Annotated in this window: 118 protein-coding genes and 2 tRNA genes (2 of these 120 cut by a window edge); 56 read left to right on the top strand and 64 right to left on the bottom strand. The window is 63.3% G+C overall.

Features of this window, described 5'->3' with window-relative positions:
* The 6 genes from B208_RS0106250 to B208_RS0106225 form a co-directional block, all read right to left on the bottom strand.
* Window positions 1-89, bottom strand: the beginning of a protein-coding gene (locus tag B208_RS0106250) for a hypothetical protein (protein WP_007977790.1). 106 nt of this gene lie to the left of the window's left edge; only the first 89 of its 195 coding nucleotides appear in the window; its start codon is at window positions 87-89; the stop codon falls past the left edge of the window.
* A gap of 66 nt (window positions 90-155) precedes the next feature.
* Entirely contained in the window at window positions 156-398 is a 243-nt protein-coding gene (locus tag B208_RS0106245; RefSeq protein ID WP_232423738.1) for a hypothetical protein, read from the bottom strand.
* A 109-nt stretch (window positions 399-507) separates the two neighbouring features.
* Window positions 508-771, bottom strand: coding sequence for a hypothetical protein (locus B208_RS0106240; RefSeq protein ID WP_007977786.1), 264 nt, complete (start codon window positions 769-771; stop codon window positions 508-510).
* A 27-nt stretch (window positions 772-798) separates the two neighbouring features.
* Entirely contained in the window at window positions 799-1,410 is a 612-nt protein-coding gene (locus B208_RS0106235) for a YIP1 family protein (protein WP_007977784.1), read from the bottom strand.
* 8 nt (window positions 1,411-1,418) lie between these two features.
* The gene (locus tag B208_RS0106230; RefSeq protein ID WP_007977781.1) at window positions 1,419-2,006 is read right to left on the bottom strand and encodes a thymidine kinase; all 588 of its coding nucleotides are present in this window, start codon (window positions 2,004-2,006) and stop codon (window positions 1,419-1,421) included.
* Between the two features lie 41 nt (window positions 2,007-2,047).
* Window positions 2,048-2,629, bottom strand: a complete 582-nt coding sequence (locus B208_RS0106225) for an NADPH-dependent FMN reductase (protein ID WP_007977780.1) — start codon at window positions 2,627-2,629, stop codon at window positions 2,048-2,050.
* Between the two features lie 66 nt (window positions 2,630-2,695).
* Between B208_RS0106225 and B208_RS0106220 the strand changes: the two genes are divergently transcribed.
* Complete coding sequence (locus tag B208_RS0106220) at window positions 2,696-3,493, top strand: hypothetical protein (protein WP_018128769.1); 798 nt, start codon at window positions 2,696-2,698, stop codon at window positions 3,491-3,493.
* On the opposite strand, the gene B208_RS0106215 is transcribed toward B208_RS0106220, so the two are convergent.
* The gene (locus B208_RS0106215; protein ID WP_007977774.1) at window positions 3,483-4,388 is read right to left on the bottom strand and encodes an HhH-GPD family protein; all 906 of its coding nucleotides are present in this window, start codon (window positions 4,386-4,388) and stop codon (window positions 3,483-3,485) included. The genes B208_RS0106220 and B208_RS0106215 overlap by 11 nt on opposite strands.
* Window positions 4,389-4,532: 144 nt before the next feature.
* On the opposite strand from B208_RS0106215, the gene B208_RS0106210 reads away from it, so the two are divergent.
* Window positions 4,533-4,808, top strand: a complete 276-nt coding sequence (locus tag B208_RS0106210) for a hypothetical protein (protein WP_007977771.1) — start codon at window positions 4,533-4,535, stop codon at window positions 4,806-4,808.
* 39 nt (window positions 4,809-4,847) lie between these two features.
* Entirely contained in the window at window positions 4,848-5,171 is a 324-nt protein-coding gene (locus B208_RS0106205) for a hypothetical protein (RefSeq protein WP_007977769.1), read from the top strand.
* Here the strand turns inward: B208_RS0106205 and B208_RS0106200 are convergent.
* From B208_RS0106200 to B208_RS0106185, 4 genes are all read right to left on the bottom strand, one after another.
* Window positions 5,168-5,521: a DUF7344 domain-containing protein gene (locus tag B208_RS0106200; protein ID WP_007977767.1), complete on the bottom strand. Its 354-nt coding sequence runs from the start codon at window positions 5,519-5,521 to the stop codon at window positions 5,168-5,170. The genes B208_RS0106205 and B208_RS0106200 overlap by 4 nt on opposite strands.
* Before the next feature lie 70 nt (window positions 5,522-5,591).
* Window positions 5,592-6,242, bottom strand: coding sequence for a helix-turn-helix domain-containing protein (locus B208_RS0106195; RefSeq protein ID WP_007977766.1), 651 nt, complete (start codon window positions 6,240-6,242; stop codon window positions 5,592-5,594).
* 30 nt (window positions 6,243-6,272) lie between these two features.
* Window positions 6,273-7,604, bottom strand: coding sequence for an aminotransferase class III-fold pyridoxal phosphate-dependent enzyme (locus B208_RS0106190; RefSeq protein ID WP_007977765.1), 1,332 nt, complete (start codon window positions 7,602-7,604; stop codon window positions 6,273-6,275).
* A 46-nt stretch (window positions 7,605-7,650) separates the two neighbouring features.
* Window positions 7,651-8,922, bottom strand: a complete 1,272-nt coding sequence (locus tag B208_RS0106185; protein WP_007977764.1) for an MgtC/SapB family protein — start codon at window positions 8,920-8,922, stop codon at window positions 7,651-7,653.
* Between the two features lie 93 nt (window positions 8,923-9,015).
* Between B208_RS0106185 and B208_RS0106180 the strand changes: the two genes are divergently transcribed.
* Window positions 9,016-10,260 (top strand): AI-2E family transporter, encoded by a 1,245-nt coding sequence (locus B208_RS0106180; RefSeq protein WP_232423737.1) that lies wholly within the window; start codon window positions 9,016-9,018, stop codon window positions 10,258-10,260.
* 11 nt (window positions 10,261-10,271) lie between these two features.
* Here B208_RS0106180 and B208_RS0106175 read toward each other — a convergent pair whose 3' ends face one another.
* Window positions 10,272-10,544: a PadR family transcriptional regulator gene (locus B208_RS0106175; protein WP_007977762.1), complete on the bottom strand. Its 273-nt coding sequence runs from the start codon at window positions 10,542-10,544 to the stop codon at window positions 10,272-10,274.
* A 120-nt stretch (window positions 10,545-10,664) separates the two neighbouring features.
* On the opposite strand from B208_RS0106175, the gene B208_RS0106170 reads away from it, so the two are divergent.
* On the top strand, window positions 10,665-10,943 hold the full coding sequence (locus B208_RS0106170) for an amphi-Trp domain-containing protein (RefSeq protein WP_007977761.1): 279 nt from the start codon (window positions 10,665-10,667) through the stop codon (window positions 10,941-10,943).
* 241 nt (window positions 10,944-11,184) lie between these two features.
* Window positions 11,185-13,410 (top strand): glycoside hydrolase family 3 N-terminal domain-containing protein, encoded by a 2,226-nt coding sequence (locus B208_RS0106165; protein ID WP_232423736.1) that lies wholly within the window; start codon window positions 11,185-11,187, stop codon window positions 13,408-13,410.
* Between the two features lie 311 nt (window positions 13,411-13,721).
* On the opposite strand, the gene B208_RS24235 is transcribed toward B208_RS0106165, so the two are convergent.
* From B208_RS24235 to B208_RS0106150, 3 genes are all read right to left on the bottom strand, one after another.
* The gene (locus tag B208_RS24235; protein WP_171970517.1) at window positions 13,722-13,868 is read right to left on the bottom strand and encodes a hypothetical protein; all 147 of its coding nucleotides are present in this window, start codon (window positions 13,866-13,868) and stop codon (window positions 13,722-13,724) included.
* 86 nt (window positions 13,869-13,954) lie between these two features.
* Entirely contained in the window at window positions 13,955-14,938 is a 984-nt protein-coding gene (locus B208_RS0106155) for a DUF1028 domain-containing protein (RefSeq protein ID WP_018128768.1), read from the bottom strand.
* A 48-nt stretch (window positions 14,939-14,986) separates the two neighbouring features.
* Window positions 14,987-15,412 carry a DUF7528 family protein gene (locus tag B208_RS0106150; protein ID WP_007977756.1) on the bottom strand — a complete coding sequence of 142 codons (426 nt, stop codon included), beginning with the start codon at window positions 15,410-15,412 and terminating at the stop codon, window positions 14,987-14,989.
* 164 nt (window positions 15,413-15,576) lie between these two features.
* Between B208_RS0106150 and B208_RS0106145 the strand changes: the two genes are divergently transcribed.
* Window positions 15,577-16,419 (top strand): DUF7117 family protein, encoded by an 843-nt coding sequence (locus tag B208_RS0106145; protein ID WP_232423735.1) that lies wholly within the window; start codon window positions 15,577-15,579, stop codon window positions 16,417-16,419.
* Between the two features lie 20 nt (window positions 16,420-16,439).
* Here B208_RS0106145 and B208_RS0106140 read toward each other — a convergent pair whose 3' ends face one another.
* The 4 genes from B208_RS0106140 to glyA all read right to left on the bottom strand — a co-directional run bounded on the left by B208_RS0106140 (window position 16,440) and on the right by glyA (window position 19,402).
* Window positions 16,440-17,333 (bottom strand): bifunctional methylenetetrahydrofolate dehydrogenase/methenyltetrahydrofolate cyclohydrolase, encoded by an 894-nt coding sequence (locus B208_RS0106140; protein WP_007977754.1) that lies wholly within the window; start codon window positions 17,331-17,333, stop codon window positions 16,440-16,442.
* 97 nt (window positions 17,334-17,430) lie between these two features.
* The gene (locus tag B208_RS0106135) at window positions 17,431-17,862 is read right to left on the bottom strand and encodes a hypothetical protein (protein ID WP_232423734.1); all 432 of its coding nucleotides are present in this window, start codon (window positions 17,860-17,862) and stop codon (window positions 17,431-17,433) included.
* Window positions 17,863-17,896: 34 nt separating this feature from the next.
* Entirely contained in the window at window positions 17,897-18,067 is a 171-nt protein-coding gene (locus tag B208_RS24230; protein WP_007977752.1) for a hypothetical protein, read from the bottom strand.
* A gap of 87 nt (window positions 18,068-18,154) precedes the next feature.
* On the bottom strand, window positions 18,155-19,402 hold the full coding sequence (gene glyA, locus B208_RS0106125) for a serine hydroxymethyltransferase (protein WP_007977751.1): 1,248 nt from the start codon (window positions 19,400-19,402) through the stop codon (window positions 18,155-18,157).
* Window positions 19,403-19,508: 106 nt separating this feature from the next.
* Between glyA and B208_RS0106120 the strand changes: the two genes are divergently transcribed.
* From B208_RS0106120 to B208_RS24225, 4 genes are all read left to right on the top strand, one after another.
* Entirely contained in the window at window positions 19,509-21,602 is a 2,094-nt protein-coding gene (locus B208_RS0106120; RefSeq protein WP_007977750.1) for a hypothetical protein, read from the top strand.
* Between the two features lie 472 nt (window positions 21,603-22,074).
* Window positions 22,075-22,899: a transcriptional regulator TbsP gene (gene tbsP, locus B208_RS0106115; protein ID WP_026177756.1), complete on the top strand. Its 825-nt coding sequence runs from the start codon at window positions 22,075-22,077 to the stop codon at window positions 22,897-22,899.
* Window positions 22,900-22,980: 81 nt separating this feature from the next.
* A complete protein-coding gene (locus B208_RS0106110) occupies window positions 22,981-24,708 on the top strand; it encodes a YcaO-like family protein (RefSeq protein WP_007977748.1) in 1,728 nt (575 codons plus the stop codon).
* Window positions 24,709-24,901: 193 nt separating this feature from the next.
* Window positions 24,902-25,063, top strand: a complete 162-nt coding sequence (locus B208_RS24225) for a DUF7479 domain-containing protein (RefSeq protein ID WP_007977747.1) — start codon at window positions 24,902-24,904, stop codon at window positions 25,061-25,063.
* On the opposite strand, the gene B208_RS0106100 is transcribed toward B208_RS24225, so the two are convergent.
* The 3 genes from B208_RS0106100 to B208_RS0106090 all read right to left on the bottom strand — a co-directional run bounded on the left by B208_RS0106100 (window position 25,060) and on the right by B208_RS0106090 (window position 27,597).
* Complete coding sequence (locus tag B208_RS0106100; RefSeq protein ID WP_007977745.1) at window positions 25,060-26,193, bottom strand: DUF63 family protein; 1,134 nt, start codon at window positions 26,191-26,193, stop codon at window positions 25,060-25,062. The genes B208_RS24225 and B208_RS0106100 overlap by 4 nt on opposite strands.
* Before the next feature lie 43 nt (window positions 26,194-26,236).
* The gene (locus B208_RS0106095; RefSeq protein WP_007977744.1) at window positions 26,237-26,704 is read right to left on the bottom strand and encodes an Lrp/AsnC family transcriptional regulator; all 468 of its coding nucleotides are present in this window, start codon (window positions 26,702-26,704) and stop codon (window positions 26,237-26,239) included.
* 86 nt (window positions 26,705-26,790) lie between these two features.
* A complete protein-coding gene (locus B208_RS0106090; protein ID WP_007977743.1) occupies window positions 26,791-27,597 on the bottom strand; it encodes an inositol monophosphatase family protein in 807 nt (268 codons plus the stop codon).
* 88 nt (window positions 27,598-27,685) lie between these two features.
* Between B208_RS0106090 and B208_RS0106085 the strand changes: the two genes are divergently transcribed.
* Both B208_RS0106085 and hisD read left to right on the top strand, forming a co-directional pair.
* Window positions 27,686-27,770, top strand: a tRNA-Leu gene (locus tag B208_RS0106085).
* A 309-nt stretch (window positions 27,771-28,079) separates the two neighbouring features.
* Window positions 28,080-29,348 carry a histidinol dehydrogenase gene (gene hisD / locus B208_RS0106080; RefSeq protein WP_007977742.1) on the top strand — a complete coding sequence of 423 codons (1,269 nt, stop codon included), beginning with the start codon at window positions 28,080-28,082 and terminating at the stop codon, window positions 29,346-29,348.
* Window positions 29,349-29,371: 23 nt separating this feature from the next.
* On the opposite strand, the gene B208_RS0106075 is transcribed toward hisD, so the two are convergent.
* Window positions 29,372-30,544, bottom strand: a complete 1,173-nt coding sequence (locus tag B208_RS0106075; RefSeq protein WP_007977741.1) for an ABC transporter substrate-binding protein — start codon at window positions 30,542-30,544, stop codon at window positions 29,372-29,374.
* Between the two features lie 160 nt (window positions 30,545-30,704).
* On the opposite strand from B208_RS0106075, the gene B208_RS0106070 reads away from it, so the two are divergent.
* Entirely contained in the window at window positions 30,705-31,745 is a 1,041-nt protein-coding gene (locus tag B208_RS0106070) for a DUF4352 domain-containing protein (protein WP_007977740.1), read from the top strand.
* 51 nt (window positions 31,746-31,796) lie between these two features.
* Here B208_RS0106070 and B208_RS0106065 read toward each other — a convergent pair whose 3' ends face one another.
* Window positions 31,797-32,981 carry a pyridoxal-phosphate-dependent aminotransferase family protein gene (locus B208_RS0106065; RefSeq protein WP_049805633.1) on the bottom strand — a complete coding sequence of 395 codons (1,185 nt, stop codon included), beginning with the start codon at window positions 32,979-32,981 and terminating at the stop codon, window positions 31,797-31,799.
* Window positions 32,982-33,175: 194 nt separating this feature from the next.
* Here B208_RS0106065 and B208_RS24650 point away from each other — a divergent pair, with 194 nt between their 5' ends.
* The 6 genes from B208_RS24650 (at window position 33,176) to B208_RS0106035 (ending at window position 37,267) form a co-directional block, all read left to right on the top strand.
* The gene (locus B208_RS24650; protein WP_232423733.1) at window positions 33,176-33,817 is read left to right on the top strand and encodes a four-helix bundle copper-binding protein; all 642 of its coding nucleotides are present in this window, start codon (window positions 33,176-33,178) and stop codon (window positions 33,815-33,817) included.
* 171 nt (window positions 33,818-33,988) lie between these two features.
* Entirely contained in the window at window positions 33,989-34,546 is a 558-nt protein-coding gene (locus B208_RS0106055; protein ID WP_232423732.1) for a hypothetical protein, read from the top strand.
* A 116-nt stretch (window positions 34,547-34,662) separates the two neighbouring features.
* On the top strand, window positions 34,663-35,622 hold the full coding sequence (locus B208_RS0106050; RefSeq protein ID WP_026177754.1) for a metal-dependent hydrolase: 960 nt from the start codon (window positions 34,663-34,665) through the stop codon (window positions 35,620-35,622).
* A gap of 87 nt (window positions 35,623-35,709) precedes the next feature.
* Window positions 35,710-36,321, top strand: a complete 612-nt coding sequence (locus B208_RS0106045) for a hypothetical protein (RefSeq protein WP_007977732.1) — start codon at window positions 35,710-35,712, stop codon at window positions 36,319-36,321.
* Window positions 36,318-36,965, top strand: a complete 648-nt coding sequence (locus tag B208_RS0106040; RefSeq protein ID WP_007977730.1) for a hypothetical protein — start codon at window positions 36,318-36,320, stop codon at window positions 36,963-36,965. Before B208_RS0106045 ends, B208_RS0106040 begins: the two co-directional genes overlap by 4 nt.
* 101 nt (window positions 36,966-37,066) lie before the next feature.
* Window positions 37,067-37,267: a dodecin gene (locus B208_RS0106035; RefSeq protein WP_007977727.1), complete on the top strand. Its 201-nt coding sequence runs from the start codon at window positions 37,067-37,069 to the stop codon at window positions 37,265-37,267.
* 66 nt (window positions 37,268-37,333) lie between these two features.
* On the opposite strand, the gene B208_RS0106030 is transcribed toward B208_RS0106035, so the two are convergent.
* From B208_RS0106030 to B208_RS0106015, 4 genes are all read right to left on the bottom strand, one after another.
* Window positions 37,334-37,702, bottom strand: a complete 369-nt coding sequence (locus B208_RS0106030; RefSeq protein ID WP_007977725.1) for a HesB/IscA family protein — start codon at window positions 37,700-37,702, stop codon at window positions 37,334-37,336.
* An 81-nt stretch (window positions 37,703-37,783) separates the two neighbouring features.
* Window positions 37,784-39,244 carry an extracellular catalytic domain type 1 short-chain-length polyhydroxyalkanoate depolymerase gene (locus tag B208_RS0106025; RefSeq protein WP_232423731.1) on the bottom strand — a complete coding sequence of 487 codons (1,461 nt, stop codon included), beginning with the start codon at window positions 39,242-39,244 and terminating at the stop codon, window positions 37,784-37,786.
* A gap of 8 nt (window positions 39,245-39,252) precedes the next feature.
* The gene (locus tag B208_RS0106020) at window positions 39,253-40,245 is read right to left on the bottom strand and encodes an extracellular catalytic domain type 1 short-chain-length polyhydroxyalkanoate depolymerase (protein WP_007977720.1); all 993 of its coding nucleotides are present in this window, start codon (window positions 40,243-40,245) and stop codon (window positions 39,253-39,255) included.
* Window positions 40,246-40,325: 80 nt separating this feature from the next.
* On the bottom strand, window positions 40,326-41,549 hold the full coding sequence (locus tag B208_RS0106015; RefSeq protein ID WP_007977718.1) for a glycoside hydrolase family 18 protein: 1,224 nt from the start codon (window positions 41,547-41,549) through the stop codon (window positions 40,326-40,328).
* A 205-nt stretch (window positions 41,550-41,754) separates the two neighbouring features.
* Between B208_RS0106015 and B208_RS0106010 the strand changes: the two genes are divergently transcribed.
* Window positions 41,755-43,320 carry a lipopolysaccharide biosynthesis protein gene (locus tag B208_RS0106010; protein WP_007977715.1) on the top strand — a complete coding sequence of 522 codons (1,566 nt, stop codon included), beginning with the start codon at window positions 41,755-41,757 and terminating at the stop codon, window positions 43,318-43,320.
* 1,290 nt (window positions 43,321-44,610) lie between these two features.
* On the opposite strand, the gene B208_RS0106000 is transcribed toward B208_RS0106010, so the two are convergent.
* Window positions 44,611-45,978, bottom strand: a complete 1,368-nt coding sequence (locus tag B208_RS0106000) for an NAD(P)/FAD-dependent oxidoreductase (protein WP_026177752.1) — start codon at window positions 45,976-45,978, stop codon at window positions 44,611-44,613.
* 108 nt (window positions 45,979-46,086) lie between these two features.
* On the opposite strand from B208_RS0106000, the gene B208_RS0105995 reads away from it, so the two are divergent.
* A complete protein-coding gene (locus B208_RS0105995) occupies window positions 46,087-46,866 on the top strand; it encodes an enoyl-CoA hydratase/isomerase family protein (protein ID WP_007977709.1) in 780 nt (259 codons plus the stop codon).
* 147 nt (window positions 46,867-47,013) lie between these two features.
* On the top strand, window positions 47,014-47,202 hold the full coding sequence (locus tag B208_RS0105990) for a hypothetical protein (protein ID WP_007977706.1): 189 nt from the start codon (window positions 47,014-47,016) through the stop codon (window positions 47,200-47,202).
* 979 nt (window positions 47,203-48,181) lie between these two features.
* Here B208_RS0105990 and msrB read toward each other — a convergent pair.
* On the bottom strand, window positions 48,182-48,583 hold the full coding sequence (msrB, locus tag B208_RS0105985) for a peptide-methionine (R)-S-oxide reductase MsrB (RefSeq protein WP_007977705.1): 402 nt from the start codon (window positions 48,581-48,583) through the stop codon (window positions 48,182-48,184).
* Window positions 48,584-48,668: 85 nt separating this feature from the next.
* On the opposite strand from msrB, the gene B208_RS24220 reads away from it, so the two are divergent.
* Window positions 48,669-48,833, top strand: coding sequence for an HVO_A0556 family zinc finger protein (locus B208_RS24220; RefSeq protein ID WP_007977703.1), 165 nt, complete (start codon window positions 48,669-48,671; stop codon window positions 48,831-48,833).
* An 89-nt stretch (window positions 48,834-48,922) separates the two neighbouring features.
* On the opposite strand, the gene B208_RS0105975 is transcribed toward B208_RS24220, so the two are convergent.
* Both B208_RS0105975 and B208_RS0105970 read right to left on the bottom strand, forming a co-directional pair.
* Window positions 48,923-49,948, bottom strand: coding sequence for a D-2-hydroxyacid dehydrogenase (locus B208_RS0105975; RefSeq protein WP_007977701.1), 1,026 nt, complete (start codon window positions 49,946-49,948; stop codon window positions 48,923-48,925).
* Window positions 49,949-50,056: 108 nt separating this feature from the next.
* Entirely contained in the window at window positions 50,057-51,898 is a 1,842-nt protein-coding gene (locus tag B208_RS0105970; protein ID WP_073096605.1) for an SLC13 family permease, read from the bottom strand.
* A 196-nt stretch (window positions 51,899-52,094) separates the two neighbouring features.
* On the opposite strand from B208_RS0105970, the gene B208_RS0105965 reads away from it, so the two are divergent.
* The 4 genes from B208_RS0105965 (at window position 52,095) to rqcH (ending at window position 56,029) form a co-directional block, all read left to right on the top strand.
* A complete protein-coding gene (locus tag B208_RS0105965; RefSeq protein WP_007977699.1) occupies window positions 52,095-52,961 on the top strand; it encodes a universal stress protein in 867 nt (288 codons plus the stop codon).
* 43 nt (window positions 52,962-53,004) lie between these two features.
* Entirely contained in the window at window positions 53,005-53,505 is a 501-nt protein-coding gene (locus B208_RS0105960; protein ID WP_007977698.1) for an SHOCT domain-containing protein, read from the top strand.
* A 119-nt stretch (window positions 53,506-53,624) separates the two neighbouring features.
* Window positions 53,625-53,864, top strand: a complete 240-nt coding sequence (locus tag B208_RS0105955) for a hypothetical protein (RefSeq protein ID WP_007977697.1) — start codon at window positions 53,625-53,627, stop codon at window positions 53,862-53,864.
* An 83-nt stretch (window positions 53,865-53,947) separates the two neighbouring features.
* A complete protein-coding gene (rqcH, locus tag B208_RS0105950; RefSeq protein WP_026177751.1) occupies window positions 53,948-56,029 on the top strand; it encodes a ribosome rescue protein RqcH in 2,082 nt (693 codons plus the stop codon).
* A 2-nt stretch (window positions 56,030-56,031) separates the two neighbouring features.
* On the opposite strand, the gene B208_RS0105945 is transcribed toward rqcH, so the two are convergent.
* The gene (locus B208_RS0105945; protein WP_232423729.1) at window positions 56,032-56,481 is read right to left on the bottom strand and encodes a hypothetical protein; all 450 of its coding nucleotides are present in this window, start codon (window positions 56,479-56,481) and stop codon (window positions 56,032-56,034) included.
* A 162-nt stretch (window positions 56,482-56,643) separates the two neighbouring features.
* Here B208_RS0105945 and B208_RS0105940 point away from each other — a divergent pair, with 162 nt between their 5' ends.
* Window positions 56,644-57,336, top strand: a complete 693-nt coding sequence (locus B208_RS0105940; protein ID WP_007977694.1) for a DUF4013 domain-containing protein — start codon at window positions 56,644-56,646, stop codon at window positions 57,334-57,336.
* A 72-nt stretch (window positions 57,337-57,408) separates the two neighbouring features.
* Here B208_RS0105940 and B208_RS0105935 read toward each other — a convergent pair whose 3' ends face one another.
* Window positions 57,409-57,915, bottom strand: coding sequence for an RDD family protein (locus B208_RS0105935; protein ID WP_007977692.1), 507 nt, complete (start codon window positions 57,913-57,915; stop codon window positions 57,409-57,411).
* Between the two features lie 173 nt (window positions 57,916-58,088).
* On the opposite strand from B208_RS0105935, the gene B208_RS0105930 reads away from it, so the two are divergent.
* Both B208_RS0105930 and B208_RS0105925 read left to right on the top strand, forming a co-directional pair.
* Window positions 58,089-59,174: an mRNA surveillance protein pelota gene (locus B208_RS0105930; protein WP_007977691.1), complete on the top strand. Its 1,086-nt coding sequence runs from the start codon at window positions 58,089-58,091 to the stop codon at window positions 59,172-59,174.
* A 73-nt stretch (window positions 59,175-59,247) separates the two neighbouring features.
* Window positions 59,248-59,784: a hypothetical protein gene (locus tag B208_RS0105925; RefSeq protein WP_007977690.1), complete on the top strand. Its 537-nt coding sequence runs from the start codon at window positions 59,248-59,250 to the stop codon at window positions 59,782-59,784.
* A gap of 15 nt (window positions 59,785-59,799) precedes the next feature.
* Here B208_RS0105925 and B208_RS0105920 read toward each other — a convergent pair whose 3' ends face one another.
* Window positions 59,800-60,534 (bottom strand): MBL fold metallo-hydrolase, encoded by a 735-nt coding sequence (locus B208_RS0105920; RefSeq protein ID WP_007977689.1) that lies wholly within the window; start codon window positions 60,532-60,534, stop codon window positions 59,800-59,802.
* Window positions 60,535-60,756: 222 nt separating this feature from the next.
* Here B208_RS0105920 and B208_RS0105915 point away from each other — a divergent pair, with 222 nt between their 5' ends.
* From B208_RS0105915 to B208_RS0105900, 3 genes are all read left to right on the top strand, one after another.
* Window positions 60,757-61,167, top strand: coding sequence for an SRPBCC family protein (locus B208_RS0105915; RefSeq protein ID WP_007977688.1), 411 nt, complete (start codon window positions 60,757-60,759; stop codon window positions 61,165-61,167).
* A gap of 73 nt (window positions 61,168-61,240) precedes the next feature.
* Window positions 61,241-63,949, top strand: coding sequence for an ATP-dependent helicase (locus B208_RS0105910; protein WP_007977687.1), 2,709 nt, complete (start codon window positions 61,241-61,243; stop codon window positions 63,947-63,949).
* Window positions 63,950-64,359: 410 nt separating this feature from the next.
* Window positions 64,360-66,003, top strand: a complete 1,644-nt coding sequence (locus tag B208_RS0105900) for an SLC13 family permease (RefSeq protein WP_026177750.1) — start codon at window positions 64,360-64,362, stop codon at window positions 66,001-66,003.
* Between the two features lie 19 nt (window positions 66,004-66,022).
* Here B208_RS0105900 and B208_RS0105895 read toward each other — a convergent pair whose 3' ends face one another.
* Window positions 66,023-67,252 carry a lactate racemase domain-containing protein gene (locus tag B208_RS0105895; RefSeq protein WP_007977684.1) on the bottom strand — a complete coding sequence of 410 codons (1,230 nt, stop codon included), beginning with the start codon at window positions 67,250-67,252 and terminating at the stop codon, window positions 66,023-66,025.
* Window positions 67,253-67,285: 33 nt separating this feature from the next.
* Window positions 67,286-69,988, bottom strand: a complete 2,703-nt coding sequence (locus tag B208_RS0105890) for an AAA domain-containing protein (RefSeq protein WP_007977682.1) — start codon at window positions 69,986-69,988, stop codon at window positions 67,286-67,288.
* Window positions 69,989-70,150: 162 nt separating this feature from the next.
* Between B208_RS0105890 and B208_RS0105885 the strand changes: the two genes are divergently transcribed.
* Window positions 70,151-72,175 (top strand): prolyl oligopeptidase family serine peptidase, encoded by a 2,025-nt coding sequence (locus B208_RS0105885; protein ID WP_007977681.1) that lies wholly within the window; start codon window positions 70,151-70,153, stop codon window positions 72,173-72,175.
* Between the two features lies 1 nt (window position 72,176).
* Here B208_RS0105885 and B208_RS0105880 read toward each other — a convergent pair whose 3' ends face one another.
* Both B208_RS0105880 and B208_RS0105875 read right to left on the bottom strand, forming a co-directional pair.
* A complete protein-coding gene (locus B208_RS0105880; protein WP_007977680.1) occupies window positions 72,177-73,367 on the bottom strand; it encodes an alanyl-tRNA editing protein in 1,191 nt (396 codons plus the stop codon).
* A 32-nt stretch (window positions 73,368-73,399) separates the two neighbouring features.
* The gene (locus tag B208_RS0105875; RefSeq protein ID WP_007977679.1) at window positions 73,400-73,915 is read right to left on the bottom strand and encodes a helix-turn-helix domain-containing protein; all 516 of its coding nucleotides are present in this window, start codon (window positions 73,913-73,915) and stop codon (window positions 73,400-73,402) included.
* Between the two features lie 108 nt (window positions 73,916-74,023).
* On the opposite strand from B208_RS0105875, the gene B208_RS0105870 reads away from it, so the two are divergent.
* On the top strand, window positions 74,024-74,227 hold the full coding sequence (locus B208_RS0105870) for a TOBE domain-containing protein (RefSeq protein ID WP_007977678.1): 204 nt from the start codon (window positions 74,024-74,026) through the stop codon (window positions 74,225-74,227).
* 43 nt (window positions 74,228-74,270) lie between these two features.
* Entirely contained in the window at window positions 74,271-74,624 is a 354-nt protein-coding gene (locus B208_RS0105865) for a hypothetical protein (RefSeq protein WP_007977677.1), read from the top strand.
* Window positions 74,625-74,650: 26 nt separating this feature from the next.
* On the opposite strand, the gene B208_RS0105860 is transcribed toward B208_RS0105865, so the two are convergent.
* The gene (locus tag B208_RS0105860) at window positions 74,651-74,845 is read right to left on the bottom strand and encodes a hypothetical protein (RefSeq protein ID WP_007977676.1); all 195 of its coding nucleotides are present in this window, start codon (window positions 74,843-74,845) and stop codon (window positions 74,651-74,653) included.
* A gap of 218 nt (window positions 74,846-75,063) precedes the next feature.
* Here B208_RS0105860 and B208_RS0105855 point away from each other — a divergent pair, with 218 nt between their 5' ends.
* A complete protein-coding gene (locus tag B208_RS0105855; protein WP_007977675.1) occupies window positions 75,064-75,462 on the top strand; it encodes an acyl-CoA thioesterase in 399 nt (132 codons plus the stop codon).
* A gap of 77 nt (window positions 75,463-75,539) precedes the next feature.
* Here the strand turns inward: B208_RS0105855 and B208_RS0105850 are convergent, their stop codons facing one another.
* Both B208_RS0105850 and B208_RS0105845 read right to left on the bottom strand, forming a co-directional pair.
* A complete protein-coding gene (locus tag B208_RS0105850; protein ID WP_007977674.1) occupies window positions 75,540-77,153 on the bottom strand; it encodes a hypothetical protein in 1,614 nt (537 codons plus the stop codon).
* Between the two features lie 398 nt (window positions 77,154-77,551).
* Window positions 77,552-77,636, bottom strand: a tRNA-Leu gene (locus B208_RS0105845).
* Window positions 77,637-77,946: 310 nt separating this feature from the next.
* Between B208_RS0105845 and B208_RS0105835 the strand changes: the two genes are divergently transcribed.
* Entirely contained in the window at window positions 77,947-78,507 is a 561-nt protein-coding gene (locus tag B208_RS0105835) for a DUF420 domain-containing protein (protein ID WP_007977670.1), read from the top strand.
* Between the two features lie 101 nt (window positions 78,508-78,608).
* A complete protein-coding gene (locus tag B208_RS24215) occupies window positions 78,609-78,785 on the top strand; it encodes a hypothetical protein (RefSeq protein WP_007977669.1) in 177 nt (58 codons plus the stop codon).
* A gap of 34 nt (window positions 78,786-78,819) precedes the next feature.
* Here the strand turns inward: B208_RS24215 and B208_RS0105825 are convergent, their stop codons facing one another.
* The 5 genes from B208_RS0105825 to B208_RS0105810 all read right to left on the bottom strand — a co-directional run bounded on the left by B208_RS0105825 (window position 78,820) and on the right by B208_RS0105810 (window position 82,540).
* The gene (locus B208_RS0105825) at window positions 78,820-79,371 is read right to left on the bottom strand and encodes a hypothetical protein (RefSeq protein ID WP_007977668.1); all 552 of its coding nucleotides are present in this window, start codon (window positions 79,369-79,371) and stop codon (window positions 78,820-78,822) included.
* A 59-nt stretch (window positions 79,372-79,430) separates the two neighbouring features.
* The gene (purF, locus tag B208_RS0105820) at window positions 79,431-80,894 is read right to left on the bottom strand and encodes an amidophosphoribosyltransferase (RefSeq protein ID WP_007977667.1); all 1,464 of its coding nucleotides are present in this window, start codon (window positions 80,892-80,894) and stop codon (window positions 79,431-79,433) included.
* A 162-nt stretch (window positions 80,895-81,056) separates the two neighbouring features.
* Window positions 81,057-81,233, bottom strand: coding sequence for a 50S ribosomal protein L37e (locus tag B208_RS23285; protein WP_007977666.1), 177 nt, complete (start codon window positions 81,231-81,233; stop codon window positions 81,057-81,059).
* On the bottom strand, window positions 81,230-81,412 hold the full coding sequence (locus B208_RS0105815) for an LSM domain-containing protein (RefSeq protein ID WP_007977665.1): 183 nt from the start codon (window positions 81,410-81,412) through the stop codon (window positions 81,230-81,232). Before B208_RS0105815 ends, B208_RS23285 begins: the two co-directional genes overlap by 4 nt.
* Window positions 81,413-81,472: 60 nt before the next feature.
* The gene (locus tag B208_RS0105810) at window positions 81,473-82,540 is read right to left on the bottom strand and encodes a M20/M25/M40 family metallo-hydrolase (RefSeq protein WP_007977664.1); all 1,068 of its coding nucleotides are present in this window, start codon (window positions 82,538-82,540) and stop codon (window positions 81,473-81,475) included.
* A 112-nt stretch (window positions 82,541-82,652) separates the two neighbouring features.
* Between B208_RS0105810 and B208_RS0105805 the strand changes: the two genes are divergently transcribed.
* Both B208_RS0105805 and B208_RS0105800 read left to right on the top strand, forming a co-directional pair.
* Window positions 82,653-82,880 (top strand): hypothetical protein, encoded by a 228-nt coding sequence (locus tag B208_RS0105805; protein ID WP_007977663.1) that lies wholly within the window; start codon window positions 82,653-82,655, stop codon window positions 82,878-82,880.
* Between the two features lie 42 nt (window positions 82,881-82,922).
* A complete protein-coding gene (locus tag B208_RS0105800) occupies window positions 82,923-83,870 on the top strand; it encodes a zinc-dependent metalloprotease (protein WP_007977661.1) in 948 nt (315 codons plus the stop codon).
* Between the two features lie 10 nt (window positions 83,871-83,880).
* Here B208_RS0105800 and B208_RS0105795 read toward each other — a convergent pair whose 3' ends face one another.
* A complete protein-coding gene (locus B208_RS0105795) occupies window positions 83,881-84,897 on the bottom strand; it encodes a carbohydrate kinase family protein (RefSeq protein WP_232423728.1) in 1,017 nt (338 codons plus the stop codon).
* Between the two features lie 131 nt (window positions 84,898-85,028).
* Here B208_RS0105795 and B208_RS0105790 point away from each other — a divergent pair, with 131 nt between their 5' ends.
* Window positions 85,029-86,156 (top strand): Gfo/Idh/MocA family protein, encoded by a 1,128-nt coding sequence (locus B208_RS0105790; protein WP_007977659.1) that lies wholly within the window; start codon window positions 85,029-85,031, stop codon window positions 86,154-86,156.
* 10 nt (window positions 86,157-86,166) lie between these two features.
* Here the strand turns inward: B208_RS0105790 and B208_RS0105785 are convergent, their stop codons facing one another.
* Window positions 86,167-87,018 (bottom strand): translation initiation factor eIF-2B, encoded by an 852-nt coding sequence (locus tag B208_RS0105785; protein WP_007977658.1) that lies wholly within the window; start codon window positions 87,016-87,018, stop codon window positions 86,167-86,169.
* Window positions 87,019-87,139: 121 nt separating this feature from the next.
* Between B208_RS0105785 and B208_RS0105780 the strand changes: the two genes are divergently transcribed.
* A complete protein-coding gene (locus B208_RS0105780) occupies window positions 87,140-87,445 on the top strand; it encodes a hypothetical protein (RefSeq protein ID WP_007977657.1) in 306 nt (101 codons plus the stop codon).
* On the opposite strand, the gene B208_RS0105775 is transcribed toward B208_RS0105780, so the two are convergent.
* The 3 genes from B208_RS0105775 to B208_RS0105765 all read right to left on the bottom strand — a co-directional run bounded on the left by B208_RS0105775 (window position 87,442) and on the right by B208_RS0105765 (window position 90,057).
* Window positions 87,442-87,981 carry a hypothetical protein gene (locus B208_RS0105775; protein ID WP_007977656.1) on the bottom strand — a complete coding sequence of 180 codons (540 nt, stop codon included), beginning with the start codon at window positions 87,979-87,981 and terminating at the stop codon, window positions 87,442-87,444. The genes B208_RS0105780 and B208_RS0105775 overlap by 4 nt on opposite strands.
* Before the next feature lie 94 nt (window positions 87,982-88,075).
* A complete protein-coding gene (locus B208_RS0105770; protein WP_007977655.1) occupies window positions 88,076-89,578 on the bottom strand; it encodes an RtcB family protein in 1,503 nt (500 codons plus the stop codon).
* Between the two features lie 68 nt (window positions 89,579-89,646).
* The gene (locus B208_RS0105765; RefSeq protein WP_007977654.1) at window positions 89,647-90,057 is read right to left on the bottom strand and encodes an archease; all 411 of its coding nucleotides are present in this window, start codon (window positions 90,055-90,057) and stop codon (window positions 89,647-89,649) included.
* Between the two features lie 102 nt (window positions 90,058-90,159).
* Here B208_RS0105765 and B208_RS0105760 point away from each other — a divergent pair, with 102 nt between their 5' ends.
* From B208_RS0105760 to B208_RS0105745, 4 genes are all read left to right on the top strand, one after another.
* Window positions 90,160-90,648: a GNAT family N-acetyltransferase gene (locus B208_RS0105760; protein ID WP_007977653.1), complete on the top strand. Its 489-nt coding sequence runs from the start codon at window positions 90,160-90,162 to the stop codon at window positions 90,646-90,648.
* A 108-nt stretch (window positions 90,649-90,756) separates the two neighbouring features.
* On the top strand, window positions 90,757-91,929 hold the full coding sequence (priS, locus tag B208_RS0105755; RefSeq protein ID WP_007977652.1) for a DNA primase small subunit PriS: 1,173 nt from the start codon (window positions 90,757-90,759) through the stop codon (window positions 91,927-91,929).
* A complete protein-coding gene (locus B208_RS0105750) occupies window positions 91,926-92,894 on the top strand; it encodes a DNA replication complex subunit Gins51 (protein WP_018128761.1) in 969 nt (322 codons plus the stop codon). Before priS ends, B208_RS0105750 begins: the two co-directional genes overlap by 4 nt.
* Before the next feature lie 60 nt (window positions 92,895-92,954).
* Window positions 92,955-93,971 carry a sodium:calcium antiporter gene (locus B208_RS0105745; RefSeq protein ID WP_007977650.1) on the top strand — a complete coding sequence of 339 codons (1,017 nt, stop codon included), beginning with the start codon at window positions 92,955-92,957 and terminating at the stop codon, window positions 93,969-93,971.
* Between the two features lie 9 nt (window positions 93,972-93,980).
* Here B208_RS0105745 and B208_RS0105740 read toward each other — a convergent pair whose 3' ends face one another.
* Window positions 93,981-94,616 (bottom strand): helix-turn-helix domain-containing protein, encoded by a 636-nt coding sequence (locus tag B208_RS0105740; RefSeq protein ID WP_007977649.1) that lies wholly within the window; start codon window positions 94,614-94,616, stop codon window positions 93,981-93,983.
* Between the two features lie 98 nt (window positions 94,617-94,714).
* Here B208_RS0105740 and B208_RS0105735 point away from each other — a divergent pair, with 98 nt between their 5' ends.
* Window positions 94,715-95,788, top strand: coding sequence for a medium chain dehydrogenase/reductase family protein (locus B208_RS0105735; RefSeq protein WP_007977648.1), 1,074 nt, complete (start codon window positions 94,715-94,717; stop codon window positions 95,786-95,788).
* A 297-nt stretch (window positions 95,789-96,085) separates the two neighbouring features.
* On the opposite strand, the gene B208_RS0105730 is transcribed toward B208_RS0105735, so the two are convergent.
* Together B208_RS0105730 and B208_RS0105725 are read right to left on the bottom strand one after the other, a co-directional pair.
* Window positions 96,086-98,347 (bottom strand): CDC48 family AAA ATPase, encoded by a 2,262-nt coding sequence (locus tag B208_RS0105730; protein ID WP_007977647.1) that lies wholly within the window; start codon window positions 98,345-98,347, stop codon window positions 96,086-96,088.
* The gene (locus B208_RS0105725; protein ID WP_007977646.1) at window positions 98,344-98,586 is read right to left on the bottom strand and encodes a DUF7127 family protein; all 243 of its coding nucleotides are present in this window, start codon (window positions 98,584-98,586) and stop codon (window positions 98,344-98,346) included. Before B208_RS0105725 ends, B208_RS0105730 begins: the two co-directional genes overlap by 4 nt.
* Before the next feature lie 183 nt (window positions 98,587-98,769).
* Between B208_RS0105725 and B208_RS0105720 the strand changes: the two genes are divergently transcribed.
* Entirely contained in the window at window positions 98,770-99,546 is a 777-nt protein-coding gene (locus tag B208_RS0105720) for an alpha/beta fold hydrolase (protein ID WP_007977645.1), read from the top strand.
* A gap of 14 nt (window positions 99,547-99,560) precedes the next feature.
* On the opposite strand, the gene panB is transcribed toward B208_RS0105720, so the two are convergent.
* Window positions 99,561-100,370 (bottom strand): 3-methyl-2-oxobutanoate hydroxymethyltransferase, encoded by an 810-nt coding sequence (panB, locus tag B208_RS0105715; RefSeq protein ID WP_007977644.1) that lies wholly within the window; start codon window positions 100,368-100,370, stop codon window positions 99,561-99,563.
* A gap of 104 nt (window positions 100,371-100,474) precedes the next feature.
* Here panB and B208_RS0105710 point away from each other — a divergent pair, with 104 nt between their 5' ends.
* Both B208_RS0105710 and B208_RS0105705 read left to right on the top strand, forming a co-directional pair.
* A complete protein-coding gene (locus B208_RS0105710) occupies window positions 100,475-100,723 on the top strand; it encodes a DUF5822 domain-containing protein (protein ID WP_073096571.1) in 249 nt (82 codons plus the stop codon).
* A gap of 194 nt (window positions 100,724-100,917) precedes the next feature.
* Window positions 100,918-101,568 (top strand): helix-turn-helix domain-containing protein, encoded by a 651-nt coding sequence (locus B208_RS0105705; protein WP_007977641.1) that lies wholly within the window; start codon window positions 100,918-100,920, stop codon window positions 101,566-101,568.
* Window positions 101,569-101,577: 9 nt separating this feature from the next.
* On the opposite strand, the gene B208_RS0105700 is transcribed toward B208_RS0105705, so the two are convergent.
* Both B208_RS0105700 and B208_RS0105695 read right to left on the bottom strand, forming a co-directional pair.
* Window positions 101,578-102,096, bottom strand: coding sequence for an HAD family hydrolase (locus B208_RS0105700; protein ID WP_007977639.1), 519 nt, complete (start codon window positions 102,094-102,096; stop codon window positions 101,578-101,580).
* A 72-nt stretch (window positions 102,097-102,168) separates the two neighbouring features.
* Complete coding sequence (locus B208_RS0105695; protein WP_007977638.1) at window positions 102,169-103,293, bottom strand: acyl-CoA dehydrogenase family protein; 1,125 nt, start codon at window positions 103,291-103,293, stop codon at window positions 102,169-102,171.
* Window positions 103,294-103,445: 152 nt separating this feature from the next.
* On the opposite strand from B208_RS0105695, the gene B208_RS0105690 reads away from it, so the two are divergent.
* The 4 genes from B208_RS0105690 to B208_RS0105675 all read left to right on the top strand — a co-directional run bounded on the left by B208_RS0105690 (window position 103,446) and on the right by B208_RS0105675 (window position 105,746).
* Window positions 103,446-104,009 carry a hypothetical protein gene (locus B208_RS0105690; RefSeq protein ID WP_007977637.1) on the top strand — a complete coding sequence of 188 codons (564 nt, stop codon included), beginning with the start codon at window positions 103,446-103,448 and terminating at the stop codon, window positions 104,007-104,009.
* Between the two features lie 100 nt (window positions 104,010-104,109).
* A complete protein-coding gene (locus B208_RS0105685) occupies window positions 104,110-104,943 on the top strand; it encodes a hypothetical protein (RefSeq protein WP_007977636.1) in 834 nt (277 codons plus the stop codon).
* Window positions 104,944-105,005: 62 nt separating this feature from the next.
* The gene (locus B208_RS0105680) at window positions 105,006-105,254 is read left to right on the top strand and encodes a hypothetical protein (protein ID WP_232423727.1); all 249 of its coding nucleotides are present in this window, start codon (window positions 105,006-105,008) and stop codon (window positions 105,252-105,254) included.
* A 60-nt stretch (window positions 105,255-105,314) separates the two neighbouring features.
* The gene (locus B208_RS0105675; protein WP_007977633.1) at window positions 105,315-105,746 is read left to right on the top strand and encodes an NUDIX hydrolase; all 432 of its coding nucleotides are present in this window, start codon (window positions 105,315-105,317) and stop codon (window positions 105,744-105,746) included.
* Window position 105,747: 1 nt separating this feature from the next.
* Here the strand turns inward: B208_RS0105675 and B208_RS0105670 are convergent, their stop codons facing one another.
* From B208_RS0105670 to B208_RS0105645, 6 genes are all read right to left on the bottom strand, one after another.
* Window positions 105,748-106,719, bottom strand: coding sequence for a sugar phosphate isomerase/epimerase family protein (locus tag B208_RS0105670; protein WP_007977630.1), 972 nt, complete (start codon window positions 106,717-106,719; stop codon window positions 105,748-105,750).
* Window positions 106,720-106,828: 109 nt separating this feature from the next.
* A complete protein-coding gene (locus B208_RS0105665) occupies window positions 106,829-107,902 on the bottom strand; it encodes a Gfo/Idh/MocA family protein (RefSeq protein WP_007977628.1) in 1,074 nt (357 codons plus the stop codon).
* Between the two features lie 127 nt (window positions 107,903-108,029).
* A complete protein-coding gene (locus B208_RS0105660; RefSeq protein WP_007977627.1) occupies window positions 108,030-108,233 on the bottom strand; it encodes a hypothetical protein in 204 nt (67 codons plus the stop codon).
* A gap of 1 nt (window position 108,234) precedes the next feature.
* The gene (locus B208_RS0105655; RefSeq protein WP_007977625.1) at window positions 108,235-109,422 is read right to left on the bottom strand and encodes an ABC transporter ATP-binding protein; all 1,188 of its coding nucleotides are present in this window, start codon (window positions 109,420-109,422) and stop codon (window positions 108,235-108,237) included.
* A gap of 6 nt (window positions 109,423-109,428) precedes the next feature.
* Window positions 109,429-110,364: a carbohydrate ABC transporter permease gene (locus tag B208_RS0105650; RefSeq protein ID WP_007977623.1), complete on the bottom strand. Its 936-nt coding sequence runs from the start codon at window positions 110,362-110,364 to the stop codon at window positions 109,429-109,431.
* Window positions 110,365-110,439: the end of a carbohydrate ABC transporter permease gene (locus B208_RS0105645; RefSeq protein WP_007977621.1), read on the bottom strand. The gene runs 918 nt beyond the window's last position; the window shows 75 of its 993 coding nt (coding positions 919-993); the start codon falls outside the window, past its right edge; its stop codon occupies window positions 110,365-110,367.

The following is a 110,439-nucleotide window of genomic DNA, read 5'->3' as shown; positions in this document are numbered from 1 at the left end:
AGGTCCACGTTCGCTGCCGAGCCACAGTGCGGGCAACCAATGCGCATGGCTGACTGGGACATGCCCACGACTTCGACGATGAAAGCCATAGTTATACTCCGTCTAATCACGTGACACTGTGTATTGCTACCATGCAACAACATCCTACGGGTTCGTCAGTCCCGTTCGCGGTGTCGGTGGCCGAAGACGAGCGCCACCACGTTCAACAGCAGCAGCAGGAAAAACGTCTGTTGTTGACCGACTGTGTCGAGCCCATTGACGAGGAGCGGCACGTAGAGGAACGGCAGCATGACCGCCGCCCAGAAGCCGATAAAGCGTATCGAGGAGACGAACGAGTGGGGGGACGAGAGATGCGTCTCGTCGCCGTCCACGTCGTTCGAATCGGTAATCATGGACATGTGAGTCGCACCATGCTACTATCTACCACGATATTATTATTTGTCCCCTAACGAGCCGAAAAGATAGTACACGATGAGCCGGACGGTCGGATGGCCGTCCGTTCCGTCGCTATTCGAAGACGGGGCTGTCGTCTTCCAGTCGCTCGATGTCCGCCGCTATCTTTCTAACGTCCTCGGGAAACAGCGAGACTTGCACCTCGTTGCCGTCCTCGTCCTCGAACACCAGTTTCACGCGCTTGTCGCCGAACTCCCGTGCTTCCGCCGATTCCACGTCGAACAGCTTCGCCGTCGCTTTCTTGTTCGTCGGACCGACGTTCTTCAGCGAACCGTCCTTCAGTTCGACCATAAAATCGTCCAGCCGTAGGTTGAGCATACCGTCGATACGGCTTCCGTCCCTTAATTACCACGGGACGGCGCTCGCCAATCCGGGAACCGCGACCACGAGGGCGCGGAACCCGCCGAAACCGTAGCCGAACACGACTGCGGCCGGGAGCGCGCCCACGACCGCTGCGCGGAGGTAGGACGTGTTGTGAACTTCGCGCATCCCGATGACGAGCAGGACGGCCCCGTAGACCGTACAGGCTGCACGTAGCTCCGGGATGGGAAGTCCGGCCAACAGGCAGGGTGCGACCGCGTACCCGAGGACCTGTACCGTCTCACTGATGCCGCCGCGTTCGGGAACGAGCAGCATCAGGATGACCGTCTGTAACGCCGCCGTCAGGTGGAGGACGGCGGGCGCGATGAACAATCCGACCAACGCCAGCGCGAGGAGTTTCGTGAGGAGCGGTCCTCCCGCGATGGTGCCGACTGTCAAGTCGCCGGTCGCCATCCGCGTTGCGACCTCTATCAGCGTTACGAGGACGCCGAACACCATTCCCGGGGCTTGGTCGCCCGGCGCGACGCCGGTTCGGAAAAAGCGGCGCGGCCGCACGAGAACCTCTATCCACGCGCGGACGATAGCCTGCGGTCCGCGGTCGCGTCCACCGGTCGGATTTTCGACCCACTGCGTCACGGTTCCCTCTACTCGCTCCGAAGGGTATGACAGTTCCGACACCGCGCTTCGTAGGACTCCTGTGCCCCGACCAGAATCGTCGGGTCGTCCACGTGCGCCGGTTCGCCGTCGATGAGACGCTGATTTCGCGTCGCGGGTTCGCCGCACGTCGCACAGATTGCCTGTAGTTTCTCGACGTACTCCGCCAGCGCGATGAGTTGCGGAACCGGGTCGAACGGTTCGCCGCGGAACGTCTGGTCGGTCCCGCTGACGACGACGCGTCGCCCGTCCTCCGCGAGAAATTCACAGACCGAGACGAGTTCCTCGGAGAAGAAGTTGGCCTCGTCGATGGCGACGACCTGTTCGCCGTTCAACCCGTCGGGAATCGACCACACGCCGTCGTCGTCCGGTTCGACGACGGTCGCTTCCCACGAACTGCCGTCGTGCGAGCCGACGGTATCCTCGCCGTAGCGGTCGTCCAGCGCGGGCTTGAACACCGCCACCTCTTGCCCCGCGATTTCGGCGCGACGAAGCCGCCGAAGTAGCTCCTCCGTCTTCCCGGAGAACATACAGCCGGTGATGACCTCGACCCACCCGCTGTTCGTGATTTTGTGCATGCTCGAATGGCGCTCAATCCGACGGCAAAAGGATTGCTCATTCAATCGACCGCGCCGATATTTTCCCCGCTCTCGAAACTCTCCGGGCAGGGTTCGATGTTCGCGTACAGGACGATCTGTCGCCCGAGCGCGACGACCCGGCTTTCCAACTCCGCGTCGGTGAACGCGCCGTTCACCACCGCGCTGTGCGAGCGCGGTATCGCGGCCTCGTAGGGGAGCACCCACGCGTCCAGCGCCCGACAGACCGACCGGAGGTGGTCCATCGCCGTGATGGGAAATCGTCCGCCAGCCACCGCGAGCAAGCCGACCGTTTTCCCCTCGAACTCGTCGAACCCGCAGTAATCGAGCGCGGTCTTCAGCGGCGAGGAGTACGACCCGTGGTACACCGGCGTCCCGAGGATGACCGCGTCCGCCTCGCGCACGCGACGTTTCAGTTCCGCGGCGTCGCCAGCGTCCCGGTTCGAGGGGTCGAACAGCGGCAGGTCGAACTCGCGCAAGTCGAGCAGTTCGCCGGTCCCGCCCTCCGATTCCACCCCGACGAGCGCGTTTTGCAGCGCGACCCGGGTGGTGCTCTTCTCGTTGAGACTGCCGCAGATGGCCACGACCCGAGGTTGGTTCGTCATACCATGACATGGGTGCGCCAGAGCGAAATACGTTGTCGGCGAACGTCCGTGTCGAGGTTCCGAACGATGGCCGCGAATCCCCCAGACACGACGACCTTCGAACCCTCCCACACGCTGACGGCTGCCGACTTCCACGGGTCGGCGGGTGCGATTTTCGAACTCGCACTCGACCGCGCCACCGACGGCTACGTCGGCATCGACCACGACGAACTGGAGATGGACCTCCCGGACGCGCCGCGCTGTCGAACGACGTGGAACGCGGTGCGCGACTCGCTCTCGTGGGTCGATGACGAGCATCCGGGCGCGTGGTATCACGCTTCCCTCCCGGACGCCAGCGCCGAATTCCGCGACCTGTGGTCGCTCGAAGACGGCGACAGCGGCGCCTTCTTCCTCCATACCGTGGTGCTCACCATCGACGACGAGTGGCTCTTTTTCGCCGTGCCACACCACTCGCTCTGCTGGCTGAACGCGCCCGACGAGTCGTTCGTCGATGCGGTGGACGATGCGCTGGCGAAGCACCGGGCTTGCGTCCTGCCGGAGAAAACGCGCGTCGAGTGGACCGGCGATGGTCGAAACTATTCCATCTCCGGCACGTCCCTCTGCGTGGAAGGCGGACGCCTTCGGACCCGCGGCTGCTACGGCCTGTCGAATCTCGAAACAGTGCGCGCGAACGAGGACGAACGAACGCTCTCGCTCACGTGGCAACCGAACCCGATTCCGGGGGCGGTCGGACGGGCGCTGATGAGCGCGATGTCGCTGGTCTACGACCCGCCGGAGCGGTTGCAATTCGAGGACGAAGCGACGTTTCGGGACGCCGAGTCTATCCTCCGAGAAATCATCGAGAAGCGCGACCCTACCGTCTGAGTCGCGCGACCCACTCGTCTTGCTCCTCCACCTCAACCAACCCGTCGTCTGCCAAATCCGAACACAACTCACGGAGCCACTCCTCGCCGTAGTCGCCGCCGTAATCGATGCGGACGCGGGGGCCGAGTTTCGAGAGCGGGAGTTCGTCGTACTCCTTCAGAATCGAGACGACGCGGCCGCGCATCTGTCGCCGCGAGCCTTCGAATTTGGGTTGCGTGGGGACGTCCGGGGCGGTAAAGTCGCCCGTCTCGTAGGCGTGACACCACTCGCGCCACGGGCAGCCCGCGGTGTCACAGGAGGGCGTCTTCTCGCACGCCACCCCGCCGAGTTCCATGACGGCGTTGTTCCAGACGCGCGATTCCCCGTCGGGCATGAGTTCGCTCGCGGCCTCCTCGAAGGCGGCATCGTCGTCCGGTACGTCGAACGCCCGATAGAGGACGCGCTTGACGTTGGTATCGACCACGGCGTCCCCGTCGTTGAACGCGAACGAGGCGACGGCGTTGGCGGTATACGGTCCGACGCCCTGCAAGTTCTGGAGTTCGTCCGGCGTCTCGGGGAACGCGCCGTCGTACTCGGAGACGACTTGGTTCGCCGCCTCGTGGAGATACTTCGCGCGGTTGTTGTAGCCCAAACTGTGGGTCGTCCAGAATCCCACGACAGCGGAGCGGTCCGCGTCCGCGAGGTCGGCGGCGGTCGGCCAGCGGTCGAGGAACGCCTCCCACGCCGTGACCACGCGGCCGAGTTGCGTCTGTTGGCTCATCACCTCGGAGACGAGGATGGCGTAGGGGTCGTCCGTCTCGCGCCACGGGAACGTCCGATGGTCGGACTCGTACCACGAAACGAGGGCGTCGCGCACCGCGTCGATGTCGGGAATCGACCACGCCGTGTCGGTCATCAGTGGCGGTTTCGGACGGAGGCGTTTTACGCTAGCGGTTTTCGGAACGTGAACTCCCCCCGTCATCGTGCGGTTCACGACAATATTTGGCACAGCGGAGTGTAATCTGAAGGCTTATTGCACGGTCGTCGTAATCTCCGCAAGATGCACGTACGGCCCTCCACGCTTTTCCTCATCGGTGTCGCCATCATCGTCGTTCCGGTGGCACCGCTCGTGTTCGCCCGCGGTCCGTCCGTGTGGGTCGCCATGGGTGGGACGTTCATGCTCGCCGGGATGGGAATGTCGCTCCAAGAGAGTCGGGGGAAACGGTCGGCGCGCGAGTCGAGTCCCCAGTCGTATCACTACATCATCTGTCCGAACTGTGACGCCCGTAATTTCGCCAGCAGGGACGTCTGTCGGCTCTGTGAGGAGCGCTTCTAGAACGAAAGCCGTATCCGACTCCCGACCAACCTCACGGCAATGAGTCTGGACGACCTGACGGACGACGTGCAAACCGCCTATTCATCGCTTGACGAGGAATTTTCCGTCTCGCTCGACCGCGAAACGCGCAACGAACTCGCCATGCTCGGGACCGCGTTCGACACCGACGACCCCGAGGAGATCGTCCGCCGTGCGATACACATGCTGTTTCAGACGACGGTGGAGACGGGCAACCTCGATTTCCACCTCCGAAGCGCGTACGACGTCACGTACGACGAGTATCTCTCGGGAATGACGTTCGAAGAAATGACGGGCGCAGACCAGTTCCCCCAGCGAGACGACGAGCGCCGCTATCAGTTCTAACGGACGAGCCGCACCATCCCGCTCTCACGGTTCCACCGGATAAATTCGGCCGTGTCGAGTTTCGGGAGGTGCGTGTGATAGAGGTTCGTTTTCACGCGCTGACGGTCGAACTCGCTATCGGCCGCGGCGAGGTAGTCGGCCAGTTCCGCGATGGCCACCTCCCGTTCGATTCGGTACAGGTACGCGACGATTTCCTGTCGCGGTTCGGCCGCCAACACGTCGTGTATCTCCGGTGGGATGTGAAGGAGAACTCCAAGCCCGAGAGACTCCACCGTATCGCTGACGGTCGTCGAACGATTTACTGACGCTGTGGCCTCGGTCCGTCGTCGGTCGTTTGGCGCTTCCACCATCGTCTGGTCGAAAGTGTGGGGTGACAAATAGAGAATTGCCTGTTATTACAGCCCTCTTTTACGTGGTTCGTTATCGATTCCCGTCCGCTTCGAGGAGCGCCGCTTCGAGTACGGTTCCGGTTCCGCGCCGAACGCGTTCCGAGACCGACTGCTGTGTGACCCCGAGTTCCGCGGCGAGTTCGGTCAGCGTCACGCCGCGGGGGACGTCGAAGTATCCCTCTTCTATGGCCAACACGAGCGTCTCGCGTTGCTCCTGCGTCAGCCCGAACTCTTCGCGTTCGACCGCGATATCCGTCGCGACCCGGTCCAGCGTGTAACGGATGTCGTGGGCCACGCAGTAGTCGTGGAACTCCGACAGCGCGGCGTGGTCGTGGAACCGAAGTCGGAACCGCCAGACTCGGTCGCCGGTGGCTTCGAGGATGGTCGCACCGACCGCCGCGATGCCGTGGATGAAACTCTCGACTTCCTCGCTCCATTCGGCCCGGTAGAGGACGCGCCCCTCTATCCTGTCCAACGCCACGAGCGATTGAACGTTCGGGTTGCCACGCACGTCTCGCTCGAACGTCTCGAAATCGGTCCCGATAGCCCAGAAAAACGGGAGTACCTGTTGGGAAGACGGGACGACGCGCTCCAGTTCGACGTGAACGTCGGCGTGAGTATGCAGGGCGGTTCCGAGAACGAACTCCTCACCCGAAATCGACAGGTCTGCCATGACGCTCATACGGGAGAAACGTCACGGACGGACATAGCGTTACGCGACGTCCTCGATGGCGTCGAGCAGGATGTTGACACCGAGGTCGATTTCGCGCTCGGTCACGTCGAGCGGCGGGAGGAGACGGAGCGTCTTGTAACCACAGCCGAGCGTGAGGAGGCCGCGAGAGAGCGCGGCGTCGACGACCGCTTCGCGTCGGTCCTTCGTGTCGAATTCGACGGCGAGCATCAGGCCTCGGCCGCGCACGTCGACCACGGATTCCGGCGCGGCGTCGGCGATGAGTTCGCGCGTTTGTCGGCCGCGCTCCTCGGCGTTGGTGAGCAGGTTGTGTTCGTGAATCGCGTCGATAGTGAGCGCTCCTTGGAGCGACGAGAGCACGTCGCCAGCACCCCACGTGGAGGAGAGTCGGCCCTTCTCCTCGGGGAACACGTCCGAGCGCGAGATGGTCGCGCCGACGCGCAGCGCCTTCGCGCTGGTGATGACGTCGGGTTCGAGGTCGAGGTGGTCCACTGCCCACATCTCGCCCGTCCGACCCATGCCGGACTGAATCTCGTCGGCGATGACGTTGATGTCGTAGGTGTCCTGAATCTCGGCGATGTCGCGGATGAACTCGTCGTTCGGGACGCGATAGCCGCCCTCTCCCTGTACCGGTTCGAGGATGATGTAGGAGACCTCTTCGGGGTCGATGACGCCTTGGCCGGGGTCGAGTTTGTCGGCGATGACGTTGCCACCCGGTCCGTTCGTCTTCCAGCCACACTCACACTGCCCCTCACAGGAGCAGTACGGAACGCTCACGATGCCCGGAATCTCGGGGTAGCCCTTGCGGTGGGCGACTTTCGAGCGGTTGAGCGAGAGCGCGCCGAGCGTCCGCCCGTGGAACGCGCCGTCGAAGTTGAACGCGCGGTGGCCGCCGCGGTTGTAGCTGATTTTGATGGCGTTCTCGACGGCTTCCGCGCCGGAGTTCGACAGGAACACGGTGTCCATGTCGTAGTGGCTCGTCACGTCGACGAGTCGCTCCATCAGTTGCGTCGGGCCGGGGAACTCGGGGTCCTCCGGCGGCCACCCGCCCGCGGCGTAGAAGTCCTGTCCGGCGATTTTCGTCGGGTCGGGGAGCGGGAACTCGTCGATTTTGTCCATGATTTTGGGGTTGTTGTACCCCAGCGGCGCGGCGGCGACGTGGCTGGTAAAATCGAGGAGAACGTTGCCGTCCACGTCGGTGCAGAACGGTCCTTCGGCGTCTTCGGTCAGGTCCCAGACGAAATCGTAGACGTACGTCGTCGGGGCGGCGAACTGGTGATGGTAGTCTGCCCATTCTCGTGCTTTTTGGCCCGGCATGTCCCGAACCTGTGGCTCGGCCGTTTCTCGGTCCATGTAGCGGGTACGGATAGCCCCATTTTAAAAAGTTCGTTGTGTGTCCTCACACGACAGCGGCGATGGCAGTGACCCCCGCCCCGGCGAGCAGCACCGTACTCCAGACGGCGATTCGGTAGGCGAACGTCCGGTTCGGTGCGGAGATGGTCAGCGCCGCCTTGACGAGGATGCTCGATGCGGTTGCGAGCAGGATGCCGAAGACGGCGGTCTGCTGGCTCAGGTTCCCGCCGCTGTAGAGCGTCACCGCGGAGGCGGTCACGCCCGCGCTCGACACGAGTCCGGAGAGGAGCGCGGTGAGGTAGAATCCGGCCTGTCCGAACTGGCTTTTCGCCACCGCGCCGCCGACCACGACGAGCAGGAAGATGGCGCCGAACCCGAGCGCGTTTCCGAGCGAGAACGGGCTTTCCAAGTCGATGTCCATCTCCTGCGACCAGTCGGCCGTGTAGGCCGCGATGGCGACGCTGCCGACGATGATGGTTCCGAGCGGGATGATGGCACCGTAAAGCGTCTTGTCGGGATTGCCCAGGGTGAACGCCAGCGCGATGACGAGGTTTCGGAGCGCCATCGCGGCGTCGGCGAGGAGGATGGCGGCCACGCCGTAGGTGGCCGCTTCGGGTCGCTGGCGAACGTGGTCGAGCATGGTGCCGACTACCGCGGTCGAGGACGCCAACCCGCCGAAAAAGCCGGTGACCGCGATCCCGCGACCGCCGTACGTCTCGACGACTGCGTAGTTCGCGATGCCGATACCGGCGACGGTGACGACCATCAACCAGATGAGACGGGGGCTCAACGTGACGCCGCCGAACCCGACTTCGCCGGGCGGGAGGAGCGGGTAGATGACGAACGCGAGGATGGCGAACTCCGCGGCGGAGCGGAGTTCCTCGCGTGACATCCCCCACGCGAACGAGTGGAGTTCGCGCTTCAACACGAGCAGGAGCGACGAGACGACGGCGACGGTGACGCCGACGAGGATGTAGCCTTCCGCGACCAGCACGCCGACGCCGAACGTAACGAGCATCGAGACCGACGTTGTGAGCGACAGGCCGGTGTCCTCGTCGTCGTCCATCAATCCCTGTACCGCGAGCAGAATCCCTTGGACGATGACGAGCAGGCCGCCGAGCGCGAGCAACACGTCTTTATTAATGATAGTGAACGCCGCGCCGAGGAGGCTGATGAGCGTGAACGTCCGAATCCCGGCGGACTTCTGGGACCATTCGCGCTCCAACCCGAGGAAGAGACCGAGCGCTCCGGCGAGCGCGATACGGACGACATCGCTGTCCAACGTAGCCGACGCGACCAAGGTTTCGAATCCGGACACTCCCCGTACTACGCCGGTAGTCGGTTAAAAGGGTTGTTGCTATCTCCGTTTCGGGCGCGAAATCTTTAAGCCCGGCCCGCAAACTTCTGTTGTATGGTCTCCGGATGGAACATTGACAAATCCCGTGCGGCGTGGTGGGCCGGTGGTGGGATGCTCGGCCTCGCGGCGCTGTTCGTCATTTACTCGTTCATCGGGACGTTTGTCTTCGGTCTGTTTCTCTACTACGCGACGCGGCCGGTGTATCGGCGGCTCCAGCGACGGATTCGCCCGCGGAGCCTCGCCGCCGCTGTCGCGTTACTCGTGCTCGCTCTCCCCGCGATTTTGCTCGTCGCGTACACCCTCATCATCGCGTTTCACGAACTGACGACGGTCGCGCGGACGGCCAATCTCGGCGCGCTTCCCCAACCGGTACAGCAGTACGGGGACATCTCCAGGCTCGCCCAGAATCCCGAACAACTCCTCGAAAACGCGGACAACACGAAGCTCATCGAGCAGGCGTTCGGTTCGACGTACAAATACCTCGCCTTCGTCGGGAACGCCGCCCTGCATCTGTTCGTGATGATCGCCATCGCGTTCTACCTGCTTCGTGACGACCACAAACTCTCGCGGTGGTTCCATCGGACCTTCGCGGACACCGGCGGCGTCCTCGAAGCGTACGTCCACCGCGTCGATTCTGACTTCAACAGCATCTTCTTCGGCAACATCCTCAACGCCTTCATGACGGGGACCATCGGGGCTATCTCCTACAACCTCCTCGATATGGCGGCCCCACCCGGAATAGGAATTCCGTACCCGACCGTCGTCGGGTTGTTGACGGGCGTCGCCAGCCTGATTCCGGTCGTCGGGATGAAACTCGTCTACTTCCCGGTGACCGGCGTCATCGGCGCGGAGGCGTTGATGGCCCGCGACCCAGGCCTTCTCTGGTTCCCGGCCGTGTTCGCGCTCGTCTCGTTCGTCATCGTGGACACCATCCCTGACCTCGTGTTGCGACCGTACGTTTCGGGGCGTAACTTGCACGTGGGGATGGTGATGCTCGCGTACATCTTCGGTCCGCTGCTGTTCGGGTGGTACGGCATCTTCCTCGGACCGATGATACTCGTGCTCGTCGTCCACTTCGTGAAAATCGTCCTCCCGGAACTCATCACCGGAAGCCCCATTCAGCCGTGGGCGGTGGACCCGACGTATCTCCGTGACGGGGAGGAGTTTCCGGAACCGCCGCACGATTCCGCGGAATCGAAAGAAACGGATTCACCGACGGACCCCGACTCGTCAGTGGCCGCCGACGGGATGGCCGTCCAACCGCCGACACCAGGCGAGAGCGACGACGCCGACTGGTAGACCGACGGTGCTTAGTCGATGAACCGCGCTTCCCACTTGCGGCGCGCTTCGATGTGTTCCCGGCCGCGCTCGGTCAGGGCGTAGTAGTTCGTTCGCTTGTCCCGTTTCCCTTTCTCGACGAGTCCGTCCTCGACGAGCGTGTCGAGGTTCGGGTAGAGACGTCCGTGGTGTACCTCCGTCTCGTAGTACTCTTCGAGGTCCTCCTGAATCGCAAGCCCGTGCGGTTCGCCGTGTCCGGCGATTACGTACAGTATGTCCCGCTGAAATCCCGTCAACTCGTGCATCGTCAATATCGCCGATGTGTCTGTTCGCCATAAGGATATCGGTTCCGACAGTTTCGGAGGTCGGCACACGATGTGGTTCGGGGGATTGGACTTATCACCGTCCGCGTCGTTTCTAGTACCATGCCAGAAGAAGTTCTGTTCGAAACCGAGGAAACACAGAGCCGCAGCGACATCGCCGACTATCTCCGAACCGTCGCGGACAAACTCGACGGCGGGGAAGCCATAACGTTGACTGCAGGCGGTCAATCGGTGACGCTCGACCCGCCGAGCCGCCCGTCGTTCGAAGTGAAGGCCGAACGGGAGAGTTCGGCCTCCGGACGAAACGAACTCAGCGTCGAGTTCGAACTCGAATGGAAGGAAGGGCAAGACGACACGGACGGCACGCTCGAAATCGAGTGACCTGAATCGGCCGCGCTCACCCTCGATAGCGATTTTCGGGTGGCATCGGTAGTCTCCATTTTATCGAGTGTGGTGGTGATTAGTCGGTATTGTTCAAAAAATCCATCTAATCATGGGAAATTAATATTTTGTAGAGAAAAAATTTTATCCACTCACCTTTCTCAGGTTTCGGAGCATGCGAAAGGATACCACAAATGGTTCGTCGCGGCGGGATTTCATGCAGCATTCCGGAGGAATCGCATTGGCAGCGGCCCTCGCGGGGTACATCGGTGAATCGGCGGTTGCCACCGGTCGGACCGCGCCCAGCGACCGGGTGGCGAACCTCGTCGACGAGATGACGCTCGAAGAGAAGGTGGGACAGATGACGCAGATGGCCGCCAGCGAGATTCAGTCGGAGAATCCGGCGGAAGCGCTCCGCAAATACAAGCCCGGGTCGCTCATGTATCTGCCGTCGTTCGACCCGAAGGAAGTGGCTCGTGAAAGCAACGTGCGCCAGAAGGCGATGGTCGAGGACACCCGTCTCGGCGTCCCCTTCGTCTACGGCATCGATTCGGTTCACGGCAACAACAACATTCAGGGCGCGACCATCTTCCCGCACAACCACGGCGTCGGCGCGGCGTGGGACGCGGACGCCGCCGAGGAGATGGCGTCGATAACGAGTCGGACGATGCGCGTCACGGGCACGCACTGGAACTTCTCGCCTGTCGCCGACCTCCAGCGCGACCCGCGCTGGGGACGATTCTACGAGGGATTCAGCGAGGACCCGTACCTCGCGTCCCAGTTGGTCGCCGCCAAGGTCCGGGGATACGAGGAGCGGACGAACGGCTACAAGCGAACCGGTGCCAGCGTCAAACACTTCGCCGGATACTCGGAACCGGCGAACGGGAACGACCGCACGTCTGCTCTGTTGCCCTATCGCACCTTCGCGAGTACCTTCCTCCCGCCCTACGCCGCGGGAATCACCGCCGGAGCGGAGACGGTGATGGTCAACAGCGGATCGTTGAACGGCGTCCCCGCACACGCCTCGAAGGAACTCCTCATCGACATCCTCCGCGACCAACTCGGCTTCGAGGGGATGGTCGTCTCCGACTGGCACGACTTCTTCCGGATGATAAAGGTCCACGGCTTCGCCGAGGACCTGAAGGAGGCGACCCGGTTGGGAATCAACGCCGGTATCGACATGTACATGGTTCCGGCAGCGAGCATCGAGGGCGACGACGCCGAGGGCTACCAGCGACGGCTCATCGAACTCGTCGACGAGGGAAGCGTCTCGATGGAGCGCATCGACGAGGCGGTGACGAACATCCTCGCGTTCAAGGAGAACGTCGGGTTGTTCGACGACCCGTACGCCGAACCCGAGAAAGTAGAGGGCGTCGTCTCCGAGGGCCGTGACCTCGCACGGGAGGTGGCGACGGAATCGATGACCATGCTCACCAACGACGGGACGCTACCGCTCGGTTCCGACACGGGGTCGGTCCTCGTCACCGGACCGAGCGCCGACAGCGTGGCGAACCAGATGGGCGGTTGGTCGCTCGGATGGCAGGGCGTCGGCGACATCGAGCCACCCGCGACCACCGTTCTCGACGGCATCTCCGAGGCGGCACCCGGTTCCACGTCGGTCACGCACGTCCCCACCGGACTGCACGAGTTATCGAACGAAGACGACGTCCGCGCGGCGGCGGAGTGTGCCGATGTGGTCGTCGCCGTCCTCGGCGAGGGACCGTACGCGGAAGAGCAGGGCGACACGGACACGCTCGCCCTCCCGGACGCACAACGGCGACTGGTCGAGACGGTGGCGGAGACGGGAACGCCGACGGTGGGCGTCATCATGGCCGGTCGGCCGCGCGGCACGTCGGTGTTCGACCACCTCTCGGCGTCGTTGATGGCGTATCTGCCCGGAACCGCGGCGGGACCGGCGGTCGCCGCCACCCTGTTCGGCGACGCCAATCCGAGCGGCCGATTACCGTTCACGTGGCCGAAGGGAACCGGTCAACTGCTCAACCTCCATAACAACTTCCCGCCCGACGAGTTCAACGAGGAGGGCAATACGGAACCGCCGCAATCACACGAGACGCCGCTGTTCCCGTTCGGCCACGGCATGAGCTACACCGAGTTCGAGTACGGCAACCTCGAAGTCCGCCCGCCGAAGCTTCCGCAAAAGGCGGCGACGGACGAGCTAACCGTCTCCGTCTCGGTGCACAACACGGGCGATAGGGCGGGCGAAACCGTCGTCCCGGTCTACGGCACCCGCGAGCACGGCGAGGTGCTCTACCCACAGCAGGTCGTCGTCGGCTTCGAGCGCGTTTCCCTCGACGCGGGCGAGACGACTCGCGTCGATATTCGTTCGACGGTGCTCCCGCTCGCCACCGTCCTCGGCGACGTGTTCTCCCGCGGCGAACTGGTCGTCGATACGGGCGAGTATCAGCTTTCGGTCGGCGATATGACCGAAACGCTGACCGTCGTCTGAGCGCTACGATTCGGCGTTCGTTTTCGTCCGCCCGCGGCGCGCGGTTCGGTGTCGGTCTCTGTTTCCGGTCGAACGAGAGAAATGACTGGTCGTTGGTATCTGTGGTCTGTACGAAGCAGTCGCTTGCGAGTTTGTTTTCGAAAGGAAAGCGGAACACGCGGGGGCGAAAAGACCCCGCGTACCGCTTGCCGCCCTGAATTGGTCCCCGCTGACGCTTCGGCCCTCCAAAGCGAAGCGTCAACTGCAACAATACGGCGTAATGACTTAAAGGTAACGATTTCGATAACTGCCGTCAACCGGATGGAAAAAAGTTAGATGTACTCCTCTTCCAGCGTCCACCCCAACGCCCGCTTGTAGTGCGTAAACATCTCTCGGATTCCTTGGTGGTTCATATCGTCGCTTTCGAGCTGTTCTTTGAGGAACTCGTACTGCTCGCGGATCTCTTCTTCGTCGCGCATATCGCGTCGTTTCGTGGTTCTGTCGGTTATGCGTGTCGGCGCGATAACGGTCGTCGGTCGAAACGCCGCCACCCGGTTTCGTCGCGCTATTTTCTGTCGAGTCGGGACAGGCCGTGCCAGATGGCATCGACCATCCGCTCCTCGCCGTCCCCGTCGGCGTCGTCCCACCCTCGGGCGAGCGCGTCCTCCAGCACGGGAATCGAGTGATTCTCGAAGTTGTTCATCCCCCGGAAGTCTTCGAGGGCGTCGCGTTCGTCGTCGTCGAACGTCCCCGAGGGTGTGCCGTCGAAAAAGCCGAGGTCGGCGAGGGTTTCGGCCACCTGTTCCGCCGTGCCGTCGCTCAAATCCCGCGTTTCGTCGGGTTCCTCGCGCTCCAGCAGGGTCACGTCGTAGATTTTGAACACGCGCTCCAGTTCGTCGATGGGCGTCTCGTGGTCGTCCACGCGCACGTCCACCCAACGGTCGTTGCGTCCCTCGTACCCGCCTTGGGGTTTGGCGATGTACAGCGCGGCGCTCTGCTCGCCGCGTTTGTCGCCACCGGCGTCGTTGCCCGCGTGGAGCGCGGCGATGAGCCGTTCGGGGAGGCCGCCTTCGGTTTCCTCGAAGGCGTCCGCCATCGCTTCGAGCGTCTCGCGGTTTTCGAGGATGTTTCCCTGGACGGTGTAGTGCTCGCCTTGGATGTCGCCCGCGTAGTCGAAACAGTCCGCGCCCGTGAACGCCGCGATGGTTTCACCCTCCTCCCCCGCGTCGTCGATACCCTGGTCTCGCATGGCAACCGGCGATTTCACGACGCCGAGTTGCCGCGACTCGAACTCCGGGTCCGCGCCGGTGAGTTCCATCACGACCTCCTTCGCGGACTTCCCCCGTCGGAGGAGGTCGTGTCCGTCCGGGCCGTACGCGACGTTGGCGAAGCTTTGGGTGGCGACGGCACCCGCGTCCGCGCTGACGAACGGGACGACGCTCCCGACGCTGACGAACTTCGATTGGACGGCGACGCCGACGGCGTCCTGTTCCGGGTCGCGTGCGACGATGGAGAACGTGGATGGTCGCGGCGCTGATTGTCGTGACATACGCGGGACGAAGCAGTCCATCCCGAAAAGCGTTCACCACCCGGTAACTCAGTTCTCCACTTCGTCCTCCTCGGGAGGGTTCGTCCTTCCGTCGCCGGTATCGCTCTCCTTTCGCGCCGTGAGCGGTTGCCGGGAGACGAGTTCGCAGTCGAAGTCGGGATGTTCGGTGAGGTGATGAACGAGTATGTGCCGTCGTCCGCCGGTCAGTCCCCGTTCGCCCACCGTCTCGGCCGTGAACGTCCCCGGAAGTCGCTCGTACAGGTCCACCAGCGCGTCGAACCGTTCGAACACCTTTCGGTGCCCGGCGGAGTCGGCACCGCGACGCGAGACGACGTAGCTCCCGTCGTCGCGGTGCTCCCCGGCCGTGCGGAAGAACTCGCGGCGTTCGGTCAGCGCCTGACCGAGCGCCTCGCGTAACTGGTCGGCCTCGCGTCTGGAGAGGTCGTGTTTCTCTCCGAAAACGGTCAGCGACACGCCGTCGTCCGTGCTCTCGGCAGAGACTGTCGTCTCTCCGGAAACGGGCGACTCGTTCGACCTGTCCGAACACTCCGCAGAATCAGCAGTACGTGCGGCCGAGAATTTCTCGACCAGCCGCGACGGGGCGACTTACTCTATCCTCCGAGCGAGTTTCACTCGACATGGTGATTGCACGTAGTTCGCCGCCGCTGATAAATCCACGGGGTGGCGAAGTCGGTGGAAGCCGAAGTCAGGGGAGCGGTGGGTCGCGCGTGAGAGTTTTCACCCCGGAAGCGCAATCGGTGGACATGAAAGTCCGCGGAACCCGCGAGTGTAAAAACTGCGGGACCCAGTGGTCGTACTACGAGACGGGGAGCGTCGCCTGTCCGAACTGCGAGAGCATGCAGAGCGTCGGATTGGACGAAAACAGGATGCAACACACCGACAGTCCGGCGACCCTCGAACTGGCCGAGATACGCGACGCGCTGGACCGGGAACCGGCGCGCGAGGTCGCAAACAGGGCGGCCGACGAGGCGGGCGAGTACGTCAGAAAGCGCGGATTCATCAGCGGGGGCGAACTCCTCCCGCTCGACGACACCTACCTCGCGGCGAACGAGCTCCGACACGCCGGACAACTGTTCAGCCGGTCGATGCGGATGACCGACGACGAGGAAATATACTTTTTCTCGCTCCTCCGCGGTGCCGACGAGGGTGAACGCCCGGACGCCCGCGACCTCCCGGAGTCGATTTACGAGGTGCGAGGGCTGGCGGACGCGGAATCGCTCAAAGAATACCACGGTGAGATGGGCGAGTGGGCGAGAGAACACGACGTGGACCGCGAGGGACGGAACACGCTCGAAACCTTGGGTGAACACGTCCGTCGCGCACAGGCGCTCGAAGGCGGAGTCGATATCGACACCGCCGAGGCGCTCGTCTCGGCGGCGCGCGACTTGGCGCGGTATTTCGACGAGGACGATATGGACGCCCTCGCGAGCAGTCGGGACACGCTGTCTCGATTGGCGTAGTCGGGCCGGTACTTCGACGACTAAGGAAGTTCGACTTCGACGTCCGCCTGTTCTCCGGCGGCTTTCACCGTGTTGTAGAGCAACATCGCACGCGTCATCGGGCCGACGCCGCCCGGAACGGGCGTTATCGCGCTCGCTTTCTCCTTCGCACTGTCGAAGTCCACGTCGCCGACGAGTTCGTAGCCCTTCTCGTTATCCGCATCCACGCGGTTGACGCCAACGTCGATGACGGTCACGCCGTCGGAGAGCATCGACCCGTCGATGAGTTCGGGGACGCCGCAGGCCGCGACGACGACATCCGCATCGCGGGTCTTCGCGGCGAGGTCGTCGGTGCGCGAGTGGCACACCGTCACAGTCGCGTTGCCACCCTCGGCTTTCTGAATGAGGAGGTTCGCCAGCGGTTTGCCGACGATGTTCGACCGGCCGACGATAACGACGTCCTTGCCCTCCGGGTCCACGTCCACCGATTCGAGGAGTTTCTGGACGCCGTGGGGCGTGCAGGGTTTGAAGCGCGGGTGGCCCGCCACGAGCATGCCGACGTTCTCCGGGTGGAAGCCGTCCGCGTCCTTTTTCGGGTCGATGGCGCGGAGGACCTGCTGTGAATCAACGTGGTCGGGAACGGGCATCTGGACGAGGATGCCGTGTACCTCGGGGTCCTCGTTCAGGTCGTCGATGGTTTCGTACAGCTCCTCGGCCGGTGCCTCGGGGTCGATTTCGATGTGAATTCCGTTGATGCCGACCTCCTCGCAGTCGCGCTGTTTCATCGAGACGTACGTCTCGCTCGCGGGGTCGTCGCTCATGAGGACCGTCGCCAATCCCGGCGTCACACCCTCGTCCTTCAGCGTCTGGATGCTCTCGCCGAGGTCCGTTCGAATGCCCTCCGCCACCGCGCGTCCGTCGATGATGTCCGTCATTGTCGAAGAATGCGACTCGAAGCCCCTTCAACATTCGGGTTCGTGCGTATTTCTGGGATTTAAAATCCGAATATATGCACGATTGTGTCTATTGGTGTCAGAGGAACTCCGCTTCCTCGCTGTCCATTTCGACAGGAACCGAACACGAATCCGTTTCGTCGCGGTATTTCGCGGTTACGTCGATTTTCTCCGGCGTGAGTTCTTTCAACCGGTCGAACGAAACCGACGGTTCCGTAACGGTGCCGTCGGTGTTCCGCCATCGTTGGTGGTACATTTTCACGGCCGTCGTAGCGCCGTCATCGGTAGAACCGACCCCGATAGCGACTCCGGAAATCTTCCCATTCACTCGCTTCTCCAGTTCCTCTCTGACGGCATCCTTCGCGGCCTCGGTAGCCCGAAATTCGACCCATCTTTCGACCGACATCGTGCCGTACTCCAGTACTTCATCGCCGGTGCGAACACGCGGAAAGCGAACTACGTCATCACGTTCGACGTATTCGACGCTCTCGTCTTCTACGCGTACGGTCATCCGAAGAACGTCCGAATCGTCGGGCATCGGTATGTCACCGAGTCGATTGAACCCGGTCCACCTGCTCGCGCGGATGGAACTGGTTCGCCGTCTCGGTCTGGATTCGAATCCACCCCGGGTAGATGGCGACGGTCACGTCGGCGAGGGAGGTCCCGTCGGTGAACACGATGTCGGCACTTTTGAAGCCTGCAAGTTGTTCTGGCATGGTCGAACCTCACGGCGTGTCGAATTAGATGTGTCGCTCGGGAAAAAGAAACGGCCGAGAGCCGCAAATCGTCCTTCGGGAGTCGCGTTACTCGTAGAGCGGGTTCTCGTCGCAAAGCGCCTGCACTTCTTCGGCGACTTCCGCTTTCACGTCATCGTCGTCTATATGATTGATTGTGCGCGCGATGAGGTCGCCGACGCGTTCGATGTCGTCGGCGTCGAAGCCGCGGGTCGTCAGCGCGGGCGTCCCGGCGCGGATGCCGCTGGCGACGAAGGGCGAGCGCGTCTCGCCCGGAACCGTGTTGGCGTTGAGGACGATGCCGACGTCTTCGAGCGCTTCCTCGGCGTCCTTCCCGGTCACGTCCTCGTGGGATTCGCGCAGGTCCACGAGTACGAGGTGGGTATCCGTGCCGCCGGAGACGAGGCCGAAGCCGTGGTTCTGGAACGTCTCGGCCAGTACCTTCGCGTTCTCGACGGTCTGGGCGGCGTACTCTTCGAACTCGGGGTCGAGCGCCTCCTTGAATCCGACCGCCTTGCCCGCGATGTTGTGCATGAGCGGACCGCCCTGCATACCGGGGATGACCGCCGAATCGACGGCATCCGCGTACTCCTCGTCGCACATGATGATGCCGCCGCGACCAGAGCGGATGGTCTTGTGCGTCGACCCGGTGACGAAATCGGCCACGCCGACCGGGGACGGGTGTTCGCCCGCCGCCACGAGACCGGTGATGTGGGCGATGTCCGCGAGGTGGTACGCGTCCGCCGCGTCCGCGGCCTCCTGAATCCGCTCCCATTCGACCTGCCGCGGGTACGCGGAGTAGCCGGAGACGATGATGTCGGGTTCGAACTCGACCGCGTGCTCGTATATCTCGTCGTAGTCGAGGTAGCCCGTTTCCGGGTCCACTTTGTACTGTTCTACCTCGTAGAGCTTTCCGGCGAAGTTCACCTTGTGACCGTGGCTCAGGTGCCCCCCGTGGGTCAGGTCGAGCGAGAGGATTTTGTCGCCGGGTTCGAGGACGGCGAGGTAGACGCCCATGTTCGCTTGCGACCCGCTGTGCGGTTGGACGTTGACGTGCTCCGCCCCCCAGAGTTCCTTCGCACGCTCGATGGCGAGGCTCTCGACCGTATCGATGTGCTCACAACCGCCGTAGTAGCGCTCGCCGGGATAGCCTTCCGCATACTTGTTCGTCAGGGTGCTCCCCTGTGCTTCGAGCACCGCCTCGCTGACGAAGTTTTCGCTAGCGATCATCTCTAGTGTGTCGCGTTCGCGCTCGACTTCCGCTTCGAGGGCGTCTGCGACGTCCGGGTCGACCGCCCGGATGTGGTCGTACTCCATGTGAAACACCCGGACACGACGGAGTATAAGTGTACCTTTCGCACAGTACGGATACATCCCCGACAGAAATATAAACTAACAGTGAGATAACGATTCTATTACCGGTATGATCGAATGGGAGGAGACGGAAACAGGGGTTCGTGCGTTCGACCGGACGAAAACCGGCGTTACCATCGGTGCGTCCGATTGGGAATCCGGTGGCGGAGCGAAAGCTATCGACCGTCCGATAGACGTATCGGTCTCCGGTCGTGCGTCCCGACTTTCCTTTCCTCCGAGTTTGGTAAACATCACGAACGTCGAGACGGGGGAGCAGTACAAACACGGTAACGACACCGAACCCCTCGAGCTTTCCACGGGAGAGTACCTCGCAAATATTCACGGGAACATCAAGACGTATCTCCGATTTTCTGGCCCAGCAAGAGTCTACAAAACTGACGATTTTGAGACGTTAATCATCGATTTCCACGAGCGGATTCCGATTACGCTCGGCTTTCGGAGCCATCACGAAGTTCCCGTCGATACGATAACCGTCCCGCCGACCGTCGAGGGGGTAGCGACCGCGATTTCGTACGCCGCTTCGTCGCACAAGACGACCGGCCCGGACAGGTCGTATCCGACCCTCCGCGGACATCCGCCGCGGTTCGAAGTCGGCGAGGAGTTACACATCCCGGACCCGGTGCGCGAGGAGAGAAAGGACAGTGGAATCGAGATGCGGATTCCCGACGACTTGGCGACGGCGTTCGTCACCGCACCGCTCGCCTTCTATTTGCAAGCGGACGTTCACGTCGAGGAGCGCGATGCACCGATGCTCTCGGTGCCGGAAACCAACTTCACGTATCACTTCAGTTCGCTTCCGTCGTATCAAACCGAGGTCGCGGATATGCTTCGACGGGTATTCTTTTTGGACTGTCTCGTTCGGAACGCCGGGCCGCACAGTTGGGACCTCGCGGAACTATCCCTGTTGGACGAACTCGACATCGACGCGGCGGCGACCTACGAGGCCACCCCGGGTGAGCAGTTCGTCGAGTACGACCTCCTCGATTTCGCGCGAATCGACGACGACCTCCCCGAGTGGCATCTGGCGATGTACGTCGAACCCTCGGTGGAGAACATCTCGGCGCTCCCGTACCTGCTCGCCAATTTGAGCGCCGTCTACCTCCCGAAATCGACCCCGTTGGAGCGCGACGAACTACTCGACGCCTCCCTCGGTGACTTCTACCGCGATGGGCAACGAGCACCGGAAGTGGCTGCCGCCGGTGGTTCGTATCGAGCGTCGGAGACCGTTTCCTCGGTCGAGCGGGTCAAACCGGAGTTACAACAGGGACAGGTTCACGGTTGGTTGGCGAACGGCGTTCCCATCGACGTGTTCAAGACCGACGTGACCGCCTACGAAAATCGCTTCAAGTACTTCGACCGGTCGAACGGCGACATCGACGTGACGCTGATACTGAACGACGAGATGATGGGCGACGAACACGAGGACGTGGCAGAGATATACATGGAGCGGTCCGAGGAGTTGCCTATCGACGTAACGGTCCGTGAACATCTTTCGCGCGCCGAACTCGCCGAGACGCTCGAAAGTCCGTGCGATTTCGTCCACTACATCGGTCACTGTGAGGAGTCGGGACTACGCTGTACGGACGGTAATCTCCCGGTTTCGAGCATCGAGGAGAGTAACGTCCAGACCTTCTTTCTGAACGCCTGTGGCTCCTACCACGAGGGAATGGAGTTGGTCAGAAAAGGGAGCGTCGCGGGTGCGGTGACGTTCAACAAGGTGCTGAACAAACAGGCGGGAAAAGTCGGCGTTTCCTTTGCACGGCTGTTGATTAACGGATTCAGCATTCAGCGAGCGCTCCAAATCGCTCGTCGGCGGATCATGATGAACAAGGATTATGCCGTCGTCGGCGACGGGACACACCAGTTGACGCAGTGTGCTAGCTTCTTCCCAGTGGTTGGAAAGTTAACGCGACTGGACGAAGACAGATTCCATTTGTCGTGTGATTTGATGACCGAGCGGTTGCCCGGTGGCTACTTCCAACCATACTTAAAGAGCAGCAATACGGGATATCTAGCCGGGAACGACGCAGTATTCTCACTCCATTCCGATGAACTCAAATCCTACCTTCATCACGCAGAAATACCGGTTGTGTTTGACGGTGAGCTGTACTGGTCGGCCGAATTAGTATCGCTTCTCGATTAGGGACCTGCGCTGCCCGCACCGCTTATTAACGGTGAAAAGATTCCTCCGGAATAGACAGTCGTTACGAACATGAGGCCGAATGCTGCGCTGATCGTCCGTGGATGTTCCGTAAGCCACTGGTGGATTTTATCCCGCATGTCGCATGTTGATACTTCACATTCTTACTTCATTCTTTCGGACTGTTCACGCAATATGGAATTGGTAATTAGGTCTTACTCGACGGAATTATGCCGTTATCGTCGTTCGGCAACGCTTGACGGACGGAAAAGAGGCCGATATTGTGCGTTCTGGACACTCTCGCGGCGAAGCTCAGAAATTCACGTTCACTGAAGAGATTTCGGACTTCAGGGTGGTATTATACAAAATAGCCGGTTATAATTACGACGTTGACTAATTGTTCATACTACATAACCTATGATTTCCGTTGATTTCGAACGTTAAAATTAAATAGATGAATCTCGTCCGTCTCACTATGGAAACAAAATCGAACCTCTTGAACCAAAGCGTCCACGAGATCCTTCAGACGGTGATCGATCAAGGCCCCGACGTCATGCTCGTCGTGAATCCATCCGCGAGCGCGATTGAAGACCTTATCGATGCCGCGACGGAGTACGAAGGCGACCTCCCCGAGATGCGTATGCTCGCGGACGAAGGTATCCTCAAAGACGTCATGGAAGACTTCATCATCGCCAGCAACGCCGCCGACCTCATCGACGAGGGCGCGCTCACGCTGCGCACTACGGAGGATTCCTCCGGCAACTCGCTCCTCGTCACCGAGGACGTCGTCATCGCACTCGTCACCGCGGGCGACCGAGTTGGTGGCCTGACCTCCGACGACGACGAGTTCGTGGACGCCGCCTACGGCACGTACACGGACTTCTGGGACGATGCGAGCGACTTCTCGCTCCGTACGCCCCCGATTACGCGCGTCCGCGAGACGCTCGGCGAAGAGATCAGCCCCGAGGCGGAAGACGACTTCAACAGCGTCCTCTCCTCGCTCGAAACCGCTCGCGGTGACGGCGACGGTCTCGACGAAGTGACCATCAGCCTCCTCGTCGCGGCCAAAAACGAGGCGTTGCTCTACGACATCAGCAAGTGGGGCGAGGACGTCGGCATCGCAAGCAAAGCGACGTTCTCCCGAACGAAGACCAAGCTCGAGGACATGGGCCTCATCGGTACCGAGAAGGTCCCCATCGACGTCGGTCGCCCGCGTCTCCGCCTGAAGCTCGCCAACGACGACCTTCAGAACGCGGACACCGACCAGCTCGCTGGCGTCGCACAGAGCATCCTCAACTAAGCGCAGTTCGTCCCGTTTTTTCTCGTCTTCGAGCGGCGGCTATCCGCCGTACTTTTGCCATCCGCACGTCTCGTCTCGTGCATGAACACCGTGCTGGGCGTTGTCGGTCGAGGTCCCGGTGCCGATGCGGTCACGTCGGCGCTTTCGGACGCGGACGGAGCCGTCACCGAACTCGACGCCGATTCCATCGGCGATGCCGATTTCGCCGTCGTCATCGACGAGGTGGGCGCATCCGTCTTCGAACGCGCGAATCGGGCGGAAATTCCGTGGATTGCGGTCGAACTCGGCGGCGTGGGTGGCCGACCGCGTTCCGACGTGAACGCCGCCGTTTCGGGATTTTCCCCGGAAACCGCCTGTTTCGATTGTTTGCGTGCGCGTGTCGCGGCCAACGCGGAGGAAGCCGACGGTACGGGAGGGGACACCCCCGAAACCGCCGAGTACGATGCCGTCACCGAACGGTTCGCCGGTGCGGTCGCCGGGAGGGAGGCGGCGACGCTCGCTGCGGGTGGCGAATCGGCGATACTCGGCGGCGTCACGGAACTCCCGCACGCGGAACGACGACTGCTTCCGGTTCCGAACTGCCCGACGTGTGGGGAACCGCGGGACCGAACGCTCGGCATCGAGTACGAGGAGCGGACGCTGGACGAGGCGGTTTCCCACGCCGAACTGGCGCTGGACGAGCGCCTCGGCGTCATCCGCTCGCTCGGCGAGGTGTCGTCGTTTCCCGTCCCGTACTATCTGGCGACCGTCACGGACACGAACGGATTCAGCGACGCGAGCGCACCGGGACAGTCGGCGGGGGTCGCCGACGGTTGGGACGCGGCGCTCATGAAGGCGTTGGGCGAGGGAATGGAACGCTATTGTGCGGGCGTCTATCGAGAGGACGAGTTCGCGGTGGCGCGGCCGTCCGATCTCGGCAACGCGGTGTCTCCCGCCGAGTTCGTGCGGCCCGCCGGATGGCCCGACGCGAACGACGACGAACTCGCGTGGGTCTCCGGGCGAAATCTGGCGACCGGCGAACTCGTTCACCTTCCGGCCGAGTTCGTCCACTTCCCGCCGCCGTCGGCGCGATTCAAGCCCGCCATAACCACCGGTTTGGGGTTGGGTAACTCGACTGCCGAGGCGATTCTGTCCGGGTTGTACGAGGTCATCGAGCGCGACGCGACGATGCTCGCGTGGTACTCATCGTTCGAACCGCTGGGATTGCACGTCGAGGACGACGGGTTCGAGACGTTGGTAAAGCGAGCACGCGCGGAGGAGTTGGACGTAACCGCCCTGCTCGTCACGCAGGACATCGACGTTCCCGTGGTCGCCGTCGCCGTTCACCGGGACGGAGAATGGCCGAAGTTCGCGGTGGGGTCGGGTGCGGATTTGGACCCGGACGCGGCGGCCCGCTCCGCGCTCGCGGAGGCGCTCCAGAACTGGACGGAACTGAAGTCGATGGGGAAAGAAGACGCCGCGGAGGCGGAGGGGTCCATCGCCCGGTACGCGTCGTTCCCCGGGTCGGCACGGCGCTTCGTCACGCCCGAGACGACGATTCCGAGTTCCAGCGTCGGTTCGCCGGTGTCGGACGGAACGGCGGAGTTGGAAGCGGTCGTCTCGCGGGCGAGCGAGGCGCTTTCGGTGTACAGTGCCAGGGTGACGACGCGCGACGTGGCGTCGCTCGGGTTCGAAGCGGTCCGCGTTCTCGCTCCCGAGGCACAACCGCTGTTCACCGGGGACGCGTTCTTCGGGAAGCGCGCGCGGACGGTCCCCGACGAACTCGGCTTCGACGCGCGTCCCGACCGGGAGCCGCATCCGTATCCCTGACTTCGAACGGACGACGAGAAACGAGCGACGAACGGCGAACGGCGAACGGCAACCGACGAACGATGAGTGACGAGCGTCGCTAGACTCGTGCTACCGAGACACAAGGGTTTTATATCAGTTCTACTCGTAACTCACGACATAGAGGGAGATTAATAGTGCCTAATATTGCTCACACGGTCAGCGTGGTGACGGTATGACGACCGAGTTCGACCTCTCGTGTGCGACGTGCGGGTCGTCGCTGTCGAAACAAAGCGTCTCCGTGGACCATCTGAACGCACAGCGCGTCGAAGCGGCGGTGTGCCGGAACTGTGGGGACCGGTACTTCCCCGAATCGACGTTGGAACGACTCGACTAAATTCCGAACGTCGCCCGGAGCATGTCGCGGGTTCCCGGCCCGAGTCCGACCGCGACGATGGCGATGAGGAGCAGGATGGCGTAGCGCGGGCTCTCCTCGAATATCTGCTCGTCGAACACCCAGACGACGGCGAGCGCGGCGGCGATTTTGACGAAGAGGAACGGCCACGCCGTCCCGATGACGTCCGTCACCGACGCCGGGAACACGTTCGTCGTGATGTCGATGATGGCCCGGTTGACGGGGTGTTTCGCGCCGTACTGCCCGGCGAGGCCGAGCGCGCCCGCCCAGTCGAGAACCGCGACGTTTGCGACGCCATCCACGGCGTGACCCCAGATGACGACCGCGCCCATGGCGGCCGTTCCGGCGTTGATTTCGGGTGCGTATCGGTTCACCGCCCACCAGACGACGGCGGTGACGAGCGTCGCGCCGCCGAGGACGACGACGAGCATCTGCGGGTAGAACCTGACAGTTTGGGTCGTCATCGCCAGCATCACCAGATAGCCGACCGTCGCGGCGAGGACGACCGTGCCGATTCCGGCGAGCGGATATTCGTAGTCCTCGACCACACCGCGGCGGGCGAGGGCGACGCTCACGACGAGGGCGGCGAGCGTGATGGCGAAGACGGTGAAGTAGATGATGGGGCTGATGATGAGCGTGTTCCACGGGAAGGGAATCGCGCTCTGGCCGACCTGTCCGAGCGCGTCGTTCGCGTCCTCAACGACGCGCAGCGCGCCGCCGAAGAGCATGAACGGGAAGAGCGCGTAAAAGAGGCGTCGCTCCTGTCCGACGTTCAGTCGGCGGAGGAGGTAGACGACGCCCATCAGCGCGACGATGAGCGTGACCGCGTAGCCGACCTCCGAGACGAGGGTGTAGCCGGGTTCCGCGACCGGACCCGGCGCCGTCGCGCACGTCGCCGCGTCGTAGATGTACTTCGTCGTGCCGCCGTCGCGGACGGCACAGGAGGCGTTGTTCGCGTCGGCCAGTACCGGACCCCAGAAGTAGTGCCAAATGAAACCGTCGTACACCTGTTTCGGGAACGCGAGCGCACCGCCGACCAGCGCCACGATGGCGGCGGCGACGGCCCCCATCCACAGGCGCTCGTTGTCGGCTTCCTCGCTTGCTGTGTCCATATCGCACGAACCGAAGCGAGCGGGTTTTAGGGTTCCGGTCTTGTCACTCCTCGAGACCCATTTCGAGGGGGAGTTCCTCGCTCTCGTAGGGGGACCCGAGGACGACCATCGTCTGTGAGCGGGCGAACCCGTCCATCTGGGCGATGTTGTCGAACATCAACTCGCGGAGGCTGTCGGCGTCTTCGGCGTACACCCGGGCCATCACGTCCCACGACCCGGTCGTCAGGTGAACCTCCTGAATCCCGTCGATTCCTTCGAGGCGTTTGAGCGTGTCCTTCTCGCGCCCCTGTTCCACGCGGAGACCGACGAACGCGGAGATGCCGAGCGAGACCTCTTTCGGGTTCACGGTGGCGTGATAGCCGGTGATGACGCCCGCTTCTTCCATGCGATTAACGCGGTCGTGCACCGTCGCGCTGGACATGTCTATCTGTCGCGCGATTTCGCTGAACGGTGTCCGGGCGTTCGCTTGGAGGGCTTTCAGAATGGCACGGTCTGTGTCATCCAGTTTCATATCGCTACGGTGAATCCCCACCGCTAAATAATTGTACACACCACGCTCGGTATACTTGCAATAAATAGATTATAAATTTCGTTCGTTTAATTTCCGTAGTATGGTTCGGCATCGCGGGCCGCCGCGAGCACTTCCTCGTGCGCTTCGCCGTTGGAAGCGACCAATCCGCGACTCTCCGTCGTCCACGGTTCGCCGTGGATGTCCGTCACCGTGCCGCCCGCCTGCCGAACCATGAACGCGCCCGCAACGGTGTCCCACGGGTTCGGAACGATGTTCGTCACGGTGCCGTCCAGCGCGCCGCTGGCGACCATTCCGAGGACGATTTGCGCACAGCCGAACCGACGCATGTCGCCGAATCGCTTCACGATGCCCTCCGCCGTCGCGGCGTACTCTTCGCGGCGGTCGAAGTCCCACCAGACGGTCGGGCAGACCGTGAACGTCTCGGGGTCGGTGCGGTCGCTGACCGTGATTCGCTCGCCGTTCAGGTACGCCCCGTCCGCGTCCGCCGTGTACACGTCGTCCAGCGCCGGGCAGACGTTCGCGGCGGCGACGGCGTCCCCGTCCCGCACCGCGGCGACGCTGGTCGTCCACAGCGGAATCCCGCGCACGAAGTTGTTCGTCCCGTCGATGGGGTCGATGACCCACACGTCGCCCTCCGTCGGGACCTCCTTCAGCGCGTCCTCCTCCTCGCCGACGATGGCGTCCTCGGGGAACTCGTTCCGGATAACTTCGATGACGCGGCGCTGGCTGTTGCGGTCGGCTTCCGTCACCACGTCGGTCTTGTTCGATTTCGTCTCGACAGCGAGACCGCTTCGAAAGCCGTCCGCGGCGATTTCGCTCCCCGCTGTCGCGGCGCGCTCCGCCAGTTCGAGGCGGGATTCGACGTTCGTCATGGTTCGAGAGGCGGGGCGACATGGAAAAGGAGTGTCGTTTCTCGATTCGCAACGTTTTAACACCCGCACCATGCAATACAAACTGCGTGCGAGGGTAGCCAAGCCCGGCCAACGGCGGCGGACTCAAGATCCGCTCCTGTAGAGGTCCAAGGGTTCAACTCCCTTCCCTCGCATGTCCGCGCGCAAGCAACGAAGCGCGCGACTGCGAACGAAGGGCGTTGAATGAGGCCAGACGGAACGTCTGGACGTAGTTCAACTCCCTTCCCTCGCACTCACACGAGTGCAGGAAGACCGCACAGAGCGTTCTTCCCTCGCAAACTGCAGGCCTACACAGGCTCTCGCAACACTTCTGACGACGACCGATTCGATAGTGACCACTTCATTGCGGTCGAGGTTTCGCGGAGGTATTCGGAGAAGGGTCCCGACGTCTTTTGCCGTCCGAGAGCGCAACGTGTTTTTCCGCCCGCTTCGAAACCCCGTCCATGAAACCGAAGCCGATAGCCGACCTCGGGCCGGACGAGCGGCGGACGCTGTTCGACCGCGACGCCGGAATCGAGGGCGTGCGGAGCGACGTGCGCGACATCATCGACAAGGTGCGTGAGGAAGGTGACGTTGCGGTCAGGAATTTCTGCCGCGAGTTCGACGGCGTGGAGGTGGGCAACATCGACATCACGGACGACGCCGAGCGCGCCTACGAGGAAATCGACGACGACGTGCGCGACGCCATTGAGGACGCGGCGGCGAACATCCGCGAGTTCCACGAGGCGCAACTGCCCGAGGACTGGCGGGCGGACTTCGACGGGCGCGAACTCGGACGCAGGTTCCGCCCCATCGAGCGCGTCGGGGTGTACGCACCCGGCGGCACCGCGGCCTACCCCTCCAGCGCGCTGATGGGCGTCATCCCGGCGAAGGTGGCCGGTGTGGAGCAGGTGGCCGTCGCCACGCCGCCCGGCGAGCCACAGAACGACATCACGCTGGCCGCGATTCACGCCGCGAGGGCGGACCGCGTGTATCGCGTCGGGGGCGCGCAGGCCATCGCGGCGATGGCCTACGGAACCGAGCAGATAGACCGCGTGCAGAAGGTCGTCGGTCCCGGAAACAAGTGGGTCACGGCGGCGAAAGCGGAGGTGCAGGGCGACGTGGCTATCGACTTCCTCGCCGGACCGAGCGAACTCCTCGTGCTGGCCGACGACTCGGCGGACCCGGCGTTCGTCGCCAGCGACGTGGTGGCACAGGCGGAACACGACGAGAACGCTTCCTCCGTCGCGGTGACGGACGACGCTGATTTCGCCGAGGCAGTCGCGGAAGAAGTCGAGAAGCAGGCGGGCGAACGCGAACGCGAGGACGTGATTCGGACGGCGCTCGACAACGACGCCAGCGGGGTGTTCGTCGCGCGCTCCATGAGCGAGGCGCTCCTCTTCGCCGAGGAGTACGCCGCGGAACACCTGTCGATTCAGGCCGAAAACGACGAGGACCTCCTCTCGCGCATCGACAGCGCAGGAAGCGTCTTCCTCGGACCCTACACGCCCGTCGCGGCGGGCGATTACGCCTCCGGGACGAATCACGTCCTGCCGACGACCGGCGCGGCGAAAATCACGGGCGGCCTATCCGTCGATACCTTCCTCCGCTCGACGACGGTCCAGCGGTTGGACGAGGACGCGCTCGATTCCCTCTCGGAGACCATCACGACGCTCGCGGAATCGGAAGGGTTGGACGCCCACGCGGAGAGCGTCCGCAAGCGATTCGAGTAGTCGATAATCGAATCTGAGGGGTTTCAGAAGTCGCCGTTGACGATATCCACGACGCGCTGGGAGTCGTAGAGCGGCTTTTCGACGCCGTACAGCAGTTTGGCGGTTCGCTGGGTGAGGACGAGATTCGTGATGGGGCCTTGGTACAGGCCACCGGCGCGGTAGACGTCCCCGTTTTTCACGGCGGTGAGTTTACTGGCCGTGTTGTCGTTTTCGAGGAACTTGATGACCGTGTTCTCGAACTCCGTTCGGGTCTTGCCCTCGTACGCGCGAAGCAGGAGGACTTCCGGGTCCACTTTCAGGAGCGTTTCGAGGTCGATAGAACCGCGACTTCCGTGGAAGTCCTTCACGTCCGTTTTTGCCAGCGCGTCGCTGACGCCGAGGTCGTTCAGGTGTTTGAACCCGGTCCCCTTCCCGATGATGTAGGGGTAGAACTTCGTCGGTTGGTCGCCGACGCCCCAGACGACGGCCGCCGACGGGCGCTCGCTTTTCTTCGGAACGACGTCGGAGATGTTGGATTGGAAGTCGGCGTGGAGCTTCTCGAACGCCTCGTAGCGGTCGTGTCGCTTGAACACCTTCGACAGCTTTTCGAAGCCCTCCATGAGGGTGTAGTACCGGTAATCTTCGTGCCACGGATAGTGCTGGGCGTAGATGCAGTTGCCGAACAGCGGCGCGATGTTCTGCTTGATTTCGTCCACGTCCTTCTGTCCCCATCCCTTGAACCGGTTCATCAGGAAGTTGGGGTCCATCACGTGCACGTCGGCGTCGAGTTGGTAGAACAGCTCCTTGTTGACGCCATCTTGATACAGCGACTTGATGTCGCTTTTGTCCACCGAGAGGCCGTCGATGGCGTCGTAGTACTGCGTGTGGTATCGGCTCGCCATCCAGACGGCTTTCGGCGGTTCGAGGCCGAGCGCGATGCCCATGTCCGCCCAGCTGCCGTTGTTGGCGACCCACGTCTTCGGGACGCTCTCGAACTCCACCTCGCCGACCGGCGCCATCGAGACGGAGTACGGTCCGTCCGTCGTGGTCGTCTCCTCTGCCGCGGTCGTGGAGTCGCCCTCGCTCCCGGTCGTCGTGTCCGTCGATGGAGATCCGGAGTCGCTGTCGCTGGTACAGCCAGCGAGGAGACCGCCTCCCAGAACCGCTCCAGTTCCTTTGATAACCGTGCGCCGCGTGCGTCCTTCGTTCCGATCCATGGTTTTAGGCTCACCTAAACCATTATAGTCGTTTCGAAATTTAGGCAGGCCTAAATGCAGAGGAGGTCGCATCCGGGAGTCCGACGGGCGCTCGTGTCGCTTCGGAACGTGTCGTCTCGATAGCGCGTCCTTTTAACGGGCGAGACGCGGGTTCACTCTCATGGAGAAACGAAGTCTCGTCGGGCGACGCTCGTTCATCGCGTCGAGCGCGATGGCGGCGCTCGCCGGCTGTGCTAGCGAAGGACGCGACAAAACGGGTACGACCACTTCGTCGCGCGACGGGACCGACCGGTCGAAGACGGGGGCGTCCACGGGTGCCGAAACGGGGTCGGAAGACGGAACGGAGGAACCCGGAAAGACGACGACCGTTCCGGTCGGTACGGTCGTGAAGGACGACTCCCTTGCGATGGTCGTCCGCGGGGTGAAACGGGAGGAGAAACGGAGCGAGTTCCGCGAGGCACGGAACGGTCACACGTTCGCCGTCGTCCGGATGGCGGTCAAAAATACGAGCGGCACGTACGTGGGTCTCGACGACTTCCTCCACGCGACCCTCGAGAGCGGGTCGGGCGAGAGTTACGACCCCTCGTTCAGTTCCCCCCGACATCCGATGAAGACCGGCGTCCTCGCGCCCGGTGAAGTCGTCCGTGGCGATGTCGTCTTCGAAGTGCCGAAAAGCGCGGCGAGGTTGTCGCTTCGCTTCGACTTCGAGGCGTTCAGTCGCTTCGAGTTCGAACGAATCACCGTCTCACTCGCGGAAACGGCGGACTCGGTCGCAGATCTGAAACAGTCGCTCGGCGACGCCGTGCTGTCGCAGGGAACGGAAGCGTCACGCGACGGCGTTTCCGTCGTCGTTCACGGCGTCCGAACGACGAAGAAACTGGACGAGTTCATCGAGGCCGACGACGGGTACGAGTTCGTGGTCCCGGACATCGAAATAACGAACGACGGGGACGAACGACTGTTCGTCTCGACGCTCCTCCAGATGCGCGCGAAGACGGGAACCGGCCTCGCGTACACGGCCGACATCAGCGCGAGTTCGGCGCTGAAACGTCCGGTCAACGAGAATTCCGACATCGAAGCCGGGGCTTCTCATCGCGGCGAACTCGCCTATCAGGTCGAGACGGGGACGGCACCGCTCCGGTGGGTGTTCAATTTCCTCGACGCCGAGACCGCGTACAAGGCGTTTTGGAACCTTCGCTAAGCGGCGGCTGGTCGTTCCGACCGGCCGCGATAAAAAGCGATTTCGTCGGGCCTACCGTCCGAGCGCTTCGCTGGTCGCCGCCAGTCCGGCCTCCACGTCCACGTCCGCACCGTGTTCCCGGAGCGCGTCGCCGAGCGCGCTCACGAGATACGAGACGGTTTCGGGGCGGGCGGAGTAGCCCATACAGCCGATGCGGAAGATTTCGCCGTCCAAATCGCCCAGTCCGGTGGCGATTTCGAGGTCGTACTGGTCGAGCAGATAGCTCGTGATGTCGGTATCCGTGACGCCCTCGGGGACGCGAACGGCGTTGAGGCTGGGGAGCCAGTACTCCTCGGGCGCGTTCATTTCGAGTCCCATCGCCTCGACACCCGCCTTGAGCGCGCCCGCGATTTCGCGGTGGCGCTCCCAGCGCGCTTCGATGCCCTCTTCGCTGACGAGGCGAAGCGCCTCGCGGAGCGCGTAGACGTTCGTGATGGGTGCCGTGTGGTGATACGCCCGGTCGTCGCCCCAGTAGCCTTCGAGGAGGGAGAGGTCGAGGTACCACGAACGCGGGGCTTCCTCGCGGGAGAGCACCTTCTCCATCGCGCGGTCGTTGAGCGTCAGCGGACTCGCACCCGGCGGACAGGAAAGACACTTCTGCGGCCCGGAGTAGGCCACGTCGATGTCCCATTCGTCCACCTTCAACTCGACGCCGCCGAGCGACGTGACCGAATCGGCGATGACGTACGCGTCGTGGCCGTGAGCGATGCTCGTCAGTTCGGAAACGTCGGGTTGAACCACCCCGGTGCTCGTCTCGGCGTGGACGAAGCCGAAGATATCGGGTTGGTGTTCCTCGAACGCCAGCTGCACGTCGGCGGGGTCGAGGGGTTCGCCCCACGGCGCATCGACGTGGACGACCTCCCCGCCCGCTCGCTCCGCCATCGACTCCATCCGACCGCCGAAGTAGCCGTTAGTCGGAACCAACATCGTGTCGCCGGGTTCCACCAGATTGCCGATAGCGGCCTCCATGGAGGCGGAACCGGTCCCCGACACGGGAATGGTCCATTGATTCTCCGTTCTGAAGGTGTATCGAAGGAGGTCCTGAACCTCGTTCATGATGTCGATGAACGACGGGTCTAAATGGCCGACCAACGGCGTGCTCATCGCCCGGAGCACGCGCGGGTGCACTTCGCTCGGGCCGGGACCCATCAGCGTTCTGTCTGGCGGTGTCAACTCGCCTACCGTGGGGTTCTCCATGTCGCCCCGTAGCACTCGGGGTGACAAAAATCCCGCCTTCGCGGCATCCCGTACCCAACGACCCGTTGATTCGCGCAACGGGGCGTTTCTCGCAACAAATACTTCTCGAACGGTCGAAACGGTCGCCTCTGTTTATTCGGTCTATCGCTGTATGCGGGGATAGCCCAGTTCGTTGCTGGGTGGAGGAATACATAATGACACAACAGGGACCCATGGAGCACTCGCAAGCGGGAATCAGTGGCGGTCGGTACGGACAATCACAGGAGTACGGACGAATGGGCGCCCGCCAGCGGGGCGGGATTCCACCGCAACGCGGCCAGCAGACTGCCCCACAGGAGTATGGCCAACAGGGAATCTCCCAGCAGGGAGTCGGCCAGCAGATGGGGCAGGGAACGAGCACGAGCGGCGGCCAGCAAATGACACAACCTGGCGGCCAGTTCGACGATCAGTTGCCCGGCGAGATGCGCGTCGCACTCGAAGACTTCGAGAAGGCCGCGAAAGTCTGTGATTGGTGTGCCGACCAGTGTATCGACGAGGGACCGCAGATGGCCGAGTGTATTCGGCTCTGTCGGGACGTTGCCGACCTCGGAACGCTGAACACGAAGCTCATCGCCCGCGATTCCGTCTTCGGACCGGAACTCGCGGAAGTGTTCGCGACCGCGGCCGAGGAGTGTGCGAGTGAGTGTATGCGACACCAGAACGCACACTGTCAAGAGTGTGCGTCCGTTCTTTCCCGAGCCGTCGATTCTACCTACCGATTGCTCGACAAACTCCAGACGACGGAGGGGGGAGTCTCGACCCAGCAGGGGATTCCCACGCAGCAATCGCAGTTCTAACTCGCACTTCTCGGTCGTCGCAAGGGTGTGTTCCCGAGCCGAAACGGACCATACCCGGCACCAATTCCACCTTTCTCGAACGGTCGGGCGTGGTCGCCTTCGAACGGTCGGTCCGGTTTATCCCGACGACGAGTGAAGGGCAATTGCTCCGACGGGGAGCGAGGAACGACCATGACACAACGGTATCGACGACCACGAGAGGAATCGTTCGAACGGGGACCGCGACCGTCCGGTGGGTCCCACGTCCGACGGCAGCGACCGCCACGGTCGCACGGGACGATGGGCCAGCAACCGCGAACCCGACAGGGGACGAGTCAACGGTCCGAACGCCGCCGAATGGGAGGGGAAGTCGGTCCGAAGTCGAAGTTCGAGGACCTCCTCACGAGCGAAGTCCAGATGGTCCTCCACGACTTCCAGAAACTCGAAACGACCGCCGAATGGTGTGCCAACGAGTGCATCGAGCGCGGACCGGAGTTGGCGACGTGCGCGCGGACCTGTCGGGATATCGCCGACATCGCGCACCTCGGCGTCCAACTGCTGTCGCGGAACCCGTACCGACGCACCGACGTGGGGGACGCGATTCTGAACGCCTTCCTCGACGCGCGTGATGAGCTGCAACGGTATCGTTATCCTCCCGTGATGGACACCGTTCAGGCCCTCGACCGGGCGGTAGAGTCCCTCTCGAAGGCTATCGAAACCGTCCAACGACGAGGCGGGGGAACCCAGTGAGGCGACGCTCGCCGTCCGGAAGGACCGGTGAGCCGCGATTTCATGATATAGGTTAACATCAGCCATTATCGGGGTCGGGAAGAAGCTTATGAGGACTGAACGCGAAGTTGCGTTCGATGATGGTCGGCCACGCGCTGCTCGCCTTCGGGCTCGCGGCGCTCGTCGCCCAGCGATTTTGGTCCACGGAGCGCGCGCTGGCGTTCGGGGTCGTCGCGGGCGTCTTCGCTACGGTTCCGGACGTCGATATGACCTACGCGGTCATCGGCCTCGCGCAGGCGGGGTTCGGCGGCGTCTGGGAGATGACCGCCGCGTTCTGGGGTAGTTCACACCTCGTCCATCGCGCCGTGACTCACTCGCTCGTCGTCGCCGCTATCGCCGGTCCCGCGTTCGTCCTGGCGACGCGGAACTGGTGGCAGAAGTCGCTTTCCGCGGGCCTGCTTTCGGCGCTCGTCTGGGTTTCCTTCGTAACGAGCGGCTTCCTCGGTGCGGGCGTCATGCTCGTCTTCGTCGTCGTCGGGACGGTCGCCGCGCTCGTCGCCGACTCGCGCACCGACCTCGGTCCGGGTGCGTTGTTGCTCGCCGTCGTCTTCGGACTCGCGTCCCATCCCTTCGGCGACGTGTTCACGGGGGCGCCGCCGCAGTTTTTCTATCCGCTCGACGTGACGCTGCTTCACTCCCGAATCACGTTGCTCCCGGACCCGACGCTGAACCTGCTCGCCATCTTCGGGTTGGAACTGGTGCTTGCGTGGTTCGCCGTTTCGGTGTACTTCCACCTTCGCGTCGGAGACGTTCGGAAGCAGTTGCGCGAACACGTCCATCCCCGCGCCGCGTTGGGTGCCGGGTACGCGCTTGCCGCGCTGGTGATTCCCGCACCGACGCTCTCGGTGTCCTACCAGTTCGTGTTCTCGGTGCTCGCGGTCGGTGCCGTCGGCGTCGGCCCGCAACTCCACCCCGAACGACCGTTTCCCCCCGTGCGCTTCCGCCCCGTGCGCACCCCCGCCGCGTGGTTGTGTACCGGCATGGCCGCGGTGACGCTCGGGGTCGTCGCGTACGCCGGAATGTATCTCTTCGCTTAATTGCTCTTTACCTGACTGCCGCGTTCCGCAACCAGTGAGGCCTTCGTGACCTATCCATTCTTACGGCCCCCGACCGTACCCCCTCGCATGGCACAGCGGGTCAGTCAGTTGGACGCGCTCGTCGAGGACAAGCGAGTCAACGCCGGACTGGCGTGGCTACTCGTCGGGTTCCTGCTCATCGTCGCGGCCGGAAGCCTGTTGCAAGACGACCTGTTGTGGGCGCTGTTCGCCGGGGCCGTCGCGGCGCTCGCGCTCGTCCCACCCGTGTCGTACCGGAACACAGAGGCGATGCTTCCGTGGGAGGTGCTCGTGCTCGCCGCCCTCCCCGTTCTCGGGCGGGAACTCGCAACTCTCGCGCTCACGACGCGAGTCGCGACCTATCTGTCGGTGGCCGCGCTGGCGCTCATCGTCGCCGTCGAGTTGCACGTCTTCACGCCCGTTCGGATGACACACTGGTTCGCCGTCCTCTTCGTCGTCATCGCCACGATAGCGACGGCGGGCGTCTGGGCGGTCGTTCAGTGGCTTTCGGACGTGTACCTCGGAACCCAGTTCCTCGGCAGCGAGTACCGACTGATGTGGGATTTCGTCTACGCGACGGTCGTCGGCGCGTTCGCCGGAATCGTTTTCGAGCTGTACTTCCGACGGGTCATCCCGGCGGAGGAGCGCTTGCCCATCGACGTTCAGGAGCAGCTCCGATGAGAATCCGCGAACGACTCGGCATCTCCGAGCACAGCCAACGGCAGTTGACCCGACTGATGGAGTTGAGCCTCATCGGCATCTTCTTCGTCGGGATGGACCGAGGGAACCTCGGCATCATGATAAATAGCGCGCTGGCGTTCGCCATCACGCTCGTCCCCGCCGTACTCAAACGCGACTACCAGATTCCGATGGACGCGGGACTGACGCTGTGGATTACCACCGCCGTCTTCCTGCACGCGGTCGGTACCCTCGGACCCTACCAGAACGTCTGGTGGTGGGACCACGTGACCCACATGCTCTCCGCGTCCCTCGTCGCCGGAGTCGGATACGCGACCGTTCGCGCGCTCGACGCATACAATCCCGACGTGTACCTCCCGCCCCGCTTCATGTTCGTCTTCATCCTCATGTTCGTCGTCGCGTTCGGCGTCATCTGGGAAGTGACCGAGTTCGCGGTGAGCGGTTTGGGAAGCATCCTCGGCGGGAGGGCCGTCCTCACCCAGTACGGTCTCGAAGACACGATGCTCGACCTGCTGTTCGACACCGCGGGCGGCCTCATCACGGCGGTGTGGGGAACCGCGTATCTCACCGACGTCACCGGTGCGCTCGCCGACCGACTCGACACCCGGATGCAAGGCTCGGAGTAGACCGGTCGAAATCGTCGCGGCGACGACCGCGCGCACCTACCGAAACCGCCCCGCAACGGCCGATGCGATTTTTACCGGTGACGGGGTATCACAGAGACGTCATGGTGTTCAAGAAGATCACCCTCATCGGAACGAGCGACGAGAGTTTCGACGCGGCCACCGAAAACGCAATCGACCGAGCGGAGGAAACCATCGATAACGTCAAATGGGTCGAAGTGGACACCCTCGGCGTCGAAGTCGCCTCGGTCGAAGGACGCGAATATCAGGCCGAAGTAACCGTCGCGTTCGAACTCGAAGAGTAACGGGAAGCGAAAAGAAGCGAGACCGCCGGAAAACGGACGAAAAACGGATTTTCTTTCTTCCTCGAATCAGGTTCGGAAGCTCTCGCCACAGCCACATTCCGACACCACATTGGGGTTCTCGACGTGGAAGCCCGCACCCTGCAGGCCGGTTTCGTAATCAACGACGCTTCCCTCGATGTAGTTCATGCTCGCCGGGTCCACGAACACGCGCAAGCCGTAGTGCGTGAAAATCGTGTCGTCGGATTCCGGTTCGTCGTCGAATCGCATGCCGTACGAAAGTCCCGCACAGCCGCCCTGCTGAACGAACAGGCGGAGACCGGCGACCGAACTGTCGAGTCCTTCGCTGTCCAACAGGGACAGCGCTTGCTCAGCCGCGTCCTCCGTCACCTCGATTTGCGGGCCGTCCTTCCCGTTCGGTGCGGCATCAGTACTCATGCGTATCGGTTGTCGTCCGAGCCTCATTAACGTTGGCCTGCCCGAAAAAGACGGGGGGTTGTCCGAACGCCCGGAACCGCGTCAACACGAACTGACGGTCTCGTAGTACCCCTCCGAGGTCTCCTTCAGCGTGCTGGTGTAGGCCGGGAAGCCGAGGTAGTCGTCGGAGCCGACGGCGTAGTAGGCACCCGTCGAGGTGTCCTGATACGCCCTGCCTGCGTCCCCGTGCTCGTAGTTGTACGCCGTGCCACAGTACCCGGAGAAGCCGGACCCGACCGTGACGGTCACCGAGTCGGTCGCCGTGGCTCCGTCGTCGTCGGTGACGGTTACCGTGACCGTATACTCGCCCGACGACCCGTAACTGTGGGTTACCGTCGCGCCGCTCGCGCTCGCGCCGTCTCCGAAGGCCCAATCGTAGCTCGCGATCGAGCCGTCCGAATCGCTCGACTGGCTCGCGTCGAACGTGACCGTCTCGCCGACGGCTGGCGAACTCGGGGTCGCACCGGCGGCGGCGGTCGGTGCGGTGTTTCCGTCACCACCGCCGCCACCGTCGCCACCGCCGTCGCGCGGATGGTCCGCGAAGAAGTTCCAGATGATTTGGCTGGCGTCCGGACCGCCGGGAGCGGTGTACAAACCGCCCTGTGCGCCGCCCGACCACGCGTGGCCCATGCTATCGACCGTCCACTTTTCGACGACGGTGTTCCCGTTTTCGTCGTGGTACTCCGAAACGGTGTAGCTCAGGCTCTCGGCCTGCCCGTCGCGCGTGGCGTCGGCGGTGTAATCGATGCCGTCGTCGTCCGTCCCGTCGGCGGCGAGGTCGTTGGTCTGGGTGGCCTGCTCCGCGGCCTGCTCTCCGTTCTCGGGGTAGACGGTGTAGTCGCTGGTGCCGTGGAAGACGATGGTCGGAATCGTGTCGGTGACGCCGTTCGATTCCATGGCCTGATACGCCGCGGTCCCCTGCTGCTGTGGGTCCGGGCCGCCCTGCGTCATGGCGGTCGTTCCGCCGGTCACGCTGTCGGCGGCGTCGTACTCCAACCCGGAGTGGACCGCACCCGCGGCGTACACGTCGGGATAGGCGGCGAGCAAGTTGGGGACCATGCCAGCTCCGGCGGAGAACCCGGCGAGGAAGACCCTGCTCTCGTCCACCGCGTTCGTCGCCATCACGTCCCGTGCCATCCCGGTGATGAGTGCGGCTTCGCCGTTGCCCCGCGTCGTGTTCGCGTCCTCGAACCAGTTCCAACACTCGTTGGCGTTCGCGCTCGTCGTCTGGTCTGGGTAGATGGCGATGAACGTCTCGCTTTCGGCCACCTCGTTCATCTTCGTCTCGTCCTTGAACTGGTCGGGACTCTGGGTACAGCCGTGGAGCATGACGACGAGCGGAATCGCCGACCCGTCCGCGCCAGTCGGGACGTACTTCGTGTAGGTCCGCCCGCTGTACGTTTCCGACGTGTACGACCCCGCGGCCGCGCTGCTCGCACCCGAGAGCAGCGCACCCGCGCCGACCGTCGCGCCGACGGATTTCAGGAGCGTGCGTCGTTTCATCGTCACGCTCACTCACCCCTCGTGTATCCCGAGACGAAATCCCAGATGATCTGGCTGGCGTCCGGACCGCCGGGAGCGGTGAACTCGCCGCCCGAAACGCCGCCGGACCACGCGTGGTCCATCCCGTCCACGGTCCAGTGCTCGACGAGCGAGTTTCCGTTTTCGTCGTGGTACTCCGAGACGGAGTAGTCCAAACTCGGTCCCTGTCCGCTGTACGTGCGGTCGGCGGTCGCGTCCACGTCGTCGTCGTTCGATCCGTCCGAGGCGAGGTCGTTGGTCTGAATCGCCTGTATCGTGGCTTGATCGCCGTTTATCGGATAGACGGTGGTGTCGGCCGTGCCGTGGAAGACGATGGTCGGCAGTTCGCTCGTGATGCCGTAGGACTCCATCGCGTCGTAGGCGTCGATTCCCTTCTCGTAGGGGTCCGGCCCGCCGTACGTCATGGCCGTCGTTCCACCCGTTGCGGTGTCGGCGGCGTCGTACTCCAACCCGGAGTGGACTCCGCCCGCCGCGTACACGTCGGCGTACTCCGCGAGCAGGTTCGAGACCATCGCGGCACCCGCCGAAAGCCCGGCGACGTAGACGCGCTCGGGGTCACAACCCTCGGCGTCGATGGTCGTTTGGGTCATTCCGGCGATGACGGCCGCTTCGCCGTAGCCCCGAATCGTGTTCGCGTCGTAAAACCAGTTCCAGCACTCGGCCGCGTTCCGCGCGTTGTACTGGTCGGGGTAGATGACGACGAACCCCTCGCGGTCCGCCACGTCGTTCATCCGCGTCTCCTCGCGGAACTGGTCCGCGTTCTGTGAACAGCCGTGGAGCATCACCACGAGCGGGGGGTTCGATCCCGCGGAGTCCGGGACGTACTTCCAGTAATCGAAGCCGTCGTAGTAGTGATTCGTGTAGCTACTCGCCGCCGCCGCGGTTCCCGCGCTTCCCAGTACGCCCGCCGTCGCAACCGTTCCACCCACGGAACGCAGGAGCGTTCGCCTGTCAAGTTTCATGCTATGACGTGACGTACCAATGCCTTCGAACAAAATCTAACAACGGGTTAATATGTAAATATATTCTGCTGGGGCGGAAATTATGGCCGGTGTGAGCAGCCGAGTACGGCGTGAATCGAACTGATGAGTGTGTTGCTGGGGTCGTGGGAGAGTTCCCAACACATCATCCCGCCGAAGTCGTTGTCTCGGACGTACCGCGACTTCTCCATGACCGAGTGTCTGTCGTCGTAGGTGACGAAGACGTCGTCCGCTTCGGAGTACAACCACGGGACGCGCGCCTCGTGATGCCAGTGGTACTGGTAGTGCGGTTCGGTCTTGAGCCGTCGGATGTCGTCGTACGATTTGGTGTCCGCGCCGTCGAACGGTTGAAAGAGGCCCCGGTTCTCGTTCTCGACGTTTTCGAAGGCGAAGCCGTAAAACGGCGTGCCGAGAACGAGTTTGTCCCGCGAAATCGGCTGGTCGGCCCAGTACCGCATCGCATTGTCCACCGTCAGGAGCTGTTGCCAGTACGTCGGGTCCTCGTAGGGGGCGTACAGCGGCGCGTTGAAGTTCGTCGCGGAACTCCAACTCCCGTAGAAGTTGTAGTTCATCACGTTGACGAAATCCAGATAGTCCGCGATTTTCTCCACTTCCAGCGGGTCGATGTTCGACGGAATCGGTGCCGCCGCCATGCTGAGTTCGTAGTACCGGCCGTCCGCCGCCCCCGCTCCGTCCAGTTTGCTACGCAGTTCCTCCAACAGCAACGTGAAGTTCTCCGGGTCGTCCTCTCGGACCGACCCGTCCGGGTACTCCCAGTCGATGTCGATGCCGTCGAAGTTGTACCGTCGGAGCTGTTCGACGGCGGTTCGCGCGAACCGCTCGCGGGCGTCGGCGCTCGCGGCGACGGCGGACATGTTGCTCCCGAAGTCCGCGATGGAGAGCATGAACGACGTGTGCTGTCGTTCGTGGGTTATCGCCTCGAACTCCGCGAGTACTTCGGGGGCCGAGTCCCCTGTGACGGCGAGTTTGACCTCGCCGTTCGCCTCCGTTTCGAGGAAGGCGTAGTTCAGGTGGGTCAGTTTGTGGTACGGCACGTCGTGGGGCGTATAGTCGCCCGCCCACGAGGGGTAGTAGCCGACGATTCGCTTGTCGGGTCGCCGTCCGTGATGGTGATGCTGGTCATCCCCTCGGCTCTGATGGCGATGTCCGCGGTGGTCCCGCTCGCTCGCTTCGGCCGTGTTTCCGAGCAACGCCATCGTCGTCAGTGCGCCCGCGCCTCGAAGGTATCGTCGCCGTCCCACGCTGCTATTTTGGATTCCCATCATCGTAGCAATAATTAGTACGATAAATAAATACATACTCTAGTTTTGTAATTCGAGCGTATTACTGTCGGAACGAATCTCGCCACACCGTCGGTACCCCCACGGATTTTAGCCACGGAACCGGACCACACGAACCTCACGGTCGCGGCCATCGGCGGGGAGAATCAGGCGACTTATCGGCGTGCAACGAGCAGACAGTGACGCGACGATGGTCTCCGAGACATCCGACGACGGGATTCCCGAAGATGAGCGCGAGGCGCTGTTGACCATCGGTCACGGTGCGGTCGTCACTTCCGGCGGACAGTCCCTCCAGCAGGTGCTGAAGGCGGCGACCGAGTACGCGCTCGCACAGGGACTCGGCCCGGTCGTCTACGGCGTCTACGCCTTCGCGTGGCGAATCACCCAGTTGCTGTTTCGACTCGTGAACTTCGGGTCGGTTCAGACGCTCCAACGGTACCTTTCCGCCTACAGTGGCGATTCGGACCGGCAGGGCCGAGTGGTTGGACTGGCGTATCTGACGACGCTCGTCGTCGGCCTCGGACTCGCCGGTGGGATGATTTTCGGCAGCGAGTGGCTCAACAGCGCGACGGTCTCGCATCCCGACTTCCCGCCGACGATACGGCTGTTCGCGGCCCTAATCGTCCTCGTCGGACTGGTCAGGGTTCACGCCGGAGTCCTCAGAGCGGTGCGGTCGGCCCAAGGAGAGGTGTTGTTCAATCGCGTGCTCCGCCCGGCCGTTACGCTGGCGGGTGCCGTGGGTGCGATGGCACTGGGATACTCGGTGGTCGGCGTCGCCGGCTCGTTCGTCGTCGGGATGGCCGGACTCGTGCTCGTAGGGTTCCCGATTGTCGTCTCGACGACCGGTATCCGGCCTCGCTTGGGCGGCGTCCGTTCGGAGGCCCGGCGGTTCTACAACCACTCGGGTCCCATCGCGCTGAGCAGCCTCGGCAAGGTGTTCCAGAACCGCGTGGACGTGATGCTCGTGGGCTTCCTGCTGACCGCGAGCGCGGCGGGGGTCTACAACGTCGTGCTCGTTTTGGTGGCGCTGGCGTGGATTCCGCTCCTCTCGTTCAACATGCTCCTGCCGCCGGTCGCGTCAGGACTGTACGCCGACGACGAGATGGAGACGCTCAACGCGGTGTACACGGCGGTGACGCGGCTCATCGTCACCTGCGTCGTCCCGATTCTCGCCGTGCTGGTCGTCTACGGTCGGACGATTCTGTCCGCTTTCGGCCCGAACTTCACGGCGGGTTACGTTCCGCTCGTGGTCTATCTCGGCGGCGTCTTGGTCGGCAGCGCCGTCGGTGCGACGGGTTGGCTGCTCATGATGACCGACCACCAGTACGCCCGGATGGCGCTGGACTGGCTGCTGGCCGTGCTGAACACGCTGCTCACGTTCGCGTTCATCCGAGCGTTCGGCCTGCCCGGAGCGGCACTCGGCACGGCCGTCGCCATTGCCGTCCAGAACTCCATCCAAGTCGTCCTCCTCCGGCACTTCGAGGGATTGTGGCCCTTCGACGCGACGTTTCTCAAACCGCTCGGGGCTGGAACCGCGACGATAGGTGTCATGGTTCTCGTCCGCGAGACGCTCACCGGGGTCGATGCGGTCGCAGTCGGCCTCGCGCTGGGCGCTGTGACGTACGTCGGCACCCTCGTTTCGCTCGGCGTCAACGACCGCGACCGCCTCGTGGTGACGACGCTGGCCGCCCGGTACCGCCGCGGTATAACCGCGACCATCGACGAACGTCGCTCCGAACGGTCCCGAGACGGGTAGGGTGCGTTGAGGGCCGCTTTCGAGGTCGTTCGGATGGAGTACATCGTCGGCACGCCGAAGACATCGATAAGTCCGCACTACGAACGCATTAGCAGCGTCGATTTTACTCGCAGTGAACCTTAGTGAAGGAAAATTGACCATCGCGGTTGATGTTGAGGATGGCTCTCAGACACGACGAATCTTGATACGGTTTGTACCTACGTGATCGAGGTGGTTGGTCGTCTACCTTCACGGATATGACGTACCGTCCCTGCCCGACTGGATTAGTCCACACCTTGTTCTTCGAATCGATTGCGTACTCGCCGTCGACGGCGGCGTGAATGTGTACCGAGCGGGCAAACTTTGCTTTCTCGTTTTCGGTCACGACGATGATGAGGTCGTGGGGTTCGTTGTGGCTGTTCACCACTTGCAATTGCTTGATGCTATATTTCTGAGGGGAAGACTGGTTCCCGGTCAATTGCGAACAACCGCTAAAGGGAAGGAAAGCCGCTGTACCGGTTGCTGCGAGCAGCGAGCGTCTTGTACGGGGACGAGACATAATCCTTAAAAGTGACCGCTTTATTTTTATGTTTTCGAATACGTCGAAGGATCCGGTAGGTCGCCGATTCACTCACGCGACCGAACGTGAGCGAGGCCGACGACTTCGCGGAACGAAGTTCTCGTGAGTGACGAAGGAGTTCTCGTGAACGAAGTGAACGAGAACAAGCAAGAACATCGCTCTTACCCTGCGAACGAGAGCACGAACGACTCGTCGCGTCTTTCGGAGTGAAGCGAAGGAGGAGTGCTTTTGTTCGAGCTTTTGCAAGCGAGCGTAGCGAGCGCTATAAAAGGTCGATGTACGCCCGGAACACTAACATCCAGCCTCATCCCTTGGCGGCGTGCCGTGTCGGCTGGCAAACCCTCGTGCCGGGCGAGCGATAGAATCGCCAACTTTTGACGGGTGAACCGTCGAAGCGGGTCGCGTCAGTAACCGCAACCGACTTCGGAGCCAGTGGTCCCTGACTCGGGGCGGTGATTTTGGAGTTCACCAACTCGTACTGTCGCACACCCGGGTTCTCCGCGCGGTCATCGCTCCCGAAGTGGGATTACTCCGGCGGGGACTAAGGTGTGCACGAAAACGTAGACGGACGCCGGATAAGGGCCTTCCGGGTTCGCGGGGAGAGAACACGAGGGAAAAGAGATGAGACGAGCGAGACGAGTCGAAACGAGAGGGGAGAAAGAACGGACGAACGAGAAGCGTCGAAACGAGAGAGGAGACGAAACGAACGAGAAGCGTCGAAACGGGCGAAATCAGTAGACGTAATCGGATTCGGTGACCTGCACGTAGCCCTTCCGGTAGCCGAACTTCGCCTTCTTGTAGCGCGCGACGAGTTTCGCGCCGCGGACGCCGGAGGAGAAACTCGACTTGTTCAGGCCCTTGCCGTCCTCGCCGAGGAGGTTATCGACCATGGCGAAGGTCTTGTCCCAGTCGTCCGGGCCGTACTCCGCAACGATGTCGGCGAACGCGATGTTGCGGAGGAGTTCGTCGCCGATTGCGGCCTTCCACTCGTCGTTGTACGATTCGATGTCGTCGGTCGCGGCGAGTTTCCCGGCGATTTTGCCCGACCGAATCGCGACGTGGTAGCCCCCCTCGTGGAACGCGCTGGTCGTCCCCATCGCGCCGCCAGCGACCGCGATGCCCGCTTCGACGGGCGAGTCGATGGGTCGCGTCGAGGAGATGGGGTACGTCTCGGTACCCTTCGATTTGCCCCGGTCCTCCACGAGCGGGAAGTCCGTCTCGATGTCGTACTCGTCGCCGTACTCGCGTTCGAGGAGGCGGCGGATGTACTCCCCGGCGCGGGGGATGCCGTCGTCGTCCGACCGGAGGAGGGCGTAGGAGTCGGGGTCCTCCACGTCGTCCAACGTCATTCCGATGGGCATCGTGAGGCCGACGCGGGCCACCGTGCCGTCGTTCGGGAAGACCCACGGGTAGGCCGTCTCGCCGGGGATGATGCCCCACCAGAACTTGAGCGAGGATTTCTCGAAGACCTCCTCGGGGAACTCGCGGTACTCCTGATACGCGATGTGGTTCGCCGTCGGCGGGCTGAGGAAGTCGCTGACCGAACTGCCCTCGGGCATGAACTGGTCGAGCGTGCCGAGCGTGACGCGGCGCTGTGGCCCGTCGGCGAGCACGAGGTATTTCGCCTCGATGTCCTCGCCGTCGGCGAGGTGGAGGGTGTGGCGGTACTCGGCGCCGAGGTCGGTTTCGGCGCGCCTGACGCCGACGCCGACGCGGTACTCCGTCCCCGCGTCCTCGACGCGCTCTCGAAACCAGTCGTCCATCCGCGCGCGGTTGAAAGTAAAGCCCATCTCGGGGTACGACGAGTCGATGCCGGTGCCGCGGAGGGTCGCGGCCTCGTTCGGGCCGAGGAAGTCCACCGCATCGAGTTCCTGGAGGACGACGTGGTCCGGGATGTCCCGATAGTCCTCGTCCATGATGTCCACCCAGTAGTCGAGCATTCCGGCGGCGTCGGTCGAATCCGGGCCGAGGAACTCTCGATCTTCGCGTGGGACGCCCTGTTCGAGGACGACGGCGCTCGCGCCGTGTGTCCCGGCCTGTTCTCCGGCCGCCATCCCCGCGGGGCCCCCGCCCACGATAGCAACGTCGAATCGCTCCATGTTCCTACGCTACTCAAGGAGGGATACTAAATTCTTAACCTTCTGATGTGGGAATCGTTTTCCGAACCGTCGCGGTATCGTTTTCACGATTCCGCTCGGATAAATCGTATGGCAGAGTTCGACCACCTGACCCTCGAACGGACCGACGACGTGGCGCGCGTGACGATGCACCGGCCGGAGACGCACAACGCGATGAACCCCGCGATGGCGTCCGAACTGCGCACGGCCACGGCCGACCTGTACGAGGACGATTCGCGGTGTGTCGTCCTCACGGGGGCCGACGGCGTGTTCAACACGGGCGCGGACCTGTCCGTGCTCTCGGGCGACGCGAGCGACGGCAGAACGCTCAGGAGCATCGCCTCCTCGCTTCACCGCGCCATCGAAAACCTCTCGCGCGCACCAAAACCCGTCATCACCGGCATCAACGGCGTCGCGGCGGGCGGCGGGTTCGGCCTCGCGCTGGCGGGCGACATCGTTCTGCTCGCCGAGGACGCGCGGTTGGAGTTTGCCTACCCGCGCGTCGGATTGACGGGCGACGCCGGTTCGACGTTCCTCCTCCCGAAACTCGTCGGCTTGCGCCGGGCGAAGGAGATTGCGCTGCTGGACGAGACGATTTCACCCGAACGGGCGGTCGAGATGGGACTCGCCACGGAAGTCGCCTCGGAGTTCGACGACCGATTGGCCGAACTCGCCGCGGAACTCGCGGACGGCCCGACCCGCGCCTACGGAGCGACGAAGCGCCTGTTCAACCGGAGCGCAGGGCGCGACCTCTCGGCCCAGATGGCCGCCGAAACCGACACCATCGCGCGGATGACCGCGACCGACGACTACCGGCGCGGACTGGACGCGTTCTTCGGCGACGAGGAACCCGCGTTCGAAGGAGAGTAGACCGGTCTTCGCCCTCTCTCACGACCCTCCGAACCAATAGAATTAACTAGTCGGGATTTGATATGTCGGACGAAGCAAACCGGGGTGTCCGCCGAAAGGCCAGTGCAGGAACACTGACCCCGTTTGCTTCAGGCGCTTACCCAAAGCATGTCGAACAACGAACCTTCTTCGGAAAAACGTATCGCCACCGAACAGACGCTCCTCCGCCTCGGCGCGGTGTCCCCCGAGGACGTGAATCAGGAGTTGTTGGTCGATATTCACGACCTGTTCGAGAAGCACGACATCCCCCTGCACAGCGTTTCGGTCGAACGCTGGCGCACTGGGTACGTGTGTTGAGCCTCGGGGTTGCGGGGAATTTTTGAGCAGGTTCGCTACGACGTGGTGTCGTTGTGAACGACTGAATCACAACGACTGGGACGTGGACCTCGAACGCCTCCGCCTGTTCGCTACGAGTTGTTGTTGCTTCTGTGACTGCAACACGTGTTGTTGCTTCTGTGACTGCAACGACAGACGTCACTGAAACCGCACCCGCACCGCCTCAGCCCACTCCCTCCCCAACCGATTGCGCGCTTCGCTCCGGAAGAGCGACGCTCTTCCGTGCTCTCGTTCACTTCGTTCACGAGAACTCCGCTCCAGTGCTCATCCCTCGCGTGATAACCAACCAACCCCTCGGACGGAGCGTCCTCGGGGTTGTTGGTGCACGCGCCGGAAGAGTCGATTCAGTTTCACGCTACTGGATTTCCATCGTGGCGCGCGTTGGCGAGGCGACGAGGACAACACGTCCGAGTCGCCTCGGAAAAACGTGCGAGGGATGAGGCTTGCGAGACGCGTCACGTCTCGCTGACCTGCGGCCGCGGCCCGCAGGTACCGGAGGCCGAAGGCCGAGAAACGCAATCGGTTGGGGAGGGTGTGGCGTGCGAGGGTTCGAAGAAACCTCGAAATGCGAGCGGCAACGCCGCGAGCACGCGGTGCTGTGCGGAACCGGTTTGTGGTTGGGACTGAAAGGGGCCGCTCGGTCGCGCTTGCGTGGTTGCTTCAGCGGCCCCTCTCGATGAGGTGTGCGAGTTGCACCGAATCGAGATGTCGCTGAACAACCGCGAGCGGGCGGGGGCTTTCGGGGACTTTCTCATAGCGAGTACAGTCACAGCAAAATCAGCGTTTTCTCGTACCGATGACAACCACTACAAAACCAGTCTCACCTCGTAGCGGGCGTGGCGACTCTCCTTGCATACCAGGCGGGACGAAAACTATGAGGCGTACCGGATGCACGCGCGGCCCTCGTAGTGGACTGCCGTTCGGCAACCGACCCGGCGGATTACTCGTCCTCGAAGTCGAGCGAGACGCTGTTGATGCAGTAGCGCTTTCCGGTCGGTTCCGGGCCGTCGTCGAAGACGTGGCCGAGGTGGCCGCCGCAGTTCGCGCAGACGACTTCGGTTCGGACCATGCCGTGGCTGGTGTCCTGTCGCGTCTCGACGTTCTCCGTCGGCACGTCGTAGAAACTCGGCCAGCCGCAGTGGGAATCGTACTTCGTGTCCGAATCGAACAGTTCCGCGCCGCACCCGGCACAGACGTAGGTGCCGTCGTCCGTGCGGTCCAGATGCTCGCCGGTGTGGGGACGTTCCGTTCCCTGCTCGCGGAGGACGCGGTACTCTTCGTCCGTCAGTCGCTCGCGCCACTCCTCGTCGCTCTCCGGGGTGTCGGATGGCTGTTCGCTCATGTGCACATCTAGCGACTGCTGGGGGATAAACTACCTGTACGAGGAACCGGTGGGGCCAGCAAATTCATAGCACGGCGGAGGGAATATGGGAAACAGAATGAGTTTGACGACCGAACAGGGCGTCATCGGACGCCTCGAAGGAGAAGAATGCCACTGGTGTTCCGACGGAGAGTTGGTTCGAGACACCTACAAAGGAAACGAGGCGGTCGTCTGTGACACCTGCGAGACGCCCGCCGCCCAAATCTGGTAGTTCCGCACGCACCGAACGCGATTGCGGACCCCCCGCTTTTATCATCCATTTATTTCTATAATCGACGGGCGGAAACTGCAAATAGATCCTCACCGAACCCGATTCCGGAGGTCGTCGTAGGAACCCGTCTCGGTCACGTGCGCGACGTTTTCGGCCACGATATCCGCCAAGCGAGAGTAGTATTCGGGCGTGTGTCCCGCCATGTGCGGCGTGATGAGGACGTTCTCGAAGGTCCACAGCGGGTGGTCCTCCGGCAGGGGTTCCGGGTCGGTCACGTCCAGTGCCGCCCCGCGGATGTGATTGCCTCGGAGCGCCGAGACGAGCGCGTCCGTTTCGACCACCTTGCCGCGGGCGATGTTCACCAGCACGGCGTGGGACGGCAGGGTGTCGAACGCCGCGGCGTCGAGCAGGCCGCGCGTGTCGTCCGTCAGCGGGCAGGCCAGCACGAGGTAGTCCGTCCGGGCGAGCGCGTCGTGCAGGTCGTCGAAGCCGACCACCTCGTCGGTCGGGCCGCCCTTTTCGGGCGAGTAGCGGACGCCGACCGTTTCGACGCCGAACCCGTCCAACCGCTCCACGATGGCCTGGCCGATCGCACCCAACCCCACCACAGTCACGGTACTCCCCTCCAGTTCGTGGGCCTGAAAGTGCCGCCACTCGCGGCGCGACTGCTGTCTCCCGGCGCGGAGGAACTTCCGCGTGAAGGTCAACATCGCGCCGACGACGTGCTCCGCGATGTTCGGACCGTGGACCCCCGAGGCGTTCGTCACCGCGACACCCCGCGATTCGAGCGCGTCGAGCGGCAGGTGTCCCGTTCCGGCGTAGGCACACGCGAACAGTTCCATATTTTCGGCGTGGGCGAGCAGGGACTCGTTGATGGTCATCCCGGTCACGATTTCGGCGTCGGCGATGTACTCGCGCTCCTCGTCGGGGGTCGTCGCGTGCAGGATTTCGTGATTCGGCAGGCGCTCGCGGAGTTCGTCGGCGTAGTCCGATACCGGCATGCCGTGGGTGCCCCGGCGGAGGACGAGCACCGTCGGGGAGTCGTTCGTCCGCGCGTCGTTCGAATCGGTCGCCGAGTCGGTAGTGGGGGATGAGTCGGTCGCGTGGTCGGTCATACGCCCGGGTTCTCGTCGGAGGGAAATAGAGGTGGTCGTTCAGGCAGTCCGTGGAGTTCTCCCACGACCGCGACGACAGCGCCCCGTCAAAGACCGAAGTAGACACCATCAGAGGCCGAAGTAGACCGCAATCGTGATCGGCGTGACGACGGCGAGTATCAACTGGAGCAGGATGCCGACGCGGGCGAAGTCGGTGAAGCGGTAGCCGCCCGGTCGGTAGACGAACAGGTTGGTCTGATACCCCACGGGACTCATGAACGCCGCGCTGGCGGCGAACATCACGGCGAGCAGGAAGGCGAGCGGGTTCGTCCCGATTTCGCGGGCGGCGTTGATGGCGACGGGGACCATGAGCGCGACGGTGGCGTTGTTACTGACGATGTTGGTGAGGATGACCGTCGCCACGTAGAACACGCCGAGAACGGCGACGGTCGGGAGGTACTGCGCCGTCGTGGCGACGAGCGCGCCGAGGAGCGCGGCGGTGCCCGTGTTCTCCATGGCGATGCCGAGCGGAATCACGCCCGCGAGAAGAAAGATGACGGTCCAGTCTACGCCCTCGTAGAGTTCGGTCGGCGCGAGGGTGCCGGAGAGGACCATCCCCACGACGCCCGCCAAGGCGGCGACCTGAATCTCCAACAGACCGAGCGCCGCCGACCCGACGACGGCCGCGAGGATGGCGACGGCGACGGGAATCTTGTCGTACCGGTAGTCCTCGCGGGGGATTTCCCGGGCGACGATGAGGTCGCGCGTCTCGGCCACGCGTTCCAGTTCGTCGGCGGGGAGTTGGAGCAACAGCAGGTCGCCGACGGTGAACTCGGCTTCGTGGACGCGCGGCAGTCGAACGTCGCCGCGCTGGAGGGCGACGAGCGTCGCGTCGTACCGCTGGAGTATCGTGCTCGTCTCGATGGTCTCGCCGATGAGCGCCGAATCGGTCGGAACGACGACTTCGATGAGGACGCTTTCCGCGTCGTCGCTCCGGGCCGGTTCCTCCGTGACCGCCGGTTCGCGGCCGACCGTTGGGAGCGGGTTCAACGCCTCCTCCTCGATGAGCGAGGTGAGGTCGGGCCGACTCGCAGAGATGAGAAAGTGGTCGTTCGGCTCCACCAACTCGTCCGAAAACGGCGACAGCACGGCGTCCTCGCGGAGTACTTCCTTCACCTCGCCGCCGAATCCCGCTTCGGCCGGAATGTCGGAGATGGGCGTCCCCACGAGCGGCGACGTTTCGGGCGCGACGAGTTCGGCGAGGTACTCCTCGACCTCGTACTCTTCGAGGAGCGTCTCGCGTGGCCTGACGCGCTCGGGAAGCAACCGCGGCGCGACGAAGACGAGGTAGAGCGCGCCGGTGACGAGGACGACGACGCCGACGGGGGTGAACTGAAAAATGCCGAGCGAGCGCCCGAGCAGTTGCTGTGCGAGGCCGCTCGCCAGCAGGTTCGTGGACGTGCCGATGAGCGTGAGCGTCCCGCCGAGCATGGCCGCGTATGAGAGCGGAATCATCAGCTTCGACGGCGACGTGTTGCCGCGGTGGGCGAGGTCGGAGGCGAACGGGACCAGCAACGCGACGACGGGCGTGTCGTTGATGAACCCCGAGACGGACCCCGCGAGGCCGACCGTCGCCAACACTTGTTTGAACTGGCTGTCACCGACGAGTCCCGCCACTCGATGGCCGAGCAGTTGCACCGCGCCCGTCCGCCGGACGCTCTCGCTGAGGATGAGCATGGCGAGGACCGTGATGGTCGCCTCGTTCGAAAATCCCGAGAGGCCGTCCGTCGGCGACACCTTCGTCCACGGCCCGAGCACCATGAGCAGGACGAGGACGATGAGCGCCGTCACGTCCACGGGGAACAGTTCCGTCACGAACAGGATGAACGCGACGAGGACGATTCCGAGGACGACGAGCATACTGTTCGTTATCGGTGGAATCGGGACACCTGTTTGAAGCGGAATCACCATTCGTACCCCCGTGGTCACGCGTCGCGCTGCTCACGTGCCACCCCACCGTTCATTCAGCGGTGGATGACAAATGGCTACCTCAATAGTTCGAGCGCTCCCGACAAAATCCATCGCGTCGTCGGATTGTCCTTTCTCCCCTCCGACCGGCGGCGGGGAAATCGATTGAAGTCCGTGCTCGTCGAACGCATCGGTGACGATGTTCGACTCGATTCTCATTCCGACGGACGGCGGGAAAGCAACGGCGGGGGCCATCGAACACGGCCTTCGAATCGCCGAGAAAACCGGCGCGACGGTCCACGCGCTGTACGTCATCGACACGCCGCAACTGCAGGTGGGCAACGCCGACGAGGGGCTGTCCACGCTCGTCGACCTGCTCGAAACGGAAGGGCAACGGGCGACCGCGGCGGTGGCTGAACGGGGGCGCGAGCGCGGCATCGACGTGACGGAAGCGATGACGTCGGGACTCCCGTTCCGGGAAATCCTCGACTACGCGGAGGAGCACGACATCGACGGCATATCGATGGGGACGGGACACCGCGGCCGCATCGAACGCCACTTCGTGGGGAGCACGGCGCGCAAGGTCAACCGACTCGCCCGCGTTCCCGTGCTGACGGTTCGAGCCGGGGACGACGTTCCCACGCCGGAGTACGAAAACGTCCTCTTGGCGGTCGACGGGACGCAAGGGTCCGAGCGCGCCATCGAAGTGTGCGCCGCGCTCGCGGCGGCGTACGACGCCTTCGTGCACGTCGTCTACGTCGTCGATTCGCGCATCGCCCGGTCGGGGTCGCTGGCAGAACTGATGGAGAGCGAGGGAAACGAAGCGTGTGCCGATGCCGTCTCGCGGGTTCGGAGCGCGGGCGGGGACGCGAGACGGGAACTCCTCCGCGGACGACCGGCCGAGCAGCTCCTCGACTACGCGGAGGAACACGACATCGACCTGCTCTCGATGGGGACCCACGGCCGGACGGGTATCGACCGGTTCGTGATGGGGAGCGTCGCGGAGACGGTGATCCGTCGCTCGGAGACGCCCGTGCTCACCGTGCGGGATTTGGGAGAAGAGTAGCGCTGTCGATTGGTTTTTGTGCTATCACTTCGACCGTTCGATAATGGCCGATTCGGGAGTTCGAATCCTACTCGACAGCTTCGTGCTCGGCGCGTTGCTTCTCGCGTCTCTTGGATTCATCGCGTTCCTCAAGGGCAACCTACTATTCGCGGTGTCGCTCTGGGCCATCGTCGTCTTCGCGGCCGTATTGCACGTTTCCCTCGACCCCGAGATGCACGAAACCGACGACTCGTCCTCGTCGCCGATGCGAGACGATAGCGATACGACCCCGACCGTTTCCACCGACGACGCCCTTTCGACCCTCCGCCGTCGCTACGCCGACGGCGAGGTCAGCGAAGCCCAGTTCGAACGCGGCGTCGAGCGATTGCTGACCGTCGAGTCCAACAGGGACGAGGCCGTCGTCGCGCTCCGCAATCGGTACGCCCGCGGCGAACTGACCGACGAGCAGTTCGACCGGAAGTTCGAACGATTGTGCGCGACTCGCACCGTCGAGAACGCCGAGGAGTCGGTCGAACGAGGCGAATTCGCGTCCGAAAACGAGTGAACGGCTGACGGGTCGTCGAAATCGAGTGTTCGATGAGCCGTCGAAACCGAAGTCGGACGTCCCTCCGAAAATGAGAGTTGGACGACAAGATACTTAGCGGCGTCCTCTGAACTGCCGCCATGGCCGGAATCCATATCGTCGTCCCGTGGTTCCTCGCGATTCCGCTCGCCCTCCTCTGTGCGGCGTGGGTGTACCGAGATGCCAAAGAGCGCCGGATGGACACCGCCGACATGTGGGCCGTCGGGATGTTCATCGGGTTCTTCATCCCGCCGTTCATCGGTGCTATCATCGTCTACGCGGTCTACCTCCGGAAGCGGAACCGGCGGCGCGGCGAACCGTACGCCGTTCCCGCGGAGTGACGAACTGTTGATTTCCGCCGAATCGTCCCGTGACCGTCGCGTCGAACGACACGCCTTTCCTCCCGCCCGAGAAACCGTGGGATATGGATAGAAAGCGAGAGCTTTCGAGCATCGACCTCGCCGCCATCACGCGGGAGTTGAACTCCTTCGAGGGTGCGAAGGTCGATAAGGCGTATCTCTACGGCGACGACCTGTTGCGCCTCAAGATGCGCGATTTCGACCGCGGTCGGCTCGAACTGCTCGTGGAAGTGGGCGAGGTGAAACGCGCCCACACCGTCGCACCGGAACACGTCCCGCCCGCGCCGGGCAGGCCGCCGAACTTCGCCATGATGCTCCGCAACCGCCTCTCGGGGGCTGACTTCGCGGGCGTCGAACAGTTCGAGTTCGACCGCATCCTCCAGTTCCACTTCAAACGCGAGGACGGCGATACGACCATCGTCGCGGAACTGTTCGGACAGGGCAACGTCGCCGTGCTGGACGAGAACAACGAGGTCATCGACTGTCTGGACACGGTTCGGCTCAAATCCCGCACCGTCGCGCCGGGGTCCCAGTACGAGTTCCCCAGTTCGCGGGTGAACCCGCTCGAAATCGACTACGAGGAGTTCGAGTATCGGATGAACGACTCGGACACCGACGTGGTTCGGACGCTGGCGACGCAACTCAACTTCGGCGGGTTGTACGCCGAGGAGGTCTGTACCCGCGCCGGTGTCGAGAAAGTCACGGACATCGCGGACGCCGACGAGGACGAGTACGAACGGCTGTACGCGGCCATCGAGCGCCTCCGCGAACCGCTCGAAACCGGTGACTTCGACCCGCGGGTCTACTACGAGGACGACGTTCGAGTTGACGTGACGCCGTTCCCGCTCGAAGAGTACGAAGGGTTGGATTCCGAGGCGTTCGACTCGTTCAACGCGGCGGTGGACGACTACTTCACCAACCTCGACGTGTCCGAAAACGAGGACGCGGGCGAACCGCAGAAACCCGACTTCCAAGCCCAAATCGAGAAACAACAGCGCATCATCGAACAACAGGAGGGCGCTATCGAAGGCTTCGAACGGAAGGCGGACGCCGAGCGAGAGAAGGCGGAACTCCTCTACGCCAACTACGGCTTCGTGGACGAAATCCTCGCCACGGTTCGGAACGCTCGCGCCGAGGACACGCCGTGGGCGGACATCGAAGCCCGATTCGAGGAGGGTGCGGAGCGCGGCATCGAGGCGGCGGAAGCCGTGCAGGGAATCGACCCGAGCGAGGGAACCGTCACGGTCGAAATCGACGACACGAAAATCACGCTCTTCCCCGACGACGGCGTGGAGAAGAACGCCAACCGCCTCTATCAGGAGGCCAAGCGAATCGAGGAGAAAAAGGAGGGCGCGCTGGCCGCCATCGAGGACACCCGCGAGGAGTTGGAGGAAGTCAAAAAACGCGCCGAGCAGTGGGAAGAAGAACCAGAAGAGGAGCGGACGGAACCGGAGAACATCGACTGGCTGTCGCGGGCGTCGATTCCGGTTCGGAAGCAGGAGCAGTGGTACGAGCGGTTCCGCTGGTTCCGCACCTCCGACGGCTTCCTCGTCCTCGGCGGGCGCAACGCCGACGAGAACGAGGAACTGGTCAAGAAGTACATGGACAGAAACGACCTGTTCTTCCACTCGCAGGCACACGGCGGTCCCATCACCATCCTGAAGACCTCCGACCCGAGTGAGCCGTCGAAGGACGTGGACGTGCCCGAGCAAAGCAAGCGGGAGGCCGCCCAGTTCGCCGTCTCCTACTCGTCCGTGTGGAAGGACGGCCGTTTCGCGGGCGACGCCTACATGGTCACGCCCGACCAAGTGTCGAAGACGCCCGAGAGCGGCGAGTATCTGGAGAAGGGCGGGTTCGCCATCCGCGGCGACCGAACCTACTTCGAGGACACGCCCGTCGGCGTCGCGGTCGGAATTACGGTCGAACCGAACACCCGCGTCATCGGCGGCCCGCCGTCGGCCATCGAGAAGCAGGCCGAGACAGTCATCGAAGTCGAACCGGGCCAGTACGCCCAGAACGACGCCGCGAAGCGACTGTACCGCGAGTTCCGCGAGCGCTTTGCGGACACCTCGTTCGTCCGCAAGGTGGCGAGTCCCGACCTGATTCAGGAGTTCCTCCCGGCGGGCGGCAGTCGGATGGTGGACTGAGTTCAGTTTCGTTCGGTGAGCGTTTCCGACCGAATATCGATGGAATCGGTTCGGATGTGGATGGTCACAGATAGCGCGCCGGGCTTTGCGGGCTTGCTGTTTTTCAGGCCGCTCCGGGTTTCGGCCGTGATTGGCTGGTTGGAACTGTTGACCGAGGAAATCCGTTTTCGCTCTCCCGTTTTAATAATAAAGCGCTTCGATATGACTTCCGTCCCCCCAGAAATGATGATGGAGAGGTCTTGTTTCTCGTCGGTGTGATTGACCGCGTAAATCGGGATTTCGTCCCGTTCTGATTTCGAGGTCGTTCCGTGTGCTTTCGATCTACCGTTCGTTTTCGTCGTACTGCTCGTTTCTCCGTTCGAATCCGAGAGGGCGTTACAACCCGCGAACATCCCGAGCACTGCCGAACAGCAACAGCGACCGAACCGCCGCCTCGACGCGGACCAATCCATGCGCAAACGGTTGTCGCTTCGTTGGTGTGAGTCTTTCGACATGACGCCGATGTTAGTTCGCTCTAACACCTCCTCCTCCCGAGCAAACGGTTAAGCTCTCAGGCGTCGTCTAGAGTACTGTATCGGGAGAGTCTACGGGATTCGACCCGAGGGGGGACACAAATGTTCAACGAAAGCATCCGGTACCTGAAGGACAGTGACGACGCCGCGATGACGATACTCGTCGGCGGCCTGCTCATCATCTTCGGGTTCCTCATCATCCCCGCACTCATCGTGCAGGGATACGTGATTCGCGTCCTGCGCCGTGTTTCGGACGGAGACACCGACGCTCCGGGATTCGGCGACTGGACGAAATTAACGCTAGACGGACTCAAGGCGGTCGTCATCACGGTCGTCTACGCGCTCGTACCGGCGGTGTTGGCCGTCGTGTTCGTCGGCGGCGGCGTGGCGCTCGCGGACAACGCGCCCGCGCTAGGCGGCCTCGTGGCCATCCTCGGCGGCGTGCTGACGCTGGTGGTCGGCCTCGCGGTGTGGTACGCCCTTCCCGCCGCGCTCGTTCGGTTCGCCGAGAAGAACACGATGGGGTCGGCGTTCGAGTACGAATCGCTCGTGCCCATCCTCCGCGACGGGGAGTACGGAACGGGCTGGTTGCTGGCGTTGGGCGTCCTCGTCGTGGCCGGTGTCATCGCGAGCGCCGTCGGCGCGGTCCCGCTCCTCGGCTGGCTCGCGGCCGTGTTCGTCGGCTTCTACGCGGAAGTGACCGCGGCGTACATCTACGCACGAGGGTACGCCGAAGCGGACGAACACAGACTGCAGAAGGGGTCCGAAGTCGAGGACGGGCAACCCGCGGTCTGATTCTCTTTCGTTTCCGTCGGGACGACTCGTCGCTATTGGGGGAGCTATGCTTCCGGGAAAACAGCGACGTTGTCAGGGTGCCATTTTCGGTTCGGTCGGCGTTTCGGTCGTGGAACCGACGTTCTGTGGTTGCTCTTTGACGACGACGGTTCCCGCAATGCGGTCGCCGAGGCGTTGACGCATATCACCGCTCGCCATGAAGATGAACCCGACGACGTAGTAAAACAGTCCGTCGATGATTTCGAGGAGGTTGCGAAGCAACGCACTGCCGTAGGTGCAGGGACTACCGTCTTCCTTCACGACTTTGATTCCGAGGAGTTTCTTGCCGACGGTGTATCCGTCCCAGTAACCTTCGAGGAAGAACCCGTAAAACATGCTCGCGCAGAATCCGATGAGTAAGCCGAGGAAGCTAAATCCCGTGGCGGCGCTGTCACCGCCGACACTGCCGAGTACTCCGAAAACAAAGAATGTAACGAAGAAAATGACACCCATAACGATGGTATCGATGATCTGTGCGCCGATTCGTGCACCGATAACGTCGGTGTCGTCTCGCGTGGGTTGCTTTGAGTATCCTGACATCTTCTACACGGTAATAGCAGAATAGGATAAATGCTCCGTTAATGAACTATGAGAAATAAAAATTAATTATATGATTCATATATTTTAAACTCGGGGTGAATATCGAGATAGTGGTCGATTCCGTCGCCAAAGGAATAGCAGGGCACTTACCGCCGGAAAACACACTTCTATTCATGCAGATACACGACCGAACGTCCATCGACGGGACCCGAGAGCGCATCACGCTCGTCCCCGAGAGTCTGGACGACCTCTGGCATCTGACGTATCTCCTCGAACCGGGCGACGACGTGTCGGGTGATACGACCCGGCGCATCCAGCGCGCCGACGACCAGATGCGGGATACGGGCGGCGAGCGCGAGCACATGCACATCACGCTCCGGGTGGAGGACGTGGAGTTCCACCGGTTCGCCAACCGCGTCCGCGTCGGCGGGGTCATCACCGACTGCTCGCGGGAGGACCAGTTGGGCCTCCACCACACCCTCAACGTCGAGGAGCGCGAGAAGATAACCATCGAGAAGGAGTGGAAACGCGACCAACTCGACCGACTGGACGATGCGGTCGAAGCCACGGACAACCCGGACGTGGCCATCGCCACCGTCGAGGAGGGCGAAGCCTACATCCACACCGTCGCCCAGTACGGTGCGGACGAGTACACGTCGTTCACCGGAACGACCGGAAAGGGCGAGTACGCGGGCGGCCGAACCGAACTGTTCGACCAGTTGGGGTCGGCGCTCTCGCACCTCGACGTGGACGCCATCATCCTCGCCGGACCGGGGTTCACGAAACAGGACGCCTACGACCACATCGCCGAGGCGTACCCCGACCTGACCGAGAAGATAACGACGGTGGACGTGAGTTCCTCCGGCGACAGGGGCGTCCACGAGGTACTGAAACGCGGTGCCGTGGACGACGTGCAGGCCGAGACGCGCATCGCCGAGGAGGCGGAACTCATCGACGACCTGATGAAGCGAATCGGGGAGGGCGCGAAGGCCGCCTACGGCATCGAGGAGGTCAAGCAGGCGACCGATTTCGGCGCTGTCGAACAGTTGCTCGTGTTGGACGAACGGCTTCGGAAGGAACGCGGCGCGCTCGGCGAGGACGAGGCGGGCGGCGAGTGGGACATCGACGTGAACGAGATAATCACCGACGTGGAGCGAAAGGGCGGCGACGTGACCGTCTTCTCCCACGAGTTCGCGCCGGGAGAACAGCTATCGAACCTCGGCGGCATCGCCGCGCTGCTGCGCTATCGGCTGAACTGAGTTCGAGCGTCGGACTATATTCCGTCCGTTCGGCAAGAACGCTTACCAGCGGTCCCGCCGAAATTTCGAACGGATGTTTCTGTATCTGGCGGGGAAGTTGGCTATCGTCGCGGTGTACTACTTCGTCAGGCTGGTTCCGGTCGTCGGCTTGAAACTCTCGGAGCGGTACGAACAGCAGGTGTTCGGCCCGCTGGTCGAGGACGTTTCGATCGTCGAGACGGCCGCCGAGCGGTCGGGGGAGTCCGTCACCATCGAACTGACGCTGGACAACGACAGTACCCTCGACGCGCACGTCGTCGGCGGGAGCGTCCGCGTGGGGCACTCACGGGACGGAGAGACGGTCTGTTCGTTGGTCTGGACGAAACACTTCGAGACGCCGCCGAAGAACGTCGAAGTCACGAAAATCGAGAGCGGAGAGCGGGGGACGATTCGGCTCGAACACTGCATCGGCGGCGACGAGTTGTGGGTGGACGGAGCGTTGCGACTGCGGCGGGTGTTCACGGTTCGAGGTCGGGAGCTACCGCTCGGTATCGCCAACTTCTCGCTTCCCGAGGAATCGGTTTCGGTCGAAACGGGCGACCCCGCGGAACGAACGACTGCAGACAGGTAGAACGGCGGTCGAAGGCTATATTTCGACCGACAGCAGGTCCTCCGCGAACCCGACGTCGCCGTCGTAGTGTTCCGCGATGGATTTCAACATCGCCTCGTGGTTGCCGTCCGTGTGCGGATAGAGGTGGGTCAGATAGACGCGACCGATGTCGGTCCCCGACAGCGCTTCGCCGAGTTGCGACGGGGTAGGATGGTTCGAAACGTCCACCTCGTCGGGGAACGAGCAGTCGTGGACGAGCACGTCGCTCCCGTCCGCGAAGTTCGCCAACCCTTCGAACGCCTCGCTGTCGCCGCTGAACGTGAACGCGTCCCCGAACCGGTAGGCGAGACAGTCCATCGAGTGGCGCGTCTCGAACCCCTCGACGTCGAAGTCGGCGACTGAGAACTCCTCGCCGGGGACGACTTCGCGCACTTGGAGGTCCACCCGACCGTCGAGGTAGTCGTGGACGGAGAGCAGGCCCTCGATGAAGGCCTTGGTCCCGGTCGGACCCACGACTTCGAGTTGTTCTTCGCCCGCGAGCCAGCGGGCTTTCAGGAGGGCCATGAGGTCGGAAACGTGGTCCACGTGGTGGTGGGTGAGGAGGACGGTCGAGACGTTCTCGTAGCCCACGCCCGACTGCTGGAGACGGTGGAGGACGCCGCTGCCACAGTCCACGAGAACGCGACGGCCGTCGTCCTCGACGACGATGCCGGTCTGGAACCGACTGCCGGTCGGCATCGCGCTTCCCGTGCCGAGAAACGTGATTCGCATGTGTAATTCCCCGTGCGGGAGGGTGAAAAAGGTTCAGTCGTGCAGTGTGCTGGCGGTCGTCGTGGCGGTCGCCGCGGGAGGGTTCGGTGGTTCGGGTTCGGTAGTCGCTGGTCAGTCCGGGTTCGGTAGTCGGTGGTCGCCGGACGACGGAGCGAGGGCGGCCGTCGTCGAACCGCCGGTGTCGGGCAACACCGATTTCGCCCCTCGTCGCGTCGTCCCGGTATGCAGAGCGAGGTTCGAGTCGAACGCGGATCCGACGGACGTCACATCGCCGTCTCGCGGACGACCGCCGCCCCGCCGGAACGCGTCTGGACCGTGCTGACGGATACGACCGCGTGGCCGTCGTGGGGACCGTCCGTCACCGACGTGGAGTGTTCCGATCGCGTGATTCGAGTCGGCTCCACCGGCCGGGTTCGGACGCCGCTCGGCGTCTGGGTTCCCTTCGAAATCACGACCTGCGATGAGTTCCGATGGACGTGGACTGTAGCGCGCGTTCCGGCGACCGGCCATCGCGTCGAAGGTTTCGAAACGGGGAGTCGCGTCGTCTTCGAACTTCCCCTTCTCGCGGCGGGCTACGTTCCCGTCTGTCGGCGTGCGCTCGATGCCATCGACCGCCTCGCGGCCGAGGAGTGATAGGTTCGTTTCGAATTTCACTTTCACTCCGCTGGCATAACCCTCTTTGCCGCCCGATACCAACGCGGAACAAATGGACGCGAGAGGGCTGTTGGCCCGCGAGGAGTTCGATTTCGACCCAGAGACGGTCGCAATCGAAGACGAGGCGACGTTGGACCTCCTCGAACCCGCAGTGCGCGAGTGGTGGGTCGAGCAGTTCGGCGCGTTCGTCCCCGAGAACGGCGGCTTCTTCACGCCGCCACAGCGCGAGGCCATTCCGCTGATTCACGGCCACGACAACGCCCTCATCGCGTCGCCGACGGGGAGCGGGAAGACGCTCGCGTCGTTCACCGCGATTCTCAACGAACTGTTTCGACGGGAACAGGAGACCGGACTGGAGAATTCGGTGTACTGTCTGTACGTCTCGCCGTTGAAGTCGCTGGCCAACGACATCCACCGCAACCTCGAACTGCCGCTGTCGGGGATTCGGGAGAAGATGGACGACGTGAGCGAGATCCGTCACGCCATCCGACACGGGGATACGGACAAGACGGCGCGGCAGAAGATGCTGCAGGAGACGCCGCACATCCTCAACACGACTCCCGAGACGCTGGCCATCCTGCTCAACTCGCCGAAATTCCGGGACAAACTCAGGAGCGTCGAGTACGTCATCGTGGACGAAATCCACAGCCTCGCCGATGGCAAGCGCGGGACGCACCTGTCGGTCAGTCTCGAACGATTGGAGAACATCGCCGACTCGTCGCCGACGAGAATCGGCTGTTCCGCGACGGTCGAACCGCTATCGGACATCGCGGAGTTCCTCGTCGGCAGGGCGGAACCGGGCGGGGAGAGTCGCCCCTACGAACTCGTGGACACGCGATTCGTCCGCGAGTTCGACCTCGAACTCCGGTGTCCGACCGACGACCTCGTGCACACGCCACGGGCCGTCGTGCAGGACCGGTTTTACGACCAACTGCACGACCTCATTCAGGACCACACGAACACGTTGGTCTTTACGAACACGCGGTCGGGGGCGGAGCGAGTCCTGCAGAACCTCCGCGAGACGTTCGCCGAGTACGACGAGGAGAACTCGGGCTGTCACCACGGGAGTCTCTCGAAGGAATCCCGCCAGCGTATCGAGGAGCGCCTGAAAAACGGGGAAGTCGATGTGGTGACCACCTCGACCAGCCTCGAACTCGGCATCGACATGCCCCACGTCGATTTGGTCGTGCAGGTCGGTTCGCCGAAGAGCGTCGCGTCCCTGCTCCAGCGCGTCGGCCGGGCCGGCCACCGTCTCGGGCAAACCGTCACCGGCCGCGTCGTCGCGCTCGATAGGGACGAACTGGTGGAGTGTGCGGTCATGCTGAAGAAGGCCGAGGAGGGCTTCGTGGACCGCGTATTCGTCCCAGAGAACGCACAGGACGTGGCGGCCCAGCAGGTGTACGGGATGGCGATAAACGAGGTTCGCCCGGCGGACGACGTGAAGGCGACGCTCCGGCGAGCGTATCCGTACCGAAACTACTCGGATTCGGAGTGGGATTCCCTCCTCCGGTATCTCACCGCGGACTACGACGGGATGGAGGATAGAAACGTCTACGCGAAGGTGTGGCACGACGAGAACGATCCGTCGGACGGGGAGTACCACTATCCCGATTTTCCCGTCGGCGAGCCGTTGATGGGAAAGCGCGGGCGACTCGCCCGCGTCATCTACATGACCAACATCGGGACGATTCCCGACTCGTTCACCTGCGACGTGCTCACCCGCGCGGACAACGAGTGGGTCGGGGATTTGGACGAGAGCTATCTCGACACGCTGGAGAAGGGCGACGTGTTCGTCCTCGGCGGCCAGCACTTCGAGTACAAATATCGGCGCGGGTCGAAGGTGTACGCCGACCGAACCAGCGCCCGGCCGACGGTTCCGTCGTGGTTCTCCGAGCGCCTGCCCCTCTCCTACGATTTGGGCCGGGAAATCGCGGCGTTTCAGGGCGAACTCCTCTCGCGGTTGACCGACCGCGGCAAACCCGCGGTTCGGGTGTGGCTTCGGGAGTTCCCGCTAGACGAGAACAGCGTCCGGGCCATCGCGCGGATGTTCGACGAACAGGTCCGCTACGCGGGAGAAGAGAGCGTCAGCACGGACGATCGACTCACCGTCGAAATCGAGATGGACCGCGAGGAGTACGAGCGCCATTACTACGTCCACTCGAACTACGGGCGGCGGTTCAACGACGGCCTCTCGCGGGTCGTCGCCTACCGCTGTGCGCAGGCGGCCAACACGAACGTCGGCGTCGCCGTCGCGGACAACGGCTTTACCGTCTCGATGCCGTTGAATCGGAAGGTGGACGTCCCCGGCATCATCGCCGACATCGACCCCGACGATGTACGCGGGGATTTGCGCGACGCGCTCTCGGGCACCGACCTCCTCCAGCGCTACTTCCGCATCAACGCGACGCGCTCGCTGATGATTCTGAAACGCTACAAGGGCTACGAGAAGTCGGCCAGCGAACAGCAGGTGTCCAGCGAGATGCTGCTCGGCTTCGCCGACGAATTGGACGAGTTCGCCGTCATGGAGGAAACGTACCGCGAAATCGTGGAGGACAAACTCGCGCTCGAAGCGGTCGAGGAAATTCTCGGCGAGGTGCGAGCGGGCGACATCGACGTCGTGCAACACCGCGTGAAATCGCCGACGCCGCGGGCGTTCGGACTGGCGACGTTGATGGCGAGCGACGTGGTGCTGGCGGAGGACGAGAGTGCGGTCTTACAGGAGTTCCACGAGCGTGTTATGGAGTCGATTTCGGAGGAATGACTTCTTCTTATCCCTGTCTTCGGCTCAAGATAGTGCCGAGCGCGATACCCGCTGCCGAACCGATGGCCATCCACAGGGCCAAATCCCCGGTGATAATTCCGACACTAGTTCCAAGCGGGAGGCCAACGCCGATGCCCCTCCACAGTTCGTTTCGATCCTCGTCGTCTAACGCCATTCCAATAGGAAGTTTCTGTCTCTAACGGACATAAATTTCACCCAACCAGAGTGAATTCGATGGTCGATTTTCGAGTACGTTGTAGAAGATCATTTGCGATAGAAATGACACACATATCTGAAACGTCATGTATGGACGATAAAATCGAAAATACATCCGTAAATTCCCCATCTATTATAACTTCCTCACAATATAGAAAGAACTATTCGTGGCGGATTCATGCGTCTGTCTGCCAATGACACAGACGGATCCACGCAGGCGACTTGTTCTCTTCGTTATCGCGCTTATCGGGACGGCGGTGATCGCCGCCGCCCCGACGCCCGCCGGGCTTTCCGTCCGCGGGCAGTTCGCGTTCGCAACGATGTTCTTCGCGGGCTTTCTCTGGGTGACAGGGACGCTCCCGCTCGCCGTGACGGCGCTGTCGATACCCGTCGTGCTCACGATATTTGGCGTCTACGCCGACCTCGATGCGGCGCTGGCGGGTTTCGCGAACCACCTCATCTTCCTGTTCATCGCCGGGTTCATGCTGGCGAACGCGCTCCAGAAGTACGACATCGACCGGCGAATCGCCCTCTGGATCATGTCCGTGATGGGGTCGTCGCCGCGCCGTCTCGTCCTTGCGGTCATGCTGGCGACGGCGTTCCTCTCGATGTGGGTGTCGAACACGGCGACGGCGGCGATGATGACACCCATCGCGCTCGGCGTGCTGTCGCAAGTTCTGGGTCGGGAAACGGTGGAAGCGGCGAGCGCGGCGACTACGGCGGGGTCGTCCGACTCGTCGCCCGCCCCCGACGGCGGGACCGTCGCGGTCGAGGACGGAGACGAACCGTTCACCAACCTCCACGTCTCGATGCTTCTCGGAACCGCCTACGCGGCCAGCGTCGGCGGCGTCGGGACGCTCATCGGGACGCCGCCCAACGCGGTGCTGGCCTCGCAACTGAACGAGATTCTGGGCTACGAAATCGGCTTCGCCCAGTGGTTGCTCATCGGCGTCCCCATCGTCGCTATCACCCTCCCGCTCGTCTGGTACGTCCTCACGTATCTCCTCTATCCGCCCCAAATCGACGACGTAACCGAGGCACAGGAGATGGCTCAGCAGTACCTCGAAGAGGAAGGCGAGTTGAGTCCGCGCGGAAAACGCGTGGCGCTCATCTTCACCGGCACCGCCCTCCTGTGGGTGGTCGGCGGGTTGGGCGATGGCGTAAAATATCTCATCGACAACGGCTACCTTCCGCTTTCGGACGCGTGGTTCACGACCCTGTACGGCGGCGAGGGAACGAGCGTCTTCGGTATCGACGGCCATCAGGGAACCCTCTACTACGTCGTCGTCGGCCTGCTCTCGGTTCCGGCGCTCGTGCTGGCGGACACGATGGAGTGGGACGATTTGGTGGACATCGACTGGGGGACCATCCTCCTGTTCGGCGGCGGCATCGCCCTCGCCGACGCGCTGGCGACCACCGGCGCGACGGAGTGGATCGCCGACTCCGTGTTCACGTCGCTCACCGGCGCGCCCATCGTCCTCGTCGTGGGCATCGTCGTCCTCCTCGTCATCTTCCTGACCGAGATGACCTCGAACACCGCCACGGCGACCATCATCATCCCCATCCTCATCAGCATCGGGAGCGTCTTCGCGGCCACGCTCGGCCTCACCGACGTCGCCGCCGCCGTCTTCCTCTCCGTCTCGGGGGCCATCGCCGCGAGTTTCGCGTTCGCGCTCCCCGTCGCCACGCCCCCGAACGCCATCGTCTTCGGGAGCGGGTACCTGAAACAGGAGCAGATGATGCGTGCGGGCGTCGTGTTGAACCTGATAATGACCGTCGTCCTCACCGGCCTCATCTGGCTGCTGTTCCAGTTCGTCTGGCCGCACGTCCTCTGGTAGCGACTCCTCCCACCCTTTCTCACTCCGGCCGAACCAACAGCGTATCGAGCGCGTTCGGAACGACCAGCACGTCGCTTCCGGGTTCGATGGCCTCCTCGACGGATTCGCGGGAATGCATCAGACAGTCCTCGACGATTGCCGGATGCTCGCTTCCGGTCACGAACACGTCGTGGTCGCGGAGGACGCGGGCCACGACGAAGGCCCGCTGTGCGCCCGGTTCGTAGCCGGTTCGCATCTCGTCGTAGAGGCTCTCGGGGTCGCTCGCGCCGTCGAGTCTGTCGTAGAATCGCTGTTCTCCTTTTCCTTCGCCCGCCCCCTCGGGCATGGCGGCGGGAACGACGACCCGACCTCCCGGCCGGAGCGGGTTCCGGTCGCCGAGAACGACGTACGTCGCGGCGCGGGTCGCCTGATAGAGGTTCGCGGCTTTCGCCTCGGGAACGCCCGCGATTACCGCGTCGTACTCGCCTTCGACCGCGACCGACAGCGACTCCTTCGCGGTTTCGGCGAGGTCGGCGACCACCGCGCGGTGGTGTCCGGCGCTCGCCCCGAGAATCCCCTGCGGGCCGTGCGTGACGTTCAGACAGAAGTCGAGTCCGGCCACGTCGCCCGCCTCGTCCAGTAGTTCCCGGAACGGGTTGTCCTCGATTCGCCCGAGTCTGACGCCCTCCCGCGAGAGGAGGTCCGGGCCGTGCGTGTATCGGATGAGCGACTCCCCGCCCGCGCCGATGACGACGGTTTTCGCGCCGCCCGAGAACCCGGCGTACTGGTGCGGCTCGACCATCCCCGTCGAGAGCACGCGGTCCGCGTCCGCGACGGTCGGATTCAGTTCGACGGGTACCGCGTCACCGTCCGGCGTTTCGGCGGTTCCGACTTCGATTGCGGCGTCCGCGTCGTGATTCTCAGCGAGGTCCGCGTGCTCGCCGAGCGCGTCGGCTATCTCCTCGTCGGTCATCGGGCGGTGAAGGCCGAGTCCGAGCACGACGGAGACGTGCTTTCGGGGGACTCCGGCGTCCGCCAATTCCGCGAGGAGCACGTCCAACAGCACGTCGTCCGGCGTGGCCCGCGTCACGTCCGTCACGACGATTGCGACCGTCTCGTCCGGGGAGACGAGTTCGGCGAGGGGCGGGCCGTGCGGGTCCGCCATCGCGCGCTCCGCGGCCTCCCGCGGCGGGACGGCGGTTCCGCCCGGTGGCGAGAGAACGGTCACGTCACGGTCGGGAAGATGGTAGTCCGGGAGGGAATCGTTCATGAACCGAGGTACGGACGACGGGGACGAAAGCGCTTAGGTCGCCCACTCGACCATCCGGTCGTAGAGCGGCGAGGAGCGAAGCGCGCGCTCGTCGCCGACGAGGACGAGCGACTTCTTGGCGCGGGTCAGCGCGACGTTCACCCGGCGGTAGTCGTCGAAGATGGGGCTGTCCAAGTCGCCCGTGGCGACGAACGAGACGATGATGACCTCCTTGCTCGACCCCTGGAACCGGTCCACCGTATCGACCGCGACGGATTCGTGAACGCGCCGGGATATCTCCGCGACCTGCGCGCGGAACGGAGCGATGACGCCGATGTCCTCGCGGGCGACGCCCGCGTTTGCGAATCGGGAGACGAGTTCCGTGACGCGCTCGGCTTCGACCGGATTCGTATTACCCGCCGTCTTCCCGTCCGGGTCGACGAAGGCGACGCCGGTGCGGAGCGTCGGCGGCAGGGATTCGGGTTCGACGTTCGGCAAATCCCCGATTTTCTGGGCCGCGACCTCGCCGTTCGCCGGGCGGAGCGCGCCGTCGTAGAACTCGCGGGACGAGAACGCCTGAATCCGCTGAGCCATGCGGTACTGACGGTCCAGCATGACCGACGCGTCGGGATACAGGTCCACGAGTCGCTGGAACAACGAGGTCGAGAGGTCGCCGCCCGCGCCGTCACCGTCCGCGCTCGCTTCGGAGTCCGCCTCCGCGTCGTTCGCTTGGACCACGGGCGGCAGTTGGTGGTGGTCGCCCACGAGGACGAACCGCTCGGCGAGGTTGATGGCCGCGAGCGTGGCGGGTTCGGTCAACTGCGAGGCCTCGTCCACCAGCGCCACGTCGAACGCCTGTTCGCGCATGATTCGTGACCCGCAAGTCGCCGTCGTGGCGGCGACGACGCTCGCCCCTTCGAGTTCGGCGACGCGCTCGCCGGGGTCGCCGCCTCGCTCCAGACGAACGTCCTGCATGTCCTCGCGGACGCCGCTCTCGGTGCCGACGCGAACGATTTCCTCTTCTCCGAACCCTTGCTCCCGGAGCGCTTCGAGCGCGTTGTCCACCGCGCGGTTCGTGAACGCCGACAGGAGGACGCGGTTGCCGTCATCGGCGAGCGCCCGGATGGTCCGCGCGATGGTGTAGGTCTTCCCGGTGCCGGGCGGGCCGTGGATGAGCGCACAGTCCTTCGCGTTCACCGCGAGGTTGACCGCCGCGTTCTGCGCGTCGTTGTTCCCGATGAACGTCCGCTCGTCCGCTTCGAATTCGGGCTCCCGTCGTCCGAACAACACGTCCTTCCGCCGTTCATCGCCCTTCAGGAGGGCGTCGTGGAGCGCGGTCAACATTCCGTCGGCGGAGAATTCCGAGGGGTAGACGTCGAGTCGCCGGAGTTCGACGGGTTCGTCCGTCGTGACGACGATTTCGTCGCCCAGTTGCTGAACCCGCGCCAGTTCCGCGTGGCCGCTGACGGGGTCGCCCTTGCTGGCCAAAACGACGTCGCCCTCCCGAATCTTCGATACCGCGTCGTCGGTCCGTCGGGCGCGGAGTTCCCAGCGCCCGCCCTCGATTTGCGTCTGTCCCGCTGGTTCCAATCCGATGAGCGCCCGGTCGTCGTCCGCCCGTTCTTGGGCCGTCTGCTCCCATAGTTTGGCGTACTCGCGGTGGGTCGCCCGGCGTTCCCGCTCTATCTGCTCGTACTTCTCGCGGAAGTACGCGCGTTCCTCCTCGGGAATCGGCCGTCCGATTTGGCCCGCCTTCGACTCCTGATTCAGGCGACCCGAGACGACCATGCAGGTGTCCTTCTCGAAACAGTATTCGCACTTGGCGTTCGCCTCGTAGCCCGTCGGCACGTCCATGTCGAACTCCGCCGCGGCGATTTCGTTGCGGGTCCTGACGACGAATTCGAGCAGGCCCTTGCCGATGGAAAATTCCTTCGCGGGCGAGAGGTCGCCCGTCTCCTCGGTGCGGTCCAGCGCGGAGTTCTTCGTGTAGAGGAGCGTACCCGTGTCCGCGGGAACGCCGCGTTCCTGCAGGAGGAGGGCGTAACAGGCCGCCTGAATCTTGTCCTGAAAGCGCGGGTCGCGGTTCGTGTTCTTTCCCGTCTTCAGTTCGACCGGCATCCCGCGTCGGAGCGCGTCACAGCGTCCCTTGATGCCGAACTGTTCGCTGATGAGCGTGTACTCGCTTCGCCAGTCGTCCGTGTCGTCGAGGACGCCCTGTTCGAGCCAGCCCTCGATGGCGCGAGCGTTCTGGCGCACCTCGCCCGCCACCTCGTCCGTCTCGCGTCCGAGCAGGCCGAGTTGCAGGCCGACCTCCTCGACGCGCTCCTCGATGGAGTCGTCCAATTCCCGACCGCGGAGCAGGTCGCCGAACACCTCGTGGACGATTGTCCCCTTCACGACGGGGTAGTTCAGCGGAATCGCCGACAGTTTGTTCAGGTAGTACATCCGGGGACACTGCACCCACGAGCGGACGTCGGTCACGTTCACGAGGAACGAGGGTTCGACCACGACGTAGGATTCCTTCCCCGTCGCGTACGTCGTCTCGCCGTCGTACTCGGACTCCTCCGCGTCCGTCACCAGCAGTTCCATCCCTTCTTCGAGGTAGTCGGCGGTTTCGGCCCACTTGCCCCACAGCGTCACCGTCTGCGGCACGTCGTCGTCCGGTCGCACGACGACCTCCGCGAGGTCGCGTTCGCCGTACCGCGTGGTCACGGTTCGTTGCTCGCCCGGCGCCGTGACGGTCCCCCGTATATTCACGAGACGTTCGTACCCGCCCTCGCGGAAAAATACTGTCGATTACCGTACGCCTCTGCAGGTCGATTACCGGACGTCTTCGCGGCCCGCCAACTCGGCCCCTCTCCTGTCGTCGCGTTGCCGCTTCCCGACAACGTATTAGCCGCGGTTTCCACTATCGTCGGTATGCTACGGACTCCCCCACCCACCGAAACGCGCGATGTCGTCGAAACGCTTCACGGCGAGGAAATCCACGACCCGTACCGCTGGCTGGAAGGCGACGACGAGGACGTTTCGGCGTGGGTGAGTGCGCAGAACGAGTACGCGAAGTCGTTCCTCCGCGGCGAGACGCGCGACGACCTCGAACCCCGGTTTCGGGCGCTGGCGAACTCCGCGGCCTACTTCCCCGTCGTTCCGACGCCGAATGGCTACTTTCAGCGGTACACGCCCGCCGACGAGGACTTGCCGCTGTTGACCGTTCGGGACGACCTCGACGGCGAACGCCGCGTCCTCGCGGACCCGAACGAGTGGAGCGACGACGCCACCCTGACCCTCGACTGGTTCGTCCCCTCGCCCGATGGCTCGCTCGTCGCCTACGGCGTCACGGAGGGCGGCACGGAACAGTACGACGTTCGCGTCGTGGACGCGAAAACGGGCGATACCGTGGACGAACTCCGCGAGACGGGTCGAACCGGGGAGCGGTCGTTCGCGTGGTCCGACGAGGGATTTTACTACGGCCGAACCGGCGCGCTCGAAGACGGCGGACAACTCGACAAATCGCTCGCGTATCACCGACTAGATGGGGGCGGCGAGGACGACGCAGACGACGAACTCCCGATCGAACTCGACGAGCAGACGTGGGCGGGCCTCCACACCGACCCGGATAGCGACTACCTCGTGGTCGAACTCACGCGGGGGTGGGAACGCACCGACGTCTACGCCGCGCGGGATGGCGAGTTCGAGCCGCTCGTGGCGGGCGAGGACGCCATCTTCGAGCCACACCTCCGCGGGAATCGGGCCTTCTTCCTGACGAGCCTCGACGCGCCGAACTACCGAATCGTCGCGGCGGAGTTGGCGGACGCCGCCGGGCGCGACGCACCCGAGACGTTCGAATCCGTCGTCCCGGAGCGCGACGACGCCATCCTCCGGGATTTCGTGCTCGCGGGCGACCACATCGTCGCACACTACGAACGCGATGCGGTTTCGGAACTCGTCGCCTTCGACCTCGACGGGACGCGCGCCGAGGACGCGTCGCTCCCCGAGTTAGGGTCCATCGACGAGGGGAGTCTCCACGGTTCGATGGACGAGGACGAGTGTTTCTTCCGGTACCAGTCGTTCGACCACCCGCCGACCGTCTACCGCTACGTCGTCGGCGAGGGCGTGACGAAACTCGACGCACCCGAGGTTCCGGTCGAGGCCGACCTGCAGGTCGAACGGGAGCGGTACGAGTCGGCGGACGGCACCGAAGTCCCGCTGTTCGTCGTTCACGCGGGCGTCGAACCGGACGGCGACAACCCGACGCTGCTGTACGGCTACGGCGGGTTCGAACTCAGCCAGACGCCCGCGTTCCGACGCTACGCCGTCCCCTTCCTCGAACGAGGCGGCGTCTTCGTCGTCGCCAACGTCCGCGGCGGCGGCGAGTTCGGCGAGGAGTGGCACCACGCGGCCCGGAAGGAGCACAAACAGAACACCTTCGACGACTTCATCGCGGCGGCGGAACACCTCGTCGAGAGCGACTACACGAGTCCCGAGCGCCTCGCCATCGACGGTCGGAGCAACGGCGGGCTGACGGTCGGCGCGAGCATCACCCAGCGCCCGGATCTGTTCGCCGCCTGCCTCTGTATCGTTCCGCTCCTCGACATGCTCCGGTTCCACCGGTTCCTGCTCGGCGCGTCGTGGACGGCGGAGTACGGGTCGCCCGACGACCCGGAGGCGTTCGAGTACATCCGCGAATACTCGCCGTATCACAACGTCGAGGAGCGGGAGTATCCCGCCGTCCTGTTCAAGACGGCCGAGGGGGACACGAGGGTCCATCCGGCCCACGCCCGGAAGATGGCCGCCAGAATGCAGGCGAAACACACCGGAGACGCGCCGATTCTCCTCCGCGAGGAACGGGACACGGGCCACGGCGTCGGCAAGCCGACCGAGATGATCGTCCGCGAGAAGTTGGACGAGTGGACGTTCGTCTTCGAGCAGTTGGGCGTCGAGTAACTCAGTCTCGCAAGTACGCCACCACGTCGTCGGGGTCCGCCGAGAGGCCGCCGCCCTGTGCGAACGTCGGGCTACCGCCACCGCCGCCGCCGAACTCGGCGGTCACCTCGTCCACCACGTCGCCCGCTTCGACGTCGCCGTCGGTCCCGACGACGAGGAACGTCGACCCCTCTTTTCCGGTGAGCGCAACCACGTCCGCCGTTTCGCCCGCCAGTTCTCGCACCCTGTCGCTGAGTTCGTTCGGCCCAACACCGTCGATGGTGCCGACCAACCACTCGTGGCCGTTTCGGGCGACGGTTTCCTCGGCGAGTTCGTCGATGGTCGCGCCGACGAGCCGTGATTTCGCGTCCGCCAACTCGGTTTCCAGCGCGTCGATTTCGCCGGTGAGCCGGTCGATTTCGTCCGGTAAATCCTCGACCCCTGTTCCAGCGATTCGCGCGGCCGCCAGCGCGCTCCGCTTTTCGTCCGCCCGCGTTCGGATGGCCGGCGGGCCGACGGCGAACTCGACGCGCGTCATTCCCTCGCCGGGGTTCGACCGGTCGACGATGGTCACCGGCCCGATTTCGCGCGTGTTCTCGACGTGCGTGCCGCCACAGGCCGCCACGTCCCATCCCTCGATATCGACGACGCGAACCGTCTCCGAACCGCTCAGCACGCCTTCTTCCGTCTTCGTGTTGAATGCGATATCCTCTCGCGCCAGCGCCTCCTCCTTCGGGACCGCTTCCCACGAGACGGGCAACGAATCCCACACCGCCCGATTCGTCAGGCGTTCGAGTTCGACGAGCACGTCGTCGTCGATGTCCGTCGAGGTCTGGAAATCGACGCGAATCTTCTCCTCGCCGATGTCGAACCCGCCGTAGCCGAGGTCGTCCAAAATCAGTCGTCCCGCCCCGTAGAGGACGTGGCTCGCCGTGTGCGACCGCATGCAGTAGGTGCGGAACTCCTCGTCCACCTGTCCGCGAATCTCCTCGCCCTCCTCGAACTCGGGGTCGGTTTCGAGCGTGTGAACGACGTCGCCGTCGCGTTTCTGCACGTCGACGACGGAAATCCCGCCGAGCGTTCCCCTGTCCGCCGGTTGGCCGCCGCTCTCGGCGTAGAAGTACGTCTCCGAGAGGGAGACGTTCCTCCCGTCGATTGCCGCGACGGTCGCGTCGAAACTCGTCCGATATGGCTCTGCTGGCGCGCGGGTCATACCCCGTTCTCCGAAACGGGCGGACAAAAACGCTACGCCGACTCCGACAGCGTAACGCCGAGACGCTCCTCCAGCGCTTCGATGACCGACCCGCCGACGCCCGCGCGGTTCGCTCGGTTCTGTTCGACCGCGAGGAGGTCGTTCTCCTGAACCTCGAGTTCGTCGGCGAGTTCGCCGCGCTGGAGACCTTCCTCCTGTCGCGCGTCGATGACGCGCTCGCCGTAGTCGGAGACGAGGTACGGCAGCGGGTCGCTGTCGTAACTCGTTCCCTCTTCCTCCCAGTGGCTCGCGTCGCCCTTCCGGGCGTCGTCCATTCGGGCCGTGCGCTGGGCCGCCCTGCGCTTGCGGTCCTGTTCGCTCATCGCGTTGCCTTCGCTCTTCGATTTCGTCGGCTGTGCGGCGTCGTTGTGGCTCGCACAGTCCGGACAGACGTGGAGCGTCGCGCCCGCGACGCTCGCCTCGGTCAGCGAATCGGACGCCTTCCCGCAGAGTTCACAGGAACCGCCGCTGCCGCCGCCGGACGAGTTCCCGGTCGAATATTTTGCCATACCCTCGCTATGGGGGGCCTACATTTCAATATCGCGTTTGTTCGCCGGAGCAAAGTCCGCCCGAACGCTTATTCTCGGCCTCGTCGTCTTCGTCCCGGGGGAACCCGGATGTTAAGCGCACGAAACCGACTCGACGGGGAGGTAGTGGACGTGAAAACCGGCGACGTGACCGCCGAGGTAGTTCTCGACGTGGGTGGCGAGGAAGTTGCGGCCGTCATCACCCGCGAATCGGCCGAGAACCTCGAAATCGAGGAGGGAATGGAACTGACCGCCGTCGTGAAGGCGACCGACGTGATGCTTCGGTCGGATTGAACGGGGCGAAACCCATTTTTCTGCGCGACGTGTCGTCCCATCAATGAGCGGCATCGTCTTCTTCGCCAGCGAATCCCGCGCCGAAACCGTTCCGTTCTACACCGACCGCCTCGGTGCGGAGGTGTGGCTCGAACAGACCGACTGTACGGTGTTGCAGTACGACAACATGCGCTTTGGCTTCTGCGAGCGCGAGTCGGCCGATACCGACGGCATCCTCACGTTCGTCACGGCGGACCGCGACGGCGTGGACGTGCTGTACGACGAACTCGCCGACCGAGCACGCGACCCGCCGGAGGAGAATCCGAAATACGATATCTACCACTTCTTCGCCGACGACCCCGAGGGACGCGCCGTCGAAGTGCAGGCGTTCGACCGCGAAACCGAGGCGGTTCGGTAGAAATCACGCGGCGCGACGGACGCGTATCACCGCTCCATCGAGTCGGCGATTCGCTCGACCGCACGGACGAATCGCCAGAACAGGTACAGTCCGAGCAACGGAAACGCGATACCGAACCACGCCAACGGCTGGCTAGCGAGCAGGATGCTGTACAGGAACGTCAGGACGCCGACGATGACGATTCCCCAGACGAAGAGCGAGTCGGTCGAGTCGGAGGGCATGGCCGATTCGTATCAGCCGACAACGAAATAGATTGTCCTCTGCAACCCGTCCCCCGTCTCTATTACTCGCCGCCCGGCTCCGCGGTTCCGTCGCGGGCTGGCAGTGGTGCGAAACCAGCGGTGGAGACGAAGGGTGGCTCCCCTCGGTGAAACTCCGGCGGGCGGAGTAGCCGGGACGGAATCGACAGATGGTTTAGCCGCTTTCCGCTACGAGTTTCATGGACGAATTCGGCTACACGACTGGTATCGAGGTGCGCTACCGTGACCTCGATACGATGGGTCACGTCAACAACGCCGTCTACGCGACGTACCTCGAACAGGCGCGCATCGCGTACTTCCGGGACGTTATCGGGATTCCATCCGACGAAATCAACGGCGTCATCGCCCACCTCGAACTCGATTATCACCGGTCGATAACCGGCGGAGACGACGTGACAGTCGGCGTGCGCGTCACCGACATCGGAACGACGAGCATCACGATGCAACACGAAATTCGGGCCGGAGACGAGGTTGCCGCCACCGGCGAAACCGTACAAGTCGTGTTCGACGAGTCGGGCGACCCCACCGAGATTCCGCCCGAATTGCGCGACCGAATCGCCACGCACGAAGGGTTCTGAGTATCGAGTACAGGACTATTTTCGACGAAAAGAATATCGACAGAGTACTGTTTTGTCGGTGATATTGGGTGACGACGTTACTTGATGGTGTTGTTGCTGGTGTCGAGACCCGCACAGCCGTCGTCACGGATGCCGTTGTAGAGCGTGCTGTTGTATATCTGGATGTCGTGGCTGGCGTCGAGCAACCGGACGCCCTCGTTGCCTCGTTGTGACTTGGCGGTGATACCGTCGTACTTGGTGAATCCACTCTCGTCGAGAATTCCGTACTTCTGTGCTTCGTACGTGCCGCCGTTGACGTGGGAATGGTCCGCTCGGTTCCAGAGCGCGTGTCGGTCGGAACTGCTGGTCTGCGTGACTTCGACGTCGGTGAGGGTCGTATCTTCACGGTCGTTCCGTATTCCCTCACGGAATCCGGCCCCGGTGACGCTAGCGCCGTCCGTGATGGTCACGTTGTCGAGGGTGACGTTGGCGGGTGAGGATTCCCCTTTTATCCAGACGCCGTATCCACCCGCTGGCGACCAGTCGATGGTGGTATCTTCGACCGTGAGCGGCCCGCATCCTGGGTTGGCGACGATTCCGTGTATCGCCTCGCTCGACGTGGAGGAGATGTCCACGTTCCGAACCGTCGCGGATTGACAGGCATCCATCACGACGATTCCTTGCATTCCTTCGTGGGCGGCGTCGAGTGTGATGGTTGCATCCCGGACGAGGACATTCGTGCCATCTTCGATACGGATTCCCCCCGGCTTCTGGAAGTTCGGTCGAGTCGTGTCGATATGGATAGTCGGATACTTGACTACGCTGTCGATACCGCCGATGCGGAGTGCGGCGGTGGCACTGGTTCCGAACAGACCGCCGTAGATGATTCGCTTGCCGTCGCCGTCGTCGGCGTAGACGCCGTTGTCCGGGAACCCCTTGATGGTACAGTGTTTGATGGTGAGTTCGCCGACGTGTTTGTTGTTCACGATGCCGGTCGGACCACGCCAGAGGTTCCCGTCGTTCGGCGTCTCGCTGACGTGGGCCGCGCCGTCCGGTGCTCGGAAGTTGTCCACGATACCCGTCCCGCTCGAACTCCGAATGTTGAATCGACCGGGTCCGTAGGTTCCGCTGTCGTGTCGGCCGTAGATATCGATTTCGTAGACTTCGAGGCCGTCGTTGACCGCGGCTTCGATGACGCGAATACCCGTGTCATCCGCAGTCTGGTCCACTTCGAAGCCTTGAAACAGCAGGTCGTTGCTCGAACAGTTGTCTACTCGTCCGAACGAGAACAGCTGCATGTCGCTCGGGTTCCCATCCGCGTAGGTAAAGTTGTGATAGTCGGCGGGAACGAGCGTCGCTTCGGGTCCGAAAATCCCGACGTGGTTAAAGTTGCTCATCGAGACTTGCTCGTCCATGTAGTACTCCCCCTGCGGGAACTTGAGGAGCGTATCATCGCCGTTGTCGTCGAGGAGGCCTTGTACCAATCCGGAGACGGACTGGTTGCCGGTGTCATCGGCACCTTTGTCGGTCACGTCAATGACCGTGCCGTAGTCATCATCGTACGTGTCGTACGCCGCGCCAGCGGACGTTCGCCGGGACGCGAGGAGCGGCGCACCGATGGCCGCTGCTCCGAGGCCTTTCAAGACGGTGCGACGGTCGGATATCGTGCTGTCGATTGGCTGGTTCGTGCGAGATTCGTTGTTGTCACTCATGGGTGTGCGTAAGTCGTTCTGCAAATTTTGTCGGGGCGATACTTGTTATCTCAGGGCAGTTTTCATCTACTAATGTATTTCAAGCATAATTATAATATAAATCTTCTGGTCGGGTATTAAATTATTATAAATCATATATGGATTATTAGGTTTCATGTGGAAAATACTGTAGTCTGTTCAGTCTCTTGTGTCACTGTATCGATATGAGCATTTTCTCATACCGACTGCTCACCGGGGGGACCCCTACGGGACAGCACCATTACTGCCGAAAATAACGTGCAATAGAAACGAACCAGCCTCGGCTGGTGAATGTTGGTTCGGTAGGAATTGTGCGTGGGTGATGTCCACGAAGGAGATCACCTGCATCGTTGATGTTCGCGGCGAAGCCGCGTATGCGATGCGTGGGACCGGATTTGAACCGGCGGACCCCTACGGGACAGCGCCCTCAACGCTGCGCCGTTGGCCTAGCTTGGCTACCCACGCTCGCTGTGTCTGTCTGCACTCAATCGTAGATGGTGGGATAATAAAAGGCCTTTCATTTGGCCCGGCGACGGCAGGCGTTCGCACGGACATGACAACGGGCGTCCAATACGCTAATACTTTCTGGGAACCATGCTGAATTGATGTCGATTGGCCTCATCTCCCGGCTGAAAAATACGCGCGTCGACTACGTTTGCCCGGGGTGTGCCCGCGCGTTCGACCTGCCGTTCGACCGGTGTCCCGTCTGTGAGTGCGACCGACTGTACAAAATAGTGAAATAACTGGTATATCGACCGGACTGCAAGACGCGAGTATGGAATCCTCCGTCCGAAACAACGTTCCGACGCTGACGGCGCTCCTGAGCATCGTCTCGCTGGCACTCGTCTTCGGTGCCGTGTTGGGCGTCGTCCCCGAACACGCGATTCCGCGCGCACCGCACTGGTTTCTGGAGGCGATTCCGCACCTCAACGCCATCATCAGCGTCGCCGCCATCGCCGTCATCGGCACCGCGTGGCACGCGATTCAACACGGACACGTCGTCCGCCACCGCGCCGGAATGCTGACCGGACTCGGCCTGTTCGTCTGCTTTCTCGGTCTCTACCTCTACCGCGTCTCGTTGGAGGGACCGACCGAGTTCCCCGGCCCGAAGACCGTACAACAGTACCTCTACCTCCCGATTCTGGCGATACATATGGTCCTCGCCATGGTGTGTATCCCCCTGCTCTACTACGTGCTCTTGCTCGCCCTCTCCCATCCGGTAGCGGACCTCCCGAAGACGAACCACCGTCGCGTCGGGCGCATCGCGGCGTCGCTCTGGCTCACGTCCTTCGCGCTCGGGGTGGTCGTCTACGCGCTGTTGTACGTGGTGTACTGATTCTCTTAAGTCCAAAATACGGCTGTTTTAGGCCGTCTATTGCCGAACGAAACGAAATCTAGCCACACGATATTTGCGGGCCGACCCCGTACAACCTGTACATGCCAATACCGGGATACGACCCGGACGACCTGGACGAACTGCTCGCGGAGCGACTGGAGGCGCGCGATGGAGGTGTGTCCCTGACTCCTCGTCAATGGCGAGAGTACGAAAACGGTGCGAGCCTGCTCGACGTGCTGAACGACGCCGATATCGAGCGGTTGTTACACGAGGAATGACGTCGCAAAAACGAGTTCTGTAGCGGATGCGTCGTTAGTCGCCCGGACGAACCCCCGAAACGAGGAATCGGTCACAAAACAGCTCTGCAAGCCGCGGGAAGGCGGCGATTCCGACGCTCGCAAGCCCCATCGAAAACGCGACGGAAACCAGCGGTAATCCTATCGCGTTCGCCACCGTTCCGCCGCCGTACGCCACGGCGGCGAGAACCGCGTTGAAGTAGACGAGCCTGAAGAGCAACAGGGCGGGAGCCAACGACACCCACCCTCGCGTCTCCGTGGCCAGCGGCGGAAGCCATCCTCCGCGGATCAACGCGGTCACGACGACCATCGTCATCCACCCGACGAACGCCGAGGTTTTCAGGCCGAAAAAGCGGTTCGGCGCGCCGACTCTCACGTACCAGAGGAACGGGATGAGCGGCAGCGAAACGTCCGCGAACGCGTAGACGATATCGTCGAGAAACCGCCCGAAGCCGCTCTTCTCGGTGGACGTTATCTGTCCGTGACCGAACCAACTCCCCCGGCGGTGGCTCCGGGCGGCCCGCGTCGAGCGACAGGGATGGTCGTCCCGGCCGGACGGATTCGGCATACTACGGAGATATACACGCGAAATTCCCTAAAACTACGGTCTCGGTCGCTAGAGTGGAATCAGTCGCTCGCGCCGTCGATGACCGGGCGCGTCACGTCGCGGTCAGTCTCCTCGTCGTCGATGTCGTAGGGATACTCGCCCGTGACGCAGCCGAGACAGAGGTCGGATTGGGAGACCGAAAGTGCGTCGGCGATGGCTTCCTTCGAGAGGTAGGCGAGGCTGTCGGCGGAAATCGCCTCCCGAATCTCCTCGACGGATTTGTCGGAGGCGATGAGTTCCTCGCGGGTGGCCATGTTGATGCCCATGTAGCAGGGGGCGATGATTGGCGGCGCGCCGATCCGCATGTGAACCTCTTCGGCCCCGCAGTCCTTGAGGAGTCGAACGAGTTGCGTCGAGGTGGTCCCCCGGACGATGCTGTCGTCGATGATGGTGACGGTTCGACCCTCGACGGTGGATTTGATGGGGTTGAGTTTGAGACGAACCGCCCGCTCGCGTTCGTCCTGCGTCGGCATGATGAACGTCCGGCCGACGTAGCGGTTTTTCATGAGGCCTTCCGCGAACTCCACGTTCGACCCGTCTTCTTGTGCGGCCTCCGCATAGCCGGACGCGAACGCCCGACCCGAGTCGGGAACGGGCATCACCACGTCGGACTCGATGCCGCTTTCCTCCCAGAGCTTTCGCCCCAACTCGCGTCTCACTTCGTAGACGAGGTTGTCGTCGATGACGCTGTCCGGGCGGGCGAAGTAGACGTGTTCGAAAAAGCAGTGGGCGGGTCGGTCGCGTTCGACGAGTTGGTAGGTGTCGTACCCTTCACCGTCCGGTCGGAGCACGACGAGTTCGCCGGGTCGAACGTCGCGGACGAGTTCGCCGTCGATGGTGTCGATGGCCGACGATTCGGAAGCGATGACGTAGCCGTCTTCGACTTCGCCGATAACGAGCGGGCGGTTTCCTTCCGGGTCGCGCACGCCGAGCACCGTCTCGTCGTGCATGATGGCGAGCGAGTAGGAGCCGTGAATTCGGTTCATGGTTCGCTTCACCGCGCGAACGAGGTCCTCTTCGAGGAGGTTGCGCGCGAGGTCGTGAGCGATGACCTCGGTGTCGCCGTCGGACGTGAACGCGTGGCCCTTTCCGGCGAGTTCGTCCCGAATCTCGTCGGAGTTGACGAGATTACCGTTGTGCGAGAGCGCGAGCGACCCGCTCTTGAACGAGACGGTGAAGGGCTGGGCGCAGCTCTTGTCCACGCTTCCGGCGGTCGGATAGCGGACGTGGCCGATTCCGGCGCTTCCCTTCAGGCCGTCGATGTCCGCCTCGGTGAAGGCGTCTCCGACGAGGCCCATCGAAACGTGGTCGTGTTGTTGGAAGCCGTCGTGTGTTACGATGCCTGCCGACTCCTGCCCGCGGTGCTGGAGGGCGTACAGCGAGTAGTAGAGGGGGCGTGCCGCGTCCCGACCCGCGAGCGACGCGCCGACGACGCCACACTTCTCGGTCGGTCCGCCGAGGTCTCCGTCCCGGCCACATGACATAGCTGTCCGTAGCGCGGGACAGTAGTAAAAACCCTCGTTATCGTGCCGTATTTCCCAGCGTTTCAGACAGAAATATGCATGCTCGTGTATAATGTGGGTTCGAAATAGCCGACGGCTGGTCGAGAGAGAAGTATCGAGATGGAGAAAATCCGTAGCAGGCGGTTAGTTGTCGCCCGCTCGACTCTGCCACTCGTAGTCGCGTCGCTTGCTCGATTTACCGAAGCCGCACGACGAGCAAACGCCTTTTTTCACGTGATACGATTTCTCACCGCAACGGCGGCATTTCACGTGCGTCGTTTTGTTCTTCTTACCCTGGCTTGGAGTTCCTGCACCAGTCATGGAGTAATCGAAACGACGTTATCGCCGCGTATAATGGTTGTGTCTTCGTCTTCGATGACGAGATTCATGTGCTGGTCGTAGCCGGTCAGCGTGCCGGTGTACTCTTCGCCACCTTTCAACTGCACTGTCACCGCCGAGTTCAACGACGCTTCGAGAACGTCGAGTGGTCGTCCGCTCATATCAACAATCCCAGTGTTTGTGTTGATAAACGTACCGGAACGAGAGTCGAGTGGTTCCGTTCAGATGTCAACTTCGAAGCCGTCGCGGTCGCTCGCTCGCACCGCGAATTCGGCGAGCAAGTCGGCGGAGGCGTCCAAGTCGTCCGTATCGATGACCTCGACGGGCGTGTGCATGTACCGGTTCGGCAGTCCGAGGTTGAGCGACGGCGTTCCGCCGCGGGCCGTGAAGAAGGCGTCGGCGTCCGTGCCGGTGTAGATGCCCGCCGCTTGTAGCTGTACGGGTACCCCTGCCTCGTCCGCCGCCTCGCGGACCGCCGCGACGACTTCGGGGTGGTTCGCGCTGCCGCGGGCGACGACGGGACCGCCGCCGAGGTCGATGGTGAGGTCCGAGAAGCGCTTCTCGCCGTCCACGTCCGGGCTGTCCATGGCGTGCGTCACGTCGATGGCGACGATGGCGTCCGGGTCGAGGTCGAAGCCGACCATCTTCGCACCCTGCAAGCCGAGTTCCTCTTGGACCGTGCTCACGGCGTAGACGGTCGCGTCGGCGTCTCGCTCGGCCGCCCGGCGGAGCGCCTCGGCGGCCACCCACGTGCCGACGCGGTTGTCGATGCCAGGCCCGGCCAGTCGCGTGCCCCGAAGGTCCTCGACGGTCGGCGTGTACGTTATCGGGTCGCCCACGTCGACCAGTTCGGCGGCCTCCTCCTCGCTTTCGACGCCGATATCGACGTGTTGTTCCACGATGTCGTCGAACTCGTCGTCCTCGGTGTCGCGCAGGTGAATCGCTCGCTGGCCGACGACCCCGTTGACGGTGCCGTCGTCGGCGTGAATCACGACGTGTTGGCCCTTCGTGACGGTGCGGTCCGTCCCGCCGATTCGGTCGATTCTGATGAAGCCGTCGTCGTCGATTCCGGCGACGATGAACCCGATCTGGTCGGCGTGGCCCGCGAACGCGAGTTCGGGACCGTCGCCCTCGACGACCGCGACCGCGTTCCCGTACTCGTCGGTTCGCACTTCGTCCGCGAACTCCGAGACGTACTCGACCCAGACGCGCTGGCCCGGAACCTCGAATCCGGACGGACTGGGCGTCGTCAACAGCGTCTCCAGAAACGTGCGTCGTTTCTCGTCCATAGTCGGAAAGGAGCGACAGTGCGCCTTCAAACTCCCGAAGATGACGAAAAATAATAAACTAACAGACACGTCCCCCAGAATCGATAAGGGGACGACCGTCGATTGCTGTTGCATGGGTGTTTTCGAACTGCATCTCCACGAACCGAACTTCACGCTCAACACGGGCGAAACGAAATCGTCGACCGGATTCGGTTCGAAGTCGGAACCGGAATCGGAACCGGAAGGCGAACCCGGTGAACGGGAGACGGAACCGCCGTCCATCGCCGGGAAACTCGGACCGCTCATCGTTCTCGCGGTCATCATCGCGCTGGCGAAACGGGTGAAGCGGCGACGGGAGTGACCGGACAGAAGGATTTTGTCGGCGTGACTCCAACGTAGTGCTGTGAATCTCTACCGTAGCGTCCGTGCCGTCACCGGCGCGTCCGGCAGCGGCCCCATCGACTGGACCGCGGTGGCCGACGCAGCGAAGGCGGCGACGGACCCCGGGTCGATAGACCTCTCTCCGGCGGAACAGTCCGGCTATGCGACCGACGTGCGCGACGCTCGCGCCCGCGTCCGGGAGGTCTCGGGCGTCTCTTTCGACGTCCCGAAGACCGTGGAAATCCAGAACCGACACCACTGGATGGACGCGAACATCGCGACCTTCGAGCGCGTGATGGAACCCATCGAGGAGTACGGCCCGGACGTGCTCCCGGGCGTCGCCCGCGTCCTCAACACGGGAACGATGTCGTTCATGCTCGCCCTCCTCGGCAACAACGTCCTCGGGCAGTACGACCCGCTCTTGCTCGCCGAGGGCGACGACCACGCGCTCTACTTCGTCCACCCGAACATCACCCGCATCACCGAGGAACTGAACGTGGACCCCGACCGCTTCCGCCGCTGGATCGCGTTCCACGAAGTGACCCACGCCGCGGAGTTCGGGGCCGCCCCGTGGCTGTCGGACTACCTCGAACGCGAGATGGAGTCCGGCATCGAGGCGCTCGCCCACGGCGAGGTGGACCGCGAGGCGTTCAAGGAACTGGACACCGCCATGACCGCCGTCGAGGGATACGCCGAACTCCTGATGGACGAGGCGTTCGACGACGAGTACGAGGACCTCCGCGCGAAGATAGATGCACGACGGAAAGGGATGAACCCGCTGTCGAAACTCGTCCGGCGCATGCTCGGACTGGGCATGAAACGGCGACAGTACGAACGCGGGAAGGACTTCTTCGAGCACGTCGTCTCCGCCAGTGACGTCGAGATGGCGACCCGCGTGTGGGAGAAACCGGAGAACCTGCCGACCGACGACGAACTCGACCACCCCGAGCGGTGGTTGGCCCGCGTGTAGTCGCCCGACGCTATTTCGTCCACTCTTCGCTCAGTACCGCCTCGACATCGACGGTCGTCGCCGTTTCGACGTACCGCGACGTACAGACGTTCGCCAGCGCCAGCGTCGGTTCCCAGTCCCACCCGCTCGCGCGGCCGAACGTCAGTCCGCCGGAGAACCGGTCGCCCGCCCCCGTGGTTCGCTCGACGGTCGAAACGGTGTAGTTGGGAACGGTGAGGGTCCCGTCGCGGGTCGCGGCGACCGCTCGCTCCGTGCCGTGATACACGATTGCCGAGACGGCCGCCTCGTCTCGGATTCGTTCGAGCGAGTCGGATTTCGACTTCCCCCGACCGCCGACCACCTCCGCGAGGCGGTCGGTTTCGAGGTCGTTCACGCTCAGGACGACTTCGAAACGGTCGTCGAGGTCGGAGAGCACCGAGAAGTAGTCCGCTATCGTCTCGGCTGCCACGTCGGTCAGGTCGCCGGGGTCGAGGACGAACGCGCCACCGTCGCCGTCCCCGTCCGTCGAGGCGAGCGAACGAAACACGTCGAGGAGGGCCGGGAACGACGCGATGTTTCCACAGCACGCCCCGTCGGCGTCGCGTATCGGCGCGAAATCGCCGCCCATCGCGGTTCGTACGTCGGCCGCAGTCCAGTCCCGTATCGCGTCCGACTCCGCGGCGAAGAGAACGCCGTCGTCCCCGAGTTCCAGCACGGATACGGCCGCCGGTTCGCCCATCGAGACGCACGGAAACGGGAGGTCGGCGAGCAGCGGGTCGTCCAGATGGCCGTACAGTTCCGTGTCGCCGCCCAGCGCGTGCACCTGTTTCGCCATATTGACGGCCTGTCCGCCCGCCTCCCGCGTTTCCGGTTCGAGGTGGAACGACCGCTTGCCGTCCGCGAGTTCGTCGGAGAACGCGGTCAACGAGTCGAGTCGTCCGGCGGGTGAGCGAATCCTCGAAAACGTATCGATGCTCCCGTCGGGGAACGCGACGACGCGGGGAGAAGGATTACCCGAGAGTTCGGCACGGAGTTCGGCGTACGCCACGCGACGATGTTCGGCCGCCGCGATGATAAGGAGTCGGTCGCGTTGGGGCGATATGTCGCTGAATTTCCGATCCCCGTCTCCCGGCGGGCCACTAAACACTAAATCCCTTCCCGAACAACGTGAACGCAATCATGACGCTGAAAGTCGGTGTGTTAGGCTACCGGTTCATGGGAAAAGCCCACGCGAACGCGCTGGCGCGGTTGCCGATGTTCTTCCCCGACGCACCGGACGTCGAACGGCACACGCTCATCGGGCGGGACGAGGAAGCGCTTTCGGAGGCCGCGGACCGACTCGGCTTTGCCCACACGAGCACGGACTGGGAGGAAGTCATCGACGAGGTGGACGCGTTCTACAACCTCGGACCGAATTTCGTCCACGCCGAACCCTCCATCGCCGCGCTGGAGGCGGGCGTCCCGGTCCTCTGTGAGAAACCCCTCGCGGCGAATCTCTCCGACGCGGAACGGATGGCCGAGGCCGCACGGTCGGCGGACGTCCCGACCGCGACGGCGTTCAACTACCGGTTCATCCCGGCCATCCAGTACGCGAAGGGACTCATCGAGGACGGCGTGCTCGGCGAGATTCACCAGTTCCGCGGTCGCTACCTCCAGGACTGGTTGGTCGACCCCGACGCGCCGTGGTCGTGGCGCAACGACGAGGAGTTGGCGGGAAGCGGCGCGCTCGGCGACCTCGGCGCGCACACCATCGACCTCGCGCGGTTCCTCGTCGGCGACGTGGAGCGCGTTTCGGGCCACCTACAGACGTTCGTGGACGAGCGTCCGGTAGAGGGGGAGTCTACGGGAGACGGTGAAACCGCCGCAGACGAAACGCGACCGGTCACCGTGGACGACGCCTACTCCGCACAGGCCGAACTGGAGGGCGACGTGATGGCGACGTTCGAGGCTTCGCGGTTCGCGAACGGTCACAAGAACGACCACACCATCGAGATTCACGGCTCCGAGGGAAGCCTGAAGTTCTCGCTCGAACGCCTCAACGAACTCGAAGTCCTACGCGGCGAGAATCGCGGCTACGAGACGGTGCTCGTCACCGACGAGTCCGACCCGTACGTCGAGCACTGGTGGCCGCCGGGCCACGTCATCGGCTGGGAACACACGTTCGTCCACGAGAACTACGAGTTCTTGTCGGCTGTGGAGAGTGGGACGGAATACCACCCGAACTTCGCGGACGGCGTGGCGGTGCAGAAGGTACTGGACGCTATCGAGCGAAGCGACGAGAGCGGCGAGTGGCTGCAGGTCGAATAAGGGATTGGCGTCAGTACTCCCACGTTCCTTCGTCCGTCACGACGGAATCGAGGAGTTCGGTCGGCGTGGCGTCGTAGGCCGGGTTGCACACCGCAAAGCCCTCCGCCGGTTCACGGATGACTTCGCTGGGCGAGCGAAAGTCGTTCTCGAACCGGAATGCCTCGCCGACGATTTTCGCGCTGGAACCGACGGCCGTGACGGGGACATCGACTTCGTTCGCGGTGACGGTCAGCGGGAAGGTGCCGACGCGGTTGTAGAGGGTTTCGTCCACGATGCAGTCCATTCCGGTGAACACGCGGTCACACTCGGGCAGGTAGTGGCCCGCGGCGCTGTCGACGATGAGCGTCGCGTCCACCTGGTCGATTTCGCCGAGCACGCGCGCGGTCTTGCGGCCGAGGTAGCGCGGCCGGGCCTCCATGACGTACACGTCGAGGTACGCGCCGTCCGCCACGGCGGTTTCGACGGCTTCCAGCACGGTCGAGGAGTAATCGTGGGTCATGAGCGTCATGCCGTCCTCGAACAGCGGCGCGGCGTTCTCGGCGGCGCGTCGCTTGGCGGTCATGACCTGCTCGACGACGCTATCGATGGCCTCCTGCGTGTTCTCTTTCGCCTGCTCGACGGTTTCGTTATCCGCTTCCGTCACCATCGCCACGATGGCCCGCTGGGTCGTGACGAGCGAGGCGTGAGACGGGTTCGCCCGACGAAGGACACTGCTGTTGTGGTCGAGCGCGCGCTCGAACTCCTCGACGGTCTCGAAATCGCGGTCCACGAGGTCGGAGAGCGCTCTCGCCGCCTTGACCGCGACGGTCGAGGAGCTGTGCGTTTGCATCTCCTGTATCTCCTCGACTGTCTCGTCTATCATGCGCTAACGAAGTTCACCGGGCTACAAGATTGTTCTGGGTTTCCGGTTTCACTCCGCGTTACCGTCCCTCCTCACCACGGGTGACGAACGGTTTACCTTCTCCCGACGCTAATCGGTCATCATGACCGTCCCCGTTCGCTACTACTGTCCACACTGCGGTGCCATCGCAACGCTCCAACGCGATGCCCGCCTGGCCGACAAATCGGTCACGGCCGACCCCTTGGACGGGTGGGAGTACGCCAACGCCTACGACGAGTTCGAGGACGCGGACGGCGTGGAACTCGTCTGCGGCGCGAGCGAAACCGACGGCGACGGCTGTGGCGAACTGTACTACCTCAACTTCGTCCGCTACGAGAGGGGAGAAGAACTCGACCCGGACGTGCCGCTCCGACCCGAGGACGCGCCGAACTTCGATTTCAGAACTTAGCGTATCCGTAGCTGAAATCCCCACTCGTACGTGCCGCCGTCCACGTAGTACCTATCGACGAAGTGATAGCGTCCCGATGGATAACAGGTGTCCGACTCCTCGTGTGTCAATACTTCCCACTCGACGTGCGCTTCGTCGCCGGAACTGAATCGGCGATGTTCGGCCGCACCGCGTCCGGTTGACGGCGTTGCCCACCAACAACCGTCGTGGCGACTGCTCGTCTCGGCTTCGTATTCGAGAACGAGTTTCGAGCCGTCGGGTCCGGCGGCGAGCGTGTCCGCGAACGGGCCGGGGTAGTTGAACCGAACGGTGCGAGGTTCGTCCCCCGTGTACTCGAAGTCGATTCGAATTCGCGGCGGATGCGCCGCCGTCTCGTCGGAGAGGAGCCTCGCCGAGAGCGTCGCCGGAAAGTCGGCCGGAACGGGGTCGTTTTCGATGGAAAAGCGGGACTCACCACGGGAGAGATGGAGGACGTCCCCGAGACAGCCAGCAGTCACGCTCGTTCCGACCGCGCCGAGCAACGCTCGTCGTCGCATGGGGTAGTTTCACTCCATAGGTATCAAAATCTTTGGATTAGTAAAAGAAACGTTGTTCCTATCCGTTCGCGTAGGATTTCGTCGGGACGGCGCGTTAGCCTTTGATATTGCAGACGGGGAACGTTCGAGCGACCGTATCTCCGATTCCCAGCGCGTCCGATACGCGCACGACTTCATCCACGTCCTTGTAGACGCCCGGCGCTTCCTCCGCGACCGTCGCGCCGCTCTGGGCTTTGACGTAGATGTGCTCGCGTTCCAGTTCCTCCCGCACGTCCCCGCCCCAGTAGTCCTTCTTCGCTTGCGTTCGGCTCATCACTCGGCCCGCGCCGTGTGCGGTCGAGCCGAACCCAAGCTCCATCGACGCCTCGCCGCCGCGGAGGACGTAGCTCCCCGTCCCCATGCTGCCGGGGATGATGACGGGTTGGCCCACGTCGAGGTACGCGCCGGGCACCTCGGGGTGGCCCGCCGGAAAGGCGCGCGTCGCTCCCTTTCGATGGACGAACAGCTCTCGCTCCTCGCGCTCGACGGCTTCTCCGTCTCCCACTGGTCGGCCCTCCGGCCCAACCCTCACGACGTGCGTCTCCTTCTTGGCGATGTTGTGCGCCACGTCGTACAGCAGTTCCATCCCCATCGTCCGCCACGGCCGGTCGAACACGTCCTCGAACACCTCGCGCGTGCGGTGCATGACGAGCTGTCGGTTCACCCACGCGAAGTTGATTGCCGCCCCCATCGCCGCGTAGTACTCCTCGGCGAGTCGGCTTCCGGCGGGCGCGGCCGCGAGTTCCCTGTCCGGGAGTTTCGACAGCAGCCCCGAGTGCCGTTTCTCTATCTTCCGGAGGTAGTCGGTGCAGACCTGATGGCCCAGTCCGCGACTGCCACAGTGGATGAGCACGACGACTTGCCCCTCCGAGAGTCCGTACGCGTCGGCGACCTCCTCCCGGAACACGTCCGTCACGCGCTGGACTTCGAGGAAGTGGTTGCCGCTCCCGAGGCTCCCGAGTTGGTTCTTTCCTCGATTCTTCGCCTTCGTCGAAACGGCCGACGGGTCGCTCTCCTCCCGGACCCCCTCGTCCTCACAGTGCGCGAGGTCGGCGTCGGTCGCGTAGCCCTCGTCCAGCGCCCACGCCATGCCGCGCTCCAGCACCTCGTTCACGGTGTCGATGCCCGACTCGACGACGCCGCCGCCGCCCAACCCGGACGGGATGGCGTCGAACAGCGCGTCCACGAGTTCCTCCTCGTGGCCCCGCACGTCGTCCATCGTCAGATTCGTCCGCATCATCCTGACGCCGCAGTTGATGTCGTAGCCGACAGCTCCCGGCGAGATACAGCCGTTTTCGGCGTCGATTCCGGCGACGCCGCCGACCGGGAAGCCGTATCCCTGATGACCGTCCGGCATGCAGACGGCGTACTTCGTCACCCCCGGCAACTGGGTCGCGTTCCGCAACTGCTGGAGCGTCTTGTCCTCGGAAATCTGGGAGAGCAGTCGCTCGCTGGCGAGGACGCGAGCGGGCGTTCCCATTTTCCCCTCCCGTGGAATCTCCCACACGTACTCCCGAACCCGTTCGAGCGTGACGTCCCCCGCCGTGTACGTCTTCATGCGTGCTACTTCGAGGCACACGTGGGAAGGCGTTTCGGAGGCGACGACGATTCCGCCCCGTTCGCCGTTCACACGTCGAACACGACGTGGGCGCGCCAGCCGTCGTCGGCCTCCTCGACGACCATCTCGGAGTAGGTGACGGCCTTGACCTCCCGCGCCGAGAGGTCGGCGAGCGGGACGCCGCGTGCGCTTCCGTTGAGATGCCAGCCGTCGCCGTCCTCGCGGACGCTCGCCTCGTTTTCGACAGGGAGCACGGCTCGGACGTCGCGCTGGTAGATGAGTTCGTCCAGGTAGTCGAACAGGAGCGCCTCCCGGCTCTCGGCGCGCACGTCGAGGGCGAAGCGCGTTCCGCCCGCTGGGATGTCGTCGCACATGGCCGCCGCCATGCCGTCCGCAACGGCGGCGAACGCGTCGGAAATCGTCTCTCCGGTCGCTTCGACCCCGATATCGGCGGTGTGTTCTCGGAGCGCGTAGCTCATCGTCTATTCCTCGCTCGCTACCGGTTTGAGGCTTGCCACTCCGACATCTCGATGATTCGTATGCCGGTGGAATTATATTTGTCTGCCTGCTACTCCCTCGCAGTGAGCGTAAATATCGACACGCGCGTCGTCGGGCCGGGCGACAATCGCTACGTCGAGGAGGCGTGGCAGCTAAAAGAGCGCATCCGGCAGCGCGAGGGCGTGCTGAAACAACGACGGGGATTTTTCACGGACGCGTACCGCCGGTCGACCGTCTACTGCTACGTCACCGAGGACGACGACGGCGAACGACTCGTCGGGTTCGCGGCGGTCCGACGCGACGGATACATCCTCTTTCTCGCGGTCGCACCCGAGTTCCGGGGCGAAGGGTTCGGTCAACGGCTCGTCGCGAAGGTCGCGGACAATCACGCCTCCGTCACCTGTCACGCCCGAACGACGAACGAGAACGCACTCGACTTCTATCGACACCTCGGCTTCGCCGTCGAGCGTCGCATCGATAACTACTACGAAGACAGCGGCGACGCCTTCTACCTCCGACTGGGCGAAGAGGAAAGCATCGCCAAACGGCTCTCGGATTTCATGCGTAGCTAACCGTTCGGTTCCGACCTCGCACGGCGGACCGGTGATATCGTCCCGAGCAGCGACCGCGTAATCCGAAGAAACAACGCTTTAATCAATCGGGTGTTTCATGAACGTACGATGGAAGAGCGGACGCGTGCGTATCTCCGAGGCCGGTTCCGTGACCACTACCGAACGGTAGCGCCGGAACTCCCGCCGGACGCCGACGAGCGCGAGTGGGGGTACATCCCGTGGACCACCGGACCGGGCACGACGATGGTTCGGCACAACTCCCTCCTCGACCTCGGCACCCTCGGCGGCTTTCTCGAACGCGAGCGTCCGCGACACGTCTACTTCTCCGCCGGTCGCTACCGCGACCCCGGTGCGGGGACGATGGACGCGAAGGGCTGGCAGAGCGCCGACCTCGTGTTCGACTTGGACGCGGACCACCTGCCGGGCGTCACGCCCGAAACCCCCTACGCCGACATGCTGGCTCGGTGTAAGGAGGAACTGCTCGACCTCCTCGACATCCTCGAACGGGATTTCGGCTTCGAAGACATGACGATAGTCTTCTCGGGCGGCCGCGGTTACCACGTCCACGTTCGGGACGAGGACGTCAAGGGGTTGGACCGCGAGGGACGGCGCGAAATCGTCGATTACGTCCGGGCGGGCGACGTGGACTTCGAATCGCTGGTGCAGTCGGAGACGGTCGCCGGAATCGGACTCAAGAACCCGACGCAGAAACGGACCCTGCCGACCAGCGGCGGCTGGGGCGGTCGCGTCCACGCGTACGTCAACTCGTTCGTGGACGACCTCCTGTCGATGGACGAAGCCGACGCCCTCGAACGATTGCAGGAGTTCGACGGCATCGGCTCCGGCAAGGCGAAGGGAGCGTACAACGCCGCGACGAACAACCGCCGGGAGATAGACCGCGGGAACGTGGACGTTCACCCGGCTTTCTACCAACTCGCGCGGATTCTGGCCGACGACGTGTTCGCGGCCGAAAGCGCGGCGGTGGACGAACCCGTCACGACCGACACGCACCGCTTGATACGACTTCCCGGCAGCCTCCACGGCGGGAGCGGGTTGGAAGTGACGCGGATTCCGCGCGACGGACTCGACGATTTCGACCCGCTCCGCGACGCGGTTCCTGAGACGTTCCGGTCGCACGAAGTGACGGTCGAACTATCGTCCGAGGCGCACGTTTCGCTCGGTGGCGAAAGCTTTAGGCTCCCGGCGGGTGATGTATCGATTCCCGAATACGTCGCCATCTTTCTTATGGTGCGCGACCGGGCAGAAAAGGGGAAAGAATGAATCTCGACGAACTCCGCAGTGTGCAGAGCAAGGAGCGCTCGAAGGACAGCTTACAGCATCTGCGCGAGTCGTTTTACGCGGACGTCGGGGCCTACATCCGCGGCCTCCGCGAGGAGCGCGAGCGGGCCGCCGAACGGGCGGACGACCCGTTCGATTCCGCTGAAGTCAACCAACTCACCGACGAAATCAAGACCGCGGAGGAGGTCGTCGAGGCGGTGTACGAACGCCGCGTCGGCAAGGTCGTCAAGCGTGCGAGCCTCTCCGCCGCCGGAATTCCGGCCGACGAGGACGGACTGACCAGCGAGGAACAACAGCTGTTTGCGGACCTCGTAGACCGTATCGAGTCGAACAAGGCGACCGTTCTCGACGTGTTGGCTGGCAACGAGGGGAGCGCCGAATCGACGGCGAGCGCCTCGACCGCCCCCGACACGGCGGCCGCCGACCCGAGCGCACGTCCCTCGACCGCCTCGGACGCACCCGTCTCCGATACGATGGGTACCGATACGACCGCCTCCGACGCGACCGCCGCCGAATCCGAACCGGACCCCGCGGGCGACCGTCCGTCGGACGAGGCGGCCGCGATTGCGGGGGAGCACGACGCGGCCGCCTCGTCCCAGATGGACGAGTCTACGCCTCCCGAACCGTCGCCACCCAGCGAGGCGACCGCTCGGGAACCGGGAGAGGCGTCCGCGCCGGACGCGGACGCACCGGACGGACCGGAGTCCTCCGCACTATCCGAATCGTCCGCCCCATCCGCTTCGGCTTCGGATACTGGGCAGTCCGCCGAATCGTCGGACTCGGACCCCGCGGACGACCGGACGACGGTCAGAATCACCCGCGATGTCGGGTCGATTCTCGGCGTGGACGAGCGCGAGTACGACCTCGAAACCGAGGACGTGGTTGCGCTCCCGTCCGAAAACGCGGGACCGCTCATCGAACGCGACGCGGCGGAAAAACTCGACTGATTCGCTTCGTTCGAGCGGCGACTGATTCGTTTTAAGACATCTCGATTCGAACGAGCGCGCATGGTCTCCGGATTCTGGTGGTACGTCCTCTTCGCGCTGGTCGGGACGGCGGTCGTCTGGAAGGGCAGCGACATGCTCGAACGGTCGAGCAAACGGCTGTCGCTGTACTTCGGCCTGCCGCCCGTCGTTCAGGGGGCCATCGTCGTCGCCGTCGGGTCGAGTTTTCCCGAACTGTCGAGTACGGTCGTCTCGACGTACGTACACGGCGCGTTCGATTTGGGCGTGAGCGCCATCGTCGGGTCGGCCATCTTCAACCTGCTCGTCATCCCGGCGCTCTCGGGTATCTTCGCCGATGGCGTCGAGGCGGACCGGTCGATAGTCTACAAGGAAGCGCAGTTCTACATGGTCGCCGTCGCGGTGCTCCTCATCACCTTCGCGCTGGCGGTTATTTACCACCCGGTGGCGAACACGCGCCTTCACGGAACGGTGACGTGGCAACTCGCGCTCATCCCCATCGCGTTCTACGGCGTCTACCTCTTTACCCAGTATCAGGATACGCAGGACTACGACGCGGCGGCCCCGCCGAACGGCATCTCGCCCCTCCGCGAGGTCGTAATGCTCCTCGCCAGCCTCGCCCTCATCGCGGTTGCAGTGGAGGGGCTGGTTACGGCCGCGCTCGGGTTCGGCGACCTGTTCGGAACGCCGGACTTCATCTGGGGGCTGACGGTGGTCGCCGCGGGAACCAGCCTTCCCGATACGCTCGTGAGCGTCCGCGCCGCGACGGACAACGAGGGCGTGACCAGCATTGCGAACGTCCTCGGGAGTAACGTCTTCGACCTGCTCATCGCGGTTCCAGCGGGCGTGATGGTGGCCGGGACGGCCGAGATAGATTTCTCCGTCGCCGTCCCGCTGATGGGTTTTCTCACGCTCGCTACCGTCATCGTATTCGCCTTCCTTCGCACCGAACTCTCGCTCTCGAAAAACGAATCGTGGGGGTTGCTCGCCGTGTACTGCCTGTTTCTCGTGTGGATGCTGTTGGAGACGGTCGGCGTGACGCACGTCGTTCCGGGTGCGTGACTCGGGACGTTACAGCGGCGTTTCGTTCACGAACGCCTTGAGTATCCGCTCCTCCGCGCGGTGTGCCATGCCGCTGGCTGCGCCGGTCGTGATATCGAGTTCCGCCGCCAGTTCGGTCAGCGTACATCGACGCGGCGTATCGTAGTATCCCCGCTCGACGGCTTCGGCCACGAACTCGCGCTGGGCGTCGGTGAGAAGGTTCCCGCGGCCGTCGGCGGTTTGGGAGAGCGAAAGCACTTCGAACGTCGCACCGATTTCCCGGAGTCGGTCCCCGAGGCGGGAGAGGTGTTCGTGTGAAACGGTCGCCGAGGCGACCATCTCCCCGTCCGTGACGGTAACGGGGCAGACGGGGACGACACCCGCATCGACGGTGGCGGCGTGCACGATGGACTCGGTGGCGGTGTACTGGATCACGGCGGTTCGATTCTCGGCGTGTGAGAGGTCGTAGGACCGAATTTCGTCGATGTCGTCGAGCGTCGCGGTGACGGTCTCGACGTCGTCGGTTTCGACTTCGAACACGCCGAACAGGCCGTCGCGCGCGTTCGTCACCGTCAGGAGCGTGAACTCGTCGTCGGGGCGTTCCGTGGAGAGCTTGACGAACCACTCCTCCGGGGGTGGAACTATCTTCAGACGAACGCTAGCCATGACTATCGTTCGGTCACCGACGCTAATCAACCGATTCATACCGGTGTTAACATGTTGAGACGCGAGTTGAATCGCGTCGGGGCGGTAGTGAGTACCGTATGACGACGGAAACGCGGAAGAAAACGAAAACCGGACCGACCGCCGAGCGAACCGGCGAAGGAAACATGGCCGTCACCGAAATCGTGATGCCGCGGATGGGCACTCCCGACGTGCTCACCCAGCGACGACGGCCCCTCTCGTCGCCGAGCGACGACGAAGCAGTCGTCCGCGTCGAAGCTGCGGGGGTTTCGTTCGCCGAAGTGCAGATGCTCCGCGGACGGTACTTCAACCAGCCGAAATTCCCGTTCGTCCCCGGCTACGACCTCGTCGGGAGGGTGACCGAAGTCGGCGCGGACGTCACTGTCATCGAGCCCGGACAGCGGGTCGCGGCGCTCACCGAAACCGGCGCGTGGTCCGATCACGTCGTGCTCCCGGCCGGGAAACTGGCTCCGGTCCCCGACGAACTGGACCCGACCGCGGCCGTCGCAGTCGTAACCAACGGCGTGACGGCGTGGCAGATGTTGCACCGGGTCGCCGAGGTGAAAGCGGGGGAGACCGTGTTCGTTCACGGTGCGTCCGGCGGCGTCGGGACGCTACTTACCCGTCTCGCTCGACTCGCGGACGTTCGCGTCATCGGCACCGCCTCGGCGGAGAAGCAGGATGCGGTGCGGGAGTTGGGCGCGATTCCGCTGGAGTATCGAAACGACGACGTTCCCGCTCGCGTCCGGGAACTCGCGCTGGACGGGGTGGACGCCGTCTTCGACCACGTCGGTGGCCCGGGATTGACGGACTCGTGGCGGATGCTCGGGTCGGGCGGAACGCTGGTTTCCTACGGCGTGGCCGGAACGCTCGACGCGAAGGGACATCGGCTTCGTCCGTTCGTCCCGATCGTGGCCCGATTGCTGTTCTGGAAGCTCCTCCCGAACGGCCGCGACGCGACGTTCTACTACGTCGACCGCTGGCCGAAGTACTTCCGGGAGGACGTGACGAAACTGTTCGACCTTCTCGCTCGAGGTGAACTCGACGCCACCATCGACGAGCAGTTTCCGCTCTCCCGGGCGAGCGAAGCGCTCGAAAAACTGGACTCCGGCAAGGTAACCGGGAAGGTCGTGTTGGTTCCCGATGGAGAGTAGCGCGTTTCGCTATCCCTGTACCAGCAGTCCGTCGATTCCGAACTGAACGATGCGACAATTCGCACGAAATGCCGACAGCACCGCGATAGGCAATCGACACAACCGCAAGTCACTAGTGTCATCTCCGGAAAATCGGAGATTTTCCGGGCCGACGACTGAATGGAGACGAACGACTCGCAGAGCGAGTCGTTCGTCAAAATGAAGGAGGAGCGCTTTTGATGAACGTTTTACAGGGAGGCTGTCAGCGGTCGCGTGCAGTAGCGCGCGACCGCTGATGTCCGACCGTCGTAAAACGTTCTATTGGAACGTTCGACCCAACTGCTCTTTCGTCTCGGGTTCCGCGGTGTCGAACCGCTCTTCGATTTCCGCGTAGCGTTCGCGGGTCTCCTCGGTGACGCTGGGCGTCACCTCGCCGAGCGCGTCCTCGAAGTGCTCCGCGGTGATGCGGACGTTGCCGACGCTCTCGCCGATATCGTCCGGCGAGACGCTCTCGATGAACTCGCGGCTGGCGGCCATCGCGGCCTCGCGGCAGACGGCTTCGATGTCGGCACCGACGTAGCCGTCGGTTTGCTCCGCGAGTTCTTCGAGGTCAACGTCGTCGGCCAGCGGCTTGTGGCGGGTGTGGACCTCGAAGATGGCGTGGCGCGCCTCCTCGTCCGGCACGGGCACGTGGACGTGGCGGTCCAACCGTCCCGGACGCAAGAGCGCCGAGTCGATGAGGTCGGGGCGGTTCGAGGTGGCGATAACCACGACGTCTTCGAGTTCTTCGAGGCCGTCGAGTTCGGTCAGCAGTTGCGAGACGACGCGCTCGCTGACCTGCGTGCCACCGCCGCCGTCGCGGCCGCGTTCCGTGGCGATGGAGTCGATCTCGTCGAAGAACACCACGGTCGGGGCGTTCTCGCGGGCCTTGCTGAACACTTCGCGGACGCCTTTCTCGGACTCACCGACCCACTTCGACAGCAGTTCGGGGCCCTTGATCGAGATGAAGTTGCTATCGCTCTCGTTGGCGACGGCCTTCGCCATCAGGGTCTTCCCGGTTCCCGGCGGCCCGTACATCAGGACGCCTTTCGCGGCCTGCATGTCGAGCGCTTGGAACACCTCGGGGTAGTCGAGCGGCCACTGGATGGTCTCGCGGAGGCGTTCCTTGGTGTTCTCCAAGCCACCGACGTCCTGCCACGTCACGTCGGGGACTTCGACGAACACCTCGCGGAGCGCGGAGGGTTCGATACCCTTCAGCGCCTCCTTGAAGTCCGCTTCGGTGACCTTCAGCGACTCCAGTACGTCCGCCGGAATCTCTTCCGAATCGAGGTCGAGTTCGGGGCGGACGCGCCGAAGCGCGTTCATCGCGGATTCGCGGGCCAGCGATTCGAGGTCGGCACCGACGAAGCCGTGGGTGTTGTCGGCGTACGCCTCCAAGTCCACGCCGTCGGCGAGCGGCATCCCGCGGGTGTGAACCTGCAGGATTTCGAGGCGCCCCTCGCGGTCCGGCACGCCGATCTCTATTTCGCGGTCGAAGCGACCACCGCGACGAAGCGCGGGGTCCACTGCATCGACGCGGTTCGTCGCGGCGATGACCGTCACCTCACCGCGCTCTTCGAGACCGTCCATCAGCGAGAGCAGTTGCGCGACGACGCGGCGTTCCACGTCCCCGCCCGCTTCCTCGCGCTTGGGTGCGATGGAGTCGAGTTCGTCGATGAAGATGATGGCCGGGGAGTTCTGTTCGGCCTCCTCGAACACCTCCCGCAGTTGCTCTTCCGACTCGCCGTAGTACTTCGACATAATCTCCGGGCCGGAGATGGTCTGGAAGTAGGCGTCGATCTCGTTGGCGACGGCCTTCGCCATCAGGGTCTTCCCGGTTCCCGGCGGGCCGTGGAGCAGGACGCCCTTCGGCGGGTCGATGCCGAGGCGGCTGAACAGCTCCGGGTGGCGCATCGGGAGCTCTATCATCTCACGAACCTGTTCGAGTTCGCGCTCCAGACCGCCGATGTCCTCGTAGGTCACGTCCGGTCGGGCTTGACCGCCCGCACCGCCACCGGCCGTAATCTCCTCGGCCGGGCGTTCGCTGATCTGAATCTCGGTGGCGTCGGTGACGACGACGGTTCCGTCCGGGTCGGTTTCGGCGACCTTGAGCGGAATCGACTGGCCGGAGCCCATTCCCATCAGGCCGAAGCCGAACGGAATCGCCTGCCCTTGGGTGATGGCTTGCCCGCTCAGCTTATCGCGGATGTGCGGGGCGATGTTCCCGCGAATCTGGAGGTTCTGCGGGAGCGCTATCGTGACCCGGTTCGCCGGGTTCACGTCGGCTTTCTCGATGCCCACTTTGTCGTCGATGCCGACCCCGGCCTCCTGCCGGAGCTTCCCGTCGATACGGATGATACCGCGACCCTCGTCCTCGGGGTAGCCGGGCCAAACCCGCGCGACAGCACGACCCTGCCCATGCCCCTCGATGACAATATAGTCGCCGTTTTCGACACCCAACTCCTCCATGGAGCGTCGATCAACCGCCGCGAGTCCGCGACCCGCGTCCTTCTGCTTGAGCGGTTTGACTGTAAGTTTCATTGTCCCACCTCGATAGTGAGGACACCATTGTTGATAAACGCTTGCGCGTCACCGTCCGGTAGCTCGATTTCGCTTTGGAAACTCTCGCCGTCGCGCTCCACGACGACGATTGCGGCGTCATCCAGCACGTCGACCGACACCTCTGCCGTGCCGAAATCCGCGACGATGAGCTCTTCGTCGCCGTACTCGTAGCGGCGTGCAATACTGTCTTCTTGCTGTGATATTCGTTCGAGCGTCATCTTTAGCTAACCTTGGGTTAGTTGCGCTTCTATAAAAATGTTTCGTATATTGGGGCGGTGCTGTATGGCGATTCTATGATTTACCCTTGAAATGCGGTTCACACTGCTCACCCTAATTTGATGCGAATCGTAGCCGACAGTACGAGGTCGAACTTTATGCTTCGTGCGTGAGAACGAGATGATATGGAGTCGGTCACACATCACGACCGGAGGACGGTGTATCGCGTCGCGGACCGCGGTGGGGAGGGGTCCCCCGTCTTGTTCGTTCACGGCAGCGGCGGTAGCCACGAAATCTGGAAGGCGCAACTCGCTCGCCTCGCGTCCGAGTTTCCTGTCGTCGCGGTCGATTTGAGCGGTCACGGGGAATCGGACGACGTGGACGCCGACCCCGGCTGGAGCACCTTCTCCGCGTACGCCGACGACGTGCTGGCGGTCGCGGAGGAGACGGGTGCGCGAACCCTCGTCGGCAATTCGCTCGGCGGGGCGGTCGTCATGCACCTCGTTCTCGAACGGGGATTCGACGCCGATGCGCTCGTCCTCGCCGGAACGGGCGCACGGCTGTCGGTGTTGGACGACCTGCTCACGTGGTTGGACGACGATTTCGACCGCGCCGTCGAGTTCCTCCACGACGACGACCGACTCTTTTACGACCCGGACGACCGGTACGTCGAACTGTCGAAGGAGTCGATGTACGAGGTCGGACAGCGGGTCACGAGCCGCGATTTCCACTCGTGTCACACCTTCGATGTCCGCGACCGATTGGGCGACATCACCGCACCCACGCTCGCCGTCGTCGGCGAACACGATATGCTCACGCCGCCGTGGTATCACGAGTTCTTGGCCGACAACGTACGGGACGGCCGCTACGCGGAAATCGAGGACGCGGCGCATCTCGCCATGCTCGAAACGCCGGACGCGTTCAACGAAACGCTCGTGGAATTCCTAGAGGACGTTCGATAAAATCGACAACGGCGTCAGTACACGCCGTCCAACTCGTCCTCGACGTGACTGTGTTCCTCGGCGGGAAACTCGCCCGACTCGACCTCCTCCCGGAAGGCCGACACCGCGCGTTTCATCTCGCCTTTCACGTCACCGAACTGCTTCGAAAAGGGAGGACTCCAGTCGCCCAAGCCAACGGCATCGTTGATGACGAGGACCTGCCCGTCGGTGTGCGGTCCCGCCCCGATACCGATGGTCGGGATGTCGAGTTCTGTCGTAATCGTTTCGGCGAGGTTCGCCGGGACGTGTTCGAGGACGAGCGAAAACGCCCCCGCCTCCTCGTGTTCCTTGGCGAGGGTGAGGATTTCGTCCGCGTCTTCCCGCGTCGTTCCCTGTCGAACGTGGCCCACCTGATTGACGCTTTGAGGTGTCAGCCCGAGATGGGCCATCACCGGGACGCCGAGGTTCGAGAGCGTCTCCGTGAGCTCGACGGTGTGTGGCCCGCTCTCGATTTTGACGGCGTTCGCGCCCTCCTCTTTCAGCATCCGACCCGCGTTTTCGACGGCGCTCTTCTCGTCGTAGCCGAAGCTAAGGAACGGCAGGTCGGCGACGACGAGGGCATCCTCCGTCCCCCGGACGACCGCGCCGGTTCGACTGGCAACTTCGTCTACCGTCACCGGCAGCGTCGAATCGTACCCGAGGACTGCGTTTCCCATGCTGTCGCCCACGAGTATCATATCGACACCGGCGTCGTCCACGATGGCCGCGGTCGGCGCATCGTAGGCCGTCAGCATCGTGATCGGCTCTTTTCCCGCCTTGGCGCGGATGTCCCTCACCGTTGGCATACATCGAACTCTACGGCCCGACGGCTTAACGTGCCCGGTCGGTGATGCGTTCGCCGAAATCCGACCTGACAACTCTTAAGCCGACGCGGTTCCCGCGTTCACCCGTGCCTGAACCAGTCGAAACCCACAGTCCCGACGGCATCGACTACGGATGGGTGATGCAGGTGACGTTTGTCACCACCATCGTCGTCGGTGCGCCACTCGTCGCACTCCTCGCACTCTTCTCCGGCGTCTCGCTTCCGACGTGGGCATCGCGCGTGTCGTTCGCGGTTCGAGTCGGTGCGATTGTCTGGTTTATCACCGCAATCGGTGTTTTTCTCTACGCTCGCACCCATCAAACCGTCGGACAGTGACGTTCATCAAAAACGTACAATGTTACACGTTTCCAAACGAGAGCGCACGTTTTCTGGGAAATTTTGGATGTATACGAAACTCGATGTGTTTTCGACTTCCCCACTTTCCGTCCGCGATTTTCTATTTCGTCACCTCGAGTATCTATAATCGCACGGCCAATAAGGGTATTAACCACAACTCCTGAGAAAGGGCTATGACGGGAACCATAGCCGAAGTGGCGTTTCCCGCCGAACGGTTTGCCCTCGGTCACACGCTCGATGCGCTCGATTCGGTTCGGTTCGACATCGAGCAGGTGGTTGCATACAATCACAACCACCTCATGCCCTTCGTCTGGGTAGGAACGGACAACAGACAGGGCATCGAAACCGCGCTCACCGCGGACGAGAGCGTACGCGATTTCCAACTCGTTGGAGAGTTCGACACGGAATGTCTGTATCGTTTGGAGTGGGTGAAGGATATCGACGTACTGATTCAGATACTCGTCGAGGAGAACGGAACGGTGCTGGCCGCGACGGGGAAAGAAGACACGTGGAAGTTCCGGTTGCTGTTCAGCAACCACGACGCCGTGACTCGCACGTACGAGTACTGCCGTCGCCGGGGTATCGACCTCGAACTCCAGAACATCCACGAGTTTTCGAAGGGGAGAACGGGACGGTACGGACTCACGCAGAGTCAACAGCAGACGCTCATGCTCGCGTACGAGACGGGGTACTATTCCATTCCGCGAAGCGCGTCGGCCACCGACCTCGCCGATTCGCTCGGCGTGACCCATCAATCCATCTCGGAGAAACTGCGGCGCGGACACGCGAACCTCCTGAAGAACACGCTCGCGCTCAATCAGTAGCCGATAGCGCTACACGTACTCGAACGCGACGCCCGCTCGTTCTGCCGTCAGTTCGTCACGCGGAGAGTCGCCGATAAACAGTGCCGGGCCGTCGATTCCCAGCGTCCGGAGCGTCGCCCGAAGCGGTTCCGGGTCGGGCTTTCGCGTCGGAACGGAATCGCGGCCGACGACCGCATCGACGGCATCGGCGAGTCCGTGCGTTTCGAGGCTGACGTGACAGGAGGCCTCGCAATTCAGCGAACACACGCCGACCGGAACGTCGCGTCGAAGCAGTTCGTCGGCGTGCGGCAGTCGCTTCGAGCGCCGCGCGCCGAGACACTCGTGGTCGCCGATGACCGACTCGACCGCCCCACGGGCGTTCGCCTCGTCTGCCAAGTCCAACATCGCCCAGAGGTCCGCACCGCTCGCGTCGACGCCGTGGTCGGAGAGGACGTCGGCGACGTCCCGCGCGACCTGTTTCCAGTTGACGACGAGGTTCACGAGCGTCCCGTCCAAGTCGTACACGACCGCCGAAACGTCGTCTATCACGGTCGTCGGTAGGGAAGGGGAGAGCAAAGGGACTTCGGTCGGCGACGGTCCCGGTTTCCCGGCGGTCTCGCCTCAGTCGAGGAGGTCGCGGGCGATGACCTTCTTCTGAATCTCCGAGGTGCCCTCGTAGATGGTCGTAATCTTCGAATCGCGGTAGAACCGCTCCACGTCGAAATCGGTCGTGTAGCCGTAGCCGCCGTGAATCTGGACCGCCTCGTTCGTGATTTCGACGGCGGACTCGCTGGCGAAGTACTTCGCCATGCTCGCGGCCGCTGCGTGGTCCTCGCCGTTATCCGCACGGCGGGCCGCATCGCGGGTCAACAGTCGCCCCGCCTGCAACTTCGTCTGCATGTCGGCGAGTTTGTGCCGGATGGTCTGGATGTCTGCGATTGGCCGGTCGAACTGCTCGCGGTCCTGTGCGTACTCCACGGCCTGGTCGAGCGCCGCTTGCGAGAGACCGACCGCCTGACTGGCGATGCCGATGCGCCCGCCGGTCAAGATGTGGAACGCCGCGGACAGCCCTTTGCCTTCCTCCGTCAACCGATACTCGGCGGGAATCCGAACGTCGTCGAAGATGAGGCTGGTCGTATCGCTCGCCCGCAGGCCGAGTTTCTCTTCTTTCTTGCCGACTTCGACGCCCGCGTCCTTCGGGACGACGAACTGCGTGACGCTCCGCGGGTCGTCGCGGTCCGTCTTGGCGAACAGGACGATGACGTCGGCCCGCTTGCCGTTCGTTATCCACTGCTTCTTGCCGTTGATGACGTACTCGTCGCCCTCGCGGCGCGCTTCCGTGGACATCTCGGCCGGGTTCGACCCCGCTTCGGGTTCCGACAGCGCGAACGCGCCGACCGGCCGACCCTTCGCCATGTCGGGGAGCCAGCGTTCTTTCTGTTCCTCGTTGCCGAACTCCGCGAGACAGGAGGTTGCGAGACAGTGGACCGACAGCGCCGTCGCAACCGACAGGGTGCCGTAGGCGACCTCCTCGTTGACGACGCTGTACGTCAATTTGTCCACGTCGAGTCCGCCGTACTCCTCGGGAACCGTCATTCCCATCATGTCGAGGTCGGCGAGACCGTCCCACACGTCCTCCGGGAACTCCTGTTTCTCGTCGCATTCGGCCGCGACCGGTCGAATCTCCTCGACGGCGAACTCCCGAACCACGTCCCGAATGGCTCGCTGTTCCGCTGAAAGGTTCATGATGGTTCTTCGAGTGCCGGAGGAAAAAGGTACCCGTTCCACGCCGTCCGCGTGCCGTGTTCGCACCGCGACAACGACGCACATCGCCGTCAGGACGGGTACAGATACGAAAAAGCGACACGTTAATCCTTCCTGCGTGTCACGGTGTACCTATGCGGATTCGAGAGTGGCAGGACATCTTGCAGGACGTCGTTGACCGGAGCGTCGACCCCGAGGGGTGGCGGGCCGCCGGCGGACAACGAGCCGGTGGCGTCGGCGAGGACCTGTATCTCGGCCATCCGAACGCCGGTCTCTACCACCTGAAGACCTACGCGAAAAACCCGTATCAGGTGCGAGGCGTCGGCACGCACGTCGCCCGAAAACTCGACGACGAAATCGGGAGCTACCTCCCCGAGAAGGACTTCCGGGACGGACGATTCGCCGTGCGGAACTCCGAGGAGAAGCGCCCAGACGAAAACGAGATGGAAGCGCGCGCGAAGCGCGTCGAGGAAACCATCAAGGCGCACGCCGACGCGCCGACGTCGGGGGCGGACCTCTTCGACGACGTGATGGAGGCGCTCGAAAGCCCGGCGTTCGGGCCGATGGAGTTCGACGGCTACGACCGTCCCGACGCCGTTTCCGACCTCGCGGAGACGTTCGAGGAGTCGGAAAAGTTGCTGAACGAGGAGTTGGACGACCTCATCGACGAGGATGAAGTCGGCCGTGGATTCCAGTAACGTTTCTCGATTTACTCTCCGACGATGAACCGGTCAGGAGACTCACCGGTGGCGAAACCGATAGTAGCGCTGAGCGAGTAATGGAGATAGTGACCTTCTGATGCGTGTGACCCATCCCGACCTCACGGTCACCGACGGTGAATCGAGAACCGGCGGACGAGTGATCGCGCTCATCGGTCTTCTGCTGTCGATGGTCGTTATCATCGACCTCTTTCTCCGTGCGGAGTCGGTGTGGTTCCCGGAGTTCATCATCGAGATGACGCTCTCGGCGATGCTGGTTTTCGTCGGCTACCGGCTCACGAGAAGCGACCTCGATGCGACCACGCTCCGACGGGTGGACGTTTCATGCCTCAAAGGAATGGTGGCGCTCGGTATCTTCGCCGCGGGCGTCATCGTCACGGCGAAAGTCTCCGGGTGGCACATCGCAAACCCCTATTTTCTCGCACAGACCTTGGTGACGAGCGGCGCTCTGTTGGGATTGGTCGTCGGCATCGCCGGGTTGGTCGGTCCCCTTCGCCCTGACCCGGGTGACTCGCGGGACGAATCCGACGCGTCCTCTGCCGACCCGGAGGAGTTGCCGAGCACGGAGCCGACCGATTCGGCGCTCACGCGGTTACCGACGGCCGACGTCGACGACATCGACGTTCCGTCCGGCGTGATGGACGATTGGCTCGACGTGTTGGCGGACCGTCGATGCCGGTACGTGCTTCGAATGGCGATGGACGCCCCCGACGGCGTGCTCACGGTCGAGGAGTTGACGTCCGGCGACGAACTCCGGTCGATGTCGCTCGAAGCGAACCTTCGACACGTCACGCTCCCGAAGTTGTGGGACGTTCACCTCATCGACTACGACGACCGGACAGGGACTGTTCGCTACGACGCCCCGCCCGCGTTCGAGACGCTTTTCGAGGTCGTCGAGCGCTACCGCCAGTGATTCCGCGGTGTCCCGCCGGGATTTAAGCACCTGCCTCACGCTTCCTCTCTCATGCGGGGAGTATGCGCAGGCGACGAGACGCGTTCCGTCCGGACGAGCAGGGGACGATAATGGTCGGTCCGATGTCACGGGAGGAGCGGTCGGCCGCGATGCTTCGCCTGAAGATAGCGGTCGTCCTGCTCGTCGGCGCGTCGGGGGGCCTCATCGCATTCCACGGCGGCGCGAGCGTCCTCGGTCTCGTCGCCGCAACCGTCGGCGGATTGGTCGTCGGCGCGCTGTTGACGTGGTACCTGAGTTGGATCGTTCGCTGAACCGCTTCCGTCGCCGATTCGACACGCTTATCACACACTTCCCGGCTCTTCACGAACCCGATGCCCGAAAACCGAATCCGCGTTTCCGCTCGCGGCCTCGTCCGGCGCGACGACGACCTCCTCGTTGCTCGGGAGACGCCCCCCGACGGAGACACACCGTTTTACTATCCGTTGGGCGGCGGCGTCGAGTTCGGCGAGCACAGTGAGGACGCCTTGCACCGCGAGTTCGACGAGGAGTTGGGCGTCTCGCTCTCGAACGTCTCCCACTTCGAAACCTACGAGGGAGTGTTCGCGTCCGGCGGCCGACGCCACCACGAAGTGTGGCGCGTCTACGAGGCTGACATCGTGGAGTCGTGGCCGTACGAGCGAGACGAATTCACGGGGTACGAGGTCGAGTTCGACGAAGAAATAGCGTGCGTCTGGAAGTCCGCGGATGCGTTCGGTGAAGGCGACGAGACGCTGTATCCCGAGGCGCTCGTCCCGGACCTCTGAGCTATTCCGCCCAGTACGCCTCGCCGGGCGTGGTTCGGAAGACGGCCCGCTGGAGCAGTTCGACGGCTTTCTCCAACCCTTCGCGCGAACTGGTGAGCGAGTCCTCGTGTTCGATGGAGAGCGCGCCGTCGTAGTCCACGAGGCGGAGGGCGCTCACGATGTCCTTCCAGTGCCCCTCGCCGTGACCGTAACCCACCGAGCGGAACAGCCACGAACGGTTGGCCTCCTCCGTGTACGGCGTCGTGTCGAGGACGCCCTTGTAGCGGGCTTGGGATTCGTAGACCTTCGTGTCCTTGGCGTGGAAGTGGTGGATGGCGTCGTGTTCGCCGAGGAAGCGGATGGCTTCCGGCACGTCGATACCTTGCCAGTAGAGGTGGCTCGGGTCGAAGTTCGCGCCGACACGCTCGCCCGTCGCGTTGCGGAGTTCGAGCATCCCGGCGGGTTCGTGGACGAGCATGTTCGGGTGCATCTCGATGGCGAGGTCAACGTCGTGGTCGTCGGCGAACGCCTCCAGTTCCTGCCAGTACGGAATCGCCACGTCCTCCCACTGGTATTCGAGCGCTTCCTCGTGTTCCGAGGGCCACGGTGCGGTTATCCAGTTCGGGTACTCGTCGTTCGGGCCGCCCGCGGGCAGGCCGGAGAAACAGGTGACGGTGCCGACGTCCAACTGGTCGGCGAGCCGAATCGCTTCGCGGAGTTCGGTGTCGGCTTCCTCCGCCTCCTCGTCGTCCGGGTGCAGCGGGTTGTTGTGCGTCGCCAGCGCGCTGATTCGCATGTCGTACTCGGCGAGCAGGTCGTGGAGTTCGTCCTGTGCCTCCTCGTCGTCCAGATACTCGTCCCGCGGGAGGTGGGTGTCGCCGGGGTAGCCACCCACGCCGGGTTCGATGGCGTCCACGCCGATGTCGTTAAGATACGCGAGGGCGTCTTCGAGCGATTCGCCGTACAGTGGTGGTGTGTGAACGCCGATGTCCATGATAGAACCGATTACTCCGTTCGGGAATAAAATTTTGGTGCGATGGATTACACCACCGGTGCACCGGGTTCGAGTCCGCCCCCACGAATCCCGTCGAACCCCGACCGCGCTACTCCTGTGACAACTGCACGGCCTGTTCGTCCTGCGAGGAACGGTAGATGGCGTCGATGACGCGCTGGACGGTCAGTGCCTGCTCGATGGTGTTCATCTTCGGCGCGACGCCATCCCGTACCGCCTCGAAGAAGACGCGCTGTTCCGCCTTGTGCGCGTCCTCCTGTCGCGTCTTGACGTGCGAGTCCGAGAAGTGGTCCGCACCGACCATGCTCGTCTCGTAGATGGTGAGCGAGTCGTCGTGCTTGTCGAAGCTCGCACCCGCGTCCGTTCCTCGCACGAAATACTCCTCGCTCGACGAGCGGTTCGCGGCCCACGCGACTTCGAGCGAGATGGTTTTGCCACCTTCACAGCGGATGAACGCGGTCACGGAGTCGTCCACGGTGAACGCGCCCGAGTCGGTGTCGTCACCCCACATTTCGAGGTAGGTGTAGTCGTCGCGGTCGCCGAACTGCGAGCGAACCTCGCCGCTGACTTCCTTCACGTCCGGGAAGTCGTGGAGGTGCAACGCGAGGTCGATGGCGTGGACGCCGATGTCGATGAGGGCACCGCCACCGGCCACGTCACGGTTCGTGAACCACGAGCCGCGGCCGGGGATGCCGCGCCGACGGATGTAGTTCGCCTCGACGTGGCGCGTCTTCCCGAAGCGGCCTTCGTCCTGATAGCCCTTGATGACCTCGACCGGGTTCCGGAAGCGGTTGTGGAAGCCGACCATACAGAAGCCCTCGGCGTTCCGCGCCGCCTCCGCGATGCGCTCTGCGCTCTCCAACGTGTGCGCGAGCGGCTTTTCGAGAAGGACATCGAGACCCGCATCGAGCGCGGAGATGGCGTACTCCTCGTGGAATTTGTTCGGCGTCGTGACGATCACGGCGTCGATGTCCGACTCGTACAGTTCCTCGTAGCTCTCGAACGAGCGGGTGTCGTACTTCTCGGCGAATCGGGCGCGCGCGTCGGGGTTGATATCGACACCGCCGACTATCTCGTGGCGCAGATCAGTGATTCTATCGGCGTGATAATGTCCAATATTTCCGAGACCGACGAACCCAACTCGAACCGGCTCACTGGCACTCATAGTTACCGCTCACCGGTGAGACGGTGTTATTCTTTTCCTTTCGTCGTCTCTCTCGGCCGTGACTGATAAGTCGGATGGCAGTATTTGCCGCGGCCGGACTGAACTCGGGTGGTCGAACGGGAACACGTTAGTACAACTGCTGTTTCTTCTCGTCGCGTTCGCGCTCACGTTCTTCCTCCGCCTTCTGGGCCTCGCGCTCGGCGATCATTCCCCGAATTCCGGGGATGATCTTGTTCTTCAGGTCGAGCCCGAACGACACGACGCCGTACGCCCAGAAGAAAAACAGGAGCGTCCCGGCTCCCAGATAGTACCAACCGAGTTCGGTCACCATCTCAGTCGTCCCCCTCCGCTTCGGTGCCCGTCGGTTCGGTTCCGACCGAGGAGAACTCCAATCCGTGAGCGATGGCGTCGCCGCTTTCCGTGTCGAACAGGTGAAGGTGTTCCCGGTCGAGAATCACTTCGACCTCCTCGTCGGTGTTGATGTCCTTATCGGGGTCGACGCTCATCAGCAGTTGGTGGGAGTCGTCGGCCTCCGCGTCGATATCCTCCGGACTCACGCCGCCCGTGAGCAGGTAGACGAATATCTCGTCGCCCATCGGTTCGAGCACGTCCGTCCGGGCGGGGATGGGGTCCGTCGGGTTCGCCACGTCGTCGGCGTCCTCGACGAGATACACGTCCTCCGGACGGACGCCGAGCGTCAACCGGTCGTCCGAGGCAACCCCGTTCAAGTGGCCCGGTTCGAAATCGACGTGATAGTCATCCGTTTGGAGTCCGTTCGAGTCTATCGTCCCCTCCACGAAGTTCATGCTCGGCGAACCGATGAATCCGGCGACGAACAGGTTAGTCGGTTCGTTGTAGCAGGTGAGCGGCGGCGCGAACTGCTGCAGTTCGCCTTGATTGATGACCGCGACGCGGTCGGACATCGTCATCGCCTCCGCCTGGTCGTGCGTGACGTAGATGATGGTCGCGTCGAGCTCCTTGTGGAGCCGCTGGAGTTCGGTGCGCATGTGGACGCGGAGTTTCGCGTCGAGGTTCGCCAGCGGCTCGTCCATCAGGAACACCTCGGGTTGGCGGACGATGGCGCGAGCGATGGCGACGCGCTGGCGTTGACCGCCGGACATCTCGTCCGGCATCCGGTCCAGCATGCCTTCGAGTTGGACGATTTCGGCCGCCTGATCGACCCGGCGGTCCACTTCCTCCTTCTCGAAGCTCCTGAGCCGAAGGCCGAAGCTGATGTTGTCGTACACGTCCATGTGCGGGAACAACGCGATGTTCTGGAACACCATCGCGATGCCGCGGTCTTTCGGGGGGAGCGTCGTCACCTCCCGGTCAGCGATGGAAATCGTCCCATCTGTCGGAATCGTGAGGCCCGCGATGGTTTCGAGCGTCGTGGACTTCCCACAACCCGACGGACCGACGAGCGTGACGAACTCGCCGTCCTTGATGTTCAGATTCATGTCGTCGACTGCCGTTACATCGTCGTACCGTTTCGAAACGTGTTCGAGGTTAACTTCACCCATTGTGTATCACTCCTTCAGTGCGCCAGAGGTGAGCCCGCTGACGATTTTCTCCTGCGCGATGACGACGAGGATGGCGATGGGCAGGATGCCAACGATGCTCGCCGCCGCCATGAGGTTGTAGAACGATGCGTACTGGCCTTGGTAGCCAAGGATGCCCCACAGGATGGGGGCCCAGTGTTGTGCCTCCCCGTCCGTCATCAGGTACGAGAAGAAGAACTCGTTGTACACGTTGATAAACGTTAGCACGCCCGCGGTGGCGACGCCGGGAGCCGACAGCGGGATGATGACGCGGAACAGCGCGCCCAGTCGCGTGGTGCCCTCGATTCGCGCGGCGTCCTCCAGCCCGTCCGGAATCTGGCTGTAGAACGTCGTCAGGATGAATATCGAGAGCGGCATGAACAGGGCGCTGAACGGGAGCAACAGCGCTCCCGGCGTGTTGTACAGCATCGGCGTGCTCAGCCCGAGTATCTCGATGTTCCCCGTGAACAGCCGGAACAGCGGGATGAGGAACGCCGCCGGTGGGAAGTACGAGATGGCGAGGATGAGCAACATGAGCGGCCCACGGCCGGGGAAGTCGAGTCGCCCGAACACGTAGCCCGCGAGGCTCGCGAGCACCAGCACGATGGCGGTGGTGAGCAGCGCGAGCACGAAGCTGTTGAACATGTAGACGTGGAACGGTAACCGCTGGAATATCTCCACGAACGCACCGGGATTGAACCCGTTCGGGAGCAGTCCCATCTGGGAGATTTGATTGCTCGGCGTCAGCGCGAGGACGAGCAACCAGTACAGCGGGAACAGCGTGGTGAACAGGAAGAACACCATGACGAGGTAGAACAACCCTCGGTAGGTGCTCTCCGGGTCCTGTATCGACCCTTTCGCCCACCGTCGGAACGGACCGAGGTTTTCGTCCGAGTCCGACGTGGTTTGTTCTGCTTGCGCCATCTAGATCCCCTCCGCGCTCTCGCGGAACTTCACGATGTACACCGTCACCACGATGCCGATGATGGCCGCCGTCAC

The organism is Haladaptatus paucihalophilus DX253 (genome assembly GCF_000376445.1).
Lineage (GTDB): Archaea > Halobacteriota > Halobacteria > Halobacteriales > Haladaptataceae > Haladaptatus > Haladaptatus paucihalophilus.
This window is presented reverse-complemented; position numbering and strand designations above follow the sequence as displayed.

Bases quoted from the DNA above. Each gene is read 5' to 3' on its own strand.
- B208_RS0106245 (WP_232423738.1), bottom strand. From the start codon at position 398: ATGTCCATGATTACCGATTCGAACGACGTGGACGGCGACGAGACGCAT.
- B208_RS0106240 (WP_007977786.1), bottom strand. From the start codon at position 771: ATGCTCAACCTACGGCTGGACGATTTTATGGTCGAACTGAAGGACGGT.
- B208_RS0106230 (WP_007977781.1), bottom strand. From the start codon at position 2,006: ATGCACAAAATCACGAACAGCGGGTGGGTCGAGGTCATCACCGGCTGT.
- B208_RS0106225 (WP_007977780.1), bottom strand. From the start codon at position 2,629: ATGACGAACCAACCTCGGGTCGTGGCCATCTGCGGCAGTCTCAACGAG.
- B208_RS0106220 (WP_018128769.1), top strand. From the start codon at position 2,696: ATGGCCGCGAATCCCCCAGACACGACGACCTTCGAACCCTCCCACACG.
- B208_RS0106215 (WP_007977774.1), bottom strand. From the start codon at position 4,388: ATGACCGACACGGCGTGGTCGATTCCCGACATCGACGCGGTGCGCGAC.
- B208_RS0106210 (WP_007977771.1), top strand. From the start codon at position 4,533: ATGCACGTACGGCCCTCCACGCTTTTCCTCATCGGTGTCGCCATCATC.
- B208_RS0106205 (WP_007977769.1), top strand. From the start codon at position 4,848: ATGAGTCTGGACGACCTGACGGACGACGTGCAAACCGCCTATTCATCG.
- B208_RS0106200 (WP_007977767.1), bottom strand. From the start codon at position 5,521: ATGGTGGAAGCGCCAAACGACCGACGACGGACCGAGGCCACAGCGTCA.
- B208_RS0106195 (WP_007977766.1), bottom strand. From the start codon at position 6,242: ATGAGCGTCATGGCAGACCTGTCGATTTCGGGTGAGGAGTTCGTTCTC.
- B208_RS0106190 (WP_007977765.1), bottom strand. From the start codon at position 7,604: ATGGACCGAGAAACGGCCGAGCCACAGGTTCGGGACATGCCGGGCCAA.
- B208_RS0106180 (WP_232423737.1), top strand. From the start codon at position 9,016: ATGGTCTCCGGATGGAACATTGACAAATCCCGTGCGGCGTGGTGGGCC.
- B208_RS0106175 (WP_007977762.1), bottom strand. From the start codon at position 10,544: ATGCACGAGTTGACGGGATTTCAGCGGGACATACTGTACGTAATCGCC.
- B208_RS0106170 (WP_007977761.1), top strand. From the start codon at position 10,665: ATGCCAGAAGAAGTTCTGTTCGAAACCGAGGAAACACAGAGCCGCAGC.
- B208_RS24235 (WP_171970517.1), bottom strand. From the start codon at position 13,868: ATGCGCGACGAAGAAGAGATCCGCGAGCAGTACGAGTTCCTCAAAGAA.
- B208_RS0106155 (WP_018128768.1), bottom strand. From the start codon at position 14,938: ATGTCACGACAATCAGCGCCGCGACCATCCACGTTCTCCATCGTCGCA.
- B208_RS0106145 (WP_232423735.1), top strand. From the start codon at position 15,577: ATGGTGATTGCACGTAGTTCGCCGCCGCTGATAAATCCACGGGGTGGC.
- B208_RS0106140 (WP_007977754.1), bottom strand. From the start codon at position 17,333: ATGACGGACATCATCGACGGACGCGCGGTGGCGGAGGGCATTCGAACG.
- B208_RS0106135 (WP_232423734.1), bottom strand. From the start codon at position 17,862: ATGACCGTACGCGTAGAAGACGAGAGCGTCGAATACGTCGAACGTGAT.
- B208_RS24230 (WP_007977752.1), bottom strand. From the start codon at position 18,067: ATGCCAGAACAACTTGCAGGCTTCAAAAGTGCCGACATCGTGTTCACC.
- glyA (WP_007977751.1), bottom strand. From the start codon at position 19,402: ATGGAGTACGACCACATCCGGGCGGTCGACCCGGACGTCGCAGACGCC.
- B208_RS0106120 (WP_007977750.1), top strand. From the start codon at position 19,509: ATGATCGAATGGGAGGAGACGGAAACAGGGGTTCGTGCGTTCGACCGG.
- tbsP (WP_026177756.1), top strand. From the start codon at position 22,075: ATGGAAACAAAATCGAACCTCTTGAACCAAAGCGTCCACGAGATCCTT.
- B208_RS0106110 (WP_007977748.1), top strand. From the start codon at position 22,981: ATGAACACCGTGCTGGGCGTTGTCGGTCGAGGTCCCGGTGCCGATGCG.
- B208_RS24225 (WP_007977747.1), top strand. From the start codon at position 24,902: ATGACGACCGAGTTCGACCTCTCGTGTGCGACGTGCGGGTCGTCGCTG.
- B208_RS0106100 (WP_007977745.1), bottom strand. From the start codon at position 26,193: ATGGACACAGCAAGCGAGGAAGCCGACAACGAGCGCCTGTGGATGGGG.
- B208_RS0106095 (WP_007977744.1), bottom strand. From the start codon at position 26,704: ATGAAACTGGATGACACAGACCGTGCCATTCTGAAAGCCCTCCAAGCG.
- B208_RS0106090 (WP_007977743.1), bottom strand. From the start codon at position 27,597: ATGACGAACGTCGAATCCCGCCTCGAACTGGCGGAGCGCGCCGCGACA.
- hisD (WP_007977742.1), top strand. From the start codon at position 28,080: ATGAAACCGAAGCCGATAGCCGACCTCGGGCCGGACGAGCGGCGGACG.
- B208_RS0106075 (WP_007977741.1), bottom strand. From the start codon at position 30,544: ATGGATCGGAACGAAGGACGCACGCGGCGCACGGTTATCAAAGGAACT.
- B208_RS0106070 (WP_007977740.1), top strand. From the start codon at position 30,705: ATGGAGAAACGAAGTCTCGTCGGGCGACGCTCGTTCATCGCGTCGAGC.
- B208_RS0106065 (WP_049805633.1), bottom strand. From the start codon at position 32,981: ATGGAGAACCCCACGGTAGGCGAGTTGACACCGCCAGACAGAACGCTG.
- B208_RS24650 (WP_232423733.1), top strand. From the start codon at position 33,176: ATGACACAACAGGGACCCATGGAGCACTCGCAAGCGGGAATCAGTGGC.
- B208_RS0106055 (WP_232423732.1), top strand. From the start codon at position 33,989: ATGACACAACGGTATCGACGACCACGAGAGGAATCGTTCGAACGGGGA.
- B208_RS0106050 (WP_026177754.1), top strand. From the start codon at position 34,663: ATGATGGTCGGCCACGCGCTGCTCGCCTTCGGGCTCGCGGCGCTCGTC.
- B208_RS0106045 (WP_007977732.1), top strand. From the start codon at position 35,710: ATGGCACAGCGGGTCAGTCAGTTGGACGCGCTCGTCGAGGACAAGCGA.
- B208_RS0106040 (WP_007977730.1), top strand. From the start codon at position 36,318: ATGAGAATCCGCGAACGACTCGGCATCTCCGAGCACAGCCAACGGCAG.
- B208_RS0106035 (WP_007977727.1), top strand. From the start codon at position 37,067: ATGGTGTTCAAGAAGATCACCCTCATCGGAACGAGCGACGAGAGTTTC.
- B208_RS0106030 (WP_007977725.1), bottom strand. From the start codon at position 37,702: ATGAGTACTGATGCCGCACCGAACGGGAAGGACGGCCCGCAAATCGAG.
- B208_RS0106025 (WP_232423731.1), bottom strand. From the start codon at position 39,244: ATGAAACGACGCACGCTCCTGAAATCCGTCGGCGCGACGGTCGGCGCG.
- B208_RS0106020 (WP_007977720.1), bottom strand. From the start codon at position 40,245: ATGAAACTTGACAGGCGAACGCTCCTGCGTTCCGTGGGTGGAACGGTT.
- B208_RS0106015 (WP_007977718.1), bottom strand. From the start codon at position 41,549: ATGATGGGAATCCAAAATAGCAGCGTGGGACGGCGACGATACCTTCGA.
- B208_RS0106010 (WP_007977715.1), top strand. From the start codon at position 41,755: ATGGTCTCCGAGACATCCGACGACGGGATTCCCGAAGATGAGCGCGAG.
- B208_RS0106000 (WP_026177752.1), bottom strand. From the start codon at position 45,978: ATGGAGCGATTCGACGTTGCTATCGTGGGCGGGGGCCCCGCGGGGATG.
- B208_RS0105995 (WP_007977709.1), top strand. From the start codon at position 46,087: ATGGCAGAGTTCGACCACCTGACCCTCGAACGGACCGACGACGTGGCG.
- B208_RS0105990 (WP_007977706.1), top strand. From the start codon at position 47,014: ATGTCGAACAACGAACCTTCTTCGGAAAAACGTATCGCCACCGAACAG.
- msrB (WP_007977705.1), bottom strand. From the start codon at position 48,583: ATGAGCGAACAGCCATCCGACACCCCGGAGAGCGACGAGGAGTGGCGC.
- B208_RS24220 (WP_007977703.1), top strand. From the start codon at position 48,669: ATGGGAAACAGAATGAGTTTGACGACCGAACAGGGCGTCATCGGACGC.
- B208_RS0105975 (WP_007977701.1), bottom strand. From the start codon at position 49,948: ATGACCGACCACGCGACCGACTCATCCCCCACTACCGACTCGGCGACC.
- B208_RS0105970 (WP_073096605.1), bottom strand. From the start codon at position 51,898: ATGGTGATTCCGCTTCAAACAGGTGTCCCGATTCCACCGATAACGAAC.
- B208_RS0105965 (WP_007977699.1), top strand. From the start codon at position 52,095: ATGTTCGACTCGATTCTCATTCCGACGGACGGCGGGAAAGCAACGGCG.
- B208_RS0105960 (WP_007977698.1), top strand. From the start codon at position 53,005: ATGGCCGATTCGGGAGTTCGAATCCTACTCGACAGCTTCGTGCTCGGC.
- B208_RS0105955 (WP_007977697.1), top strand. From the start codon at position 53,625: ATGGCCGGAATCCATATCGTCGTCCCGTGGTTCCTCGCGATTCCGCTC.
- rqcH (WP_026177751.1), top strand. From the start codon at position 53,948: ATGGATAGAAAGCGAGAGCTTTCGAGCATCGACCTCGCCGCCATCACG.
- B208_RS0105945 (WP_232423729.1), bottom strand. From the start codon at position 56,481: ATGGATTGGTCCGCGTCGAGGCGGCGGTTCGGTCGCTGTTGCTGTTCG.
- B208_RS0105940 (WP_007977694.1), top strand. From the start codon at position 56,644: ATGTTCAACGAAAGCATCCGGTACCTGAAGGACAGTGACGACGCCGCG.
- B208_RS0105935 (WP_007977692.1), bottom strand. From the start codon at position 57,915: ATGTCAGGATACTCAAAGCAACCCACGCGAGACGACACCGACGTTATC.
- B208_RS0105930 (WP_007977691.1), top strand. From the start codon at position 58,089: ATGCAGATACACGACCGAACGTCCATCGACGGGACCCGAGAGCGCATC.
- B208_RS0105925 (WP_007977690.1), top strand. From the start codon at position 59,248: ATGTTTCTGTATCTGGCGGGGAAGTTGGCTATCGTCGCGGTGTACTAC.
- B208_RS0105920 (WP_007977689.1), bottom strand. From the start codon at position 60,534: ATGCGAATCACGTTTCTCGGCACGGGAAGCGCGATGCCGACCGGCAGT.
- B208_RS0105915 (WP_007977688.1), top strand. From the start codon at position 60,757: ATGCAGAGCGAGGTTCGAGTCGAACGCGGATCCGACGGACGTCACATC.
- B208_RS0105910 (WP_007977687.1), top strand. From the start codon at position 61,241: ATGGACGCGAGAGGGCTGTTGGCCCGCGAGGAGTTCGATTTCGACCCA.
- B208_RS0105900 (WP_026177750.1), top strand. From the start codon at position 64,360: ATGACACAGACGGATCCACGCAGGCGACTTGTTCTCTTCGTTATCGCG.
- B208_RS0105895 (WP_007977684.1), bottom strand. From the start codon at position 67,252: ATGAACGATTCCCTCCCGGACTACCATCTTCCCGACCGTGACGTGACC.
- B208_RS0105885 (WP_007977681.1), top strand. From the start codon at position 70,151: ATGCTACGGACTCCCCCACCCACCGAAACGCGCGATGTCGTCGAAACG.
- B208_RS0105880 (WP_007977680.1), bottom strand. From the start codon at position 73,367: ATGACCCGCGCGCCAGCAGAGCCATATCGGACGAGTTTCGACGCGACC.
- B208_RS0105875 (WP_007977679.1), bottom strand. From the start codon at position 73,915: ATGGCAAAATATTCGACCGGGAACTCGTCCGGCGGCGGCAGCGGCGGT.
- B208_RS0105870 (WP_007977678.1), top strand. From the start codon at position 74,024: ATGTTAAGCGCACGAAACCGACTCGACGGGGAGGTAGTGGACGTGAAA.
- B208_RS0105865 (WP_007977677.1), top strand. From the start codon at position 74,271: ATGAGCGGCATCGTCTTCTTCGCCAGCGAATCCCGCGCCGAAACCGTT.
- B208_RS0105860 (WP_007977676.1), bottom strand. From the start codon at position 74,845: ATGCCCTCCGACTCGACCGACTCGCTCTTCGTCTGGGGAATCGTCATC.
- B208_RS0105855 (WP_007977675.1), top strand. From the start codon at position 75,064: ATGGACGAATTCGGCTACACGACTGGTATCGAGGTGCGCTACCGTGAC.
- B208_RS0105850 (WP_007977674.1), bottom strand. From the start codon at position 77,153: ATGAGTGACAACAACGAATCTCGCACGAACCAGCCAATCGACAGCACG.
- B208_RS0105835 (WP_007977670.1), top strand. From the start codon at position 77,947: ATGGAATCCTCCGTCCGAAACAACGTTCCGACGCTGACGGCGCTCCTG.
- B208_RS24215 (WP_007977669.1), top strand. From the start codon at position 78,609: ATGCCAATACCGGGATACGACCCGGACGACCTGGACGAACTGCTCGCG.
- B208_RS0105825 (WP_007977668.1), bottom strand. From the start codon at position 79,371: ATGCCGAATCCGTCCGGCCGGGACGACCATCCCTGTCGCTCGACGCGG.
- purF (WP_007977667.1), bottom strand. From the start codon at position 80,894: ATGTCATGTGGCCGGGACGGAGACCTCGGCGGACCGACCGAGAAGTGT.
- B208_RS23285 (WP_007977666.1), bottom strand. From the start codon at position 81,233: ATGACTGGTGCAGGAACTCCAAGCCAGGGTAAGAAGAACAAAACGACG.
- B208_RS0105815 (WP_007977665.1), bottom strand. From the start codon at position 81,412: ATGAGCGGACGACCACTCGACGTTCTCGAAGCGTCGTTGAACTCGGCG.
- B208_RS0105810 (WP_007977664.1), bottom strand. From the start codon at position 82,540: ATGGACGAGAAACGACGCACGTTTCTGGAGACGCTGTTGACGACGCCC.
- B208_RS0105805 (WP_007977663.1), top strand. From the start codon at position 82,653: ATGGGTGTTTTCGAACTGCATCTCCACGAACCGAACTTCACGCTCAAC.
- B208_RS0105790 (WP_007977659.1), top strand. From the start codon at position 85,029: ATGACGCTGAAAGTCGGTGTGTTAGGCTACCGGTTCATGGGAAAAGCC.
- B208_RS0105785 (WP_007977658.1), bottom strand. From the start codon at position 87,018: ATGATAGACGAGACAGTCGAGGAGATACAGGAGATGCAAACGCACAGC.
- B208_RS0105780 (WP_007977657.1), top strand. From the start codon at position 87,140: ATGACCGTCCCCGTTCGCTACTACTGTCCACACTGCGGTGCCATCGCA.
- B208_RS0105775 (WP_007977656.1), bottom strand. From the start codon at position 87,981: ATGCGACGACGAGCGTTGCTCGGCGCGGTCGGAACGAGCGTGACTGCT.
- B208_RS0105770 (WP_007977655.1), bottom strand. From the start codon at position 89,578: ATGAAGACGTACACGGCGGGGGACGTCACGCTCGAACGGGTTCGGGAG.
- B208_RS0105765 (WP_007977654.1), bottom strand. From the start codon at position 90,057: ATGAGCTACGCGCTCCGAGAACACACCGCCGATATCGGGGTCGAAGCG.
- priS (WP_007977652.1), top strand. From the start codon at position 90,757: ATGGAAGAGCGGACGCGTGCGTATCTCCGAGGCCGGTTCCGTGACCAC.
- B208_RS0105750 (WP_018128761.1), top strand. From the start codon at position 91,926: ATGAATCTCGACGAACTCCGCAGTGTGCAGAGCAAGGAGCGCTCGAAG.
- B208_RS0105745 (WP_007977650.1), top strand. From the start codon at position 92,955: ATGGTCTCCGGATTCTGGTGGTACGTCCTCTTCGCGCTGGTCGGGACG.
- B208_RS0105740 (WP_007977649.1), bottom strand. From the start codon at position 94,616: ATGGCTAGCGTTCGTCTGAAGATAGTTCCACCCCCGGAGGAGTGGTTC.
- B208_RS0105735 (WP_007977648.1), top strand. From the start codon at position 94,715: ATGACGACGGAAACGCGGAAGAAAACGAAAACCGGACCGACCGCCGAG.
- B208_RS0105730 (WP_007977647.1), bottom strand. From the start codon at position 98,347: ATGAAACTTACAGTCAAACCGCTCAAGCAGAAGGACGCGGGTCGCGGA.
- B208_RS0105725 (WP_007977646.1), bottom strand. From the start codon at position 98,586: ATGACGCTCGAACGAATATCACAGCAAGAAGACAGTATTGCACGCCGC.
- B208_RS0105720 (WP_007977645.1), top strand. From the start codon at position 98,770: ATGGAGTCGGTCACACATCACGACCGGAGGACGGTGTATCGCGTCGCG.
- panB (WP_007977644.1), bottom strand. From the start codon at position 100,370: ATGCCAACGGTGAGGGACATCCGCGCCAAGGCGGGAAAAGAGCCGATC.
- B208_RS0105705 (WP_007977641.1), top strand. From the start codon at position 100,918: ATGACGGGAACCATAGCCGAAGTGGCGTTTCCCGCCGAACGGTTTGCC.
- B208_RS0105695 (WP_007977638.1), bottom strand. From the start codon at position 103,293: ATGAACCTTTCAGCGGAACAGCGAGCCATTCGGGACGTGGTTCGGGAG.
- B208_RS0105690 (WP_007977637.1), top strand. From the start codon at position 103,446: ATGCGGATTCGAGAGTGGCAGGACATCTTGCAGGACGTCGTTGACCGG.
- B208_RS0105685 (WP_007977636.1), top strand. From the start codon at position 104,110: ATGCGTGTGACCCATCCCGACCTCACGGTCACCGACGGTGAATCGAGA.
- B208_RS0105680 (WP_232423727.1), top strand. From the start codon at position 105,006: ATGCGCAGGCGACGAGACGCGTTCCGTCCGGACGAGCAGGGGACGATA.
- B208_RS0105675 (WP_007977633.1), top strand. From the start codon at position 105,315: ATGCCCGAAAACCGAATCCGCGTTTCCGCTCGCGGCCTCGTCCGGCGC.
- B208_RS0105670 (WP_007977630.1), bottom strand. From the start codon at position 106,719: ATGGACATCGGCGTTCACACACCACCACTGTACGGCGAATCGCTCGAA.
- B208_RS0105665 (WP_007977628.1), bottom strand. From the start codon at position 107,902: ATGAGTGCCAGTGAGCCGGTTCGAGTTGGGTTCGTCGGTCTCGGAAAT.
- B208_RS0105660 (WP_007977627.1), bottom strand. From the start codon at position 108,233: ATGGTGACCGAACTCGGTTGGTACTATCTGGGAGCCGGGACGCTCCTG.
- B208_RS0105655 (WP_007977625.1), bottom strand. From the start codon at position 109,422: ATGGGTGAAGTTAACCTCGAACACGTTTCGAAACGGTACGACGATGTA.
- B208_RS0105650 (WP_007977623.1), bottom strand. From the start codon at position 110,364: ATGGCGCAAGCAGAACAAACCACGTCGGACTCGGACGAAAACCTCGGT.